Source organism: Flavobacterium labens, assembly GCF_048286755.1.
Taxonomy (GTDB): Bacteria; Bacteroidota; Bacteroidia; order Flavobacteriales; family Flavobacteriaceae; genus Flavobacterium.
This window is the reverse complement of sequence record NZ_JBLVPL010000005.1, coordinates 1-115,343: the sequence shown is the minus strand read 5'-3', so window position 1 is coordinate 115,343 and position 115,343 is coordinate 1. Positions and strand designations below refer to the sequence as shown.

Genomic DNA, 115,343 nt, shown 5'->3' with positions numbered 1-115,343 from the left:
AATCCCGGACAATTTTATTTTTTCGACAAAAGCAGGTATATTTTCTATGTAATTTTTTGATTTTTTTACTATGAAATATGTTATAAATCCTGCAATTATAAAGAGTGCAGAAAATAATGGAATCACGGGATAAGATTCCATAATATTTCCAAGAACTTCATTGGTGTAAACCAAATAATCTACTGCAATAAAATTATATTTCACGCCAAATTCATTCCAGAAAAAGTATTCACTGATTCCGTTTTGTAAAATTAAAACTACGTAGAGAAAAATCACAAAAGAGAACAACCAAAACCTGATTTGGCTTCGGTACTTAGGAAGGAAAAGCAATGTTCCAAATAAGATTGTTTTTATGGCAATGAAAGCTATACCAATTGTTGGCAAAGCACCACCATATTCATTTAAGATAGTTTTTCCTGATAAAACATAAAGCAACATGATTACCAGCATTCCAAAAATGATATAACCGTAGGGTTTAAAATATTTAGAATTAGATATAAAAATAAGATAAAGCCATAAAAAGCCACTAAGTAAAACAAAAATAAAAAAGTCCGATATGAATCCAAAAACAAACAAAGACAGTGTATCAGTCCAAGTAAATGATGTTTGCGTTATAGGATGAAAAAAAAGAATTACCCTTAAAACGAAACTCACTACGATGTAGAAAAGCAATAAATAATAAAAAGGGGATGATTTTTTAAGAAAATTCATGATGTTATTTTTATAGACAAAAGTATATATAATTTTAACCTTGATTTTTTAAGAATTGCTTAATATTTTATCAATATGCAGTATCGATTTAATTAATTTTATCAATTTTGAATGAATACTATTAAATTTTAAAACAATCATAGAAATATTTCGCACCTTTATGGAGGTTCTTTTTCTTTTTTGATAAAAACTATAACTATTTTTTTTGCGTATGTAATTATATTAACTAACCTAAATATAAAATAATCATGACTAGAAAAGAATTTTTTGCGAGAGTAGGATTTGGAGCAGCAACAGTTTTAGTACCTGCTTGCTTAGCCGGTTTGGCTACGAGTTGTAGCTCAGACGATTCCAGTACTGGTGGTTCTTCAACCCCAACACCAACAGCTACAAGTAATTTTACAGTTGATATCAGTACAGGACCTTTGGCGACAAATGGAGGTTTCATAGTCACCAAAGGAATTATTATTGCACGAACCACAACAGGAACTTTTCTGGCAGTATCCTCTTCATGTACTCACGAAGGTGTAACGCTTGGTTATGATAAATCAGGGAATCAATTTGTTTGTCCAAGACATAATTCTCAGTTTACAAGTACTGGTACTGTAATTTCTGGACCAGCACCATCCAATTTGAAACAATATCAGACTACATTGTCTGGAACAACTTTAACTGTTATTGTCTAGTTCAAGAAATAAAAGAATTGTGGATACCTATCAAAAAGTCGTTAAATTAATTCTGTCTTAATTTTCACTTTAAGAAAACTATACTTCACTAGAAATAAATACTTTTACAGTATTAAAACAGATTTAAAAGATGAAAAAACAGGTCTTATTCTTGTTTCTTTTTATAGGAACGATAGGGTATTCTCAAAACTGGAAAACCAATTTTGAAGAAGCAAAAGCGCAGTCAATTTCTGATAACAAAAATATCCTTCTTGTCTTTTCAGGGTCAGACTGGTGTGCTCCTTGCATTAAATTAGAGAATACGATTTGGAAATCCGAAGAATTTAAAAAGGAAGCTGATCAAAAATGGGTCATTTATAAAGCTGATTTTCCAAAGAAAAAAGCAAATCAACTAGCGCCAGAGTTAATGGAGAGCAATAAAAAATTGGCTGAAAAATACAATAAATCAGGAAATTTTCCATTAGTGTTACTTTTGGACAAAACGGGGAATGTATTAGGAATCACAGGTTTCAAAAACCTTTCTCCAGCTGATTATATCAAACTAATTCATTCATTTGAAAAATAATGAGGAGTATAATTTTAATATTTTTATTATTTACAACCTTCATTTCTGTTGGTCAAATCGCCCATAAGAGAAAGTTGTCGATGTTAGGAAGTCCGTTTGAGGTTACTGCTGTTGCAAATGACACTCTGAAAGGCAATGAATATATTGATTTGGCTGTAGCCGAAGTAAAACGAATTGAAAATTTAATTTCAGATTGGATTCCCACCACACAAATTTCAGAAATCAACCGAAATGCAGGAATTAAACCTATAAAAGTGGATTCTGAAGTTTTGGAATTGGTCGAAAGAGCAATTAAAATTTCCGAAATTACAGATGGTGCCTTTGATATTTCCTATGCTTCTATGGACAAGATATGGAAATTTGATGGCTCAATGAAAGTGATGCCGACAGAAGAAGCTATAAAAAAATCAGTTGCAAAAATTGGCTATAAAAATATTATTATAAACAAGAAAGAACAAACCATTTTTCTAAAATTAGAAGGAATGAAATTAGGTTTGGGCGGCATTGGTCAAGGCTATATTGCTGATAAAGTGAAAGATTTATTGGTTTCAAAAGGTTGCACATCAGGAATAGTAAATGTTTCCGGAGATATTAATGCTTGGGGAAAACAACCTGATGGAAAACCGTGGAATGTGGGAATTGTAAATCCTTTGAATAAAAATAAAGTTTTTGCCACATTTCCATTAGAAGATAGTGCTGTAGAAACTTCAGGAAGTTATGAGAAGTACGTCATTTTTAATGGAATACGGTATTCCCATATAATTGATCCCAGAACTGGTTATCCGGCAACTGGTGTGGTGAGTGTATCTGTATTTGCAAAGCAAACTGAAATTGCTGACGCTTTGGCTACAGGAATTTTTGTTCTTGGAGTAGAAGTGGGATTGGATTTAGTAAATCAACTTAAAGGAATTAAATGCATTATTGTTGATGATAAAGGCAAGATTCATTCATCAAAAGGAATTGACATCAAAAAATATAATTAATATAAAGACATTCAAAATGATAAAGACTATAACGGTTTTGTTTTTTGTAATGCTGATTTTACAATCCTGTAGTTCAGTAAAAGAGTACGAAAAAGAAAAAATAAATGATCCTGACATGAAACTATCTGCAAGAACTGCAGAACGTTACGAAACTTCTTTTCAAGTTTATCGTGAAGCTGCCGCTGGAGCAAATGGTGGTAAATCAGGCGGTGGTTGCGGTTGCAACTAATTTACAAAACAACAATTTAGATAGTAAATAGTAATTTCTATACAATGAAAATAAAATTTTTATTTCTTTTAGGATTAATCAGTAGCATTGCCTTTTCGCAGGATAAAACTACCGCACCAGCATTTAAAAAACGAGTATTAGAGAGTACTGAGGTCGATTTTTTAGCTAGTTATTACAATCAGGACGGCTCAAGATCAGCTGTTTCAGGAGGTATTGGTTCTGAAAAATTAACTGATGTTGCTTCAAATATTGTGGTAGCGATGCCTTTAAATGACGACGATGTTTTAACCATTGATTTAGGAATATCGGCCTATTCATCAGCATCTTCGAGTAATATAAATCCATTTAATTCTACTGGAGCTTCTGGCGGAGGCGGAGATGATGATAGAATTGCAGGCGGTCAAAAAGCTACGGCTACGGGTCCTACCGGAACTCCTTGGCAAGCTTCATCAGGTGCTTCTAAAAGTGATCAATTAGTGTCAATTGTTGCTAATTACAGCCATAGTAGTGATTCCAGAAATTTTATTTGGAATACTGATGTTTCTTTTTCAAATGAGTATGACTATACTTCGGTAGGTTTTGGAGGAGGAATTGCTACTCTTTTTAATGAAAAAAACACCGAATTAAGTTTGAAAGCTAATGTATATCTTGATCAATGGAGACCTATTTATCCAACAGAGCTTCACGAATATTCAAAATATGGTACTAATTTCTTAACCCAACGGTATTTTAATGGTGTATCGGTTTTGGATCAAAATGGACAAACTACAACAAATTATTTGCCTTCAACATTTCAAACAGTTACTGGCGTTAATAGAAACTCCTACTCAGCTTCTGTAGGTTTCTCTCAGGTTTTAACCAAAAAACTGCAATTTTCAATCTTCTTTGATGTTTTGCAACAACAAGGTTTATTGTCATCCCCTTATCACCGAATTTATTTTGCTGATAAAGCTAATTATTACATCGGTCAGGCACAATACATCAATACTTACGAAAGTCCAACTAACGCTGGAGTTTACAAATTGGCGGATGATATCGAAAGATTGCCTGATTCCAGATTTAAACTTCCCGTTGGAGCGCGTTTGAATTATTATATTAACGAACGATTTATATTGAGAACCTATTATCGCTTTTACTCTGATAATTGGGATATTCAATCGCACACCGCAACTATAGAACTTCCTATAAAATTATCCGATAGGTTTACCGTTTTTCCAATGTATCGTTATTACACACAAACGGCTTCAAAATACTATGCGCCTTATGAAACCCATTTATCAACAGAAAGATATTATACTTCTGATGCAGATTTAGCTACATTTGATGCGAATCAATATGGTTTTGGAATCAATTACACCGATATTTTTACTGGTGCAAAAATTTGTAAATTTGGTTTAAAAAACATTGATTTTAGATTCAATCATTATGAAAGAAGTGATAATCTAAATGCTAACATTGGTACAATTGCATTTAAATTTGTAATGCAATAAAGCCTAAATAATTCAATTATGCACATATTAATTGTGGAAGATGAAGCTGGTATTGTTCAATTTCTTCAGCAAGGATTAGAAGAAGAAGGATATACAATCACCAGTGCTTCGGATGGTTTAAAAGGATTTGAGCTGACTCAAAAAAATAATTTCGATTTGATTTTATTAGATTGGATGTTGCCAAAAATGACTGGATTAGAACTTTGTAAATCCATTCGATTAAAAAATACTTCAACTCCAATCATTTTTCTCACAGCAAAAGATACCGTTCAAGAAACAATTGAAGGATTGAAAGCGGGAGCCAATGACTACATCAAGAAACCCTTTAGTTTTGATGAATTAGTAGAACGCATCAAAATTCATTTCCGAAACCAAAATGAAGATGAAATTCTGACTCTTGGTACCATCAAAATTGATGTTCCACAACATCGTGTTTTAGTAAATGAAATTGAAGTGGCATTGACCCAACGTGAATTTGAACTGTTGACATATTTGGTAAAAAATAAAGGGAAAGTGTGTACCAGAACTCAAATTATTGAAGACGTTTGGGACATTCATTTTGAATATGACACCGGCGTTATTGATGTTTTTATGAATGCAATCCGTAAAAAATTAAATTTAAAAATTGAACAAGACTACATAAAAACAGTTCGTGGTGTAGGGTATATTGCTAACGATTAAATAAAAATGCAACAACTTTCCTTTAAAAATAGAATTGCTTCTAACTATATTGTTACCACAGCTTTATTGATTTTTGTGGTTTTCTGTATCATTTATTCTATTGTTAAATTCAGTGTTTACAGTCATGTTAACAACGATATTACCAGTGAAGTTGAAAAACATCTCAGTGAAATTGTAATTGTTGAAGATAGTTTTCGTCTGATTCATGAGGAAGAATGGAAGGAAAGGGAACACAACACACTAGACGTAAATCCGGTATTTATTCAGTTTGTAGATCAAAATAGAAATGTGATTGAAAAATCACCTAATCTTAAAAAATCTACTTTAATTTTTGATAAAAAAAATGCGGAGAACAAACTTTTTGACACCAAATTAGCGAATAACGCAATCCGTCAAATTCAGGTTCCTATTTATCAAAAAAACAAAAGAATTGGATATATCATGATTGCCATGTCACTGGAATATGCAACAATGGTACTCAACAATTTATCGGAAGTATTGATAATTGCCTATCCTGTAATTCTCATAGTATTGTTTTTTATTGCTCGATTTTTTGCCGGAAAGAGTATAAAACCGATTAGTTCCATCATCACAACTTCTAATATTATTACCAAAGACAATCTAACTTCCCGAATTCCGTTACCGCAAAACCGTGATGAATTGTTTGTTTTATCTCAAACGATAAACAATTTATTAGACCGAATAGAAACTGCCATTGAACGCGAAAAGCAATTTACTTCTGATGCATCGCATGAATTAAGAACGCCATTAACTGTAATCAAAGGAACCTTGGAAGTTTTGATTCGCAAACCTAGAGATCACGCTGAATATGAAGAAAAAATTAATTTTTGTGTCACAGAAGTTAATCGCTTGAATCATTTAGTAGATCAATTGCTCTTATTGGCTCGATTTGAAAACCAAAAGCAAACCTTAAAAACGGAGAAAGTTTATCTAAATGCTTTATTTTTAGATACTATCGCCCGAAACTCCACTGTTGTTCAATCTAAAAATATTACAGTTTCGACTGAATTTGCGCAGGATTATTATTTAGAAACGGATAGTTATTTATTTTCGATAGTGATTAATAATTTGATATCTAATGCATTAAAATATTCAAATCAAAATGGGAATTTGATTGTCACTATAAAATCTATCGATTCTAAAATTGAATGTCAGATTAGTGATTCCGGAATTGGAATACCGGCAGAGGATTTAGAAAAAATATTCAATCAGTTTTACCGTTCAAAATCCAGTAATCACCTAGAGATTAAAGGAACAGGATTAGGGTTATCTATCGTAAAAAGATTGTGTTCCTTGCTCAACATTGATATTGCAATTAGCAGCGAGGAAAATATTGGAACTACCGTAATTTTAAGTTTATTTGAAGCAGACCTTAAGTAGTTCTTAAGGAAATCCTTATCTTTAAACCCTACTTTTGAGGTGTAAAATAAGATAAAAATGCTCGAAAAAATAATTGCTTTTAGCTTAAAAAACAAACTGATTGTCTTACTCTTTACTTTGGGAGTTTTTGGATTTGGTTTGTTTTCTGTTTTCCAAATATCTATTGGAGCAGTTCCAGATGTTACGAACAACCAAGTTCAGGTAATTACCACTTCTCGTAATCTTTCTACACAAGACATCGAACAGTTTATCACCTATCCGGTTGAGATTGAAATGGCTAATTTGCCAGGTGTTAAAGAAATTCGATCTATTTCAAAATTTGGTTTATCTGTTGTCACGATTGTTTTTGATGAAAATTTAGGAACTTATCTTCCAAGACAACTTATAGCCGAAAAAATAAAAACTGCTTCGGAAAAAATTCCTCAAGGTTTTGGAACACCTGAAATGGGACCAATTACTACAGGACTTGGCGAAATTTATCAATATACTTTAGAAGTAAAACCAGAATTCAAAAACAATTATTCCGTTACTGATTTACGAACCATACAGGATTGGGTGGTAAAACGTCAATTATCAGGAATAAAAGGTGTTGTAGAAATCAATACATGGGGAGGTTTTTTGAAACAATACGAAATTGCCATTAATCCGTCAAGTTTGAAAGCCATGAACATCACTACTTCGGATGTTTTTACGGCACTAGAAAAAAATAATAGTATAGCTGGTGGCGCCTATATCGAAAAAGTTAATCAAAGTTATTTTATTCGAGGTGAAGGAAAGGTAAATTCACTGCAAGATATTGAAAACATAGTCGTTAAAAACACTAATGGATTGCCCGTTTATATCAAGAATGTGGCTCAAGTTAGGTTTGGTCATGCCAATCGTTTTGGTGCAATCACGGGTAATGGAGAAGGCGAAAAAGTCTTGGGCCAAGTGATGATGCTCAAAGGAGGAAATTCAAAACAAGTTATTAGCGATGTTAAAGACAGGGTAATTGAAATAGAAAAATCCTTGCCTGATGGCGTGTACATCAATGGTTTTCTGGAACGAAGTGAATTGGTTGGAAAAACCACTTTTACCGTTGCCGAAAACCTAATTTTAGGATGCTTAATTGTAATTTTTGTCGTGGTTTTATTGCTAGGAAACTGGCGCTCCGGATTGGTGGTAGCATCCGTAATTCCGTTATGCTTATTATTTGCCATTTCATTTATGAATATTTTTGGCATCGATGCCAATTTGATGAGTCTTGGAGCCATTGATTTTGGAATTATCATCGATGGTGCAGTAATTATTGTCGAGTTTATTGCTTTCCAAATTGCAAATAAATCGGCTCATTTAGTGAATCTTAACAAAGAAGAACGCCAGCTGGAAATTGACCAAATCACCTATAAAAGTGCTTCCAAAATGATGAATTCGGCTATTTTTGGCCAGTTGATTATTCTGATTGTTTTTATTCCAATCCTATCCTTATCTGGAATCGAAGGTAAAATGTTCAAACCGATGGCTATGACGTTTAGTTTTGCATTATTAGGCGCGATGATTTTCTGTTTTACCTATGTTCCAGTCGTTTCTTCTTTGTTTTTGAAACCAAAAGAAGAAAATCCAAATTCATTATCCAGTAAATTAATTCGCAAACTCAACTCCTGGTATTTACCCATAATTACTTGGGCAATAAGCAATACCAAAAAAGTATTGTATGGTGCATTAGGATTATTATTGCTGGCCGTAGGATTATTTGCAACGATGGGAGGAGAATTTATTCCTACGCTAGATGAAGGAGATTTTGTAATTCAGCCGGTTTTAAAAACAGGAACTTCTTTGACAAAAACAATTGCGATAACGACCAAAATAGAGAAAATAATCCTTAAGAATTTCCCGGAAGTCACACAAGTTGTTAGCAGAATTGGAGCTGCCGAAGTGCCTACAGACCCAATGTCTATGGAAGAAAGTGACGTAATTGTAAAATTAAAACCCAAATCTGAATGGACTTCGGCTGCTACCAAAGATGAATTGGCAGATAAAATAAAAGAAGCTTTAGAAAATCAAATTCCGAATATGGAAATCGAATTTACACAGCCTATCGAAATGCGTTTCAACGAATTAATTTCTGGAACCCGTTCTGATGTGGCGGTTAAAGTTTTTGGTGAAGACTTAAATATTTTGGCACAAAAAGCGCATGAAATCAAAAATGCTATTGCAAAAGTAGAAGGCGCTTCGGATATTATTATCGAAAAAACAGAAGGTTTACCACAAATGTCAGTCGTTTATGATCGTTCAAAAATTGCCCGTTACGGTTTGAATATTGCTGATTTAAACGAAATGATTGCACTTGGCTTTGCCGGAAAAACCGTTGGAAATGTTTTTGAAGGAGAGAAACGTTTTGATTTGGTAATCCGTTTGGATCAAGCAAACCGTCACGACATTGAAGATTTACGTAATTTATATGTTCCAACACCTAACGGGGAGCAAATTCCGTTGAGCGAATTGGCTTCCATCGAATATACTGAAGGTCCCGCAAAAATTTCTAGAGACAATACTAATAGAAGAATTGTAGTGGGAATCAACGTTCGGAATCGTGATTTACAAAGTGTAGTTACCGATATTCAGAAAATTGTAGATAATCAAATTAAATTACCAGCAGGTTATTACGTGAAATACGGCGGACAATTTGAAAATTTGCAAAGTGCCAAAGCCCGATTGATGATTGCAGTTCCTATCGCTTTATTTTTGATTTTTATCCTTTTATATTTTGCATTTGGCTCCGTAAAAGAAGCATTAATGGTATATTCAGCAATTCCTTTATCAGCAGTTGGTGGCGTTTTGTTTTTATGGATGCGTGATTTGCCGTTCAGTATTTCGGCAGGTGTTGGTTTCATTGCTCTTTTTGGAATTGCAGTATTAAACGGAATTGTCCTAATCGAACATTTTAAAGAACTCAAACACCAAGGCATGAAAGACATCGATGCATTAATTTTAAAAGGAACAACCGATAGATTACGTCCGGTTTTATTAACTGCTTCGGCTGCTGCATTAGGATTTTTACCAATGGCAATTTCATCTTCGGCTGGTGCCGAAGTGCAACGACCATTAGCAACGGTAGTCATTGGCGGATTGTTTACTGCAACTATCTTGACGATGATTGTATTGCCTATTTTATATAAGGTTTTTGATAGTCAAGCCTTCAAAAAAGCAAAGTTTAAGAAACATCAAAGTTCCACTTATTTCATTTTGTTATTGTTGAGTTCTTCATTGGCTTTTTCACAAAATACTAATCCAGAATTGGATAGCTTATTGTCAAAAGCAATTCAAAATAATAAAGGAATTAAAGCGGCTCAATTGCAAGTGGATAAAACAAAAGCCAACATCAAAACGGCAAATACTTTTGATAAAACCAATATTTATTACAGTTACGATCAAAATAATTTGGCACTAAATAACGAGCCTTTACGAGTATTTGGCGTACAGCAACGTTTTTCTTTTCCAACGGTTTACGGAGCGCAGAAAAAAGTATTTTCTTCTGAATATGAAAGGGAAAAAGCCAATTTTGATATTCAAAAAAACAAACTTTCTTTAGCTGTTTCTAAATCGTATCAGCATATCGTTTATTTGCAACATCAAGAAAAACTATATCAATATTTGGATAGTTTGTACCAAAATTTCTCTAAAGCAAGCGACAGACGTTTTGAATTAGGAGAAACTAATTATCTGGAAAAAATTACGGCTCAAGCTAAATTCAGACAAATTAGAACTAAGCTTTCACAAATTGAGAATGACAAAAAAGCACAATACGAACTGTTGCAATCCTTGCTTCAAAACGATGAAATAATATCAATAAGTAGTAATTCAATTATGCCTCTAAATACTTTTATTGATGCAACAAGTAATTCATTTTATAATGCTTACTTAGAAAGTGTTACTGAAAATTATAAAAACCAGATAGAACTGCAAAAACAACATTGGCTACCGGATATTAACTTGGATTATTTTCAAGGAAGAAATAATGGTTTATCACAATCGTTGTATGGTTTTCAAGTTGGTTTAGCAGTACCGATTTTATTCTCGGGACAAGTTGCTAAAAGTAAAGTCGCACAACTTGAATTACAAAGTTGGGAACAACAAAAGCTAAACGAGGAAGTAAAAATAGAAAAGTTCATCAATCAAAAAAAGAACGAATTAGCCAAACATCAAGAAGCCATAAATTATTACAATACGTATGGCAAAAAATTATCGGATGAGATCATTAAGGTAGGGAATAACAGTTATAAACATGGTGAAATTGATTTTTTCCAATACATCCAAAGTTTAGAAAATGCCACAACCATTCAAGTGGATTATTTAGATACTATTTTACAATTCAACCAAACCCAATTAGATTTACAATACCTAAATTTTTAAATAATAACTAATGAAAAAATCTCTATATATAATCGCTTTATCTCTTGTTTTATTTTCTTGCAAAGAATCAAAAACAGAAGAAGTGGAACAAAAAGACAACGGTTTGACAACTGTAACTTCTGCTCAATTCAAATCTTCAAGAATGGAGATTGCGAGTCCAACAGAACAGGATTTTGATGTTACGGTAAAAGCATCTGGAAAAATTGACGTACCACCACAAAACAGAGCTAAAGTAAACACTTTTATGGGCGGTTATGTGAAATCAACAACGCTTTTGGTTGGAAATAAAGTAACAAAAGGACAAGCTTTATTAACGCTACAAAATACCGAATTTCTGGATATTCAAAAAGAGTATATGGAAGTGGCTGAGCAACTTAATTTCTTGAAATCAGAATACGACCGTCAAAAAACCTTGTACGATGAAAAAATCACTTCGCAAAAAAACTACTTAAAAGCCGAAAGCGAGTATAAAAGAGCTAAAGCCATGCATCAAAGTTTACGTGCCAAATTAGTGCTTTTGAACATTAATGCTAGAAATGTAGAGAAAGGAATTTTGACTTCAACAATCACTATTTTTTCTCCAATAACGGGTGATATCGTAATCATGAATGCCAATGTGGGAATGTATGTAGCACCTTCGGATGTGATTTTAGAAATTGTCGATACAGATCACTTACATTTAGAATTAGCTGTTTTTGAAAAAGATATTTTGAATGTGAAAATTGGGCAAAAAATACATTTTAAAGTTCCTGAAGCTTCAAAAGATGTTTTTAATGCCGAAGTACATTTGGTTGGAAAATCAATAGAAGGGAATGACAGAACGATTAATATTCACGGACATTTAGACGATGCGATAAAACAAAAACTGTTGACGGGAATGTTTGTAGAAGCTGGAATAATTATCGATTCAAAAAAAGCTTTAGCGATTCCTTCTGAAGCATTAGTTACTGAAAACAACAAAAATTTCGTACTTTTATTGGACAATGAAAAAAACGGGTATTCATTCAAGAAAGTAAGTGTTACAATAGGTGAGAAGTCTGAAAATTTTGTCGAAATACTTCCAAATACTTTAATCAATTCTTCTTCAAGAATTTTAACAAAGGGGGTTTTCGATTTGGTTAATTAATAAAAAGCAAATAAAATGGATTTGAATAAACTAAAAGATCAATTACAAACAGAAGTCGATACTGCTTTTTTATATGACAGTATTGCCGCTATTCAATCGGATGATAATCTTTCAAGAGTATTATTGAGTTTGGGTGAAATTGAAAAAGGACACGCGAAACACATGTTTGATAAAGTGTTGACTTTGGAACCAAATTACAAAATGCCTTTGCCATCAGGAAGAGCTAAATTTCAATTGAAGTTGGGTAAAATCTTTGGTTACAGTTCTATAATTAGCAGCCTTTCCAATATTGAAAAACAATTTGCAGTAAATTCAATTAAAAATAAACTTAAAAGCGGAGAGAAACCAACAGGTTTTGAGCACAATCATCTTAATATTATTGAAGCAGTAAATAATAATGCTGCCTTGAATGTTTCCGGTGGCTTATTGTCTAAATTTGAAAGCAGGCATAAATCAGTAGGCGGAAATGCATTGCGTGCCGCCGTTTTAGGATCTAATGATGGATTGGTTTCTAATATGAGTTTGGTCATGGGAGTTGCTGGTGCGGCTGTTTCTAATGATACGATATTATTAACTGGTATTGCGGGACTTTTGGCAGGAGCAATTTCAATGGCTTTGGGTGAATGGCTTTTGGTACAAAGTTCGAGAGAATTAAACCAGCGCCAAATTGATTTGGAAACCGAAGAATTGGAAGCATCTCCCGAAGAAGAGAAAAAAGAACTAGTTTTATTGTATCAGGCCAAAGGAATGAATGTTGTTGAAGCACAAAAACTGGCTGACAAAGCTTTTGAAAATCCTCAAACGGCGATTGATGCCATTATCACGGAGGAATTAGGAATTGACAAAGAAGAATTAGGAGGATCAGCCTGGGAAGCAGCAACAGCTTCGTTTGTGCTTTTTGCCATTGGAGCCATTATTCCATTATATCCTTTTATGTTTTTAGATGGAAAAAATGCTATTTTATTAAGTGTAGGAAGCAGTGTTGTTGGACTTTTTGGAATAGGTGCCGCAATTACTCTGTTGACAGGAAAAAGCATTTTATTTTCTGGATTTAGGCAAGTTTCTTTTGGACTGGTAGCAGCAGCGGTAACTTATGGAATTGGTTCCTTGATTGGAGTTTCATTAGCAGGATAACAAATTTGCTTTTTATAAATCAATAGAATATAAACTTTAAATTAAAAAATTATGAATGATGCTCATTTACATATGGTTGTTAACCATTTTCCAATTATTGGAACTTTTTTAGGAATAGGAATTTTAATCGCTGGAATGATTTTAAAGAATGATTCGGTAAAAAATACGGCTTACGTTTTATTTATTGTTGCAGCCATTTTTGGTGCATTTAGTATGGGAACTGGTGAAGGAGCAGAGGAGATGGTTGAAGATTTTCCAAATATTGGTAAAGCAATTATCCATGAACACGAAGAGCTCGCGGAGAAATTTGCTTTAGTACTTTATGTAACCGGAGTTTTCGCATTGATTTCATTGGGCGCAGCTATAAAAAAGTTTCGATTAGCTAAAATATTTTCATTTATTACGCTTATTTTAGCTTTAATAAGTGGAATTATATCAATAAATGTTGGCACATCCGGAGGAGAAATTCGTCACACTGAGATTAGGGAAGACAGCGCCGTTTCTGCACCGTTGAATGAGAATCCATCTGCTACAAAAGAATATAAAGAAGATGACAAATAATTTTAATTTAACAAAAATCACTAGTTAAGTTAAAATTAAAATTGCTTTTAAAAAAAATAATATCTTATATTTGCAAAAGAATTAAAACAAGCACACTAAAATGTTTACAAATCAATTACATCATCATCATTTTCATTATTGCTCTCAAGCGATGTGTTAATGGTATGTGTGTAAATCATCATATTCTAAAAACCCGTTTGAGTACATCAAACGGGTTTTTTATTACCCAATATTTGTACTCAATCAAAATATTTTAAACAAAAACAAAAAAGACAAAATGAGTACATTAAAAATTGCAATTCAAAAATCAGGACGTTTAAACGAAGACAGCATTCAAATTCTAAAAGATGCAGGTATTTCAATTGATAACGGTATTGACCAATTAAAAGCCGAAGCATCAAATTTTCCTCTTGAAGTTCTCTATTTAAGAAATTCCGATATTCCTCAATATTTGATTGATGGAGTTGTAGATATTGCTATTGTTGGCGATAATCTTTTAGTCGAAAAAGGAGGGGATATAGAAGTAATTCAAAAATTAGGTTTTTCAAAATGTAAAGTATCTGTTGCTGTGCCAAAAGCATTTGATTACAAATCTGTTAAGGATTTAGAAGGTATGCGCATTGCGACTTCATACCCTAAAACAGTACTTGATTTTTTTAATTCTAAAGGCGTAACAGTCGATATTCACCAGATATCAGGTTCGGTTGAAATAGCTCCAAACATTGGTCTAGCCGATGCTATTGTTGATATTGTTTCGAGCGGTAGTACTTTATTCAAGAACAATCTGAAAGAGGTTGAAGTTATTTTTAAAAGTGAAGCAGTTTTAGCTGTTTCTCCAAAAGTAAGTCCTGAATCTCAAAAAATAATCGACACTTTAAAATTCAGAATCGAATCCGTTTTGAGAGCTAGAAAATCGAAGTATATTTTGATGAATATTCCAAATGACAAAATTGATGCTGTTGGAAAAATTCTTCCTGTACTAAGAAGTTTAACCGTTTTGCCACTGGCACAAGAAGGGTGGAGCAGCGTACACTCTGTAATCGATAAAGATACTTTCTGGGATGTGATTGATCAGTTGAAAGAAGTTGGAGCCGAAGGGATTTTGGTTTGTCCAATTGAAAAAATGGTACTTTAAGAATTATGAGTTTAAAAACGGAATAATTCTATTATTTAATCTTTGAATAAAATTAAAAATGAATAAAATATACAATCCAAAAGCAGAATCTTGGCGCTCAATTTTAGAGCGTCCTACTAAAACTATTGATGATATTGAAGCCACTGTAAAAGAAATTTTCAATGAAGTTCAAAAGAAAGGTGATACTGCTGTTGCAAAATACACGTCGCTTTTTGATGGCGCAAAAATCGATACCATTGAAGTTTCAAAAGCTGAAATTGATTTGGCAATTGCTTCCGTTTCTCCAGAGTTAAAAGAAGCTATTGAATTAGCCAAATCTAATATTTCAAAATTTCACATTGCTCAAAAAACAGAAAGAGTTGCTGTAGAAACAATCGAAGGAGTTAACTGCTGGCAGGAAAAAAGACCTATTCAAAAGATAGGATTGTATATTCCTGGAGGAACTGCTCCATTATTTTCTACTGTTTTAATGCTTGCTGTTCCTGCAGAAATTGCAGGTTGCAATGAAATTGTTTTATGTTCTCCTCCAGATAAAAACGGTGCTATAAATCCCGCTATTTTGTATGCCGCAAATTTATGTGGTGTGACTAAAATATTAAAAGTAGGCGGAATTCAGGCTATTGCAGGAATGACTTTTGGAACGGAAACAATTCCTAAAGTGTATAAAATCTTTGGTCCTGGAAATCAATTTGTGACTGTGGCTAAACAACTCGCAACTCAGTTTGGAGTAGCAATCGATATGCCAGCCGGTCCATCAGAATTATTAATTGTTGCTGATGATAGTGCAGTCCCAGCTTTTGTAGCTTCGGATTTATTGTCTCAAGCAGAACACGGAGCGGACAGTCAGGTAATTTTAGTTTCAACCTCTAAAAAATTAATTGATGCCGTAGAGACTGAAATCCAAATACAGATAGAAGCTTTACCAAGAAAAGCCATCGCTGAAAAAGCAATTGCGAATTCAAAGTTAATTTTTGTTGAAAATGATAAAATTGCCCTAGAATTAATCAATGAATACGGACCGGAACACTTTATTATTTGTTCTGAATTTGATGATTTTTACAGCAATGGTGTTCAAAACGCAGGTTCGGTATTCATCGGGAATTATACACCTGAAAGTGCTGGAGATTATGCGTCAGGAACCAATCATACGTTGCCAACTAATGGTTATGCCAAGAATTATAGCGGTGTAAATTTAGATAGTTTTACTAAAACAATGACTTTTCAAAAAATATCTCAAAAAGGTATACAAAACATCGGTAAAGCAATCGAAATCATGGCAGAAGCCGAAGGTTTACAAGCACACAAAAATGCAGTTACATTACGATTAAAAGCGATGGAAGATGGAAAATAATTTCGATATAAATACTATAGTCAGAGAAAACGTAAAGCAATTGAAACCGTATTCTTCCGCACGTGATGAATTTGAGGATTTTGATACTGCAGATATGATTTTCTTGGATGCCAATGAAAATCCGTTTGAAAATGGCGTAAACAGGTATCCAGACCCACAACAAATGAATGTAAAGGAGATTTTGGCAAAACAAAGAAATGTCAAAACGAATCAAATTTTGCTTGGAAACGGAAGTGATGAAGTATTGGATTTGTTATTCAGGGCTTTTTGTGAACCAAAAACGGACAATGTAATTACTTTGCCACCAACCTACGGAATGTATGGCGTTTTGGCTAATATTAATGCAGTAGAAAACAAGGAAGTACTACTTTCAGAAGACTTTCAACCTCAAATTGAGAAAATCATGGAAGCTATTGACTCTAATACTAAAATCATCTTTTTGTGTTCTCCAAATAACCCAACAGGGAATTCCTTTTCGGATGAAAGTGTTGCGTATCTTTTGCAAAATTTCAAAGGATTAGTGGTGATTGATGAAGCGTATATCGATTTTTCGAAGAAAGAAAGTTGGATTAATGAATTAGATGAGTATCCAAATTTAGTTATTACCCAAACATTATCAAAGGCTTATGGTTTAGCAGGAATTAGATTGGGAATTTGTTATGCATCTGCAGAAGTAATTTCGGTTTTAAATAAAATAAAACCACCGTATAATGTAAATGAACTGACTCAAAAAAGAGCGTTAGAAAGACTGGATGATGCAGCTAAAATAAAATCTGAAATTGATTCTATTATAAAACAAAGAAAGGAATTACTTAAAGTATTACTTAATGTGAATTTTGTCGAAAAAATCTATCCAACAGAAGCAAATTTTATTTTGGTAAAGGTAGATGACGCCAATAAGAGATATGCTGAATTGATTGCAAAAGGAATCGTAATTCGAAACAGAACAACCCAACCGTTATGCGATAATTGTCTGCGCTTAACCGTTGGAACAGAAAAAGAAAACATGAAACTAATTGAGGTGTTAAAACAACTTTAAACCTTAAACTTTAAACTTTTTTTAATGAAAAAAATACTTTTTATAGATCGTGACGGAACAATGGTTTTAGAACCAAATGATTATCAATTAGACAGTTTTGAAAAATTAGAATTTTATCCAAACGCTTTTCAATATCTTGGAAAAATAGCAAAGGAATTGGATTTTGAATTGGTGATGGTGACGAATCAAGACGGTTTGGGAACAGATTCTCATCCAGAAGCCAATTTTTGGCCGGTACATAATTTAATCATGAAAGCTTTTGAAAATGAAGGAGTGGTTTTCAAAGAAGTGTTTATCGATAAGACTTTTCCTTACCAAAATGCACCAACTCGCAAACCTGCGACTGGAATGTTGACACAGTATATTGACAATCGAGAATATGATTTAATAAATTCATTCGTAATAGGTGATAGAATAACTGATGTGGAATTAGCAAAAAACTTAGGTTCAAAAGCTATTTTTATTAACAGAGATGAAGCTTTGGGAGGAGATGAAATATCTTCTAAAAGACACGAATTGGATTCGGTTATTGCTTTACAAACTACTGATTGGAAAGCTATTTATGAGTTTTTGAAATTAGAAGAACGTTCGGCTTCAATAGAGAGAAAAACTAATGAAACGGATATTTTTATCAACTTAAACCTGGATGGAACAGGAAAAAGCAAAATCGAAACTGGAATTGCCTTTTTTGACCACATGCTGGACCAAATAGCTCGCCACGGACAAATGGACTTGGAAATACTTGTAAAAGGCGATTTAGAAGTTGATGAACATCATACGATTGAAGATACTGCGATTGCACTTGGAGAAGTTTTTGCGAAAGCATTAGGAAATAAATTAGGAATTGAACGTTACGGTTTTTGTTTACCAATGGACGATTGTTTAGCACAAGTGGCTATTGATTTTGGAGGTCGAAACTGGCTGGTTTGGGAAACTGAATTCAAACGCGAAATGGTTGGAAAAATGCCAACAGAGATGTTCTTTCATTTCTTTAAATCATTCTCAGATGGTGCGAAAGCAAACATCAATATCAAAGCAGAAGGAACGAACGAGCATCACAAGATTGAAGCCATTTTTAAAGCATTTGCAAAAGCAATAAAAGTAGCAGTAAAACGAGATACTGAAAAGATGATTTTGCCAAGTACAAAAGGAATGTTGTAAAATTGTTTAAAGTTTCAGGTTGACTCGAGCAACTTTAAACTTTAAACTTGAAACAAAAATAAAATGAAAATTGTCATTATAAATTACGGCGCAGGAAATATTCAAAGCATAATGTTTGCAATCGAAAGATTGGGATTCAAAGCGGTTTTGAGTAATAATCCAGACGAAATAAAGGCTGCCGATAAAGTTATTTTTCCGGGTGTTGGTGAGGCTAGTTCAGCAATGAAAATGCTTTTAGAAAGCGGTTTAGAAACTTTGATTCCAACTTTGAAACAACCCGTTTTAGGAATTTGTCTGGGTATGCAATTGATGTGCAACAAATCGGAGGAAGGGAATACTAAAGGTTTAGGAATTTTTGATGTAGATGTTGTGAAATTTACTTCAAAAGTCAAAGTGCCACAAATGGGCTGGAATACTATTTATAATCTAAAATCGGATTTATTCAAAGAAATTTCAGAAAACGAATACATGTATTTGGTACATAGTTTTTATGCTCCTCTTTGTGTCGAAACCATTGCCACAACCAATTACGAGCTTGAATATTCCTCTGCATTGGAAAATAATAATTTCTACGGAACACAATTTCACCCGGAAAAAAGTGGTGATGTTGGAGAACAAATCCTTGGAAACTTTTTGAAGTTATAAATTTCAATGGCAATAGCAAAATTCAATGGCAATAGCAAAATTCAATAGCAATAACAATGAGGATAGTAAGTGAGATTGCTTCGTTCCTCGCAATGACAAATCTGAAATCAAAAATCGTTAATCTTCAATCTAAAATCCAATGAGAATAATACCCGCAATAGATATCATAGAAGGAAAATGTGTTCGCTTATCAAAAGGAGATTACAATACCAAAATCATATACAATGAAAATCCGCTTGAGGTGGCAAAATCATTTGAAGCACACGGAATTGAATATTTACATTTGGTTGATTTAGATGGTGCAAAGTCAAGCCAGATTGTGAATTATAAAATACTGGAGCAAATAGCTACTCAAACAAAATTGAAAATTGATTTTGGTGGTGGATTAAAATCGGATTCCGATTTAAAGATTGCGTTTGAAAGTGGTGCGAATCAAATAACCGGTGGAAGTATTGCCGTGAAGAATAGAGAACTATTCGAAAAATGGATTGCAGAATATGGTTCTGATAAAATCATTTTGGGAGCAGATGCTAATAATGAAAAAGTAGCTGTTTCAGGTTGGTTGGAAGATTCTAACGAAGATTTAATTCCATTTATACAAGATTATCAAAGTAAAGGTATTCAATATGTAATTTGTACGGATATTGCCAAAGACGGTATGCTTGAAGGGCCATCGTTTGATTTATATGCAAAAATTTTAGCGGAAGCCAAAGGAATAAAACTAATTGCTTCTGGAGGAATTTCTACTTTTGACGAGTTACCCAAACTAGCCGAATTAGGTTGTGAAGGAACTATAATCGGAAAGGCAATTTATGAAGGACGTATTTCATTGAAACAATTGGAAAACTATATATTAGAAAAATGTTAACAAAAAGAATTATTCCCTGTCTCGATATAAAAAACGGAAGAACCGTAAAAGGTGTTAATTTTGTAGACTTGCGTGATGCAGGAGATCCGGTGGAATTAGCCAAAATATATTCGGATGAAGGTGCTGATGAATTGGTTTTCTTGGATATTTCGGCAACGGAAGAAAGAAGAAAAACCTTAGTTGATTTGGTTCGAAAAGTAGCTTCTACAATAAATATTCCATTTACCGTTGGTGGTGGAATTTCGTCTGTTGAAGATGTAGAAGTTTTATTGCAAAACGGAGCAGATAAGGTTTCCATCAATTCATCGGCAGTGAAAAATCCGCAGCTGATTAATGATTTGGCACAGAAATTTGGAAGCCAATGTGTCGTTGTTGCGATTGACGCCAAACAAATTGATGGCCAATGGATTGTTCATTTGGTGGGTGGAAAAGTGCCTACAGAAAAGAATTTATTTGATTGGGCAAAAGAAGTTGAACAACGTGGAGCAGGTGAAATTCTATTCACATCAATGGATAATGACGGAACTAAAAACGGTTTTGCCAATGAAGCTTTGGCAACACTTTCGGAATTAGTTAATATTCCCATTATTGCTTCTGGCGGTGCGGGAAACATACAACATTTTGTAGATATTTTTTTACATGGAAAAGCTGACGCAGCATTGGCGGCAAGCGTATTTCATTTTAAAGAAATTGAAATCAAGACATTAAAAACAGCCCTTAAGAACAACAATATTGAAGTTAGAATATAAAAATAGATAATAGAATAAAGAGAAAAGATAATCTGATTAGATGATTTTCAATCTTTAAATTTTAAATCTTTAAATAAAAAACATGAACATAGATTTCTCAAAAAATACAGACGGATTAATTCCAGCCATAATTCAAGACAGCGAAACTAAAACAGTTTTGATGTTGGGTTTCATGAATGCCGAAGCATATCAAAAAACGGTTGATACTAAAAAAGTAACCTTTTATAGTCGCACAAAACAAAGACTTTGGACAAAAGGCGAGGAAAGTGGTAATTTTTTAAATCTGATTGACATCAAAAATGACTGTGATAACGATACCTTGTTGATTCAGGTAAAACCAGAAGGACCAACATGTCACAAAGGAACTGATACGTGTTGGGCGGATGAAAACAAAGCTGATTATGGCTTTATTTCGGATTTAGAAGATACAATCCAACTTCGAAGAGAAAATGCTGATTCTGAGAAAAGTTATGTTGCTTCTTTATTTAAATTAGGGATGAACAAAATCGCGCAGAAAGTAGGCGAAGAAGCGATAGAAGTGGTTATTGAAGCAAAAGATGACAACGATGATTTGTTTTTGAGTGAAAGTGCCGATTTGCTTTTTCACTATCTTATTTTACTGCAAGCCAAAGGATTTAAGCTAAATAATGTTGTTGAAGTCTTAAAAAGTCGTCAGAAATAGAAATTTTTTTTAAAGATTTTCCATTAATAAAACCCAATAGTAAATGAATATACTATTGGGTTTTCTTTTATTTCAAATGGTAATCCACTATATTTACTATTATTTTAAAATAAGAGTACCACAATGCAAGTGATGAATTTAGATATTACCACATTGATACAAGAATTAAACGATCCAATATTAAATACGGGGCTTTATATAATACTTACGACTGACGAAGACGATGCAAGGCCTGTTTATATTTCAGGAAATTTCAATAATTGGCGTACTCAGGACAAGGAGTTTATGATGGAGAAAATTGGGAATAACCTATACCATTATAAATTTTTGCATGATTTTGATTATCCTGCCGAGCTTTTGTATAAATTTACTAAAGGCGATTGGAGTGAAGTAGAAATCGACAGTCATGGTAATCGAACCGAAAATCGTTCAACTTTAGCGCATACTGGTATTCAAAAAGAACATGTTGCGAGATGGAGAAAAAATTGGTTGCCATTTAAACAATCTTTTTTGCCACAAGTTCAGTTGATATCGGATGAATTTGAAATCCCACAACTCAACAAAACAAGAAAAATTTGGGCTTTATTACCTCATGATTATGATAATTCAAGTGAAAGTTATCCAGTCATGTATTTGCAGGATGCCCAAAATTTATTTAATGAAAAGGCTGAATTTGGCAATTGGGAAATTGACAAAAAACTGGCGGTTATGTCTGAGTATAAAATTGGGAAAATTATAATTATAGCCATTGAGCACGCTGAAGAAGATCGAATAAAAGAATATAATGTTGGGAAAACAGTATTGGGAAAGGGACAAGGAAAAAAATACATCCGATTTGTGACCGACACATTAAAACCATTTGTTGACAGCAATTTTAGAACTAAAAAAGAACGAGAGTTTACCGGAATAGGAGGGAGCTCGATGGGTGGATTGGTTAGTATTTTTAGTGGATTAAGAAACCCGGAAGTGTATGGAAAATTAATGATTTTTTCACCATCGCTTTGGGTAGTTCCAGAACTGAAAATTAACCCAAAGAAAGCCAATACTGCCGATACTAAAATTTATTTGTATGCCGGTGGCGATGAAAGCAAAACAATGATTGAACACATAAAAAGTTTTAAAGATAATTTGATTTCAAGTGAATTTGTAAAAGACAAATCAAAAATAAACCTAAGTATTAACAGGCAAGGAAAACATAGTGAAACCTACTGGAGTGATGAATTTCCTAAAGCAATAGAATGGTTATTTTTTAATACAAAAGAGTCGTAAAAGTCCATTTATAAGGTCTTGAATTAAAAGGGACAAAAAATTAAAAGAACAAATGAAAACAAATACACTACAAAACGTAACTGATTTTTCAGGAACAATTTTGATTCCGGTTTTTGAAACATACTCAAAAAGTATTGTTCCTATAACTTTTAATGGATTAGAAGTAACATCAAAAGTTTTTTTCGGTAAAAAAGACACGCATTATTTAGCCGAAAAAAATAACAATACATATGTTTTTATCGGCCTGGGAAAAGAGATAGATTATAAATCATTGAAAACTACTTTTCGTCGTATTTCATCGAAGCAAAAAGAAAATTTCAGTTCGAATGTTGCTTTAGTTATTCCAGAACAATTCACTCAGGATCACGTTGAAGCTATGATTTCGGGTTTGCTTTTAGGAACGTATGATTTAGGTCATTTTAAATCGGATAAAAATGTGCATCCTTTTTTAGAACCAGATTTTAGCTTGAATTTAGTTTCAGAAAAAGATTATTTGGCTACAGCAAAAAAAGGAATTAAAATTGCCAAAGCGCAATTAGCAACTTATAATTTGGTCGATTTACCGCCAAATACTGTTAATCCAAAATATCTCGCAAATTGGGCTAAAGAAACTGGAAAAAAATATGGCTTTGATGTAGAAGTTCTTGGTTATGAAGCTTCAAAAATTGCAGGTCTTGGCGCATTTTTAGCAGTTGGAAAAGGAAGTGAAAATGAGCCTCAATTTATCATTATGAATTACACTCCTACAACCGAAGTGGAACACCTAAAACATGTTGGTTTAGTTGGGAAAGGAATCACCTTTGATACTGGAGGTTTAAATATAAAAACAGCCGGAATGCTTCATATGAAGTGTGATATGGCTGGTGGTGGTGCTGTTTTTGGGGCTATGCAATTGATTGCTGATCTGCAATTGCCCGTAAAAGTAACTGCAATTGTCCCTTGTGCTGAAAATTCTGTTGATGCTAAATCATTTTTACCAAGTGATGTGATTCATAGTTATAGCGGACATTCGATTGAAATCATCGATACAGATGCTGAAGGAAGACTCATTTTAGCAGATGGATTATCGTATTTAATTAAAAATTTTAAACCGGAATATATTGTGGATATCGCCACACTTACCGGAAGCAGCGTTGGTACTTTTGGTTATGAATGTGGTGCTTTGTTTACCAATAATACAGAAATGGCTAAAAAACTACAAGAAAATGGCGATGCAATAGGAGAGCGTTTGTGGCCTTTACCGCTTTGGGACGCTTATAAATCAGATATTGAAAGTGATATTGCTGATGTAAAAAATTATAGTGGAAAACCAGTTGCAGGAGCAATAAGTGCCGCTAAATTTTTAGAATATTTCACCCAAGAGCATAAAGCTTGGGCTCATCTTGATGTAGCAGGTGTAGCATTTGGCGATGATGAATTTGCTAAAAGTAAGCATGCTACAGGGTATGGAGTTCATTTATTAACTAAATTCATTGAAAATTTATAACGTATGGAAAACTCTAAAACCTTCCTTTGTATTTCAAATTATTTCAAGGGTGCCGATTTTTTAATTAATTTAAAAAAGTTAGGTAACAAAGTCTATTTAGTGACGAGCGAAAAACTGAGAGACAAACCATGGCCACATCAACATATTGATGAGATTTTTTATATGGAAGGCCACGATGTCGATTGGAATTTAGAACATTTGCTCTTAGGTGTGGGTAATTTTATGAAGTCAACTAAAATTGATTCCATTGTAGCACTAGATGATTATGATGTTGAAAAAGCTACGTATCTAAGGGAAAATCTTCGTATTGACGGAATGGGACAAACTACGGGACGTTATTTTAGAGATAAATTGGCAATGAGAATGAGAGCCAAAAGTTGTGGAATTCCTATTCCTGCTTTTTGTTCGTTATTTAACGATCATGACATCAATACTTTTGCAGATACGATTCAAGCTCCGTGGGTTTTGAAACCACGTTCAGAAGCTTCGGCTGCAGGAATTATAAAAATATATGATAAAGAGAGTTTGTGGATTCACATTAATGAAATGGGTAATAACAGATTCAAATATTTATTAGAACAATTCAAACCTGGCGATGTGTATCATTGTGATAGTTTGATTTCTGATAGCAAAGTAATCTTTAGTTTAACTTCGAAATATTTAGCCACACCAATGGAAATTTCACAAGGTGGTGGTGTTTTCCGTTCTTCAAATATTAAATACAATTCAGAAGATGATAAAGCCATAAAAAAATTAAATGAACAAGTAATGAAAGGCTTCGGACTGAAACATGGGGCTGCTCATACAGAATTTATAAAAAGTAATGAAGATGGTCAGATTTACTTTTTGGAAACTTCTTCAAGAGTAGGAGGAGCACATTTGGCAGAAATGGTAGCTGAAGCTTCTAACATCAATTTATGGAAAGAATGGGCAGCTATTGAAGATGCATTGGCTAAAGGAACCAAATATGTTTTACCAAAAGTCAAAAAAGAATATGCAGGGATTGTTCTAACGTTGTCAAAATTCCAGCATCCTAATTTATCTTCGTTTTCAGATCCTGAAGTTTGCTTTAAAGTTCCACTAGAATATCATGCAGGTCTTATTGTAAAATCAGATAAACAAGAAAGAGTTTTAGAATTATTGGAGGATTATGGCAATCGCTTAGCTATTGATTTTACTGCTGTAGTAGAACAAAGTAGAGTGACTAACCTGCATTAATCATTGGTTTAAAATCTATAAAAAAAGCGACTATCTCATGAAGAATAGTCGCTTTTTTATTAAACTGTACTTAAAGTTGAACTTAACTGATTTTTATATCTTCGTAGAAAATTTAAAAATTAAACAGATTTTTATACTACTAATACCATATGAAAAAAGCACTTTTTATTTTTAGTTTTTTTGCCTTTATTGGTTGTAAAACGCAGGATACAAAACCTACTATTATAACTGAAAAACCGATTCAAAATAAGTTCTTCACGGTTGCTTTTGGTTCTTGCGACGACCAGAAAATTAAGAATGAGCTTTGGCCAGTGATAGAGGAAAATCATCCGTCCGTATGGATTTGGGGAGGTGATAATGTGTATTCGGATACTGAGGATATGCAGTTTCTTAAAAAAAATTATGAAATTCAGAAACAAGATTCAGATTATCTCAAGTTCATTAAAGACAAAATTATATTAGGAACATGGGATGATCATGATTATGGAGCGAATGACGGCGGTGAAGAATATCCTTTTAAAAGAAAAAGCCAGCAGTTATTACTGGATTTTTTAGATACTTCAAAGAATACTCCTGAGCGAAAAAGAGATGGTGTTTATACAGCCAAAACTATTGCCGTAAATGGAAATAAAGTCAAAATAATTGTATTGGATTCCCGTTTTTTTAGAACTAAACTAACGAAAGCCACCGATTCTAAAAAACGTTTTCAACCCAATAAATACGGTGAAGGAACGGTGTTAGGAAATGCACAATGGAAATGGTTGGAAAAAGAACTTCAAAATTCTGATGCACAATTTAATGTAATCGTCAGCAGTATTCAATTTCTATCAGATATACATGGTTTTGAAGCTTGGGGAAATTTCCCTCATGAAATAGAAAAACTAGAGAAATTGATTGTTTCGACGAAAGCAAAAGGTACTTTTATAATCTCTGGAGACCGCCATATTGCAACTTTTTCTTCCAAAAATGTTTCTGGATTATCCTATCCTTTAGTCGATTTTACTTCAAGCGGATTAACGCATACTTACGCTTCCTTTTCAGGTGAAGAAAATCCTTATGTGAAAGGACAAGTTATCAAAGATATTAATTTTGGTTTATTAAAATTTGATTTTGAAAGCAACAAGGTAATCATGCAAATTAGAGGAAAAGATAATAAGCTGTTGCAAGAATATGTTCAAATCTATCCTGGAAAATAAATTTCAGGAAGTTTATTTCTAAATTTTAAAGTTTATTTTTGTCAAAAGCACATTCACTATGAAAAAACAATTCTGTCTTATTTTTATCTCTTTTGCTATTTTTAATGGAGCAAAAGCGCAAGGACTTTTGGAAGAAAAAGAGGAAATATTCACCAGACAAGATACTTTACGTGGCAGTATCACTAAAGAAAGAATGTGGTGGGATGTAAAAAACTACCATCTTGATATAAAAGTAAATCCTGCTGATAGCACTATTTCAGGCTCAAATACAATAAAATATCAAGTTGTTCAGGAATACAATAGGATGCAAATTGATTTGCAAAATCCAATGCAAATTTATAAAGTCATTCAAGATGGTAAGGTTTTAAAATACAGCAGAGAAGGAAATGCTTTTTTTGTTGAATTAATTGCTCCTCAAACCAAAGGTGCTGTAAAAGAACTGACAGTATTTTACGGAGGAAAGCCAAAAGTTGCTGTAAATCCGCCTTGGGACGGAGGAATTACTTGGAAGAAAGACAATAACGGTAACCCTTTTATTGCATCTTCCTGTCAAGGATTGGGAGCCAGTGTTTGGTGGCCGAACAAAGATCACATGTATGACGAAGTGGAAAATATGTTGATCAGTGTAAATGTTCCTAAAAATTTGACTAATGTTTCCAATGGACGTTTACTAAGTGAAAAGCAATTAAAGGATGGTACTAAAACCTACAATTGGTATGTTTCTAATCCAATCAATAATTATGGAGTAAACATAAACATAGGGGATTATGTTTCGTTTTCAGAAAAGTATAAAGGAGAAAAAGGAGATTTAGATTGTACCTATTACGTTTTGCGAGACAATTTGGCGAAAGCTAAAAAACAATTTCAAGATGTTCCAAGGATGCTAAAAGCTTTTGAACATTGGTTTGGACCGTATCCTTTTTATGAAGACAGCTATAAGTTAGTTGAAGCTCCGTATTTAGGAATGGAACATCAAAGTAGCGTAACGTATGGAAATGGTTTTCAAAACGGTTATAGAGGCAGGGATTTAAGCGGTACGGGTTGGGGATTAAAATTTGATTTTATCATTATCCATGAATCTGGACATGAGTGGTTCGCTAATAATATCACATACAAAGATATTGCTGATATGTGGATTCATGAGAGTTTTACAAACTATTCAGAAAGTCTTTTTGTAGAATATTACTATGGAAAAGAAGCTGGATTTGAATATGTTCTGGGAACCAGAAAAGGAATAAAAAATGACAAACCAATTATAGGAAATTATGATGTTAACAACGAAGGCTCTGGTGATATGTATCCAAAAGGAGGGAACATGTTACATACTTTACGCCAAATTGTAAATAATGATGAAAAATGGAGAGGCATATTAAGAGGCTTAAACAGTACTTTTTATCACCAAACAGTTACTACAAAACAAATTGAAGATTATTTAAGTCAGCAAGTTGGAATCGATTTGTCTACCGTCTTTAATCAGTATTTAAGAGACACCAGAATTCCTACATTAGAATATTTTTTCAAGGACAATCAGTTGGGCTATCGATGGACAAATTGCGTTGCTGGTTTCAACATGCCAGTTAAAGTAACGCTGAATGGAAAAGAAGAATTACTCCAACCAGAGACAGAATGGAAAAATGTTCCATCAAATAATGAAAATTCAAAACTGGAAATAGATAAAAACTTTTATGTAGCCAGTTTTAATATTACGGAGTAAGTTAAAGAATAAATTATAAAAAAAGGGATACTTATTGTATCCCTTTTTTTATTCAATTTTTCTAAAAATATTTAGATTAAATTTTTCTTAATGTAATTAAAACTTGTTGTAGCAGATTCTATTGGATTTGGTTTATAGTTGGACTCGTGTTCCAAAAAGAAACGTTTCATTCCAGATAGTTTAGCTTCTGCAAAAATCGATTTGAAATCAATAGTTCCCGTTCCTATTTCAGCATTCCAATCCGGATTTCCTTTATCCATATCTTTTACGTGCCACATTGTGAAACGTCCTGGATATTTTTTGAATAATTGTAATGGATCATTTCCTGAACGAACTACCCAATATAAATCCAATTCAAAATCAACTAAATTTTTATCAGTTTCATTTAATAGAATCTCATATCCATTGGTTGAACCAAATTTTGTAAATTCAAAATCATGATTGTGATATGCTAATTTTAAGCCGCCAGCTTTACAAAGTTCACCCACTTTATTAATTTGTACTGCTAATTTTTTGTAGGCATCACCGGTAGTTCCTCTCAATTCTGAAACTATATAAGGTACAGTTACGTACTCGCTACCTAATAAATTGGCAGTTTCTATGTAATTTTGAACTAAATCCGTCGAACCATCTTTGATCATCGAATTAAAATCAAAATGATTACTTGTGGCTTTTAAATCATTATCATCCAATATCATTTTAAAATCACGAACCGAGGTTCCAAAAAAACCTTTGTCGGCTGAGTAACCAAAAGTTTCAACTTCACAAAATCCAGCTTTACCAACTTGGGACAAAACTCCTTTGACATCTTTTGGTAATGTATCGCGTAGCGTCCATAACTGAATTCCGATAGCTCTCTTTTTTGATTCAAAAGCAAATGTAGGGGCAATGGCTAATGCGCCTAATGCTAAACCAGTATTTATTAAAAATTCTCTTCTTTTTATCATGGGTTATTTTTTAGATTAGTTAAATATCACAAATTGCAATGGCCTGTTTCAATGAAGCTAGTTTGTCTGGGTTTTTAGGAATAAATTCTTGTCCTACAAAACCTTTAAAACCAGTTTTTGCAATTGCTTTCATTATTGCTTCGTAATTTAATTCTTGTGTATTATCAATTTCATTTCGTCCCGGAACACCGGCAGTATGAAAATGTGCAATATATTGATTATTGTCTCTTATGTTTCTAATCACATCACCTTCATCAATTTGCATGTGATAAATATCATAAAGAAGTTTAAAGTTCTCGGAGTTTAAACGTTTTGCTAATTCTACTCCCCATGATGTCCTGTCACATTGGTAATCTTTATGGTCAATTTTACTGTTTAACAATTCCATCACTAATATCACATTATGCTTTTCAGCAAGTGGAAGTAGTTTCTGTAAACCAATAACGCAATTATCCCAACCTTCCTCATCTGTTTTTCCTCTTCGACTTCCGCTAAAACAAATCAGATTTTTATAACCGGCTTCTGCCACGAACGGAATCATTTCGGTATAATTTTTTATAAGTGTTTCATGAAATTTTATATCATTGAAACCATCTACTAAATTAATCTCAGCACCGTTACACATTGTAGAAACTAAATCATATTTTTTCAGTGTAGGCCAATCTTTTGGTCCAACTAAATCAATACCTGTAATCCCTATTTTTTTAGCCTCTATACAAAGCGTATCCAAATCAAGACTATCAAAACACCACCGAGAAACGGAGTGATTTATATTTCCTTTCAACGTACCTAATTGTGCTTCTGTATTATTCATTGGCATAGCCAAAGCAGAAAATCCAGAAGGAATTCCCATAGCCGCTGTTCCGGCTAAAATTCCTTTTATGGCAGATCTTCTATTTAAATTAGTGCTCATTTTTTATTTTTATACAGCAGAAGAAGTATCTTCAACTTTGTTTTTTTCATTGAATAAAAGTGCAAAAAGTAGGAACACAACTATAGCAATTCCAGCAGGAATTATCCACACCATTTGCCAATTTACAGCACCGTCAGCCATTTTGTAATTATCAGTTATCCAGCCTGCAACTGCAAAACCAATTAACATACCAACTCCGTAAGTAGCTAGTGTGATTAGACCTTGAGCAGCACTTTTATATTTTTCTCCTGCTTTTGAATTGGTATAGATTTGACCAGAAACAAAAAAGAAATCATAACAAATACCGTGTAAAGCAATACCTATAATAAGCATGAAGCTTAAATCATCTCCATTTCCATAAGCAAATAAAACATAACGAATTGCCCATGCTAACATTCCTACCAAGATGGTTTTCTTGAAACCAAAACGGGTAAAAAACACAGGAATCAATAATAAAAATAGTGCTTCAGATATTTGACCAATTGCCATTTTTCCTGTAGGATTTTCAACTCCTGCTTCCGTTAAAAAGAGATTCGCATTTTGATAATAAAAAGCAAGAGGTATACAAATTAGAATAGAAGAAACAAAAAAGATAGCGAAGTTTTTATCTTTCAATAATTTCAAAGCATCAAGACCTATAATATCTCCGATTTTTATTTTTTCATCACTTACTTTTGGAGGTGTTTTTGGTAATGAAAAACTAAACAGACCTAATATTAATGCAGCAATACCAGCTAGTAAAAAGGTGTTTTTAAGTAAACCTGAACTTATTCCTTCAGCAGAATCCCAATGAAATAAATAACTTATTGAAAGTCCCGCAATAATCCAACCGATTGTTCCCCAGACTCTGATATTAGCAAACTCTTTCTCAGGATCTTTCATTTGATTAAAAGAAACAGAATTTACTAAAGCCAATGTTGGCATGTATAAAATCATATAACTCAAAACGTAGGTATAGAACATTCCAACCTCTTCTGACTGATACATTTGATACATTAGAAAAGCTCCGATAAGATGAAGTATTCCTAAAATTTTCTCTGCATTAAAATAGCGGTCAGCTATTAATCCTATAATGAAAGGAGCAACAATTGCGCCCCATGATTGTGTTGAAAAAACGGCAGCAGTTTCTGAACCTGATGCTTTTAAATTATTTCCAAGAAATGTTCCAAGGGTTACAAACCATGCGCCCCAGATAAAAAATTCTAGGAACATCATTATTGATAATTTTATTCGGGTGGTGCTATTCATTATTTTTTATTTTGGTTTTAATTTTTTTGGTTTTGGTTATTTTTAATTTTAAGATATTAATTACATACCCGCTTCACATCCAGTTGTAATTTTCATAGAATTCCATTCTTTTATCTGAATGTTTCTGAACCATACATTATCTCCGTGATCTTGTAGTGCAATTTTCCCTTTTTTGAATGCTGCAAAACCTGACCAAGTAGCAAATTTACTTCCTGCTACCAAAGTTTTAAAATTAGCATCCCAAAGTGTAGTTTCAACTACTTTAACTCCATTCAATAACATTGTCAGTTTTCCGAATTTACATACAATATCAACAGAATTCCATTCTCCAACGGGTTTAACAGGCTCCGAAGTACTTTTGATTAAATCATATAAATCACCAGCTCTGTGTTTTTCAATTTTAGCATCGGGATGACCATTATTATCCAATACTTGCATTTCTAATCCTGTTTCATAGGTGTTTTTGAACTTTGTCAAATCCTCATTCACATAAAAAATAATACCGCTATTGGCATTTGCTGCGACTTTCCATTCTAATTTTAAATGAAAATTTTCGTATTCTACATCAGTTACCAAATCGCCTCCTTGTCCATTTTGTGCAGCAGTAGGATCAAAATGCAATACACCATCTTCAACTTTCCAACCGGAACCAGCAGTTTTTTTTCCGTAAGTATGCCATCCTGTTGTAGATTGTCCATCAAATATTGATTTAAATCCTTTTGCTATTGGAGCTTGTTGTGCATTTGCGGTTTGAATCATTATCATAACAATTAATGAAGTACAAATATTTTTAATCATTTTTAAATTTTTGAATTAATAATTAATCTTGTTTATAAAGTTAAAGCTTTCCAACCTTGACGATAATCACGTTTTACAAATTGATTAACTTCATCAAAATTGGTAATTTTCATAGCATCATTATCCCATAATAATTTTGCAGAACGTCCTGGATACACTTCTTCTCCAAGTTCTTCTCTCATCACATCGTAACCTCTGATTGCAAGATTTGCCATCAATAAAGCTTCAGTTAATGGTCCGGCAATTTCAAAAGGAGAACTTAATTCTTTTTTCCCGTAACCTGCAATTGCGGCTTCAACCCATTGTCTGTAATGACCTTCGGAGCCATCCTTTACTCTGCTATATTTTTGAGCAACATTGAGATTTTCATTTTTACTAAGAGGAAGTAAACGAGGATTTAAACCATAGGTATCACACATCATTTTTCCTTTAGTTCCAGTGAATAATGTTCCATTTCCACCATCGCCAAAAATTTCATTAGGCCCTAATTCAGAAGGTCTTTCAGGTTGAATTCCTCCATCCATCCAGTGTACTGCTATGTCACCATTTGTTTTCTCAGTTTTTGGAAAAGTTAAGGTTACGTGACTTGAAGGAGGACAACTTTCAGGGAAATAACCTCTTTGAAATTCATCTACATAAACAGAACCAACACTGCATTGAACATCTTTTGCATATTTTAAGTTCAATACACTAAAAGGAGCTTCCAATAAATGGCAACCCATATCTCCTAATGCACCAGTGCCGTAATCCCACCAACCTCGCCAGTTGAATGGTACTAATTTGTTTACGTATTCTTTGTAAGGAGCTGTTCCTAACCAAAGATCCCAATCTAATTCTTTTGGAATGTCCGCTTTATTGGCAGACCAAGGAATACCTTGAGGCCAAACTGGTCTGTCGGTCCAGGCATGAATTGTGTGAACATCTCCAATTAAACCCGCTTCATACCATTCTTTCATTATTCTGGTACCATCATTTGAGGCACCCTGATTTCCCATTTGGGTTACCACTTTATATTTTTTGGCAGCTTGAGTCAAAATACGCGCTTCGTACATATCATGTGCCATAGGTTTTTGAACATAAACATGTTTGCCTAATTGCATTGCGGCTAGTGCTTGTATAGCATGATTATGATCCGGAGTAGAAACTGAAACGGCATCGAAATTTTTATGTTCTTTGTCTAACATTTCACGCCAATCCTTGTAGAATTTAGCTTTGGGAAATGCATTTACACTTGCAGCGGCTCTTCGGGTATCAACATCACATAAAAATGAAATATCAGCTCTTCCGCTACTGGCAAACATAGCAATATCAGATTTTCCTTTTCCACCAACCCCAATACTTGCTATTGATAAACGGTCACTTGGTGCTACGAACCCTCTTCCTAAAACATGACGGGGAACAATCATAAAAGCTGCAGCAGCTATAGCCGTAGTTTTTATAAAATCACGACGGTTATTTATGATTTTATTCTCTTCTTCTTTTTGTTTCATTTATTTTTAATACGGTTATGTTAATAGTAAAAAAATAGTCTTATAAATGAAATACTTTTCAATATTCTAAAATTATTTTAGAATATTGAAAAGTACTATAGAATTATTTTTTCAGTGATAAAATATACTTTGCCATAGAAGTTGCATCAGTTTTTTTCAAAGATGAATGCGCTGACATAGGAATTGTTCCCCAAACACCAGATCCACCTTTTATGATTTTACCTGATAAATAAGCAACATTTTTATCATTAGATGGATATTTTTTTGCAATATCTAAATAGGAGGGACCTATTAGTTTTTTGTCTAATTTATGACATCCAATACAATCCGATTTAGCAATAAGTTTTTCACCTTCTGATGTTTGAAAAACAGTATTTGTTAATTTATTTGGAGTAGTATATTTTGTGTCTAAATCATCATTAGAAAATGAGGTTAAGCTAATTAAAGCAACCCCAAAAAGTAAATATTTTAATTTCATTTTTATTTCTATTTAAGTTTTATAATCCTAAGTTTTTTCTATTAAAAGCTTTATTTGTTTCCACAGCAGCAAAATCATCAAATGCTTTGTCGGTAACTTTTATAATATGATTTTTTATAAATTCGGCACCTTCGCGTGCTCCATCTTCTTGATTTTTTATGCAACATTCCCATTCCATAACTGCCCAACCTTTGAAATCATATTGTGCTAGCTTGCTGAAAATAGTTTTAAAATCAATTTGACCATCTCCAGGTGAACGATAACGTCCAGCACGGTTTACCCAACTTTGATATCCTCCAAAAGTTCCTTGCTTCCCAGTAGGGTTAAACTCGGCATCCTTTACATGAAAGGCTTTGATTCTTTCATGGTAAAAATCAATGTATTGAATATAATCTAACTGTTGCAATACAAAATGTGACGGATCATACAGCAAACAAGCTCTGGAATGGTTATTTACAGCCTTCAAAAACATTTCATAGGTTTCTCCATCAAATAAATCTTCTCCTGGATGAATTTCATAGCAAAGATCAATCCCATTTTGATCAAACTCATTTAAAATTGGCAACCAACGTTTTGCTAATTCAGCAAAACCGTCTTCAACTAAGCCCGGAGGCCTTTGTGGCCAAGGGTGAAAATATTGCCAAAGCAAAGATCCGCTAAAAGTTGCATGTGCATTTAAGCCTAAATTTTGGGATGCTTTTGCAGCATATTTCAATTGTTGAACAGCCCATTCTTGTCTGGCTTTAGAATTACCATGTACATTTACCGGAGCAAAAGCGTCAAAAAAGTCATCATAAGCCGGATGAACTGCAACTAACTGACCTTGTAAATGCGTTGATAATTCCGTGATTTCTAATCCGTAAGAAGCAATTGTACCTTTAAGTTCATCGGCATATGTTTTACTTTCTGCAGCCTTTTGCAAATCAATGAATCGAGTATCTAATGTTGGCATTTGAATACCTTTAAAACCCAAATCAGCGGCCCATTTACATATTCCATCTAAGGAATTAAAAGGAGCTTCGTTACTGATAAATTGGGCTAAAAATACTGCAGGACCTTGTATTGTTGTCATATTATATTTTGTCTAAAACTTTTATGAATTCCTTTTTATTACAAAACGTAAGGAGTCCATTTTTTATCAGATTGTGATGATGCTACTACGTTATCTATAAATGCCATTCCTCTTAATCCATCTTCAACAGAAGGGAAATCTAACATTTCAGGGGTAGGTTCCGTACCATCTAATTTACAACCCAATGTTAATGCAAAGTTGCGATAAATATTAGCAAATGCTTCTAAATAACCTTCTGGATGTCCGCCGGGAGTGCGACAATTATGGGTTGCAAATGAAGATAAATGAGATCCATAATTAGATCCCGCTCTTAAAATTTGTGCAGGCTCATCTAACCACCTAACCATTAAAGTATTTGGTTCGTGTTGAAACCATTCGATTCCACCTTTTTCACCATAAACTCTAATTTTCAAAGCATTTTCTTCTCCGGCAGCAACTTGCGATGCAATTAAAACTCCTTTTGCACCATTATCAAACTTCAATAATACTGCACCATCATCATCCATTACACGACCTTCGACTAATGTGTTCAATTCAGCACAGACATCTGTAATTTTAGCACCCGTAATATATTCCGCTAAATGTGATGCATGTGTTCCAATGTCACCCATTACAGAACTTTTTCCTGATTTTGTAGGATCTGTTCTCCAAGCAGCTTGTGCATTTCCTTCTCTTTCAGATAGTTTACTTAACCATCCTTGAGGATATTCTACTAAAACTTTTCTAATCTTACCTAGTTTTCCTTCTCTGATCATTGCTTTCGCTTGTTTGACCATTGGATAGCCTGAATAGGTATGTGTTAAACAAAGTAATAATCCTGTCTCTTCTACTTTTTGTTTCAATAGTTTTGCTTCTTCTAATGAAAAAGTCATTGGTTTTTCAATTACTACATTAAAACCATGCTCCAAAGCCATCATTGCAGGTGCAAAATGTGCAAAATTTGGAGTAACAATACTAACAAAATCTATTCTTTCGTCAGTAGGTAAAGCCGCTTCAGCTTTAATCATTTCATCATACGTTAAGTACGTTCTTGATTCTGGAAGAAACAAGGCTTTACCAGATGCAATTGCGGTTTCTGGCTTTATACTTAATGCACCACAACTTAATTCAATTAGTCCATCCATATTGGCGGCTAAGCGGTGAATTGCACCTATAAATGCATCTTGGCCACCACCGACCATGCCCATTCTTAATTTTCTCATAATGATGAACCTAAATATTTCCTTTTTTTAATTCTTTTACTGCATAATCACAGGCACGAGCCGTTAAAGCCATAAATGTTAATGATGGATTTTGACAAGCGATAGAAGGCATACAAGAACCATCTGTAACAAATACATTACTAACTTCATGCATTTGATTCCATTTATTTAAAACTGAATCTTTAGGGTCATTCCCCATTCTGGCAGTACCCATTTCGTGTATAGCCATTCCGGGATAATAATCGTTATCATATGTTTTTACATTTTTGATTCCTGAAGCTTCCAGCATTTCTGCAGCGTCATTCATCATATCTTCCCGCATTTTAGCTTCGTTATCCTTGGTTTCGCAGTCAATTGCTAAAACAGGTTGACCCCATTTATCTTTTTTGCTGTGATCAATGTAAACCCTATTTTCGTAATAAGGTAACATTTCCCCAAATCCGCCCAATCCCATACTCCAGGAATCAGCAGGTAAAGACATCGTATCTTTGAAATCACCACCAAAAGCCAATTCAGCAACTTCTTTATGCCATAATCCTCTGCTCGCACCACCTTGATAACCAAAACCTCTTAAATAATCACGTTTATCACCACCTACATTTTGATATCGTGGAATATAAATTCCGTTAGCTCTTCTTCCGTAAGTGTATTTATCTTCAAAACCTTCAGCACTTCCTTCAGCACCACAACGGAAATGATGATCCATTAAATTATGTCCTAATTGTCCACTCGCGTTACCCATTCCATTTGGATGTGCCTCTGAAGTAGAATTTAATAAAAGGAAGGTTGATCCTAATGTAGATGCGTTCACAAAAACAATTTTGGCATAAAACTCCATAGTTTCATTTGTTTCTGCATCAATAACCATTACACCTTTTGCTTTTTTGGTGTCTTTATCATAAATAATATGATTTACAATAGAGTAGGGTCTAACCGTTAATCTATTAGTAGCCATAGCAGCAGGTAATGTAGATGATTGTGTTGAGAAATAAGCTCCAAACGGGCAACCACGACTACATAAATTTCTATATTGACAACTACCACGTCCTTTATGAGGTACAGTTAAGTTAGCCGTACGTCCTATAGTAAGAATACGTGTTTTGTTATAATGTTTTTCAAGTCTTTCTTTAACTGATTTTTCTACACAATTTAAATCCATTGGAGGTAAAAATTTACCATCTGGTAATAAAGGCCAGTTTTCAGCTTGCCCACTGATTCCTACAAATTTCTCCACATAATCGTACCATTTAGTAAGGTCTTTATAGCGAATAGGCCAGTCATTTCCATGCCCATCTTTGGCATTATCTTCAAAATTATGATCACTAAAACGATAACTTTGACGACCCCACATTAAAGATTTTCCTCCAACATGAAATCCTCTGTACCAGTCAAAACGTTTGTCTTCTGTATACGGGCATTCCAAGTCATTAACCCACCATTTTTCGGTAGCTTCATTATATGGATAATCCCGAGTTTGTACTGGATGTGTTCTTTTTTGTTCTTCGGTCATTTTTCCGGCATGCTCAAATTCCCAAGGAGCTTTCATTGCAGATTCATAATCTGTAATGTGTTCAATATTCATTCCGCGTTCTAACATCAAAACTTTTAAACCTTTTTCGGTAAGTTCTTTTGCAGCCCAACCACCACTAATTCCTGATCCTACTACAATAGCATCGTATGTATTTTCCGCTTTTAAATTGGTATTTATATTCACGTCTAGTTTTTTTATTTAATTAAATAGTTTAAAACAAAAGATTCAATAACAATTAGTTGGTAGCCCAAGCTTTTTGTCCAGGTTTGTATTCAGCACTTCCATCGTATCTACCAGGAACAGGAAGATATTCACGTGCTTGTGTACATCCTATTTCTGAAGAGTAATAACCCAGAAGGGTCAAATCTCTTGCGATCAAAAAGAAAGAAGGTGCTTTTTGATTTGCAATTGTTTCGTCTCTTAAAGCTCCCATCAATTTCTGACGTTCTTCTATTGACATTGCCAAGAAATCTTTATTGAAATCTTTCAAACATTTTGCCTGCATATCTTTCATTCCAGAAGCAAAAATCTCTTGCATTTGTAATGGATAACAATCTTTAATCATCATAGGAATAAAAGCGCCAAGTCCTGCGGCTTTAGCTCCTGGTGAAGATGCTGTCGTCGGTATAATGATATCGGCAAATTCAGCTAAAACTTCCTCATCCGAAGCAGAAAAAAATACTCGATTCTTCTCTTTTTCAGGCAAAGTAAAACTTTCAAATAAAACGCCCATAGTAGTTGCTGAGATTGCGCTTCCCATCAAAAACGCAACGCTTTTAAGTGCTTCTCTTCTATTCATTTGTTAATTATTAAAATTGTTTATTATTTTTAAATTATTATAACCTTACAATAATAAAGAAAAAAAAAACACCTTAATTTTTTTTATGTTAATTTATTGAATAATTCCATTTTTTTCAAATTATTAAGGGAATCACATAAAAAAATTCATTAAACACTATCTCTAATCTATTAAAACAAGAAAAAAAATATATTTTTAAAAATTAAGTGTGCTTAAAAATCTGTTTTACTAGGGTTTTTAGTTTTATTTAGTCAGTTATAACTTATGAAATTTCAATCAATTTCCATTTTAAAGAATTTCAATGCGTTAAAATGACATTATCACCAAAAAATAAACTTAAAAGTGAATTTTAAATAGTGTCCATAAATAGACACTACAATTAAGAATTGAATTACTTATTTGAAACGGAATAAAAGTAAAAAATGGAATGAAAATAGTGTTGAGAGGTAACTACGTTTAAAACTTGATTTAATAAAAAGATCTATCTTTCAAATAATCCAAGCGTCCCGCCAACCCAATCTTTATCTTTATTGAATTTTACGCCTATCATTTCTCCACGACTCAATCGAACCAAATTGCAAAGTAGAGTAGGTGCAACGTAGTCTTTTTTCCAAACACAAAGCACACGCACTTCGGCTTTTACTTTTCCATCAGGAGATTGAACAATAGGAAGATAGTTTACTTTTTTTTGAAGAATATAAAGTTCTTTTTCGACAACTGATTCAATATCTTCTTTTGTAACATGAAAAACAACTCCTGTTCCTGAGAAGGAAAAGAGTGGTTTTAGAACATAATTTTCTAAATCTTTAGGAATTTCTTTGAGTTCACTTAATAATGTAGTTTCAATAAAATATTTTCCTTTTAAAAATGGTAAAATAAATTTACTGATTCGAAAAAACCAATTAGGATGTCCAGCCCATTCTACATCAAGTTCATCAGAGAAATGAAAATTTAATTTTAAATCAGTACGCAAATCCAATTCATCAAAAATAACCCTGTTATAGATTCTTTTTACTCGGATTTCATCACCTTTTTCGTTTTTATAGAACAGTTGTTTGCCTTTCTTTATGAGTTCAGTAACGCAAACTATGGGTATACCAATATCTCTTCGGCAATAATAAAAATCAATTTTGGTATTTTGTTTTTCAGGTTCAATTTCGAGTAGAATAACATTCTCTTTTGGATGCTTATTACAAATCGCATCCTCTAAAATATCAAGATATTCCTGAGGTTCAATGTTATTGATAAATGGGGTTAACTCACCAAGAAAAGGATAGTGGTTCTTGAATTTTTCATACAAATTAATCTGATAATTGTATAATGAAGGAAAACCTTGCACTTCAATAAGTTTAGGAATAACAACTCCGTCTTCTAAACAAATTCCAAAATCAATTGCTAGAAAAGTCGTATGTTTATCCTCATTTGGAACTTTATGATTTAGTTCTAATGATTTATCTGTAAGCGACTTAAAGTCTTCTTTCTGAATGAAAGCTATAACTTCATTACAGCCTTCAATCAATTGTGCTTTTAGCTCATTTGAAATAAAAAAAGGAGTTTCACCTAATCTAAAAGTAGGCATATAGTTAAAATCGGAAGCAATATCATCTTTAAATTCCTGATATTTTTTTTCTGTAAATTGAGCATTAAATAACTCCCGATATTTTGAAATCATCTCGAAATGAATTTATTAATTAGAAAGTATTTTCTTGGTTTTCATCAAGTCATTGATAGCAGTTCTTAGAAAATTTGGAATCAAGGTTTCATTAGTTCTGTATATTTTATCATCATCTAATAGATCTTCCAGCATGTTTCTAAACTTTCTTTTCCCTTTCATAGCCCTAATTTTTTCTTTTGCCTGTTTGTTTCTCAAATGAGAGACAAAGCTTATAGGATCTGCTTCGGGATGAAATTGTGTACCTACAAAATAGTCCGTAAAACGAACCGCCATAATAGCACGCTCGTATTGAACATGGTCTCTAATTTTTTCCAGTGAAATAATTTTAGCTCCTTTTTTGGCAAAAACACTAAGTTTTGGTTGTACTACTTGATAATCTCTGGAATCTATAGCGTAAAAAGGATCTGCTAGCCCTTCAAATAAAGGGTCTGTGAGCCCTTCTTTGGTTTTATGAATTGTCATTACACCAAAAGAAGTATCATTTCTTCGGGTCACAGTGGCCAATCCAAAATGCAAGCAAGCCATTTGAAAAGAATGGCAAATAAACAGTACGTGTTTTTTAACTGCATTTTCACTATTCCATTTATTCAACGAATCAATAAAAGCATAATATTTCACATCCCAATTTCCGTCACCAATCAATGGATTTCCCGGACCTCCGGTTGAAATATAAATATCAAATTCTTTAATATCCGGCAATTCACATTTTACCCTAACATCGAATATTTCAAAACTAACTACTGGACTAAACCTGTTTACAACATCAATTATACAACGCATCCCCTGGTTAGGTTCCCCTTTGTACATATCTAAAAGCGCTATTTTTATAATTTTATTCGACATAACTATTTTTAAAAAACAATGCGCAAAGATAATTTATATTTTATAATCCCCTTGTAAATTCGCCAGTTATAAAGTCTACCACTTTGGAAAGATCACCTGTTTCTTCAAAAACGGTTAATTGTTTGTCTGCTCCGGTTCCATTTTTCAAAATTTCATGAACATAATTAATATCTTCACGGCTTCCTAATTCATCAACAACATCATCAATAAAATCTAACAATTCTAAGATAAGCATTTTGGTTTCCACTTCTTTTTGCAATCCAAAATCAATCATATTATTATCAATTCCATAACGAGCTGCACGAAATTTATTTTCCTTTATCAAAGCCAATCGATAAATATTGAAACTCGTATTATTCATGTTTAATTTGTAGAGTTTAGCCACAATTGCTTGAATAATAGCTACAATACAAATGGTTTCATCAACCGTTAAACACATATCACAAATCCTAAATTCTATCGTATTATAAAACGGATGCAAGCGTAAATCCCACCAAATTTTCTTTGGATTATCGATGCAATTTGTTTTTACCAGAGTCTCTAAATAATTCTCATAGGAACTCACCGAGTCAAAATATTCCGGCAATCCAGTTCTTGGAAATTTGTCAAAAACTTTAGTTCTAAACGATTTATAGCCTGTTTTTCTGCCTTCCCAAAAAGGGGAATTTGTCGAAAGTGCAAATATATGAGGTAGGAAATACGTAGCCTGATTCATCAATTGCAAACCAATTTCACGGTTTTCAATTCCTACATGACAATGCATTCCAAAAATCAAATTAGAGCGTGCCGCATCCTGCAATTCATTAACAATATCGTGGTATCTTGGGTCGTCAGTTATGGGTTGATCCTGCCATTTTGAAAAAGGATGCGTTCCGGCACCACCAACAATAAGATCTTGTTTATCCGCTAATTCCACAATTTTAGAACGTAAAAACCGAATTTCATTTTTGGCATCATTAACACTATTACAAATATTAGTCCCTACTTCCACCACAGATTGGTGCATTTCAGCCTTAACTTGCTCATTCAAAATTATTTTGGCACCATCAACAATTTTTGATAAATGCGACCGCAAATCTCTTGTTTCAGGGTCAATAATTTGATATTCTTCTTCCACACCAAGTGTGAAAATGGGTAATTTTTTCATTAATTTATTTTTTTTAGGAGCTATTTACTCCGTCAGTTCGCTTCGCTCGTGTCCACTTTCCGTTTCAATCTTTTTTGTCCTGAAAAAGTTCAGGACAAAAAAGGATTTTCACTGCAATCAGGGCTAGGGCATTCGACAATCGATAGAATCTTATTTCCCTCCAGCAGCATCTTTTATAAAAGTTCCCCAAGTCAAATTTATCTTTCCTGGCTTTTGTTTTTTTGCGGCAGCGATAGCCATTTTTGCAGATTCTTCCACTACCCATTCAAAATTCTCAGCACCCACCGAAGTCAATTCAGCATCAGGCGCGGGATTTCCAAAATCAATAGCATATGGTATTCCGTCACGAACTGCGAATTCTACCGTATTAAAGTCATATCCTAAACCTTTGCAAAGGCGTAAAGTGTAGTCTTTTATAGTTGCTAATAATTTTTTATCTACTGGTGGACCATCAATTACATAACGCAAATGATGTGGATTTCTTGGTTCGTATTGCATAATTCGAACAGCTTTACAACCCAAACAATACACCCTGAAATACTCAGTAAAAACAATTTCTTCTTGTAACATCATCACTAGTTGCCCAGTTTCCTGATGTTTTTCCCAAAACTCTTCTTTGTTTTCTAATCTGTAAACATTTTTCCAACCGCCACCAGCATACGGCTTCATGTAAGCTGGAAATCCTATATAATCAAAGATTCCTTCCCAGTCCATTGGGTATTTTAAATTTCGGAATGATTTTCCGGTGGTATCAGTAGGATGTTCCGCCGAAGGAAGAATTACCGTATTAGGCAACGGAACTCCAAGGGTATCAGCCAAAGCATTGTTGAAAAATTTATCATCAGCACTCCACCAAAAAGGATTGTTAATTACATTAGTTCCAGTTAAAGCAGCATTTTTTAGATAAGCGCGATAAAAAGGAACGTCTTGCGAAATTCGATCAATAATTACAGCATATTCGCCGTCTTTATTTTGAACCACTTTATCAATAGCAACCGCTTCAGCAATGATTCCTTTTTCGTTTTTTGAATTGACACGATCAATAAATGCTTGCGGAAAGGTGTCTTCCATTCCAAATAAAATTCCGATTTTTTTCATCTTGATGTGTTTATAATTTTAAAAAAATTTAATTCTTGATAAATAATGTGGAAACATTTCTTTCCAAACAGGCCAGTCGTGCTTTCGTTCCTGGCGAATATCTAGCCAGTGATGTATGTTTCGGTCACTTAAAACTTTGCTTAATTTTAGATTAGCATCAAAACAAATGTCCCAATTAGAAGTTCCTAAAACGATATCCATATTCCACAATTCATAATCATCAAGGCCGTACAAATAGTCTTCAGGACTGTTATAAAAAACATCATCATTGTGAAAACCATCCATAAAACTTTTAATATTGAAAGCGCCGCTCATCGAGAACATATGACTCACATAACCTGGATGGCGAAAAGCAAAATTTGCCGCATGATAACCTCCAAAACTGCAACCCGCGACAACAACTTTTCCTGAGGAAGTATTATTCTTTACTTTTTCAACAATTTCATGACAAATCATTTTATCATACCTGACATGATTTTCTATGCGATGTATGGGATGAATATTTTTATTGTAAAAACTGTCTTTGTCGATACTGCCCGGACAAAATATTTGGATTAAACCCTGATCGATATACCATCTTGCGGAATCAATCAATCCCATATCTTTATTTTCATGGTAACTACCCATCGAAGTAGGAAATAAAATAATAGGATATCCTGCGTGTCCAAAAACTAACATTTCAATATCCCTGTTAAGATTGGGTGAATGCCATTTGAAATATTCTTCCTTCATAACTTTATTTTTAACAATTATAATGAAAAAATTCGTGCAAATGACATAAATATTTATGCTTAATTAAGATTTATTATATAAAACATTACGATTATCAAATCGTAATTAAATTGTAAAATTTGAATCAATTTCCTGCTGTTTTTTAAATTATAAACAACAAATCAATTCCTTTTAACATATTTCTAAAAACAAAAAAATCTAACGATTTCAAAAAAAACCGATGGGATTGTACTAAAATTACGGCTTTACATGCCTTTAACTAAATAATGCAAAAAAATAGGATTACTTTTTTTTAATTATTGTTTTGATTCAAACAATTGGACTTGACTTTTTAGTCTTTCAATTAGCATACTCATCATTCTTTTATTGATATTAGATGAGTTTTTTATGTAAATGGCATACTCATCTAAAGTAAATAATGCGATTATCATTCCTTTTAAAGCATTTCTAAACTTGATGTCTTTTTGGATTGCATTTTCTATCACCGATAATTTTTTTTCTACGGTGTAGTTATAAAAGTCAGCTTTGTTTTTTGCTACATAATTAATGAATGAAGCTATAAATAAATCATTTTGCAGCTTTAAAATAGGTCTAAGTACCTCATTTTGAAATGATTCTTCTGTTGAGGATTGATTGGTTACGGAACCTATTGTTTGTCCTCGGAATTCTTTTAAAAAAGTATCGCGTTCGCTCATGTTTTTTTCTTTAAAAATAGAGAAAATAGCCATAAGAAAAGTTTATTTTTGCATATATAAAGAAAAAATATGCGATTTCATACTAGGAAATGGGTAAAGCCAGAAGATTTAAACCCTAACGGAACTTTATTTGGGGGTAAATTATTAGCTTGGATTGATGAAGAATTGGCTTTATACACCATCATCCAATTAGAAAACACCAGAATAGTTACCAAGTACATGTCTGAAATTAATTTCAGAAGTTCAGCAAAACAGGGCGATATTGTAGAAATTGGTATTGATGTTTTAAAATTTGGAAATACTTCACTAACACTAAAATGTGAAGCTAGAAACATGATGACTCGCGAAACAATTATCACCATTGACCATACTACAATGGTAAATTTAGATGCTGACGGTAAACCAAAAGCGCATGGAAAAAAAATGATAGAATTTGTTAAAGATCGATTGTAATTTCCGTTGCCTTTAAGAAAAACATAAAATGATTTTATGTTTTTAAATCATTTTCAGTGGCGGTTTCAAAAATTTCTAAATCAAAATATCCAACTGAAGCAATAATATGATCAAATATATCCGACATGATGTATTCATAATTCTCAAATCGTTTGTCATGTGAAAATGCGTAAACCTCAAGTGGAACTCCATGTGAAGTAGATTGCAATTGACGACAAAGCATCAGCATCTCTTTATTTAATCCCGGATAATTGAATAAATATTCCGTGATATACTTTCTAAACAAGCCTAAATTGGTCAAATTTCGTCCGTTAATAGCAATTGATTTATCAATTTTATTGATAGTGTTATACTCGTCTATTTCTAATTTTCGAGTGTCAATATAATCTGATATAAGATGTATTTTCTTCAGGTCACTCAATTCTGCTTCTTCCAAAAATCGGATGCTGCTCGTTTTAATAAGAATGTGTCTTTTGATACGTCTTCCATCTGAATTCAGCATTCCGCGCCAGTTTTGAAACGAATCGGAACTTAAACTGTATGTTGGAATTGTGGTAGTAGTATTGTCAAAATTTCGAACTTTTACTGTTGCCAAATTGATTTCAATTACATCTCCATCGGCACCAAATCTATCCATCGTAATCCAATCGCCAATGCGAACCATATCATTTATGGATACTTGAACGCTGGAAACAAAACCTAAAATTGTATCCCTGAAAATCAAGATTATTACAGCAGAAACAGCTCCCAAAATGGTTAAAAGCTCTTTTTGGTCAATATCAAATAATTTAGAAATAATAACCGTAATCCCAACAGCCCATAAGACAATCATGATTACCTGAATAAAACTGTCAATAGGTTTATCGCTGTATCTTGGTTTTAGCTTTAAATAATCTCGTAATGCATTGAAAATGGTTCGGATAATCCATAAAACAAGTAATACAATATAAATGCCTACAAGTTTTCCAAAAACACCTTCCCAATATTCATATCGTTCCAGAATAATTGGAACCGATTTATAAATAAACAATAGCGGAATTAAATGTGCAATGTATTTAGCCGTTTTATTGGACACTAATAAATCATCAAATTTGGTTTTAGTTTTCTGGGCGATTACCGCCATAATCGTTACCAAAATAAGACGGAAAACAACATAAATTGCATATGCCAATACGCAAAGCATAACAATATTTATAAGCAGACTCAGATAAGAAGCAAAACTGCTCCCCAATCCCCATTTTCTGAATATAGGATATAGAAAATTAAATATTTTTTCTATTAATTTATACATTTTTCAAGTATTTTCTTTCTATGTAAAAAGTCCCAAAAGGAGGGATTGACGCAATACAAATGATAAAATACTTTTTGAAATCCCACTTTTCACTAAACTTTAAAATTGTTGCTAAAATAATGTAGGCAGTAAATAATACACCGTGAGCCATTCCAATGTGTTTGACATAAATAGGATCATTAAAAATGTATTTCATTGGCATAGCAAAGAAAAATAACAGTAAGGCAGATATACCTTCTACTATTGCTGTAACCTTAAAAATCTTAAGCATTTATTTTTTTTTAAGTGATAATTGACAAAATTAAGTATTATCATTGATTTTCGATGCATGGATTCCCAAAGTAAATTACTTTTGTATTCTTAAACTTTGATAATGAGCAAACGCGATTTAAAAAAATACTTGGCTGAACTTAATAAAGAGCAACTCGAAGAGCAAATTATTGAATTGTACGAGAAATTCAGTCCCGTAAAAGTCTATTATAATTTTGTTTTTAATCCAAAGGAAGAAACGCTTTTGCAGGAATGCAAACTCAAAATTTCCAATGAATATTATCCTTTGAAAAAAGCAGGAAGACGCAGTAAACCCAAAATGAGGCGTTCTGTTGCTCAAAAGTACATTAAGCATTTCATACTTTTAGGTGTAGATCCATTCATAATTGCTGATGTAATGCTTTATAATATTGAAATTGCACAAACATTCTCCTCAGAACATATTGTAAAACAAGACTTGTTTTTTAAGAGTATGTTCAATTCTTTTGAGCAAGCCGTTATTTTCTTGATTGCAAATGGAATCCTCAATGATTTCAAAACAAGAATAATAGGAATACATACCGAAACTATTGAACAAAAATGGTACAACGAACCCGAGTTCAATGCTATAATAGAACGATTTGAATATTGAACAGTTTCATAATTCAATTTTATTTAATCAATCCTATTTTTTTTAATTAAAATTGACAATTAAACTGTTTTTTAGGTGTATTTTTGCAAAAATCCAACAATAAGCAATGTCCCAAAACACTTTAGAAATAGAAATCGAAGACAAAAAAGAACTTTATGCGTACCAAAAAGGCGATATTGATGCCATATTTGAACGTATAGATAATGCACCGCCACAACACCATTTGCTATACCAATTGCCTACTGGTGGTGGAAAAACAGTAGTGTTTTCAGAAATAGTACGCCGTTATTTATCACAACACGATAAAAAAGTAGTTGTTTTAACACACCGAATTGAGTTGTGTAAGCAAACATCAAAAATGTTGAAAGGTTTTGATGTAAAAAACAAAATCATAAACAGTAAAGTAAAAGAACTTCCGGATCAAAACGATTATTCTTGTTTTGTAGCCATGGTCGAAACTTTGAAAAACCGTATCAACGATGAAAAACTACATTTAGATAATGTAGGATTAGTAATTATTGATGAGGCACATTACAATTCATTCCGAAAATTATTAAGCTCTTTCAAAAATGCATTTATATTAGGAGTTACCGCAACTCCTTTAAGTTCGAATATCAAGTTGCCAATGCATGAAAGCTACGATGAATTAATAGTAGGGGACACCATTAGTTCTTTGATAGCTAATGGCTTTTTAGCTAAAGCAGTCACCTATAGTTATGATGTAGGTTTGACTTCCCTAAAAGTAGGAATCAACGGGGATTATACGGTAAAATCATCGGATGATTTATACACGAATATGGCTATGCAGGAAAAATTATTGCATGCGTATACTGAGAAATCTTTGGGCAAGAAAACCTTAATTTTCAATAATGGTATTAATACCTCATTATATGTATATGAAACGTTTAGAGAAGCAGGTTATGCCATTCGTCACTTAGATAACACCAGCAATAACGAGGAAAGAAAAGATATTTTACATTGGTTTAAGCACACGCCGGATGCCATTTTAACTTCAGTTGGGATTCTTACCACAGGTTTTGATGAGCCTACTGTAGAAACTATAATTTTAAACAGAGCGACAAAATCATTGACATTATATTACCAAATGATTGGTCGTGGTTCCAGAAAATTACCTAATAAAGATACTTTTAGCGTTATCGATTTAGGAAATAATGCCGCACGATTTGGATTATGGAGCGAGCCTGTAAACTGGCAACACATCTTCAAATCACCCGAGTTTTATTTAGAAAATTTACGTGATGATACTGAAATTGAATTGTACTTCAAATACAGTATGCCTCCTGAAATCCGTGCAAAATTCAGTAAAACCGAAGTAGTAACTTTTGATGTTGATGAAGAACACAAACTTATCATTAAGCAAAATTTACGCTCCAAAGAAGTACTCGAAAAATCATTAGAGCAGCACGCGGCCATGTGCGTAGACAATTCGGATACATTACAAGAAGCAAAAGCATTAGGGAAATTGCTGGATGATGATATCGATTGCCGCATCAAGCGTTATTCAAAATGTTTGAGTCAGTGCAGTAAAAATTACCGCGAATGGCTTGTTGACGATTACAAATTAAAACTGGTATTGTTAACAGGGAAAAAATATCGTGAGAAAATCATGAACGAACCAGATGAAGATTAATTTCTTTTCAAGGAGCTAATCCCGCTGTACACTATATCTGTTGTGGTCTCGTAGAAAAACGAGACCACAACAGGATGCCGTTTCCATCGGGGCTAAAATTACGTTTACAAAACAACTATTTTTTATAAAATATAAAATCCAAAAAAATGCCAAAACAATTCTCTGATTTAGGAATTTCAGCACCAATATTAAAAGCGATTACCGAATTGAAAATTGTTGAACCAACAGAAATTCAGCAAAAAACAATTCCGTTACTTTTATCAAATACTACGGATTTGGTTGGACTTGCTAAAACAGGTACTGGAAAAACAGCAGCTTTTGGATTACCTATTTTACAATTAATTGATACTGATTTACCAGTGATTCAAGCTGTTATTTTAGTACCAACGCGAGAATTAGGACACCAGATTTTTAGAAACTTAGAAGATTTTGCTAAATATTTACCACAAGTTTCTATTGCGGCAACTTGCGGAGGAATCCCAATAAAACCACAAATAGAACGACTAGCAATACCCACACATATTGTTGTGGCAACTCCGGGAAGATTGATTGATTTAATTCAGCGCAAAGCCATCAACTTAAAAGAAACCAAATTCCTCGTGCTTGATGAAGCCGATGAAATGGTAACTATCCTAAAAGAAAGCTTAGATGAAATTGTTGCGGAGTTACCTGTAACTCATAATACTTTTTTATTCTCGGCAACCATGCCTGGAACTATCAAACAATTGATTCAGAACTATTTGAACAAAAATGTGGTGCAAGTTAGTGCCAACATGGAAACAATAGGAAATCAAGGAATTGACCATGAATATATTGTGGTGGATCCTATTGAAAAACTAGATGTTTTAATGCATTTCCTGAATTCTAAAGAAGGAGAACGCGGAATTATCTTTTGTAAAACAAAAGCAGCGGTCAATAAATTAGCTAAAAACTTAGCTATCAATAGGTTTTCTTCAGGTGCATTGCACGGCAGTTTATCGCAAGGAATTAGAGATAGAATCATGGAGCAATTCCGTGAAGGACATATCAACATATTAGTAGCAACAGATTTAGCTGCAAGAGGAATTGACGTAAAAGAAATCTCTTATGTGGTTAATTATCATTTACCTGATGTTTACGAAGCCTATGTACATCGTAGCGGAAGAACAGCCAGAGCAGGAGCAAAGGGACTTTCTTTGACAGTTTTACAACCAGAAGAAGTAGTTGAAATCGCTGATTTCGAAAAAGAATTAGGGATTAAATTTACTCAGTTCAAAAAACCAACCGTTGCCAGTATCGAAGAAAACAATACTTTGTTATGGGCGAAGCAAATTTTCAAGACAAAACCCAACCATGATGTTGCTGCAGAATTAAAAGAAAAAATAAAAACAGTATTTCATCATTTGACTAAAGATGAATTAATCGAAAAATTATTAGCTAACTATTTGTTGCAAAACAAAAATGAGCCAACTGAAAAACCAGTTAAAAGACAAAAAATGAAGTGAAATTTATAAGTTATTTAATACTTGTTAATTTAATTACATCCATAAATAGCTTATATTTATGGATGTTTTTTTTTGATTGAAAATTAAATAATACTTTATGGAAATTGTAATAATAGGTGGAGGATTTGCAGGAATTAATCTTGCTAAAGAACTGGTAAATGAAAAAGGAATTAATGTAACTTTAGTTGATAAAAACAATTATAATTTCTTTGCCCCACTTATATACCAGGTTGCAACGGCTTTTTTAGAACCGTCAAGTATCAGTTATCCCTTTCGAAAATTTTTCTCTGGAAAAAAGAATCTACAATTCCGTCTGGGAAATTTATTAAAAGTAAATCCTTCCGAAAATAAAATCATTCTCAACAATGGAGAATTAACATACGATTACCTAGTTTTTGCCACTGGCGCCGAAACTAGTTATTTTGGAATGGAAAACGTAAAGAAAAATGCTATTCCAATGAAAACGTTGAATGATGCAATCGTGATGCGTAATACATTACTAAAAAATTTGGAAAAAGCAGCCATTTGCAAAGACATTCGCGAACGCAGAAAATTGTTAACGATTGTAGTTGCCGGTGGCGGCCCGACAGGAGTTGAAGTGTCAGGAATGTTTGCTGAAATGCGTAAAAATATTATGCTAAAAGAATATCCGGAATTAAGCACTACAGCAAGTAATATTTATTTGGTTGATGGCGCCAATGCTGTGTTATCTCCAATGAGTAAAGCGTCGCAGGAAGATACGCTGGAAGCGCTGACAAAATTAGGTGTTGTGGTAAAATTAAACACTACTGTGGTGGATTATATTGATGACACCGTGTATTTTGGAAATGGTGAAACCATTCAAACCAAGAACTTAATTTGGGCTGCGGGAGTTTCTGCAAAAATATTCGAAGGAATTCCAGCTGAAAGTTATGGCCGCGGAAAACGAATGGCTACTGATGCCTTCAACAAAGTGAATGCTACTGAAAATATCTATGCTATAGGCGATACTTGTATTCAACTTACTGATACTTATTTTCCTAATGGTCATCCGCAAGTAGCACAAGTTGCGATTCAACAAGGTATTAATTTGGCAAATAACTTTAAACGAATGAGTCAAAAAAAGCCATTAAAACCCTTTAAATATAACGATAAAGGATCTATGGCTATAATTGGGAAAAATAAGGCTGTAGTTGATTTACCTAAACCAAAAATGCATTTCAAAGGATTTTTTGCCTGGATAATATGGTTATTTATTCACCTGATTTCATTAATAACGTATCGCAACAGAGTGAAAACATTCTTCAATTGGATGATTGCTTATTTCGCAAAAGATCAATCTTTGCGAATGATTATCAGACCTGATAAAAAAATAAAAACGGAGCCAAAACAACAATAAATCAAATCTATAATTAATGAACTATTGCAATTCCCTCATCGTGAGAAGTTGTGATAGTTTTTTTTATGTTTCGTTTTCCGAAAATTAAAATTATCAATGCTAGAATTGTTGTAACTGCCATAATGATAACCATTGGCAACATCGAATTTTTTACAAAAATACCCACTGTAAAAGATGCTAAAGCACCTAATCCTAACTGAATCGCACCCATTAATGCAGATGCACTTCCCGCATTTCTTGAAAAAGGAGCAAGGGTAAGTCCCGCTGTATTAGGATTTGAAATTCCTAAGCACGCTAAAAATAAAAACAACATAGCAATAGTTTCGTATAAGCCTAAAAGATCATTCATGGCCAAAATAAGAAATGAAATACTAATGAAAGATTGTGAAATTAAAGCACCATAAATCATTTGTTCACTCGTGAATTTTCTTAGCAAGAATGAATTAAGCTGGCTTGCACCAATGAAACTTAATGACATAAAAGCAAATATCCAACCGTATGTTTTTCCGTCAACCTTAAAAATATCCATAAATAAAATAGGAGAGGCCGCAACATAAGTAAACAAGCCAGAGAAAGCTATGGCGCCAGTAAAAGCATAAGTATAAAACTGAGGCTCTTTTACAATACTGATGAAATTTGTAATAATTGGTTTTGGTTTTAATGAAATTGAAGTATCTGGCTTAAAAGTATTTGGTAAGCCAATTTGAGCTGCTAGAAGAATTAAAATCCCCATACACATCAATATAAAAAAGACTGTATGCCAGCCATAATCTTCAGTAATATAACCTCCAACTGTAGGCGCTAACATTGGCGAAAGCCCGACAACTAACATTAGTAAAGAAAATACTTTTGGAATATCTTTTACTGGAAACAAATCCCGAACCATAGATACAGAAGCTACTGTAGCTGCACAACTACCAATAGCCTGAATAAATCGTAATCCAATAAAAGTATCAATATCAGTTACAAAAACACAACCTAATGACGCTAATATGTAAACTAATAGTCCTATAAATAAAGGTTTCTTTCTGCCAAAACGGTCTAATAATGGTCCGTAAAGCAATTGTCCTGCGGAAATTCCGATAAAATAACTGGACAAAGTCATCGAAACATTGGCAACCGATGTATTCAAATCCTTTGCAATTCCTGCAAAACCAGGTAAATACATGTCGATTGAAAAAGGACCTAAAGCTGTTAGTGAGCCTAAAATCAGGATCAATTTGATATATCTTGTTTTTGTCATTTCGGAATCGCTCATAAAAATTGGGATTTTTTAATTTTTTGCAAAGGTAAATAATTAACATCCTAATCGAAACACTTTCCTACTTTATATAATAAATTGAAATCAATCATTAAAAAGAAAACAACAATTTAAATATTGATTAAATAAGATTCCTTATACATTTTTTGATAAACATCTTTGCTAAACATAAAGAGCTGTGAAGGTCTTTTTGAAACCCCAACTTGCTTTTCATCTAGTGCAATAATGTACTTTTTCGTTAGCAGTTTTCTCCTGAAATTACGATTGTCAATTTCATTTCCTAGTATAGATTGATAAGTGTCCTGTAATTCATTGAAAGTGAATTTATCAGGCAAAAGTTCAAAAATAATAGGTTTGTAGAGTGCTTTTTCTTTTAAATCAGCATAGGCTTCATTGATAATATCTTTGTGATCAAATCCCAATTCCGGTAAATCATTCACAGGAAACCACTGTGCTTCATATCTGTTATTTTCTAAATTCACTTCTTGAGTTTTCAATAAAAAATAATATGCAATTGTTATAGTACGTTGGTTGAAATTTTCATTTTGGGCCCAAATAACATCTTTTTCATTCATCAAACGATTTGGGTCTCCAAAAACTTTAAATTGTTTTTTATAAACATTATCAAGTCCTGTTAACTCCTTCAAAACTCTGGTTGCAGTTTCATCTATGGTTTCCTGCTCAAACGTATGGTAGCCCGTAAGAACATAATCGTCAACAAGAGGCTCTAAATTTTCTTTAGATTCTAAATAGCGTTTTATCAATAATACGTTAAGAGATTTAGTAGTGCCGTCAAAACCAAAAACGACGCAGTCTACAGATATATTTGGAATTATTTTAGACATAATAAAGAGTGAGAATATAAATAATTTTTGAAAAAGGCAATGTTACGCAACATCTTTTCCTACTACAAAACTAATGATTTATTTATAATTAAATATTTTCTAAAATACAGATTACTTTTGTAATTAAACGTCACTATTACGTTATATTAATCTTATAACAAATTGATTTATATTTATTAAAAAAATGCATTATTATACTAATTTTTAGCATATATAGATATTTTGCAAGCTTTTTTTATTGCTAATTAAAAAAAAACAATATATTTGAAAAATAATAATCAAAATGACGCTTAATATTGAAAAGCTTTTATAATATTTGTAAAACTAAATTTTAGACCTGAAATCGATTCGCATACTTGATATATTATGAGCATTAAAAACAAAATTTAAGTATATAATAGTTACCGTTCATAAAATTTCAAACCACCAAAAACTTATTTGAGCCATTTTTTAAAATAAAACTTCTATGCAAAAAACACTTTTTATATTCCTATTTTCAATACTGTTCATGCCAATTTATTCACAGGTGGTTAAAACTAATTCGAATTTTTCATTAGGCACAACAGGTCGAATCGGTGTTGGGCTTTCGCCAAATGGGGAAGGGAATATGTGGAAACCTTTGAATCTTTCCGGTCAAGGTTCCTTAGGCGGGCGTTTAGAACAAACGGATTACATCGATATATTACCTGCAATACACTTTTCTCCAAAAATTGACGGTAAAGACAGCACAAACGTAACGTTCCAAATGCGTTTGGGAATGTATTCTGCCAATGGTCAGTTTGTGGGAAATGTAAGTTCCCGTTCTAATAATGGGTTGACATTTATTCTTCCCGAAGCCTATATTGAAGCCAGAAATATCATGGGAAGCAAATGGTCTGCCTGGGCAGGATCCCGTTTTCGTCGCTATGATGACATTCATATCAGTGATTACTTTTATTTTGATGATCATTCTGCGCAAGGTTTTGGCGTTAGCCACAAAAACACAGAACTAACCATGTTGATGCCAGCTTCTGCTGATTCAACAAATGTGTATCCTTATAATTATGAAGTTACCGTTGCCGGGGCAACAAATCCTGCTATTCGCCAACGCATGGTTTGGATTGGCGAACACAGTATTCACTTAAAAAATGATAATGTAATTAAACTTTTGGGGGAGTTTCATTATGTTTCTGCCAATTCGAAAAATGCTTCTAAAAATTATCCCTCGGATAACGGTTGGGTAGCTGGAATTAAATACAATAATCTATTCAAAACCGCTTTACCGGGTTCGTTCAATCAGCTTTCAGTACGATATGGTTCCGGTATTGCAAATGGAGGTGATAACGGAAACACTTTTACTTGGGCAACTTACGGAGCTCCCGATTCTGAAGGCAAATATACAAATGCCTATTCCTTTACCATGGTGGAACATTTTCTGTTAAACCTCTCGCAGAAATTCAGCATCAACGGATATGGCGTTTTCACAAAAAGCAAAGGCGGTTCTGCTAATACGAATACGGACGAGTATTTCAATGGTAATCAATTATATAATCAAAAAACGGATTTCGTTGTTGGTTTCAGAAGCTTCTATTATGTAACGAAGTGGTTGCATTTGATTGAAGAAGTGCATTATGCCTTACGAAAAGATGGTGATAATCCAGAAGCCAATATGTGGAAATTTTCTTTTGTTCCTACCATAGTTCCGTTAGGAAAAAAAGACCCTTGGAGTCGCCCACATATTCGTCTTGTTTACACGTTAGCGCACTACAACGATTACGCCAGCAATCATAACTATTCTCCTTTTTTACAAGTGAACCAAAAACGTTGGGGCTCTTTTATTGGAGTAAAAACGGAATGGTGGTTATTTTAAGAAATAAATTCAAAATTATATAGATATGCCAATTTTTGGAACAACAATTTTATCATTTATCCCCGGATGGAGTGTCGATGGAGGACGTTTTGCAATAGAAAAGACCGCAGAATATGGTTTTGATATGCTTGAAATAATCTTGCCAAGTTCATTAGATTTCGATGCTAAAACAACAAAAAAACTACTTAACGATAATCGTATTTCAGGTCGTTGTACATTGAATTTACCCGCAAACTGTCACATTCCTTTTTATCCGGAGCAAGCGACATTGCTTATTAAATCAGCTCTTGAGAAAGTAGCCGAAATGGACGGTGATTTTTTAGGAGGAGTTTTGCATTCCGCCATTGGAACGTTTACCGAAAATCCTTGTACCAAAGAGGAAAAAATAATCATTCAACAAGTATTTACGGAAGTTGCTGATTATGCCAACAAAAGAAATATCACTATTGCTCCCGAACCCATTAATCGGTATGAAAGTTACGTTTTTACTGCTGCAGATGAAGTGCTTGATATGATTGAATCTATTGGAAAACCTAACATAGGATTGCATCTGGATACTTTTCATATGAATATTGAAGAACGTAATTTTTATGATTCCATTATTCGTGCAGGAAACAGATTGAAACATGTACATATAACGGAAAGTGATCGGGGTATGACTGGCGAGGGAAACGTGCATTGGGATGATTTTTTCAAAGCTTTGGCAGCTATTAACTATCAAGGACCACTTGTTCTGGAGAATTTTTCTTCAGAAATTACAGCATTAGTTGGACCAACTTCCTTGTGGAGACCTTCTAAATACAACTCAGAAGATCTCGCCAAAGGTAGTCTTGCTTTTATGAAGAAAATGGTAGACAAATGGTATACAAATCAACTATAAATAAACCTAAAAAAAGTAATTGTTCATTACTTTTTTTATAATAAAAATCAAAAAAAAATGAAAAAGAAATTAAACGGTGTTTGTTTTGGAGAAATCCTTTTTGATGTTTTTCTCGAGCATAAAAAAATTGGTGGAGCTCCGCTAAATGTAGCTTCAAGACTAAATTCGCTAGGAGGGGAGGTTTCCGTTATCAGTGGAGTAGGAAACGATTTAAACGGAAAAGAATTAATAGAATATTTGAATGTTTCAGGAATTAACACCGATGCTGTTCAAGTAAAGAATAATTATCCAACAGGCTTAGTCAACGTTATTTTGAATGAAAAAGGAAATGCTTCGTATGACATCAATTATCCATCGGCCTGGGACAAAATTGAAACTTCAAAAGATAATATTTCAATTGTTGAAAAAGCAGACTTTTTTGTCTATGGGAGTTTATCTTCAAGAGATTCTGTTTCCAGAAAAACATTGGAACAACTTTTAGCAGTAGCAAAATATAAAATATTTGATGTGAATTTAAGAGTCCCGCATTACACTAAGAAAAATGTTTTGGATTTATTGCATGCAGCTGATTTCATTAAGTTTAACGATGATGAGTTAAATGAAATTTGCGAAGATTTAAATTCGAATAAAAGGTCATTGGAGCAAAATATTAAATTCATTGCAAAAGAAACTAATACCGATACGGTTTGTGTCACTTTAGGATCTCATGGCGCTGTATTGTATTGCAATAATACTTTTTATCACAATTGTGGTTTCAAAGTAAATGTAGTTGATACCGTGGGTTCCGGAGATTCTTTTTTAGCTTCATTAATCATAATGTTGCTCAATGGAAAAGATCCTCAATACGCCATTAATTTTGCCAGTGCTATTGGCGCAATTGTCGCTCAAAACGAAGGTGCAAACCCTGTGATTTCTCCATCTGAAATAGAAGATTTTTTATCTGGTTTTGAAGAAACAGATTATAAAGTCAAAGAATCCGAACCTATTTTAAATTAATAAATTAAACAAACCAAACAATGAATCTATCCAAAAAAATCCCTGTAGTCAGTAAGGAATTCGCTTTTCAATTTATTATAATAACCATATTATTTGCGCTGTGGGGAATAGCTAATGATTTAACAACTCCGATGGTTTCTACTTTCAAAAAAGTGATGCCAGAGCTTTCTAATACCCAAGCCTCATTAGTACAATTTGCTTTTTATTTTGGTTATTTCTTCATGGCATTGCCGGCTGCATTATTCATTAGAAAATACAGTTATAAATCAGGAATAATTTTAGGCCTAATTTTATATGCAACTGGTGCTTTTTTATTTTATCCGGCAGCACATTACCAAAGTTATACATTTTTCCTTGTTTCATTATGGGTGATTACTTGTGGATTAGCGTTTCTTGAAACCACTTCAAATCCTTTGATTTTATTCCTTGGAAATAAAGAAACCGCAACGCAACGCTTGAATTTAGCGCAGGCATTTAACCCAATTGGAGCGATAACTGGATTAGTGATGGCGCAGTTTTTAGTTATTAAAGAAATAAAATCAGATGACTATACACAAGAAGCGTATAAAGCTTTAACTTCAAGTGAGTTGGCCAGTATTCGTGAAAATGATTTAGATATTATAAGTATCCCATACATTGGATTAGGAATTTTTGTCTTAGTAATTTTAATTATTATTATTTTAACAAAAATGCCTAAAACGGCACAAGAAGATAAAATGTCGGTATCTGAATCATTTAAAAAGTTATTTGCCAATAAAAATTACAAACACGGCGTAATTGCGCAAGCTTTTTATGTTGGTGCGCAAATTATGTGTTGGACCTTTATTTTTCAATATGTAGACAACATCAATAAAACATTTGGATTAGAATTAACAGCCACATATTACAACATAGCGGCCATGATTTTATTTTTAATGGGCCGATGGATTGGAACTGGTTTAATGAAAACGATAAATCCTTCAAAAATATTAATGTTATTTGGTGTTGGAGGAGTTATTTGCGCAGCCGGAGCGATTGTATTACAAGGAATGCCAGGGCTAATTTCGCTAGTTTGTATTTCTATTTTCATGTCCGTTATGTTTCCAACTATTTATGGAATAGCATTAAAAGATATGGGAGACGAAGCAAAAATTGGGTCTGCAGGTTTAGTCATGGCTATCGTTGGTGGCGCACTGATGCCGGTTTTACAAGGAAGTATTTTAGATTTAGGCGGTTCAGGTTTTGCAGATATTAAATTATTTGGTTTTATCCCAGAAGTCAATTTTTCTTTTATTTTACCATTGATATGTTTGGCTGTAGTTGCTTATTATGGCTATAGTACATTTAAATCATCTAAGTAAATTATAGTTACATTTTAAGTTTAAAAAAGACACGAATAATGTATTCTCATTGTTCGTGTCTTTTTGTTTTAAATAGATACTTCATAAATATGAGTTTGATGATTAAACGTATAGTGTAAAGTAATATTATATGCATGTATTTAAATGAACTATAATTTATAGTATGTAAAGAATTTTTGTGTATATTTGCCATAGATTTATATCAATGAGAGCCGAGTTATTAGCGTAACGTTTGAGGCTCTTTTTTTGTTTATATTACCAACCTTGTTTTATTCTACCCCTTATTTGGAAATCAGGATTTGAGTGTAAAAAATCTCCATTTTTATAATAACAAAGTATCTTTCTTGTTCTCCTAACATAAACCAATAAATAATCCCATGTAATTGACTGTTTTTTAAGCCAGTGAGAATAACTGTATATTGAATGTACATACTCGGTAAATAGTCTTCTTTCTTTGCCGTGGTAGACCGTTACTGAATAATCATTTTTATCTTTTAATCCCTCGTAAATGCTCATTTAGATAAGAGATAAAAAAAATTAAACAAAGGGGATATTTGGATAAGAGATAAAAAAAATAGAACACCCCCAAGATCTGGAAATGTTCTATTATATAAATAGTTCGATTTTTGCATGTTATTTGATTTATATCATTGAGAGAACTGTTAGCGCAGTTATTACCCCTCTTTGAAGTTACGACAAATATACATATTTTTTTGAATTTACAAATTAACGGTCTTGATTTAAATAAGCGACCTTAATTACTTGGTTAGAATCTAAATTTATAAATGCGATATACGCATAAAGTTTATTCGTGACTTCTAGTGTGACATCTTTTTGGTCCATATCAACAAAGGTTAATTCTGTTGTTGTTACTGTTTCCTCAGCTTGAAACTGATAACGAATCCCAACCCTAAAACTAGGTTTAACTCTAAAAACATAACCGTAACCGACTAAATTTCCCTCTAATCGAAAAGCTAAATCGATTGTGTTTAATGGACAAACTTGTGTATTTTGTTTTCTGAAATCTGAATCTTTTACAAATGACAAATCAAATGCATCTAACCCCATAATTAAACGCTCTATGTTCGAAAACTCTAAAACGGAGTCATACGGTTCTTTTATTATTTTTGTGCCATCCATGTAAGCTACAAAAATTAAGTCCTCCGGTAAACTTATACATTCGCCCTCTACAGGCAAAGGCATGAATTCTAAAGACATATTTCTTGTTAAGTAAGCTAATGTAACCATAGTTAAATTTTTAGGTATTTACGTAAGTATTTTAGTTCGTCAGCGTCAAGATATTTCAAAATGTCTTTTCTAAGGCTTCTACTGTTGGTATCCACTTCGTAGTATAATTTCTCTAGTTTGTCGAAGTAATTGCGATATAAAACAAGTGTTTTTCTTATTTCTGTATCATTTTCGGAGAGCCCTCGAGGGTTCATAAAGTCATACCAGTTTCCAGAATCGGAGTAAATCACACCAAAATCAGAAGCTAATTGTGCGGATGCTGAATGTAAATCTTTGGAAGCTGTAATTCTTAATCTTCTTTCCTTTTGCGTAAGCGGATTGAGATTTGTTAGGAATTTGGTTTCCTTAATTATCACGGCATCTGCTTTTTGTCCATCCAGTTTAACTTGGCTTGACGCTTGCCTTGACTTTTCGGCTTGTTCCTCCATGTATCTTTTTAAGTAGGGTATACCTATTAAAAGTGCCGTAATGAATAGCCAATATTTTTTTAAAAACTCGATTGCTTGAGTTGCTATATCGGTTTTATTTTTGTTATTCTTTATCATCTTTAAATAGTTTTGAAACGATATACAATAGGATTAGAAAAGCCAATAGCGAAAGAATTTTCATCTCTCGCCATAGTGCTAATAGTGGTAATAAAAAAGGCATCTTAGCGCTTTTGCGGTACGAAAACCTTATACCCGAGGATTAAAACGCTTAGCGTTAAAACAAGTAAAATTTCTGTTTGATTCTTGATTGAGAATGCTTTTAATTTTTCCATAATTTGGATTTTTTAGATTTAGATTTTAGATTATTGTATAAATTGAGCAAAAAAAAACCCCTAAGAAAACCAGTACAGGAAGTAAGGGTTTCAATTTGCTTTTTGAAATGGTTACAGTTAATTGTGGGGTTGAAACCTCACCAAGCAACTGTAAAGCTTCTTCGATGTCTGCATCGGTTACCGAGGTATGGGATGCGCCTAGTTCGACTTTCATTATCGCACGAGCTAAAACAATAAGGAATTTACTATTTATCGTGGTTAGCTTTTGTGTTGGTTGCACTCCTAGAGTTTTACTAACAGCTTGAATATACGCCTTTGTATCATTCTCGAACGTTGGGGCATATTCATTGATTAAAGCGTTTACCGTGTTTTTTCCTTTATTTATATCGTGTATCAAGTCTTTCAACATTGCACGAATGCCGTGTTTAATATCTTTGAACTGCTCGAAGGTTTTATCTTTACTCTGAACGAAAGGAATCTTACCTTGCCAAGCGTCTTTAGTCCTTTTAAGGTTGCCGGGATTGTTGTTTCTTAACCCTCTGATTGCGTGATTATTCAAGAAAGATTTACTCATTTTCTATCTTTTTTACACCTTCTTTTTGCTCGATTGCTTCAAAAGTATCTATAGCAAATTTTACTATTGCGATTATTGCCGTAATGTAGACACCGTACTTTAAAAGAAATTTTAAACCGTTTATAATTCCGTTTACTTTATTCATAATTGAGATTTTTTATTATGCCCCTAAGGGCATAGGTTTACATACTAGAGCTCTGAGTCTGTTTTTTGACTTGAGTAACTTTTATCCACACTTCAACACCATCTTTTGTAGCTTTTGAAGGTTCCAATTTGTAAAGTTTACCGCCTAATTCTACGTATCCTTTTGAAAATCCTGAACCTTTTTTGTCTTTACATCCTATCACTTGGAAAGGCTGATTAAATCTATCGGTTGAAATTCTTGCTTTAAATGTTGACATTTTTTATTTTTTTAGGGTTGTTGATTTTGGTTACTAATAACCTCTTTTGGTTTTTTGAACATTTTAAATAAAGTAGCAAGTCCAAGAATAACCTGTATTACTATCTTTATTATTTCGGTTGTTCCATTTATTGGGGGGATGTTTTGCACCCCCTCAATTAAACCGATGCCTAAGGTGCCGATTAATGGTTTTACCATCCTTTTTTCTTTGGTTTTGACTTTTTGAACCAAACTACTGTTAAGCCTATTAAAGCGACTCCTCCGACAATTAAAGCCGTCATATGCTTTTTGAACCAAGATTTAATACTTTGGTCTGCTAATTCAGCCCCAATGTTCCCCGCTACTTCTTTTGTACCTGCTGACACTTGAGCAATAGCTTCGTTTGTTGCTCCTTTAGCAAATGCTTTATAAACGCTTCCCGCTTGCTGACCTACAACCGCTCCCGATTGTTGCGCTAATGCTTGGGCTTGTGCTTCATAAGCTTGTGCTAATTCGAGTTTTCCCTCTTGTTCCGCTTGTTTTGCTTGTTTTTTTGCTTCATGCGCTGCACTTGCACCGCCTACAACATCTTGAGCCAAACCGCCTACTATTGGTATCATTGAAAGAAAAGGCGTACCTACTTTTACAATGTTTTTAAGGGAGATTTGTTTTACTCCCTTTTTTACCGCTGTTCCTAGTTTCTTAAAGAATCCCATGTTTTAATTGGCTTCAAGCCTTACAATAAGATTAATAATAGCACCTTGAGTTTTTCTTACCTCAATAGCTTTTACACCGAACAATGGCAATTGCAACTTTGCAGAAAAAGCACCTTTAAGCGTTCCGTCTTGCTTCACATACGCCACAGGGTCAACAGAACGAGACAAAACACGCAATTCATGTAAAGTGTACTTTACAACTACATCATTAAAGAAAGTATAAGAAACTTCCTCAATTGTGTTTGAATTGTCAATTACTGCCAAATCACAATCGGCAACATCAAAAGATTTGTTTTTTTCGTCAGAAGCCATTGACTTGTTTTCGAAAGAAAGCGTTTTGTGTGATGTTTGTGGCATTTCAATACCATTGATAACATACGTTTCAGCAGTTTTCAAACCTTGCATTTGCACTTTAATTACATCTTTTTCGCCCAACTGGATTGCTCCATCTTCGCAAATTTCACATTCAGCAGTAGTCTTGTATACTTCGTCAGAAGTTACAGCATCACCATTGAAAGTAGTCATGTAAATAAAATCAGACAACAACATGAAACCCTTTGTGATTTCTTCGTTTCCTGTAGCTTTTTCAACTTCAACTTTTATCTGCTCTGTTGTCAATGCTTCAACATCTAATGTTGAAGAAATGATAAGCGCACCAATTGACTTTGTGACAAGTAAAACGGGGGATTTGGTTACGCTTAAACCTTGTGAATTAAATAATTCCATTTTATTTCATTTTGATTAATATTATTATTGGCACAAATTTTGAAATAATAAAAGCCGAGAATATCGGCTTTTAGGGTTCTAGGTATTATTTAGGGAAAGAGGGGGAATTTCGCAGATTTTAAAGTACTTTTTGAAGTGTTGAAATAGTACTATTTTTAATTCGTATTCTTTCTTTATGTCCGTTAGATACTGCTGAGCAGTTTTACTGCTAATTGATATTAATAGAATTTCAATATCTTTACTTGTAATTTTTTGATAATCGGTGTATTCTTTTTGCGAAGTCATAACATTGGTTTATTAGTAGGGGAGTGGTGAGACACTCCCCTTTTTTATAGGTTTGAGTTTGGGGTTAGTATTCTGATGCTTATTATGATTATTACAACTATGATGTAAAACACAATTGCGTTGCGTGTTGTTGTTGTCATTTAAAATAAAGTTAGTTGTGTTATTGGAGGTAATTTTACGACATCTACCAAAGGGATAAATATCTCTTTTTCGCTTTTATTTTCATTTGAAAAGTACTGTTTGCATGTTTCCCATTTAAAGGTTATTTCAGTCCATTTTGTACAAATTCCGACATGATTAGTACGTGAGTCTTTTTGATGTTTTGAGCTATCGAAATAACTGCAATTTTCGCATTTTTGAGCCATAGTTTTTAAAATTTACGATTAACAAATATGTTAAATGAATCCCGACTATCATTAGTCGGGATTTTGCCTGTTTTGGTAGGTTAGTTTTTTAGTGATTTTAAGCTTCTTTTTTGCCCAGTTAAAAAAATACTTTTCACTAGAGGAAATTTCTTTTTTAGTGGGTTAAATGGTAGAATTATTAATCCAATTATTGGACAATAATAAAAGCGATTTTGTATCATATTCCGAGGTTTTTTAAAAAGTTACTTGAACGGTCATTTTGCAGAATTTCTGCTTTAATATTTTTATCTCTGTTTTTTAAATCATCAATTAATTTTTTTGCTTTTGATTTTGTTCTTGATTTTGCTACAGGGCAATCAATAGAATAAGTGAATCCTAAAAGCTTTTCTTCGTCAAATCCGAGTTTGATTAAATTTTCTTGATAAAACTGTACCATTATATCCATAGGACTTAGTTCTTTATCTACGTTAGACTTTTGTTTTGGTTCTATATAGTGTTTTAAGCCACTTTGCGCAATTGCTTTTAAATCTTTGGGGTTGGAACTTAACAAATCAAAAAGGGTTTTAAAATCAGCTTTAAAGCCTTTATTTATTAAATATTCTTTGTGTTTATGCGCTTTAATGGTAAATTCATAACGAACCAAATTGTCTACAATAGACGCTTTCATAGGTTCTAAGTATGCTTTATAGAATACTATTGATTTAGACAGCAATTCAAATCCTTTGTGGTAGATTTTACAGTATGGAGCGGTATTGCTTGCTTTTTCACGTTTGTTAAAATCCATTCCTAAGTTGAATGTGTTTTTTTGCGTGTTAGATTGTGAAATGTGATGAATAAGGGGAAGCTTTCCAGAATTTGGATTTTGAAGTATAAAACTGAATGCAGTTTTTAAGCTTTTTAAGTCAATTAATTGATTAATACAGATGTCAATATCTGAAACTAAACCCTGTAAAAAATCTTTTTTGGAAATTTTCAGTACACCAAAGTCATTTATATCGTCAACAATAGAAGCGTAATTTTTATATGTGATGCCCTCGAAATAATTTTGCTTGAGCATTTTGGCAGAAATTTGGAAAACTACATATTCATGAGCCATCTTTTTTGCATCTATAAATGCTTTTATATAAATACGGTAAGTTATACCGTTTACGATTTTTACAAAAGGTTCGGCTTTTCTGAATGAATCGCCTAAATATTCGTTTACTATTCCTTCATTGTCTAATTCCTGTATGCTTGGATAATAAGCGATATAATCAGTTATTAATCGTTGGTCTAGTATCTGAACTTTGTCAAGCTTGACCCGTATTTTTAGCGAATCTATTAAGCCAGTGTTAAACATATAATAATTATTAATGTTAAACAATTGACTGCCAGTGTTATAAAATATAGTAATGCACTATAATTTATATTATGTAAAATAGACTTTGTAAAAACCAATACATTTACCATAAAAAAACAGCATCTGTAGATGCTGTTTAAAAAATTATAAAAATCTATTTACTTACTTTACTGAAAATGGTATCGTCCAATTATCCCAATTCAACGAAACCGTATTTTTTTCGATAACGTAAACTAACTTTTCAGCTTTTGCTTTAGCAACTTTTTGCTTAACCGTAACTCTTAATTGATCTTCTTTTTCTTTGTATTTATAAGCGCCCCATTGTTTAGCTTCTTTATTGAAAATGATTACACATTCTTTTTCATTTGGAATAACAAAAAAAGAATATTTACCAGCTGGTAATTTTGAACCTTCAATAGTTACTTCTTTATCAGTTTCAAAAGTAGTTGCGTCATTCGCTCCGGCACGCCAAACTTGATTAAATGGCACTAATTTTCCCCAAATCTCTCTGCCTTTTACCGAAGGACTTCCATAATTAATGGTGATTGTAGCTCCATTAATTTTCCCGGTTACAACTTCCTTTGTTGATATGGGTTTGTCCTGCGCATTAATAAAATTTACAATCAATAATGCGATAAAAGAAAAATGTATTTTTCTAAGTAATTTCATAATTTAAATGTATTAGTTAAGCTATAAAAGTAAAAAAAGTTGCTATAATTCATCATATTGCCCTTTTAATTTATGAAAAAATTAAGTAATGTATAATTTAACTGTTTTGCCTCTTTATTGGTAGTGTTATAATTTTTAAATTTGTTATTTTTACAGAAATATAGATTATTTATTTGCCAAACTATGAATACAATTGCTGAGCACATTGCTGATTTTTTAAAGGAATATCCACCATTTAATCACTTGACATTTGAAGAGCTATCTGAAATTGCAATCAGCATTCGCGTTGTAAATTTGGAAAAACATAAAACATTATTCCAAATTAATGATGTATTGCACGACAGTTTTTATGTAGTTGCTTCAGGTACTATTAATTTATCTGTGATTTCAGATGCCGAAGAAACTTTATTGAATAAGTGTCATGAAGGTGATATTTTTGGGCTACGTCCCTTTTTTGCTAAGAATAATTACATGATGACCGCCAAAGCTAGAGAAGAAAGTATTGTTTATGCTATACCAATCGCTACTTTCCGTCCTTTTGTAGTCAATAATTCAGAAGTTCTAAACTTTTTGCTGGAGAGTTTTGCAACAAATACACGAAATCCAAATGACAAAGAAAATCTAAAAGGCAAACTCATATCTGACAATGTTTTCTATTCTGACCAACAATCAGAAATGCAATATTTTCAATCTTTATCCTATAATATTTCACCATTAAAAGCATCAATTACTGCAATTGTACAAGAAGTTGCTCAGTTAATGACAGAAACATTAAAAAACAACATTATCATTTGTGACAATAATTTCCCTATCGGAATTGTGACAGACAGTGATATGCGTTCCAAAATTGCAACTGGCCGATTTCCTGTAACCGTTTCTGTAGATAAAATCATGTCATCCCCAGTAATTACTGTTGTCGAGAATGTTTCCTTGGCCGAAGCTCAATTACTGATGTTGAAACACAATGTAACTCATTTATGTGTAACGCTAGACGGGACTGATAAATCTGATGTGAAAGGAATCATTTCCGAACATGATTTAATAGCTGCCCAAGCGAATAATCCTGGTGTTTTAATTAAAGAGATTAAGCGATCACAAAACCCTAAAGAATTAAAACAAATACGAGAGCGTTTAACAGATTTGGTTCAAACTTCTATTTCTAAAAACATACCGCTTTCTCACGTTTTTAATATTGCCAGCGAAATTAATTTAGCAATAATTAAACGTTCTGTAGAATTATCTATTTTAGATTTAGGCTCACCTCCTGCCCGTTTTGCATGGTTAAGTATTGGAAGTCAAGGAAGAAAAGAACAGTTACTGTTGACGGATCAGGACAGCATTTTAATTTTTGAAGATGTTGCTGCTGAAAAATATCGTGAAGTAAAAGATTATTTCCTTAAACTTGGAAAAAAGACAACTGCAACACTAGAAAAAATAGGTTATGAATTGTGTCCAAATGGGCATATGGGAAGCAACATGCTTTGGTGTAAATCACTGACTGATTGGACTAAACAATATGATAGCTGGATGAATACTCCAGGTGAAAATAGTAATGATTTAAGCAGTATTTTCTTTGATTACGAAATCACTTTTGGAGAACAAAGAATTGAAGATGCCATTGGAAATGTTGTTTTTAAAAATGCGAAAAACAATACTCTGTTTTTTGACTTCTTAGGGAATGATGCATTAAGAAAAAATTCACCACTGACTTTTTTCAAAAATTTTAATGTTGAAGAAGAAGGTCCAAACAAAGATAAATTTGATATAAAAACACGTGCACTAATGCCATTGATTGATGGTGCCCGTTTATTTACCTTAAATTTTGACATACGAGGAATCAATAACACCTTTCAGCGATTCAAGCAGTTAGCAATTGCTGATCCTAAACATGCTGAAATTTATCTTAATTGCGCTGAAGCCTTTTTGGTCTTATCAAAATTAAGAACATTGGAGGGTTTGAAAAATGATAGTTCAGGCCAATTTATAAATTTGAATGAATTATCAAAAATTGATAAAGAAAAATTAAAAAATGCTTTAGCTCCTATGAGAGAATTGGAAGAATTAATAAAAAATAAATTTCAACTTACTCAATTTTCATAATTATGTTAGACTGGTTAAAAAATATTAATAAAGAATATCCAGAATTTTGGAAAACTTATCTTTCTAAATTTGATAAGAAATCAACACGTTTTGTTGTTTTATCAACAGAAACTTCGGGCTTAAATCCAGACAAAGATGTTATTTTATCAATTGGTTCTTTTTCAGTAATCGACAATAGCATTGTTATTGGTGATAGTTTTGAAGCAGTTTTGTTACAATACAAATTTTTTCATGACAATGGTCTTTCAAATGAATTTTTGGTAGAGAGTAAAATGAAAAAACTAGGAGAATCAGAAGCTATAAAATTGTTGATTGAATTTATCCAAAATTCGGTTTTAGTAGGCCATCATATTGATTTTGATGTAGAAATGATTAATGCAGCATTAGAAAGACTAGACTGTGGAAGATTGAAAAACGAAGCTTTGGATGTTGATATTATGCACAGAAAACTGCATGATATTAATGATAAACAATTCTCTCTTGATGAACTTTGTACCGTATATAATATTCCTAAAAGTGACCGGAATTCATCTGCTGAAGATGCTTACAAAACAGCTTTGTTGTTTTTGAAATTAAAATCTAGACTGGGGATAAAGTAATCTTTGTTTTAGTCTATCAGACTAATTCCTTCCCAAAATCGTCCGTGATGACTTATAGAAACTGGTTGAATCAACTTAGTTTGCTCATCAATTATAAAAGGAATTCCATTTTTTTTTAAAATTTCAACAGCCGGATTAATGCTTTTAATCTTTTTAAAATATTCTTTTTCGACAACAGCAATCGTGTAAATTGAATCGTTTTCGATTTTGCTTTGGGTGAAATAGATTTTCCTTTTTATCGAAACTGAACCTGAATTTTCATTTTCATAAAAACATTCTAATTGTAAAGGGAAAAAACCGCGAATTCCTGTTTCCCGATTGTAGATTTTATAAGCCGCCTCTTTTCTGGACCATAAATTCCAAACCATGATTTCTGGGTTCGCATCATTCAAAATAATTTGTTGCTCGTTTTTAGTAAATATTTTATCTAAAAATCGGTTTCGTTGCCAGTTGCTTTCTTTTTTGGCTAAAGCCAAATCTACTATGTCGTTTCCAATCATTTTTTTACTGCTAATTCACGAATTTTTTTCTGATAATTTATTCTCAATAATTTCCATTGCTGCTTTTACATTAACCATGCGTTCCATAGCCTCATTATCAATTACAATGTCATATTTCTCTTCGATATCTAAAATAACATCTACTAAATTAGCAGAATTGATTTTCAAATCATTTATAAAATCAGTGTTTTCTGTAAGCCCATCAAAAGCTTCTTGATTTTGAATATACGGCTTTACTATGTTCTTTAATTCTTCAATTGTTTGTTCTTTATTCATAATTTTTTACTTTTTGTTACTGTTTTCAGTTCGAGATTAGCTGTAAATTTGTGATTAAATGTATTTCTTAAAAATTACGCATCCATTGACATCTCCAAAACCAAAACTGGCCTTTGCAATTATATTTAATTCCTTTTCAATCAGTTGTTGTGGTATTCTTGATTCATCAATTATTGCTGTAATTTCAGAATGTAAATCGGTACAATTGATGTTCGGAAAAACAAATCCTTGATGCAATTGCACTACCGAAGCCACACTTTCTATACTTCCCGCTCCAGACAAACAATGACCTACCATTGATTTCAAAGAGTTTATGTATGGAAAATCTTTTCCTTTCCTGCCCAAAGCTTCACTCCAATTCTGAATTTCTAAACTGTCTTTGGAAGTGGCTGTCAAATGTCCGTTGATTGCATTAATTTCATTGGCTGAAATTCCAGCATTTGCCAAAGCATTTTGAATGCATTTCTGTACAGCAATAGGATTTGGAGCAGTCATAGTTCCTAAACCTCGTTGCCCGCCAGAATTTAAATTCCCTCCCAAAACTTCAGCATAAATTGTAGCACCTCTATTCAATGCGCTTTCTAAATCTTCTAAAACTAAAGCTCCTGCTCCACTTCCGGGAACAAATCCTGAAGCACTGGCAGACATTGGCCTTGAGCCTTGCTCTGGATTTTCATTATGTTTAAAAGTACAGACTTTCATCGCATCAAATCCACCCCAAATATATGGTCCGGAATCGCTTGTACTTCCTGCTAAAATGCGTTTAGCCTGACCTGATTTTATACGCTCATACGCCATCAAAATACTTTCGGTTCCAGTTGTACAAGCCGACGAATTAGTGGAGACTTGATTTCCTAGTCCTAATTTCCCTCCCAGATAAGCACTCACGCCACTATTCATGGTTTGAGCTACGGCGGTACTGCCTAGTCTACGCGTTTGAAAATCATCAATTTTGTAAATACTTTCGCGAAATTTATCAATTCCTGATGTTCCTGTGCCAAAAATAGTTCCGCAGTCCCAATCCGGTTCTTCTTTTATTTCCAAAGATAATCCTGCATCTTTCCAAGCGTCTATTCCGGCAATTACTCCATATAAAATCCCCGTAGAATTGAAGTTACGCAACTCTAGTTCCGAGAAATAGTGCAATGCCAGTTCAGTAGAAATGGCTGGTTTTCCAGCTATTTGACATGAAAACTGCAATCGTTCCAACTCAGCGTCGTGCTTAATTCCTGAAATTCCGTTTTTGATGGCATGTGTAAACGCATCAAGTCCTACTCCATTTGGAGCAACAACACCAAGACCCGTTATAACTACTCTTTTTTCCATACAAAAGATTAATTTTAAACCATTAAGGCATTAAGAATATTAAGTTATTTCACTCCTTGAAACTATCATTCCTGCAATTGTTCCTGTACAAACCTCTTCTCTTTTTTCGTTTTTCATGATTACTTTACATTTTAATTTCCCGAATCTAAAGTATACTTTTTTTGAAATTACGGTTACTTTTTCATTAGGAAAAACAGGTTTTAAAAACTCTATTTCTGTTGATGTTAAAGCGATTGAAGTGTTTTTATTAAATGAATCATCCAATAAAAAAATTCCTAAACAAACCAAACCAATTTGCGCCATAACTTCCGTTAAAATAACTCCTGGAGTTAAGGGATTATCTTTAAAATGTCCTTTATAAAAATCAAGATTTTCATCAAAAGTATAGGTTCCTTCTACTCCATTTTCATTAATTGCAATTAATTCGTCTACAAATAGAAAGGGTTTAGAATATGGTAAGTTTGCTATAATTTCTTGACCTGTCATTGTTGATAAATTGATTTAAAACTGCAATAAAACGCGTTGCGCTGAAAAACCTGGGCCAAAACTCAACATTAAACCCTTTTCTCCTTTTTTAGGCTGATTTTCCATTATTCGCTCTAAAACATATAAAACTGTTGCGCTTGACATATTTCCATACAAACGCAAAACTTCTTTAGTATCGTCTATATTTTTACCTAAACTAGAAAACAAACTTTCAACAGTTTGGACAATTTTCTTTCCTCCTGGATGAAAAATCAAATGATCAATATCTTCTATTTTTAAATTGTTTTTTTCTAAAAATGGATGAATAATATCTGGAAAATGAGAAGCAATCGTTTCTGGAACTTCAATGTCCAATACCATTTGCAAACCAGAATTGGTGAGTTTAAAACCCATCATGTGGATATTATCATAGAAATGATACATCTCCTCTGATACAATTTCCGGTCCCTCATCATCTTCATGGGAAGAAAGTAAAACACAAGCTGCTCCATCGCCAAAAATTGCAGCACTTACTATATTTGCCATAGAGAAATCATTTAATTGAAAGGTTGCCGTTGGGCTTTCAACTGCAATTACAGCAGCACGTTTTCCGGGATTAGCCTGCAAAAAGTTTTTAGCATAAATTATCCCCGAAATTCCGGCGGCACAACCCATTTCAGTAACGGGAAGCCGAACGATATCCTGACGCAATTTTAACTTATTAATAAGATAAGCATCCAATGACGGAATCATAATTCCAGTACAACTTACTGTGATGATGTAATCTAAATCTTCAGGTTTCCAACTGGCTTTTTCTAACGCTTTTTCCAATACTTTTTCGCCTAAATCAATCACTTCACGAACATAAATATCGTTTCTTTCCTCAAATGAAGTTTTGGTAAACACTTCAATTGGATCCATAATGGAATACCGTTTATCAACTGCTGCACCTTCAAAAATTTTCTTTACTTTTCTAATGAAACGCTTGTCTTGTCCAACGAGCCAAGCATCCAAAAAAGGAATAATTTCATCTGTATTTCTTGAATATTTAGGTAACTGTTTGGTTACGGTTTTGATTTTTACACTCATATTTTTGAAATTATCCATTGGTAACGAAAAGCCCATTTCCAATGAATTTTATAGTTTTTAAAATTTAATTTTTTAGAAAATTCGATTAACCCTTCTTTTTTAAAACCTCTTAAAATTGAAGTCAATCCATCTTCTCGAGACATATCATTCAATTGAAACACAAAACATAAAGCTTGAAATAAACGATAAGCAACCGCACTTCGATGCAAATCATTTATTACAATTCCTATTGCTGCATTATTATAAAAAACTTTCAATAATTGTACAATCTCATCGTCTTTGAAATGATGTAATGTCAAAGTACATAAAACAATATCATACTTTAAATCATTAAATGATTCATTAAAAATATCTTCACAGCGATAACTAATATTAGCGTATTTATCGGATAATTTTCGTGCATGCGAAATTGTAAAATTGTTTGCATCGATGCCTATTAACTGGAATTTTAGATCGTTTTTAAGTCCAAAATCAGCTAAAGTCCGCAACATATCGCCATTGCCACAGCCGACGTCCACAATTACAATTTCTTTTGATTTGGAATCCTGAATCAATTCTTGTACTCCTTTTAAAGTTAACTGATTTCCTCCTAAAAGCTGATTGATTTTAGCTATTTTATCCAATGCATCACGTAAAATCTCACCTTCCATGGCAAAATCGTCCATGATTTCCGGTTTATCAGTTCTATATTTGGTGTTTAGTGTCATTTAGGAGTTTAGAATGATTGGTTTTCCGTGAGTTTTCTGAATGATAATTGGCAATAAAAAAGGAAATATAATTAATAAACGCATCAATACAGCTGAAAGTTTTTGCTTTTGCAAAATACTGGATAAAAAGCGGCCGGTTTTAAGTCTTTTTTTGAAATTTAGATTCCATTCGTGAATGAATTTTTCTTCCAGTTCATTTCTGGATTTGATTTCTTTGGTATAATATTTTTGCACTAATTCTGAAACAATTTTTGCACTATGAATTGCCATTGCCATTCCGTTACCGCACAAAGGATGAATTAATCCTGCGGTATCGCCAATCATTAGAATATGATTTTCAACTGCTTGTTTTTTTTCGAAAGATATTTGGCTTATTGTTAAGGGTTTTTCAAAAAGCAATTTACTTTCTTCGAAAATTACTCTTAAATGAGGGTTTACAGAAACTACACTTTTTTGATATTCCTCTATATTTTTATACTGCTTAAAAGTTTTGTAATCAGCTAAATAACAGACGTTAATCATATTATTTTCTACTTTAGAAACACCACAATATCCGCCTTTGAAATTATGCAGTCCAACTACATCAATTGGGAAATCGCCAGAATAATGTGCTTTTACAGCTAACCAATATGATTTTTTAGTTATAAAATCCCTATTCAATTTTTGGTCTACATTAGAACGTTTGCCAAAAGCGCCAATAACTATTTCAGACTTTAAAATATTTTTATTAGCGGTCGTAACTGTAAATTGATTGTTGTCAAAGGCTATGTTTTCAACATTGTCTTGCAAAATTTTGCAGCCGTTTTCAAGTGCTTTTTTATATAAATATTCGTCTAAAGTAAAACGACTAATACCAAAACCACCAAGAGGCAGAACACTTTTAATTGTTTTTCCGTTTGCTGTCGAAAACTCAAGATTTGTGATATTTGTAGGTTTTAAATCGGCTATGTTTAAATCTAACCAATTGAGGTATGGTAAAACTTCATTAGATATATATTCGCCGCAAACTTTATGTTTAGGATAACTATTTTTTTCGATTACCTTAACCTGAAGTCCAATTTTAGATAAATGTATAGCCGAAGTCAATCCCGCTAAACCACCACCGATAATTATAACTTCTTTATCTTTCATAGGTAGTAAATTTATGGATTTGTTTGATAAAGAAACTATACTATTACAAATAAAACTTACATAATTATTTGATTAGGTATAAACTCTGATTTTATATTTTCCATTCAAAAAAAAAACCGTTTTGTTACAAACGGCTTTTAATTAATTTATAGTTTTCCTTCTTTTATTTCCTCTACAATCTCAGGATTTAAAAGAGTTGATATATCTCCAAAGTTAGAATAATCCCCTTCCGCAATCTTTCGAAGAATTCGTCTCATAATTTTTCCAGAACGGGTTTTTGGTAAACCAGAAACAAACTGAATTTTATCTAACTTAGCAATTGGTCCAATATGGTCTGATATGTGTTGATTAATTTCATTCGCCAGATTTTCTTTATTTCTCGTTTCTCCAGTTTCTTTAAGTATAACAAATCCATACAAAGCATTTCCTTTGATGTCATGCGGGAAACCTACAATAGCAGATTCAGCAACAGCTGGATGTTCATTGATGGCATCTTCTATTGGTGCTGTTCCCAGATTATGACCTGAAACAATTACCACATCATCCACACGACCAGTAATTCTATAATACCCTACTTCATCACGCAAAGCTCCGTCTCCAGTGAAATATTTACCAGGAAAAGCAGAGAAATACGTGTCTTTATAGCGCTGGTGATCGCCCCAAATGGTTCTGGCAATTCCTGGCCAAGGAAATTTAATACATAAACTACCAACTACTTGATTTCCTTCTATTTCATTGCGTTTTTCATCCATTAATACCGGTTGGATTCCTGGTAACGGTAAAGTTGCATACGTAGGTTTTGTTGGTGTAACAAATGCCAAAGGCGAAATCATGATACCGCCAGTTTCTGTTTGCCACCACGTATCTACAACAGGGCATCTTTTATCACCTACGTGGTCATTGTACCAGTGCCAAGCTTCTTCATTGATTGGTTCACCTACAGATCCAATTACTTTAAGTGACTTCAATGGATATTTTTGTACAAATTCTATATTTTCTTTTGCCAAAGCACGAATAGCAGTTGGAGCAGTATAAAACTGTGTAACTTTATGTTTCTCAATAACTTCCCAAAAACGACTAAAGTCAGGATAAGAAGGAACTCCTTCAAAAATTACTGTTGTCGCTCCGTTCAATAAAGGCCCGTAAAGGATATACGAATGTCCTGTAATCCAACCAATATCAGCAGTACACCAAAAAACATCATTCTCTTCATAATTGAAAACGTTCTTAAACGTATACGCGGTATACACCATATAACCCGCTGTAGTATGCACCATTCCTTTTGGTTTTCCAGTTGATCCTGAAGTGTATAGTATAAATAATGGATCCTCGGCATCCATAATTTCGGCAACATTATTGTCTGATGCTTGATCTAACAGAGGCTGCAACCATTGGTCACGACCTTCTTTCATAGTAATATCGGAATGAATTCTTTTGGCTACTAAAACTTTTTCGACACAATTACATTTTTCCAATGCTTCATCAACGATTTCTTTTAAATCAATGGTTTTGTTACCACGAAAACCTCCATCAGATGTGATTACCATTTTACACTCACTGTCGTTAATACGAGTCGCTACTGCTGTAGATGAAAATCCTGCAAAAATAACGGAATGTATGGCTCCAATTCTGGCACAAGCCAATACTGAAACTGCTAATTCAGGAATCATTGGCAAATAAATACAAACTCTATCTCCTTTTTTTATTCCTTGCTCACGCAATACATTTGCCATTTTGCAAACACGTTGGTGCAATTCATTATAAGTAATATGTAGTGCAGTTTCTGTTGGATCATTTGGTTCAAAAATAATGGCTGTTTTTTCTCCTCTTTTAGCAAGGTGCCTGTCAATACAATTTTTGACAATATTGACTTTTGCTTCAGTAAACCATTTGATATCGGCATCAGCCATATTAAACTCAACAACTTTATCCCATTGTTGGTACCAAGTGAAATTTTCTTCTGCTATTTTACCCCAAAATTTTCTAGGTTCACGAACTGATTTATTGTAATGTTTAAAATATTGTTCTAGATTTTCAATTTTGTAGTAGCTCATGTTATAATTTTTTATAAAAGTATTAAATCTCTCGCTATTCTTAAAATTATTTAAATCATAAATACTTGCTAAAAAAAATAGATTCTCAAATAAAAAAGCACTTTTAATCCTAATTTGTTTAATTTTTGCTGTTTTTGCTAAAATAAGTAAAACACAAAAAGGCGAGATGGATTTAAATCCACCTCACCTTATGTATCAACAAAATTTAACAACAATTAATTTAGTACTAAAAACGATGATTTTTTGAACAATAATCAACCAAAACTATTTAGTTCCAATCAAGGAATTCTACTACTAATTTTTTAGCATGATTTATTAGAAAATAAACATGATATTTCTACTAATTCCCATTTTTTTTTTAATAGGGACTACTTCACTTAACTTTAAGCTCGTTTAAAGTTAAGTGAATGTATAAGCATCCATATCCATTTATTTTTTATTAATAAGTTTTAACTAATTCAAAATATTATGAAATCAAATGATATAGTGCTAATCCCAACACACCCTCTTGTGTGGTAATTCCTATTTTATTATCCTATTTTTTTCATGGCAGTCATCGATTCTCTCAACCATTCTCCTACTTCCTCAATTGGATGCTGACGAATGCTTTTGTTTACAGCAATAAGAACTGCATTATCTACTCCATTTGAAGTTGAAAAAGATTTTCCAATCACATTAGTATCTACCGTTTTCATAAAATCTGTTAATAACGGTTTACAAGCATGGTCAAATAAATAACAACCATATTCTGCTGTATCCGAAATGATTCTGTTCATTTCATATAATTTTTTTCTTGCAACAGTATTTGCAATCAAAGGCAATTCGTGTAAAGACTCATAATAAGCTGATTCTTCAATAATTCCTGTTTGAGTCATTGTTTCAAAAGCTAATTCTACACCTGCTTTTACCATTGCAATCATCAAAACACCATTATCAAAATATTCTTGCTCTGAAATATGTGCTGCTGTTGGAGCTGTTTTTTCGAAATTAGTTTCTGCAGTTGCAGCTCTCCAAGTCAATAAATTAATATCATCATTAGCCCAGTCAATCATCATATTTCTTGAAAATTCACCAGAAATAATATCATCCATATGTTTTTGAAACAACGGACGCATGATGTCTTTTAATTCATCTGCTAATTCATACGCTTCAATTTTTGCAGGATTTGATAAGCGATCCATCATGTTTGTAATTCCACCATGTTTCAAAGCTTCAGTTATAGTTTCCCAACCATACTGAATTAATTTTGAAGCATAAGCCGGCTCGATTCCTTTTTCAACCATTTTATCAAAACATAAAATAGAACCTGTTTGTAACATTCCACAAAGAATGGTTTGTTCTCCCATTAAATCCGATTTTACTTCGGCAACAAATGAAGAGTTCAATACTCCTGCTTTGTGACCACCAGTAGCAACAGCATACGCTTTTGCTTGTTCAAAACCTTCTCCGTTTGGATTATTTTCTGGGTGAACTGCAATTAAAGTTGGCACACCAAAACCTCTTTTATATTCTTCACGTACTTCAGATCCTGGACATTTTGGCGCACACATAATTACAGTGATGTCTTTACGAATTTGCATTCCTTCCTCGACAATATTAAAACCGTGAGAATAAGCCAAAGTTGATCCGTTTTTCATCAAAGGCATGATTGCGGTAACTACAGCAGTATGTTGCTTATCTGGCGTAAGGTTACAAACCAAATCAGCTGTTGGGATTAATTCTTCATACGTTCCCACTTTGAATCCATTATCAGAAGCATTTTTAAACGAAGCTCTTTGCTCTGAAATTGCATCTGCGCGCAATGCATAAGAAATATCCAATCCAGAATCTCTCATGTTCAAACCTTGGTTCAAACCTTGTGCTCCACATCCTACAATGACTACTTTTTTTCCTTCTAAAGCTTTTATTCCATTTACAAATTCAGATTGATCCATGAATTCGCAAACGCCTAACTGTTCTAATTGTAATCTAAGTGGTAATGAATTGAAATAATTTGCCATTTTTTATTATTTAATGATTGTGAAATTTAATAATTGATAGATTTACTAATTAAAACTTAAACAAATTACTGTTTAAGTTCTTCCAACAGTGTTGAAATTTCCATTTTTTCTTTGGAAACTGATATTCTTCCGGAACGTACAAATTGCATGATACCAAAAGGTTTTAATTTTTCATACAACGATTCTATTTCAGCACGTTGTCCTGATTTTGAAATCACAAAAAAGTCTCTTGAAACTGTAACTATTTCAGAGTGGCTTTCTTTAATTATATTCTGAATTTGTTTTTCATCAAAAAGCAAGCTCGACTCAATTTTGAATAATGCATTTTCCAAGAAAATAGTTTCTTCATCAATATGATAAAATGCTTTTATGACTTCGATTTGTTTTTCGATTTGTCCCACTATATTTTGTACCCATTTTTCGGTTGTATTAACTACAATGATGAATCTGGAAACATTTTCAATTTCAGATTCGGATACATTTAAACTCAAAATATTGATATGGCGTTTCAAGAATATTCCAGATATTCTGTTTAATAAGCCAACGTTGTTTTCTGAATAAACAGAAATGGTGAATGTTTTATTTTCCATTTTTTTATGTTTAAAGTTTTATCGTTTAAAGTTTAAAGTTGCGCAACATTATTTTCGGGTTCCAACAACTTTAAACCTTAAACTTTAAACTATTTTAGGACAAACGAATGTCCGAAACCGATGCTCCTGTAGGAATCATTGGGAATACGTTATTTTCTTTTTCTACCATAACTTCAAGAAAATAAGATTCTTTTGAAGCCATCATTTCGGCAACGGCAGCATCAAGATCTTCTCTTTTAGTTACTTTTTTCGCTTTGATATAATAGCCTTCAGCAATGGCTATAAAATTAGGATTGATCATTTCCGTAGAAGCGTATCTTTTGTCAAAAAACAATTGTTGCCACTGACGTACCATTCCTAAAAATTCATTGTTCAAGACCACAATTTTCACAGGAACTTTTGTCTGAAAAATAGTTCCTAATTCCTGAATAGTCATTTGAAAACCTCCATCACCAATTATGGCTACGACTTCACGATTTGGCATTCCCATTTTGGCTCCAATTGCAGCCGGTAAAGCAAATCCCATAGTTCCTAAACCACCTGATGTTACATTACTTTTTGTCGAATTGAATTTGGCATAACGACAAGCAAACATTTGGTGTTGTCCTACATCCGAAACCATAATGGCATCTCCTTTAGAATGTTTGTTAATCATTTCAATCGTTTCTCCCATAGAAATTCCTTCTCTCTTTGGTTTTAACTCGTCATTGATTACCGCTTCTAATTCTATTTCATATTTCTCTTTGAATTCATTGTGCCAAGCTTCATGAGAGTTACTTTCAATTAAAGGAAGTAAAGCTGTTAAAGACTCTTTTAAGTCGGCCAAAACGGCTACAGTAGTTTTTACATTCTTATCTACTTCTGCAGGATCAATTTCAAGATGAATTACTTTGGCTTGTTTGGCGTAAGTGTCTAAATTTCCTGTAACACGATCGTCAAAACGCATTCCAAGGGCAATTAAAACATCACATTCATTAGTCAAAACATTAGGTCCATAATTTCCGTGCATTCCCACCATTCCAACATTTAATGGATGATCTGTTGGCATTGCCGAAAGTCCTAAAATAGTCCAAGCTGCCGGAATTCCTGATTTTTCAACCAAAGCTTTTAACTCAGCTTCCGCTTCACTAAGAATTACTCCTTGACCAAATATGATAAATGGCTTTTTAGCAGTATTAATTATTTCAGCTGCTTCCTTAACCTTGTCAATATTTAAAACTGGTTTCGGATTGTAACTTCTAATACTGGTACATTTTTTATAGCTGAACTCTATTTCATCAAATTGAGCATTTTTTGTAATATCAATTAAAACAGGACCTGGACGACCTGATTTGGCAATATAAAATGCTTTTGCCATGATTTCAGGAATTTCTGAAGCTTCGGTAATTTGATAATTCCATTTGGTTACCGGAGTCGAAATTCCAATAATATCTGTTTCTTGAAAAGCATCAGACCCTAGTAAATGCTTTCCTACTTGTCCTGTAATACAAACCATAGGAGTCGAATCGATTTGCGCATCAGCGATTCCTGTGACTAAATTTGTGGCTCCCGGCCCCGAAGTTGCAATCGCCACTCCCACTTTTCCTGTTGCTCTTGCAAAACCTTGTGCAGCATGCGTTGCCCCTTGTTCATGACGCACTAAAACATGCTGTAATTGATCTTGAAATTTATATAATTCGTCGTAAACTGGCATTATAGCTCCACCTGGATAGCCATAAACCAAATCTACTCCTTCTTCTAATAAGCATCTAATAACGGCTTCGGCGCCGGATATTTTATTTGTTCCCATGGGTACGTTTATTATTTTTTAGAATTAGAAACATCTATTTAAAATATCTTATTTCTATCTCTTCTTTTTTGAAAATTATTTATCGGTTACACATCCTTCAGAGGCACTTGAGACCGAACGCATATATTTAAGTAATACTCCTTGCTTAATTGGTGATTCTGGTTTTTTCCAACTGGCTTTACGTTTTGCGAATTCTTCATCAGATATTTTCATATTGATAGTATTTTGTACAGCATCAATTGAAATCACATCTCCGTTTTCTATTAAAGCAATTCCTCCGCCTTCGTAGGCTTCTGGTGTAACGTGGCCTACTACGAAACCGTGCGAACCTCCAGAAAAACGTCCGTCAGTAATTAAAGCAACAGTACTTCCTAAGCCAGCTCCCATAATTGCGGATGTTGGTTTAAGCATTTCAGGCATTCCCGGACCTCCTTTTGGACCACAATATCTAATAACAACCACATTTCCTGGTTTTACTTCGCCTCCTCTAATTCCTTTAATAACATCATGCTCGTTTTCAAAAACTACTGCTGTACCTTCAAAAAACTCACCTTCTTTACCACTAATTTTAGCCACACAACCTTCTGAAGCTATGTTTCCGTATAAAATTTGAATATTTCCAGTAGCTTTTAATGCTTTTTGGATTTCATGAATCACTTGTTGTCCATCATTCAAATCAGGAACAGAAGCTAAGTTTTCAGCAATTGTTTTTCCGGTTACCGTTAAACAATCTCCATGTAAGAAACCTTCTTTCAATAAATATTTCATTACTCCCGGAACACCACCTACATTATGTAAGTCTTCCATTAAATATTTACCGCTTGGTTTCAAGTCAGCAAGTAATGGAGTTTTATCACTAATATCTTGGAAATCTTTTAAGGTAAGATCAACACCTACTGAATGTGCCATTGCAATTAAGTGCATAACCGCATTAGTAGAACCTCCTAAGACTGCCACAATTGTAATCGCATTTTCGAATGCTTTACGAGTCATAATGTCTCTAGGCTTAATATCTTTTTCTAATAATATTCTGATGGCTTTACCAGCATCAGCACATTCTTGTTTCTTTTCTGGACTCAAAGCAGGATTAGAAGAACTATAAGGCAAACTCATTCCTAAAGCTTCAATCGCAGATGACATGGTATTAGCAGTATACATTCCACCACAAGCACCTGCACCTGGACAAGCATTTTGAATCACACCTTTAAAATCTTCAGGTGTAATAGTGTTATTGAATTTTTTTCCTAATGCTTCAAAAGCAGAAACAATATTCAAATCTTCACCTTTCCATTTTCCTGGGTGAATTGAACCTCCATAAACCATAATAGAAGGGCGATTGACTCTACCCATAGCCATTAGCGCTCCTGGCATATTTTTATCACAACCTGGAACAGCAATCATTCCATCATACCACTGAGCTCCCATAACTGTTTCAATAGAATCTGCAATTACATCACGAGAAACCAAAGAAAAACGCATTCCATCATTACCATTTGAAATACCATCACTGACACCAATAGTATTGAAAATCAAACCAACTAAATCTACTGCCCAGACGCCAGTCTTAATATCTTTAGCCAAATCATTTAGGTGCATATTGCAAGGGTTTCCATCATAACCCATACTCACAATTCCTATTTGCGCTTTTTTAAGATCTTCTTCAGTTAATCCAATTCCGTACAACATGGCCTGAGAAGCTGGTTGTGTTTCATCTTGCGTGATTATTTTGCTGTATTTATTTAATTCCATTATTATGTTAGTTTGTAGGTAATATGTTTTTCTGAAAAATTATAGGTACCATCAATTATTTATTTTTTAAACTATGGTCGATTGGCCTATGTAGACATTGTCACTTTTAAAATATAAGTCGTCTTTACTTAGAATATAATTCGAAACAAAATCTCCCACTTCATTAGTGCCAAATTTTGAATATGGATTCAAGTCGGCAGTGACGACATTTAATTCGATTGCTTTATGAACCGCTTCGTATACTTTTTGCGATTCAATATGTAGACCAAAATGTTCCAAAAGCATTGCTGCTGATACTATTGAAGCAATAGGATTAGCAATATTTTTTCTTTTAGCTTCTGGATAAGATCCATGAATAGGTTCAAAAAGTGCATTTGAATTTCCTAAAGATGCGGATGGCAATAATCCAATTGAACCTGTAATTACACTTGCTTCATCCGATAAAATATCACCAAATAAGTTTTCGGTCAAAATGACATCAAATTGCTTTGGATTAATGATGATTTGCATTGCAGCATTATCCACCAAAAGAAATTCTAGAGTTACATCAGGATATCCCTCAGCAATTTCTGTTACTACTTTTCTCCACAATCTTGACGTTTCCAGAATACTGGCTTTGTCAACCAAAGTCAATTTCTTTTTTCTTTTCTGAGCCGTTCTGAAAGCCAAATGACTGATACGAATAATTTCTTCTTCTGAATATTCACATAAATCAGATGCTAAAGTTCCTTGTTCGTTGATCTTTTTTTCACTGAAATAAGATCCTCCAGAAATTTCTCTGAAAATTATAAAATCAGCGCCTTCAATTATTTTTCTTTTTAAAGGAGATAAATCTAATAGGTCATTATATGGTTTGATAGGTCTTATATTAGCATACAATCCTAGTGCTTGTCTCAATTTTAGTAACCCTTGTATAGGTAGTGATTTTGAATCTGATTGGGTATCATATTTTGAATCATCAACAGCTCCAAACAATATAGCATCTGTATTCAAACAAAGGTTCAATGTTTGTTCCGGCAAAGGATTTCCTGTTTTTTCAATAGCAACAGCACCAATAAGGGCATCTTCAAAAACAAACTCATGATCGAAAACTACACCAATTGCATACAATGCTTTTTTTGCTTGTAAGATTACCTCTGGACCTATTCCGTCTCCTGAAAGTACTGCTATTTTTAAGTTCATAATCGTAGGATTTAGATTTTATTAGAAATCAAAATATTTTAGTTAAGGAGTAATTCCTTATTCATTTTACAAGCTTCAATTATTTGATGAATATCATCATCAAGTACTTCTTTTTTAATGTCGGCAAACTTTAAAAATTCAACATAAACAACATCTAATTGCACTTTTGTAAGTTCATAACCTACTTTTTTTGCTCTGTAGGCCAATGCTGCTCTACCACTTCTGGCAGTTAAAACTATTGAAGATTCATTTACACCTACTTCTAAAGGGTCCATGATTTCATAAGTTGCTCTGTTTTTTATCACACCATCCTGATGAATTCCAGAGCTGTGTGCAAAAGCATTAGCACCAACAATCGCTTTATTTGGTTGAACCATCATTCCCATACTTTCAGAAACCAATCGGCTCATTTCATTCAGTTGACGAGTATTGATATTTGTATCTAAATTCAAATAAGGATGTTGTTTGAAAATCATCACTACTTCTTCAAGAGCAGTATTTCCGGCTCTTTCGCCTATTCCATTAATCGTACATTCTATTTGTCTAGCTCCATTTACTGCCCCTGCAATTGAATTAGCTGTAGCCATTCCTAAATCATTATGACAATGACAAGACAAGATTACGTTTTCAATCCCTTTGACGTTTTCTTTTAAATACTTAATTTTTGCACCATATTCTTCTGGTAAGCAATATCCTGTGGTATCTGGAATATTAAGTACGGTAGCACCTGATTTTATTACTTCTTCACAAACTCGAGCCAAAAATTCATTGTCTGTTCTACCAGCATCTTCAGCATAAAACTCTACATCTTCAACATAAGTTTTAGCATGTGAAACGGCAAATTTTGCTCTGGCAATAATATCTTCTCTGGTTGTGTTTAGTTTGTGTATTATGTGCGAATCAGAAGTTCCAATTCCAGTATGTATACGAGGTCTTTTTGCATATTTTAAAGCTTTCGCAGCAACATCAATATCATTTTTCACTGCTCTTGTTAATCCGCAGACAACTGCATTTTTAACAACTTTACTTATTTCTGAAACAGATAAAAAATCACCTGGACTAGAAACAGGAAAACCAGCTTCTATGATGTCAACACCCATTTCGTCCAGTCGATTTGCAATAACTAGTTTTTGATTGGTATCTAATTTACATCCTGGGACCTGTTCGCCATCTCTTAAAGTGGTATCAAAAATTTGAACTTTCTCTCTATTCATTTTCATTTATTTAATGTAATTTCACATCTTGATAACAAAAATATCTTTCATTACTTTATTATAAAACTCAATTTAATGAAATATACTGCTTATAAAGCAAATAATAAGTTTATAACTTATTGATTAACAGTAAATTACATTACTATATTTTACAATGGCTAACCATCAAAAAGATTTCTTATTTGTATTAATAAAATCACTTTCAAAATCTGAAAAAAGACAATTCAAGATTTTTGCAAGCCGATTAGAAACAAGTTCGAATACAAAATTCATCGAATTATTCAATATTTTAGACAAATCAGAAGTCTATGATGAGAAACTAATTCTGAAAAGTGGTATCATTAAAAAAGTACAATTATCGAATCTAAAATCATACCTGTACAAACAAATTTTAGTGAGCATCCGATTGAATATTCCCAGCCAGAACATTCGGTATCAACTAAGAGAACAAATTGATTTTGCTGCCATATTGTACAATAAAGGGTTATACAAGCAGAGTTTAAAAATTTTGGATAAAACAAAAATTTTAGCTTTAGAGAATGACGAAAAACTGATGGCTTATGAAATTGTAGAATTTGAAAAACTTATTGAATCACAATACATAACACGAAGTATTCAAGGACGCGCTGATGAATTAGTCGTTCAAGCTAAAGAATTAAATTATCGCAATACCATTTCCAGTAAATTATCTAACTTATCCCTGCAATTGTATGGTATAATGCTTAAAACTGGTTATGTGAAAAGTGACGAAGAATACAAATATATAGACGATTATTTCCATAAGCATATTTCAAAATTTGATGAGAAAAAATTCGGATTTAGGGAAAAATACTGGTTTTATAACGCCAATCTTTGGAGAAGTTTTCTGGTACAGGATTTTCTTTCCTGCTATAAATATTCTTTAAAATGGGTGGCCCTGTTTTATGATAATCCAAGTATGATTCATTTAAATCCTGTGTTTTTCCTAAAAGGAAACCATTATTTATTAGAATCTTTATACATGTTGAAGTACAAATCTAAATTTAAAAAGTATTTAGAACTGCTGGAAGATACTATCAAAGATTCCCATTTCCCGGTAAATGATAACATTGCGTCTTTATCATTTTTATATGTCTATAATAATAAATTAAATTACCATATTCTGGAAGGTACTTTTGCCGAAAGCGAATACTTAATTCCTGAAGTATTAAATAAATTAAAAATTCACACGGACCATCTTGATGAACATCACGAAATGTTGTTCTATTATAAATTTGCGTCAATTTATTTTGGGAACGAAAAATATGCGGAGTGTATCTTTTATTTAGAGAAAATCATAAACAACAAAAATCTTTCCATGCGAGAAGATTTGATGTGTTTTGCCCGAATACTCTGTTTGATTGCGCATTATGAATTAGGGAAAGATTATTATCTGGAAAATCAGTTGAAGAACACCTATAAATTCCTAATCAAAATGAATGATTTACATGAAGTGCAAAAAGAAATCATTAAGTTTTTGAAGAATCTAAACTCCATTTATCCAACAGATATCAAAAAGGAATTTGTAAAAATGAGAGCGCGCTTTATAGAATTGGAAAAAAACACCTATGAAAAAAGAGCTTTTCTTTATCTCGATATTATTTCTTGGCTCGAAAGCAAAATTGAAAACCGAAAAATCAGTACTATTATTAAGGAAAAAGCTAAATTGATTAATCGATAAGACTTTAATTTTTTAAAAAACACTTTTTAAACTAAACTAAAATACTGCGTTAATAAAATATTCATTACTTTTAAAGAATACTTAAACTCTTAAAGTTATGAATGGATTTTTCAAGACAATATTAGCAGGTTACGGCGCAAAAAAATTAGGAGGAGGCTGTTTTGGCACAATTCTAATTTTTATTATTATCTATTGGATATTAGGTTATTTTTAGAATTGAAACCCTAAAAATAACCCAATTATTAACTTATAAATTAATATGCCAAAAGTTCTTTCAGCTCATTTTCAAATCTACCTTTTGGCAAATATTGATCTTCCAATGCTTTTGTAAAAGGAATTGGACAATCTAAACTTGCTACTCGTTTTACAGGAGCATCAAGATATTTGAAACAGTTTTCCATTATCATTGCCGAAATATCGCTGGCAATTCCACCAAACATACTGTCTTCCTGATAAATAATTACTCTTCCTGTTTTCTTTACCGATGCGAAAATAGCTTCGGTATCCAAAGGTTGTAAGGTCCTTAAATCCAATAAATCAGCCGAAATTTCTGGATTTTTGGCTAAAGTTTCTAAAGCCCAATGTACCGCTGCTCCAAACGAAATAATTGTAACATCATTTCCTTCTTTCAACAAAGCCGCTTTTCCTAATGGAATCGTATAATATTCTTTTGGAACATCTTGGTAAACGCTTCTGTACAATTGCTTGTGTTCAAAAAACAATACAGGATTCGGGTCGTTTATGGAAGTATTCAACAAACCTTTCGCATCAAAAGGAAATGCTGGGTAAACCACTTTTAAACCTGGTGTTTTGGTAAACCAAGCTTCATTAGTTTGCGAATGAAAAGGTCCCGCTTGGGTTCCTCCACCACAAGGCATTCGGACTAAAACATCTGCTTTTTCTAACCATCGGTAATGTGATTTGGCTAATAAATTGACAATTGGATTAAATCCTGTTGAAACAAAATCAGCAAACTGCATTTCCACAATCGCTTTGTATCCATTAATCGACAATCCCATTCCTGCCGAAACCACTGCACTTTCACAAATTGGCGTATTGATGACACGTTCTTTACCAAACTGCGCTACAAATCCATCAGTAATTTTGAAAGCACCACCATATTCAGCAATATCCTGGCCCATGATTACGGAGTTTTCATGGCGTTCCATTGATTGTCTCAAACTGGTAGAAATCGCATCTATAAAACGAATATTTTCTTTTTCTTCTGAAGGTTTAACATTTTCAAATACATACGGTTTGTAAACGTCATTTAGCTCTTCACTTAAAGTAGCTTCAATTTCCGGTTCCGCATTGGCAATAGCCAGACTTTCATCAATATCCTTCTTTATTTCAGCATGTAAAGCCGCATCAAAATCGGAGGTCAGAACTCCGTTATCTATCAAATATTTTTTATAATTTTCTACTGGATCTTTAATCGCCCACATGTCCATTAATTCCTGCGGAACGTATTTAGTACCACTCGCCTCTTCATGCCCGCGCATTCTGAAAGTTTTAAATTCCAATAAAACAGGACGTGGCTTTTCTTTCATCGAAGCTTTCAATTCGGATAATAAATTAAATACTTCCAGAATATTATTCCCGTCTATAATATGACTCTCTATTCCGTAACCAATCCCTTTATCGGCAAGGTTTTCACAACGGTATTGCTCGTTTGTAGGAGTTGACAATCCATAACCATTATTTTCGATGACAAACATCACCGGTAATTCCCAAACCGAAGCAATATTTAATGCTTCATGAAAATCGCCTTCACTTGTTGCTCCTTCACCAGTAAAAACTGCCGTAACTTTTCCGTTTTTCTTGAGTTTATTGGCTAATGCGATTCCGTCAGCCACACCCAATTGCGGACCTAAATGCGAAATCATACCTATAATTTTGTATTGTTGTGTTCCAAAGTGAAAACTGCGATCACGACCTTTAGTAAAACCATTAGCTTTACCTTGCCATTGCGAAAAAAGGCGGTACAACGGAATGTCTCTTCCAGTGAAAACACCAAGATTTCTGTGCATTGGCAAAATGTACTCATCCGAATCTAAAACTGCTGTTACACCAACAGAAATAGCCTCTTGACCAATTCCAGAGAACCATTTAGAGACTTTACCTTGACGAATAAGGATTAACATTTTTTCCTCTATAAGTCGCGGTTTTAGTATTCGTTTATATAAATCTAATAATTGATTGTCAGTAAGATTTTTTCTGTCGAAGATCATTTTTTTGGTTTTATTGTATGGTTCAAAGATAAAAAAATATAACAGTTTAGTGTTATTTTGTTATATTTTTTTATATTGTTTATAAGTTTTAAAATTCAGATATAAAATTATTCTTTACATTTGTATCTGCAAGGTTTTTAACCTTCATGTTATTAAAAAATATTTAAAAGTATGCAAAACATTCCTAGTGTTGACTTGCGTGATTTCCTTTCGGACGACCCGAAACGTAAACAAAAATTTGTAAATGAAATCGGAAGTGCATTTGAAGATATTGGCTTCGTAGCACTCAAAGGGCATTTTTTAAACGACCAGTTAGTTGATGAATTGTATGGTGAAATCAGAAATTTTTTCGCTTTACCTTTAGAAACAAAACACAGTTATGAAATCCCTGGAATTGGCGGGCAAAGAGGCTATGTTTCTTTTGGAACAGAGCATGCCAAAGGCAGAAAAGAAGGTGATTTAAAGGAATTTTGGCACTTTGGACAATATGTGTCTGAAGATTCAAAATACGCTTCGGAGTACCCAGAAAATGTAGAAGTTAAAGAACTTCCCCGTTTTAATGTTGTAGGTAAAGAAGCGTACCAAATGTTGGAAAAAACAGGAGTTTATGTTTTGAGAGCTTTGGCTTTACACCTTGGTTTGGATGAGTTTTATTTTGACCAATATGCGAAAGACGGAAATTCAATTTTAAGACCTATTCATTACCCACCAATCACATCTGAACCAGCAAATGCAATTCGTGCTGCTGCTCACGGTGATATCAATTTGATTACTTTGTTGATGGGTGCGCAAGGAAAAGGGTTGCAAGTGCAAAATCACAACGGAGAGTGGATTGATGCCATTGCTGAACCGGATGAATTAGTTATTAATGTGGGTGATATGTTATCGCGTCATACTAATAACAAATTGAAATCTACGATTCACCAAGTGGTAAACCCACCAAGAGAACTATGGGGAACTTCACGTTATTCTATTCCGTTTTTTATGCATCCGGTGAGTGATATGAAATTGGATTGTTTGGAAAACTGTATTGATGCAGAACATCCAAAAAAATTCGAAGATATTACTGCGGGAGCTTATTTATACGAGCGTTTAGTAGATTTAGGGCTTATTAAAAAATAAACTTAAATTTAGTCAAATACTAAAAGACATTAAGTTTATGCTTAATGTCTTTTGTTTTTTACCAATTTAACTCAGCATTATCAGCCTTCAAAATATATAAAGTTATGGACTTACAAGACCAATTAAAAAACCTTTTTCCAAATCACGAACCATCGCCAGAAGAGCCGGTTGAAGAAGTAGCACACGAATTATACGTTCAAAAAGAACCAATGATTTGTAAATTCGAAAAGCGAAAAGGAAAAGCAACCACTATAATTGAGGGTTACGAAGGAAGCGACGAGGATTTTAAAATTCTTGCCAAGGAAATCAAAACCAAATTAAGTGTTGGTGGCACTTTTAAAGACGATTCTATCATTATTCAAGGTGATTACCGCGATAAAATAATGATTATTTTAAAAGAAAAAGGATTTAAAGCAAAACGAGTTGGAGGTTAGAAAAAGTGTTCAGAGTTTAGCTATTAGCATTCAGTTGAGCAACTTGAAACCTTAAACATTAAACAAAAAAATAATGATACAATCATCAGAATTAATATTAAATCCAGACGGTAGCGTATACCATTTAAATTTAAAACCCGAACATATTGCACACGATATCATCTTTGTAGGAGATCAAAATCGCGTGGAAAAAATCACACAGTTTTTTGACAGCATTGAATTTTCGACACAAAAAAGAGAATTCAAAACCCAAACCGGGATTTTCAAAGGAAAGCGAATTACAGTAATGTCCACAGGAATTGGTCCTGACAATATTGATATCGTCATCAACGAATTGGATGCTTTAGTAAACATTGATTTAGTAACCCGTCAAACAAAAGAAAAACTGACTTCATTGAACATCATCCGTATAGGAACTTCGGGCTCTTTACAAGCAGATATTCCTGTGGATAGTTTTGTGATGTCTAAATTTGGATTAGGATTGGACAACATGCTCCGCTCCTATTTGATTGACGAAGTTTCAAATCTGGAAATGGAAGATGCTTTTGTGAAACACACCAATTGGGATTTAAGAAAAGGAAAACCATACGTAATTGCTTGTTCCGAAAAACTGGAAAAAATAATTGAAAGCGACAAAATGCACAAAGGAATTACGGCAACTGCAGGTGGTTTTTACGGTCCGCAAGGTCGAGTGTTGCGTTTGAATATTCAAGATGAAGCGTTGAATGCTAAAATGGATAATTTTAAATTTGGTGACAACCAAATCACAAATTTAGAAATGGAAACAGCAGCAATTTATGGGCTTTCGGCGCTTTTAGGACATCAAGCATTGTCATTAAACGCTATTATTGCCAACCGTGCTTCGGGAACATTCAGTGATGATCCATACAAAGCAGTTGATGAATTGATTGCGTATACATTAGAAAAAATTGCTTTAGGATAGAGAAATTAATTTTCAAAACCGTACCCATTTGTAGTTTTAAAAAAGTTCTTTTAATTTTTTTAAAACTACATTTGTTTTTAGAACAAAACGATAATGAAAATAATACTTACAGGTGCAACAGGAGTTTTGGGATCTCATATTATGTATGAAATTCTGGAACTTTTTATTAACACTAAAATGGAGGGCAAACTTTTTATAATTGCCCGAAATCAAGGAAAAAAATCTGCTTTAGATCGCATAAACGAACTTTTATCCAGCAGTTATACTCCTAAAATCATAAAAGACAACGGAATCGTAAAACTGCACGAATACATTGAAATCATTGATACTGATTTGGCTGAAATTCAGGATACTTTTTCAAGTCAAATAAAAGATGCTTATTTTATTCATTCGGCGGGATTCGTGAATTTATCTACCGATGAAGAACAACGCGAAAAGATTTTTGACGAAAACACCAAAATTACAAAATCCCTTTTCAATATATTTCATCCTTTCATAAAAAAGTTTATTTACATAGGAACTGCTTTTTCATCTGGAAACCGAAATGGATTGATTGACAATAATTTTCATAGTTTAGGATTCAAACCAGAGCATCGCAATGCGTATGAAAATGCAAAATTCCACTCGGAAAATTTTATAGCACAAGAATGTAAAAAAATAGGCTTGCCCTTTCAAATTCTGCGTCCAAGTGTGATTGGAGGCAAAATGTTAGGAACAGAAAATCCGTATTTTATATCGAAATATATGGTTTTTTATCTTTTGGCAAAATTCTTTCACTTCACTTCCCAGCGAAAAGGAGATCAAGAAAATGTGCGTTTTATCGTCAATGAAGACACCGTTTTGAACATTATTCCTGTCGATTATGTCGCAAAAGTGATTGTAAATACTCTTGAAAGAGACGATATAGAACAGCTTAATATTGTTCATAATAAAAGTTTCAATATGGTAAATGGATTGCGATTGATTATGAAGGAAGTTGGTTATACCAATTTTACTTTAACACAAAATTCGTTAGACTTTAAATATAAAAACACAATCGAAAAATTGTATTATGAAAGTATTGGAAAACACTTAAGCCCTTATTTGACAACAGCTGCGAATGAATACGATACCACTTTGTTGAATTCCATACTTGAAATACCAAAACTGGATCAGGAGGCATTCACCAATATGATTCGGTATGCGAGATTAAATAATTTTAAAGATATTAATGTGTAATTTTAGGAGCTATTTCCTGCTATACGTTTTAATCTTTTCGTTTTTAAAGAAAAAAGAAAAAGGATTTTCACTGCTATCAGGGCTAAATCATTCAACATCAAATTTTCAATAAAAACATGAATCTTATTTTAGAAACCGACTGCTTGATTTTACGAGAAATGCTCGTTTCAGATGCCGAGGCTTTATTTGAAATGGACAGCAATCCTAAGGTACATCAATATCTTTGGAACAAACCATTAACGGATATCAGCGAAGTACATTCATATATCGAATCTGTCAGAACACAGTATGTTCAAAATAATATTGGACGATTTGTTGTTATTTTGAAAGAAACCGAAGAATTAATTGGTTGGGCCGGATTAAAATACAACACTGAAATGGTCAATAACAAAATTCATTTCTATGATATTGGTTATCGATTAAACGAAAAATTCTGGGGAAAAGGATACGCCAGTGAAGCTAGTTTTGCATGGCTAGATTATGGTTTTAATGTAATGAAAGTAGAAATTATGGAAGCCGCAGCACATACGGATAATATCGCTTCAAACAGAATATTACAAAAAATTGGACTAAAAATGACCGAAAAATATCTTGAAGACGGCGTTTCTTGGAATTGGTACGAATTAAAAAATCCTAACTTATAATGAAAACAATAAAAATAGCTGGAGTTCCGGAACATTTTAATCTTCCTTGGCATTTAGCCATAGAAAACGGAGATTTCGAAAAAGAAAATATCGATTTACAATGGACCGATGTTCCTGAAGGAACCGGAAAAATGTGCCAAATGCTTCGTGAGGGCGAAACGGATATTGCTGTAATCCTCACCGAAGGAATTGTAAAAGATATCGTTGCCGGAAACCCGAGCAAAATACTTCAAGTGTATGTGGAAAGCCCATTGATTTGGGGAATTCATGTAGCGGCAAACTCCAATTATAAGACATTGGCTGATTTAGAAAATAAAATAGTTGCCATTTCCAGATTGGGTTCTGGTTCTCAATTAATGGCGTATGTCAATGCTGACAATCAAGGATGGAAAACTGATAATCTTCAGTTCGAAATTGTAAATACTATCGATGGTGCTGTTGAAGCTTTAACAAACGGAACTGCTGATTATTTTATGTGGGAACGTTTCATGACCAAACCATTAGTCGATAAAGGAATTTTCCGACGAATTGGGGATTGCCCAACACCTTGGCCTTGTTTTGTAATTGCGGTTCGTGAAGAAGTTTTAGAAAATAATCTAGTGCTTATTTCAAAAATTCTTGCAATCATTAATCAAACTACAGAAGATTTTAAAGACATTCCAAGTATCGATAAAACCTTGGCTTTAAAGTACCATCAAAAAATAGAAGATATTCAAGAATGGTTATCGTTAACACAATGGTCACAAAAGCCATTATCAACTGAAATGTTAAACAAAGTTCAAAATCAACTTTTTCAACTTAAAATTATCGATAAAAAAGGTACTTTTGAGGATATTGTAAAAACAGTCTAGATTTCTGTTTTTATTTTTACTATGATAAAAATAAAAGAAATTAATTTTCAGGGTATTAAACAGCGATTCCAGGTCAAAAAACCTTGGGATGACGTTATTATTTTTATCCTAAACATATTAATTGCTATTCCATTATTTATCATTGTTCATCAAAATTTAATTAACCCGAACTGGTTTTTGAATATTGACAGAGTAGTGCTGTTTTTGGTGATGATTGTGATAATTCAAATCATACTTCGATTCTTACGAACGATTATCCTCTTTTGTATTATTCTATATTTATTGGTTTTAGTGTACGGCTCTACAATTGGAAACTATGGATTTAACAGTGTTTTTGAAGATTATAATTCAATCATGTACACGATGTCTGACAATCCATATCCACAGGATATTATTATTGCCAAGTTACTTCCGTTTCCCAATAAATCAAAAATTATCAATGCCATCGAATATCAAAATCCTAAAATCAGGAATTTTGCAGTTATGGCTACATCTAAGCATTTTAAAGATGTAAAAGGGTATTCTGATTACAGAACCATCATTCAATGCTTCGCCGTTTTCAAAGAAATAAATAGCCGATGGAATTATGTAAGCGACCCAAAAGCAAGAGATTATATTGCTACGGCTACGGAATCACTGCTTTATTTTTCTGGAGATTGTGATGATCATTCGATACTTATGGCTGCCAGTATCAAATCTATCGGTGGAACTCCCCGATTAATCCATACTACTGGACATATTTACCCAGAAATACTGATAGGCTCTCTGACTGATTTAGAAAAAGTCAATTTTCTAATTAAAAATGTATTATTTGTTAATGAAAGCAATAAAAATAAACTTCATTATCACGTTGATGAGCGCGGTCAAATCTGGATGAATCTGGATTATACGGCAAAATATCCGGGTGGCCCTTTCATGTCTGAAGAAATTCTCGGTGCATTGACATTGGATTAATTTTCATGCCATTTTCGGTTAAATTCAGTGGTTTTTACTCTCTTTTGAGCGCTCGCCGATAATACTAACCCAGTAATAGTTCGAATAAAATTGTCCTTTTGATGATATACATCTTTAGGTTTATATATTCCTAATTTAGGATAAGTAAAAACGCATTCAAATCTATTTAAAAAACCTTTAATTTTTAATGATGATTTTTTTCTGCTTTATACCTGCTAAATTCTAAGAAATAAAAACTCCATTATTCCTAATGAAGTTGTTACGAATCTATTTGCAAACTATTTTTTACATAATTAAAAAAAATTCAATAAAACAGCACTGTGAAATCCTTCTATTTCAATTTGAAAAAGTAGTTTTGTGTTGTAAATCTTTTGACTTAAAATTACGCAACTGCCACAAATGACAAAACGTTGAAAAATGTAAATTTCTGCCGTTAAATTATATAGAAGTTAATAATTGGGACCAGCATTAGTTAAATGAATAATGAAGTGAAAAAAGCGGGAAATAAAGAAATAAGCTGGACTATGTGCCCAGAATGTCAAGGAAGAGGCAAGAAAAGTCGAGGACTAACTAAGAAAGCGCGACTCCAATATCAGATAGCACTAGACCAGTTTGAAAAGACGAATGGCGAGGGAAGTATTCCTGCCCTTCCTAAAGGGCACCTTCACTCCTGCCCAAAATGTTCCGGATCAGGTTTGATTCCAGCAGTCAATTCTCCTATGGCAGATCAAGAAAACTATCCACACCTTGCCATTATTGGAGGAGGTATTGGAGGCGTAGCTCTTGCTGTCGCTTGTTTGCACCGCGGAATTCCTTTTACCCTTTATGAGCGCGATGATAATTTTGAAGCCAGGTCTCAGGGATATGGACTTACTTTGCAGCAAGCAAGTAAAGCAATTGAAGGACTGGGTGTTTTTTCATTAGAGGAAGGTGTGATTTCCACAAGACATGTGGTTCATACTACAGAAGGAAAAGTTATTGGTGAGTGGGGAATCAGAAAGTGGATCCAATCGGATGCTAAAACTTTTCAAAAACGTACCAATGTGCATATCGCAAGACAATCTTTGCGATTAGCGTTACTGCAACAACTTGGCGGACAGGATTCGGTACAGTGGGGACATCAGTTAATAGATTTTAAGGAATGTGAGGGCAAAGGTGTTGATCTAAGCTTTCACGTGGATGGGAAAATCAAGACTGCCAAGGCGGATCTCGTAGTTGGAGCCGATGGAATTCGAAGTTCGGTACGAAGATTACTCATTGGTGATAGTATTAGCCCTTTACGTTATCTGGGTTGTATTGTGATATTAGGCATCTGTCCTTTGAAAGCACTCAAAGGTCTTAATAGTCCATTACTGGATTCGGCAACAGTATTTCAAACTGCCAATGGTAATGAGCGAATCTATATGATGCCTTATGCTTCAGACTCCGTAATGTGGCAATTGAGTTTCCCAATGCCAGAAGAAGATGCTAAGGCGTTAAGTGCTCAAGGACCTCAAGCACTCAAGGAAGAAGCGTGTCGTAGAACTCAGTGGCACAATCCTATTCCTCAAATTTTAGAAGCGACACTAGAAGCACAGATTTCTGGCTATCCTGTGTATGACCGGGAATTACTCGAACCAGGATTATTGTCAAAAACACAGAAAGTAACTCTGATTGGAGATGCAGCTCACCCTATGAGTCCATTCAAAGGACAAGGTGCAAATCAAGCGCTTCTAGATGCACTATCATTGGCTCGCGTGATCTCAAGAGGATGCAGGCCTTTATCTCAATGGAGAAAAGTTGGAATAAGGGAAAGCGTATTAACGGAGTTTGAATCAGAAATGTTAGAACGCAGTGCTACAAAAGTTAATGACTCTGCAGCTGCCGCACAGTTTCTACATTCTGAAATTGCGCTTTATGAGGGTGATGAGCCAAGGGGACGAATTCTAAAGAAAAAAGACGCATAACATAATCCTGTTATCTGCCATTTATAGCTCAGAGGTTTTAAAAAAGTCAAGACATAAAAAAACTCCATTATTTCTAATGGAGTTTTTTGTGGGCTGTCAGGGATTGGAATCGAACACTTGATACCTGTTTTAAATTTTTTCGAAACCTTAAAATAATACAAATATAGAAACGAATACGTAATTGTTTTCCGATGCTATTGTCTTTCTCTATGTGATACTTATGGAACAATTTTCGAGCCATTTTAAAGAGAACTTAAGTATAAAAACCTGACTTTAAATGTTTCATGTTTGTATATCTCTACGAAATCATTTTTTTTAAAATATTCACTCATAACTATTATAGACTAATATAAGGTATCTGTTTCAGAATTAATTCTGGTTCATTTTTATAGTGTATTCATATTCTGAATACCAATCCATAGTGCCCATCGAAACGTATTTGGTCGCTTTTAGCGCTTTTTCGAATGACTTATTACAGGAAGATAAGTTTATCAACTCTAATATTTGTGGAAGACTGAAAAACCAACAATTGCGATAGGCCCAATGCTCAATATTTGGGTCTAAATCTTTAAATTTATTATATTGCTCAATCCAAACTTGTTGCTTTGACGCAAGGTCATCAAATTTCTTTATAATTTGTGGCTCATTTGACGTGGTTGTAATCGTATGGGTTAGCAAGGATTTTAAGAAATTTTCCATTGTAATCCTGTCCTGAAATCCACCATATTCTAATTGTGTCAAGGCAATCCTTTCTATTTCCCGACCGTTTAAATAAACAACTTTGATACTGCCATCGGTCTGTTTAAGCTCAATACTCCCAGATTCCATCAGGACAATAGCAGTTCTACCTGCTTGTCTTTGTGCTTCCAGAACGCTACTTGATAAATCGACTATTATATCGATATCATTGCCAGATTTTGACTTTCGGGTTAACGGTTTCTTTTTCGCTTCGATTAAGATAATAGATTTATCTGACTCGATAAGGAAGTCACATTCACCTGCTTGTCCTAGATAAGTGTAGTCGCCAGTTAAAGCCACTATTCCTTTTTGCTTAAATTTACGATGTAGAAAATCTTCTATTGGATGACCTAACTGTTGATCCAACCTTTTATTTGTTTCCCTGATTTTTGACGCAATTGCTTCGTAATAGGAAGGTGCGCACCAAGACTTATCCATGACCAAATATTTTAACTTTCCAGTTTTAATAAGCGGTTTGAAATTAAAATCTATTTTAAGATAATCTGATGGTTCGTGGTAATTGGTGTTTATGGATTGAGTATGAGAAAATATATCAAGTATTTGTTCAATTTTATTTTTTTTTAGGCGGTATAATCGCTTACTAAGTGTTTTAAAATCAATTTCAACAGGTCCATTGATATCCTTGATTTGCTCTACAATTTTATAACATACCAATTCTGTCTCTCTCTTTGTATGACCAAATTCGATTCTAAATTTTTCATCAGGGAACTGTTCAAAAATACCGAAAGCAATCTCTAACGCCAAAGCAGGTTTGCTTTGTGGAACTGAATAAATAGAGTCCCACAATGCAATTTCAGTTAATATATTAACTATTTTATCACCATCGGCAAGAATGTATTCCCATTGGCTGTAAGGCTGAGAATAGTAAACTGCAATTGCAATATCTGTAGCAAGATTAAAAATCTCGTCTGTTTGTCTTTGAAAATAAATCGTTTTCTGTTTATCGAAAGGAAAACTGGCGCATAAATTCAGCAAATATCCAAAAGGAATCTGAGGCTTCTGATGATATGCAATTGTCGAAGTATGCCTGGAAACTCTATATCTTTCAAATATTGTAGAGTAAAGATTTTCAGCTAAATATCTAAAAATAATCCGAGCAAGAGTTAAACCACCTACATTTTCGATTTTTTTTGACATGCCCTCAAAAACTAGATTCAGATTGCTGATTATTATCTCTGAATTTTCAACTTCAACAGAACAACCATACTGTTCCAATCGTTTTGCCGCCGTTGCACGATCAAATTCTTTCGGATACTCGTCCCTCAAGTCCTTATACAAGCTAAAGGTGTCGGGAGAAAACTTTAAATAATCTTGTGCGAATTGAATAGCTTCTGTCCAATTTGTGGAAGTTGTCGGGAAATACTTTAATTCTTTCGCGGATGCGTCTCGAATAACTTTAAAAACTTGCAAATACTTATCTGGGTTTTCTCCATAAAGTACTTTTCTAAAAACAAGTTCATCTTTAAGCGAAAGAATTTTTTTTGTTTTAATAATGTTCTCGGTTTCTTCTACCGACAAAGCATTACGAATTTTTTCATATAGATTGTTAGAAATGTCACGAGATAAGTAATCCCCAGTTTTAGGAATATTTAAATACACGTACGCTTCTTCAAGTTTGCTCGGTATGAGAGCAGACGAATTATTAATAAGTTCTTTAAATTGGTTTAGTTCCATTAAGTATGTTATTGAATATTAACTGGGTCTTTAAGATTATATCAATCTATGCTTTCAAATTCAATATCAGTTACTTCAAAACTCTTAACAGTTTCCACTTGCTAAAATATAAATTGAAATGCAGACTTAATTAAGCATGATTTTTACAATAGTACACAAAAAGAACATACTACAATCGAGAATTTTTAATAAATTGAGATTTAACTTTTAGACAATAAAAAAACATTCTAACAGATTTGTGAAGTATCTTAACAAAAAAACAATGCCATTGGAATCCAATGGCATTGTTTGTCTTTCAGTGGGGGCTATCAAGGAGCACAATCGAACATTTGATACCTATTTTAACATTTTTTGATGACTTAAAGTAGGTTATCTAACGCTTCGAATCACAGTTAGATTAACACTCTCAATCTTTGGGCTTATGTATATGAGGCTTTAAAATAGGATGTTTTGGCTGATTTGGTGGTGTCACTCTTCTTCTTTCATCTGGTGTTCCGTCTGGTGTTTTAGGTTTTGGCCCTGGTTTAATTGCTTGAATTTTTTCCATGATACGTGTTTAGATTAAAATTATTTTTTCAACGAGACTTCTTGAAAAGCCTATATTCTAGATACAAATAACATTAATAAAAGTATCATCTCATTACGGAAAACCATAATTCACGAAAACTTATTTAAATAAAAATCATCAATAAACTCATTAGATTTTTCAATTTTTCCGCTCAATATCTAAAAGACTTTCTATAAATTTAATAGAAATTAATATAAAAGGAAGTTTATGGAAACAAAGGAATTTACAAGGAAAGAATTATATGATTTGGTATGGTCAACATCACTTAGTAAGCTGACATTGCAATATGCTTTTTCAAATGAAGGTTTAAAAAAACTTTGCAAACAATTTGAAATCCCTATGCCTGATAATGGCTATTGGATGAAATTGAAATTCAATAAAGAAATTGAAAAGCCAAAATTTAATCCACTTTTTGATGGAGAAGATAAAATCATATTAACTATACGAGAAGTTGGGAATCTCGTTAACATTGATCAATCTCCACTTAGTATAAGAACGAAAGAAATTTTAAGTGATGCTAAATCCCCTTTAATTGTTCCTGAAACAATAAGTAATCCAGACATTTTAATTCAAAATACGATAAGATTTCACGATAAAAGTAAGAATGATCATTATTATAGGGATGAAAAAATTGATACTGTTTCCATTTTTGTAGTCCAAGATAATTATAGTAGAGCTATAAGAATAATGGATGCATTTATAAAATTACTAAAATACAGAGGTCATTCATTTAGAAGAGATATAAATAAAAGAGGACCGTGTATCGTAGTAAACGATGTTGAATTTCATTTTGAAATAAGAGAAAAGAATAAAAGGATCCCTTCCGAAAAACCTTATGGATCGTCTACTTACATTCCAACAGGTATTTTAATTATAAAAATCGGGGAAAGTTATAAGGCTAAAGAATGGAGTGATGGTGCTGTAAAATTAGAAAATCAGTTAGCTAAAATTGTTGCTAAGATTGAATTAGAAGCAAAGGAAGAATTAGTATGGAGAGAAGAATGCAGGTTACACCATATTAAAATGGAAGAGGAGGAAAAAATAAGAAAGGAATTCCAGAAGAAGAGAGAGGTTGAACTCCAAAGAACAAAAGAATTATTTAATAATGCAATATATCACAACAAAGCCAAAATAGTTAGAGAATACTTGAATGAGTTAGAAACTAAAGCGTCATTAAATAATCAACTCACAATTGAATTGCAAGATTGGTTAAAATGGGCAAAAGACAAAACAGATTGGTTTGATCCAATGATAAAAAAAGAGGACATGCTATTATATGAATCCGACAAAGAAGATCTCATTCAGATTAAAAAAAAGGACAACAATTTTTATAGATATTAAATGTTTAAGTGATAAAGTAAAATCACCGTTAAATATAAATTTATACCGATTTAAACTTCACTTAAAATCTTAAAATTCCAATAAGAGGATCGAATTCTGTTCATGAAGGGTGTTTAATAACAACTTCTGCTAGGTCGATTTTAGTTGAAATTTTAATTTTATCGACGTAATTCTTCTTTAAATAATCTGTCAAATTCGACCAATCCTTTGGTACAGATTTTTTCTAAATGAAGAAAATAATTTTCATATGAAGTACAAAAATTAATATTTAATTCTCTCATATAATGAGGGAGAAAATTATCAAACATTTCTATGTCAAATTCTTTGGTCTCTTCATTTTTGTAATCAATATTTGCTGAGGCAAAAACGGGGTTAAAATATTTTTCCGTCAAGTAGTGATATTTTTCAAGTTCATCTTGAGAAAGTTTTGATAGTTGTTCTTTAAAGAACACCATAAAACCGACACCAATATAATCATATAAAGGTTTTGTCGTCTTGGAAATGGCAATTAATTTTTTTCTGATCCATTCTGCCCTGAAGGTATTTTCAAATTCAGGCCAATTGACTAATTGAACATTGGTATTTTTAATTGCATTAAATGCCCCACTCTGAAAGCCCATCTTTGAAATTATAAGTCCATAATTGGCTCCATAGTCATTTATAACTGTACGAAAGGAGTGCACAACATGTTTTGGAACTTTTTTTTTCCAGAATTTACATTCACAAATAATTACGCTTCTAGACACTTGGTTGCTTATTTCTGCATACACATCTACATTAACTTTTTCTCTCACCGTAATTATGTCTTTTTCTGTTTCACACAGATAGCCACATACAGTTAAAATCTCCGCAACTTTGTTTTGTAAATCTTTCCATGTTTTTGGTTCATTTTCGTATATAGTCATTTATTTAATATAAGTTTCTCAAGATTTATAAAAGTCATTTTATGCATCATATCAATCTAGTTTTGAACAAGTGTATTCCAATAAACAATTTGTAATATTTAGATTTAATTGTACAAAAGATTAGAAACAATAATATGCTTTATTCTTCCCAAACTACACTTATTATAGTTTTAAGTTGCTTATAGGGAATACAATATTCGAAAAAATCGCTATCATCCTCATCATCTTTTAATTCGAACCATGTAGATTTATATATTGATTGCGCTTTATCTTTTCCTGAATATAAAAAATCATATTTAGCATCAATATATTCTTGAGCAACAGAATCTTCAGGAGGAGATAATTTAGTAATTTCTTTAATCTTTATCCAATAACCATCTGACTTACTCCAATATTTAACTTGACCATTATTAATAAAAACAACAAATAAAGGATAGATATTTAATGATAATAATCTATAAATAATTGAGGTTAAACTGGTTTTGAATCTTTCTGATAATTCTTTTACTAAATCTGGAGAGAATTTTTTTTTAAATGCAGCTTTCCGTATTATATCTTCCGGCATTAAAAGCTCTGATGCAAAATCGTTAGCTTCCCATTCCTGAATTCCTTTTTTTGCTTGCTGCTCTGCATTATTAAACCAGTTTAGTGTATTGGGTGTTTCATTGTGAATTTCTAAATCTAGTTTGTCATGTAGCAAAAAATGTCCGATTTCATGGGCCACAGTAAACCTTTTTCTCTCTTCAAACTGAATATTGGAGTTTACTTTTATTAATGTTTTGGAATTACCTCTGATAATTTTACCGTCCGAACTTGACAATTTTTCTTCTATTAATGTTGCTCCAAGTCCGGCAACAAAAATATCCAAAGGAATATCAGTAATTTCATCGAAGCCAATTTCTTCCAATAGCGCTTTTGCTTTATTTGAACCTCTACTATTTCTGATCATTTTCCAATTGTTCCAGTAGTTCTAATAAATTTTGATCTTTAATAATTTCTTTAATCTCATCAATTCCTAGATTATCTAAATTTCTATATTGTACCTGAAATTGATTATTTGCAATTAAAGATTTTAAATAACTAATTGGTTTGTCAATATTTTTCTCGATTGCACTTTGTAGTAATGCAGAAGCTTTTTCTAATAAATCCTTGTCTCTCTGCTTATTAATATAACCTTTTAAGAGAAATGAATGTTTACGGAAATTTTTAAGAGCATAATTTTCAATATCATTAATATCGAAACCTTCCTCTTTAAGAATTTCATCATAGGTACTAGAATCTCCGTCAATAATTTGGGAGATAATTACCTCGTCTATCTTTTTGATGAAGTTATTTTTCATAATTCAACACTTTCAATTTTTCTTTTATAAATGGTAACTTGCGATCTAATCGCTTTTTAATATTTGTCAGTTCATCGATCCCGATACCTAATAACTCTGACAAATCGTTTCGTTTCATACCATTAATTATGTATGGTTCAAACAATAATAATTCATCATCTGTCGCTCCCATAGCTGTTAATTCATCATGGCATATAGATAATAAGGCTTGGTAATCGGAATCGTCAAAAGACATTTCGACATCATTATCCATAATTTCAAATGTTTCATTTGCTTTATCAAGCTCAGCGTTTAATGTGTTTGAAATGACACTATCTAATGCACTTATTATCTGCTTTCGGAAATCAGGAAACTTATCAAGATACCAGTTCCGCCCCCCTTCTCTTAAAAAGGCTTCGATTGTATCATTAATCATGTCTTCAATCATAATACCTCTAAACCCCTTTTGATGATTGTATTTGATTCCAAAAACAGTCTTAAGCCTTATGATAGCGTGTTTGAAAAGAATAGCATAAAATTCCGAAGTATAAACCTCCTGAAGTGCTCTGCATTTCTCATCAAAAGTTGCAACTTTTCTATTATCTGACTTCATTTATATAGTAATGCTTAAATTTTAGAAAAAATTTCCATAGCAATGGCAATTTATGAAATTTATATAGCATTACAATGTATACGAGAGGTTTAACTTAAAAAATAAATTATGAGCAAGTCAGCAAACTATTTAATATCTGGTGTTTGGAAAGATTCGAGTGACAATATTACACATGTAATGTTGCATCCGGTAAATGATGGAGATTCCTTCAGCATGGGCGTTAAAACTTCAGAGGGAGATACCATAGCATTACTAAAAAAAGGTAATATTATTAAGACTGTAGTATGGGATTATCCTGGCTTTAGTATCAAATCTAAAGTAACATATGTGCAAAGCCATGGAAAGGAATATTTAAGGAGCGATGCAAATGCTACAACAAAGGATAATTTAGACAATTTAATATCAATGAAAGCAATTAAATAATTATAAATATGGATAAGAGTTTACATTTAGATTCGGTAATTAAAACGCATCAAATTACCAAAGAAGAGCAGCTTTTAAATAAGCACAAAGACAAAAACAAGGAAGTTAAAGAGGCTTTAGAGCAGGAATATATAAGTAATATTTACTCTCCTTTTAATTCTGGTTCCTATGCAAAAAATACTGCTATGAATACCAAATTTGATTTTGATATGGTATGCCCTTTTAAAAGAAATGCATTTGGTTCTAATGGCACATTAAAGCAGATGTATGAAGATGTTTTTGATTTTTTATATGAGAAATATAAAGATGACGCAAATGTCAGAAAGCAAAAAGTTTCTATTGGGATTGAGTTTTTTGCCGATGAAGACGGGGATATTGTCAAAATCGATGTGGTGCCAGGGCGGGAACTAAATCAAGACCAATACAAGGATGATGATAACCTTAATCTTTATGTTTACTATAAATATGGAAACTTTGACCAAGGCAGTGAGAGAATCAAAACCAATGTACAAGCCCAAATAAAGAATATTAAAGATAGAGCAACCAAAGAAAAAGATTCCATTAGAAAGGTCATTCGTCTGCTTAAAGTCTGGAAGAATACAAAGTATAATAACCCTGCGAAGTCCTTCTTTTTAGAATTGATTACAATTAAAGCTTTTGACAATAAAGATGTGTCGGGGAATTTATGGAGTAAGCTAGAAACCGTATTGCAATATATCCGTGACGAAGTTACCGGCGAAAGTTTTACATTGAAAGATCCAGGAAATGGTTCTAATGATTTAATCGATACTTTAACGACAACAGAGAGACAGACTCTGTCTGATGATATGAAGAATATGCTTGAAAGAATTGAGGATAACGATGAAAATATCAAAACTTATTTCCCTGACAATTCAAAATTTCTTGAGGAAGAAGAAAGTGATAACAAATATGAAAACAAAGGAAGCGGATTTTATTCTAATCCACCAAAAAACGAAAGATTCGGTTAAATGCTAGACAAAAGACTAAATACAATCCAGCAAATTTTTTCTGAACTAAATGGGATTTCAATTGAGACCTCATTTAATTCAGATTTAGAATTTAATATAGTTGGAAAAATTAAAGTTCCAGTTGAGTCAACAGACGATTGTTTGTTTTTTGATGTTAAGATTTACCCCGAGTATCCATTAAAAAGAATGGATACAGAATCTATTACTTTTTCCAACAGCGATTATTTAGAATATGGTCATGTGATGGGAGATGGATCTATATGCAGACACACTTCTCACCAGACTGATTTAAAGAAAAAAATTGAGATCGATATTAATTCACTAAAAAGATGGATCTGGAAATATTACTTAAATAAAGATAATGACAAGCATTATGAACATTTGATTTTACAGCCTAAAGAATTTAAGGGCAATCATTTTTCTTTTTTGTTTACTGAAGTCGACCATATTTTCAGCAATCAGCAATTTGGTTTTTTCGAGTATTCAAAAATAAATAACGGACTGTATCATGAAAAGGTTGTTTTTAATAATATTATTCAGGAATTTAGAGATTCTTCAAGTAAAAAGGTTACAGAGTGCAAATGGAGTACTGCCATAAAACAATTGCCAAACAAAGACCTTGGTATATATGTTTTATTAGATAGTCCTCCTGCTAGGATGGGTAAATTTATAATAAGCAATTGGGGAGATTTTGAAGATTTAGTTGATCAAAATCTGCATAGTTTCCTCTATAGTGTTCAGAAAACCAATTTAAAACTGAATGGAAAACCAATTCCTTTTTTAATAGGTTATAGGATATCAGATAAAGAAATACACTGGCAGGTTGCTATTTTAGAAATCGGAAAATTTCCAATTGAGTCTTATAAAGTAGACAGAGTATGGAAAGGTGGATTTATTAATGAAGATATTGTATGGGGTATCACTAAAAATTGTTCTTATGATTATTTCTTTGGAAGAGGTAGATTAACCGAAAATATTACTAAAAGCAAAATACTTATTATTGGGATAGGCGCAATAGGTAGTATGGTTGCCAAGACATTGACAAGATGTGGCTGTACAAGCATTGATGTAGTTGATTATGATATTAAAGAGCCTGAAAATGTATGTAGATCAGAATACTCATTTTTGTCGGGAATTTGTAATAAAGTAGATGATTTATCAAATGAATTATTCTTAATATCTCCTTTTGTTGAAGTCGGAATAATTAATACAATATTGTTTCATGTTGATTCAAAAATAGCACAAGGATTGAACAGTACTAATACTGAATTGCAAAAAAAACTGCTTCATTATGATATTATAGTAGATTGTTCTACCGATAATGATTTACTATATATTTTAAGTAAATTAGAACTTAATCGACTTATAACATTATCAGTAACTAATAATGCTAAAGACCTTGTTTGCTCAGTTGAACCAAACAGTTATAATTGGGTAATGAATCAATATGAAAATGTTTTGGAGAATGAGATGGAAGATTTACATAATCCAACTGGATGTTGGAGTCCAACATTCAAGGCTTCATATAATGATATCAGTACATTGGTTCAATTTGCCATTAAACATATTAACGTGAAATTGAGTGATGACAGTAAGAGTTTGAGAAACTTTGTTTTAAGTACGAATGAGAGCAATATATTTTCAATAAAATTAAATGAGTTTTGATGTATAAAATAATTGAATTAGGGTTAACAATGGAGATAGATGATAAATTATTATCTACTATTATTGAAGTAGGAATGCAACATTATCCAAATGAGTTTGGAGGTTTCTTAATTGGTAATTATTCACAAACACAAACCCATTTAAGAATAACAGATACAATTTTACCAAATAAGTTTAAGGGGACACCATATTTATTTGAGAGAGATACAATAGGTATAGATGATAAACTAAAAAAAATCTATACTGAAGATCCTAAAAAATATTATCTTGGAGAATGGCACACTCATCCAAACAATTTACCAATACCCAGCAGTACTGATATAGATGCCATTAATTCAATTGCAAATCACCCTGAAGTTTCAATTAAAAATCCTTTAATGCTGATTATTGGTTATGATAAGACCAAGGTTGAACTTGGTTTTTATGTTCAATTTAAAAATAAATTATATAGATATGAGTAATAAAATAAATATAAGTGACTTATTTGCTGGATTGCAAAATCAAATGGTTGCGCAATTAAATACTAACAGAGAATTTATTTTGCATCCTGGATCAAAAGGAGATTCTTTAGAAAATGTTTGGATAGAATGGCTGAGAAAATATTTACCTAATAGATATTGTGTTGACAAAGCAATTGTAATTGATAGTACAGGAAGTTTAAGCCATCAATTAGACTTAGTGATTTACGATCAGCAATATACACCTTTTGTTTTTACCCAAAACGGCATTCATTATATTCCTGCTGAAGGTGTATATGCTGTTTTTGAAGTTAAGCCTGATTTTCAGGGTAATGCGGCTGGTGATAATTTTTTTGAATATGCAGGAAAGAAAATTGAAAGTGTAAGGAAATTAAAGAGAACATCGGTTGGTATAATTAATGCTGGAATACCTCAAAATCCTAGAGCACTGACAAAAATAGTTGGAGGTATATTAGCCAGTACTAATACCTATGCAAAGAATAATAATACTATTGAATCACATTTAAAAAGTTTAATAGGATTACAAAGTATTGAAATGGGATGTGCAGTAGACTATGGGAGCTTTTATGTGAATTATGATGGTGAGGAAAATATATCAAACACAAATTTTGAGGAACGTATAACAAATTACTACCTTGAAAGGACTTTTAGTAGCACAACATTTAGTGAAAAAGAAAATTCCTTAGTCACTTTTTTTCTTCAACTCACAAGATATTTGCAACAGTCTATTGGAACAGTAGCAGCTATAGACTTGAACGCTTATGCAAAGGCTGTTGGATTTGAAATTGATGAAAAGATATAATAAGTATGAATAAAGAAAAAAAATATGCTCAAAATGGGGCTTTAGTATTTGGAGTAGGAAATGCAATTATTAATGCATTTAAACAACTCAATACTACTGACCCAAACAGCAAATTTGATTGGAGTCAACTTTTTGTTGCTGCAGTTAAGGGAGCCTTAGTTGGCGGAACAGGAGGATTAATTTTAGGAGCTATACGTGATAATAAGATGAATAAAGTCCTTTTGGAATTTAATAGTGTCCCAAATTATCTCCATAAAACATTAAATTATTACAAGGATGACAATACCTTACTTTTGAACAAAGCAGAACAATTAAAATCAAACTTTCAGTCAAAATTTAAATACGAGTTGGCGTTAAAGCCTAAAATTACTGGTTCAGTTGTTAAGGGCACATCTATTCATGGCTCTGATGTAGATATTCAACTTTGTTTTAAAAAAGATTTTGGCTCTATTGCTAGTGTATATGATACTATTTCTGATTTTATCTTTGACGAATTAAAAATCAAAGAAATTAAAGAAATAAGAGAACAAAAACATTCTATTGGAATTGGAATTCAACTCGAAAACGAGGTTAAAAGAATAGATATAATTCCAACTCGTTTAATTGAAAATGGAAAAAATGACGTTCAGTTATTTGTCAATAAAATTGGTTTGTTTGAAAAACCAACGTATAAAAAGACAAATCATGAAAAGCAAATGTTGTCTCTAAAGTTAAATTATAGAGAGCAAAGAATTGTAAGATTACTTAAAATTTGGAAGGTTGAAAATAATTTAAAAATTAAATCTATTTTTTTAGAATGGTTAGCTAAAAAATCTTTTGACTCAAAACCAATTACAAATAAAATTGAGAAGGATTTAACCAATGTAATTTATTTTATTGCGCGAAATATTGAATTCCTCAGAATTGTTGATACTGCAAATTCAAATAATATTATTTCTAATACACTTACACTGGAAGAAAAGAGTAGTATTAGTCGATTTTGCTTTAAAATGTTAGATGATCTAAGAGCTGACAAAAGAAATACTATAGATTATTTCCCTAGTTTAGAGTCGACTATATAATTTTTAAAGACAACTTTAAATACTATTCGTTAACAACATTTAGCTTCATGTGAATATTCTCATTTTTCACAAAGGCTTCAACCCTTTCAATAAGCATTAGATTGAGGCGGTCAGCACTTCCTCGCGCGTGACCTATATACTGCATAAATTCGCGTAAATCGATAACGTTAAGATATATTTTGTTTTCAGCTATTGCGTTAAATATCTTATATTCTATTGTCTTCCAATCACCAAAAGGGAATAATTCAGAAACCAAAACAATGCAATGAAGAAAAGGAGCTTTGTCAAAAATAATTTCCTCCAAATGCTTATCATATATTGTTGTGTTGGCTGTGATTTTTTTCGAAGCCCCGACAAGCTGGTCAATTCCTGTGGAGATTTGCTTTTGCAGACCCTTAACCTTCTTCTCCATTGCTTTATTAGAAGGACTGTCTATGACCCCGAGTGCCTTACTTTCTATTAAAAAAATACCATTATCAGAAATTGCAAGAACATCAGTTAATTCACGATAACCTTTAGTGCGTGCAATTTGTGGATTCAAGAATAGCTTTTGTTTAAAAAGATCATCAAGAATGATTGTTACTTCTTTTTCGAGAATGCTCCCTTCATCTTTATCATCAACCGTTACATGGTTTGTTTCGTTAAATCCGATGACTGTATTTTTCATAATAATCCAGTCCTGTAGTTTTCCCTCGATTGCAATGGTTTCTATTTCGTACACATTTTTGTGTTGACTTTCCATTTTAATACTGTGGTCAAAACAATCCAGCGAACGAGAAATTCTTTCATCAAATTTACCGCAGTACAGACTTTCGGGATTGCTTTGTAGATTTAGTACTCGCAACTGGTCGGCAATGCTGAATGAGAGCTTTGCAGTTGCAACGCAAATGCTAAGTTCATTATGAAAATGAATGTGCGTAAAGCTACGGTTCATGATTGCAGCAAGAGAGTTATGCTCGTCGGGGAAACGTGCTGTCCCTATAACTGCAGCATAATTTATGGGATCGTCATAAATTCGTAATCCCGAATGAAATATTGCGGGTTGATGTAAGCAGTCCTTGCCGAATAGAAATTCAATGACAAAACCTTTCATTATTGATTTTATAAGAGGCGAAGTTATCTTTACCATGACCTTCGCTCCAAAATCATCATTGATAAACCAAATTGATGCAGGTTCGTGTAATAGTTCTTTGTAAATCCTTTCCTCAATTGTCATAGTTATTGCCCCATTTTTTTATATGATCATGATTTATGTTTAAATATACTTCGATTTCTACAGCAAAAAATTAATGCGATATGGCATTACAATTTTGTTCGATATTACAGTCCAGATATGCCATTAACAAAAGTATCTACGAAATCTAAAATTTTATTCAATATTCGGTCACCTACCTCTTTAGATTTTAGAACGCTAGGCCTTCCATCTATGCGAAGGTCTAGAATTTCTTTTCTTAAGGGTTCACGTTCGGTAAAAAGATAATTTTCTATAAGTTTTTCAGTTTTTTCATCAGAAAGGTTTTCTGTTTTCACCAAATCTTGGAGTGCTTTTTCTTGTTCTTCATTCCAGAATTTTTCAAATTCTTCGGGAATAATATCTGTATCCTCAATGTGAGGTAGACTTTCTTGAATAAATTTTTCAATCAGATCTCTTTTACTTCTTAATGATACTTCGGTATTCAATAAGTTTGTGATCTCCTTTTCAATACTTTCTTTATCTTTTGAGCTGTGTTTTAATTTAAACTTAATCAATAATTGAATAATGTAGGTAACATTGATTGTATCGCGTCTGATCAACTCCAATTCGAAGTCAATGTCGTTTAAAATAGATGTTTTTTCTATAAAAGTACTGTTGCTAAGTTTATCTTTCAAATCCAGATACTTACTGGTGTAATCTGCAAATAGCTGTTCCTCTATTCGTAAATCATTCCAAGTAAATTCGGAATAATGACTCATTTTTTTGTGTAAGCGGATAAGTGCCCTGAATGTCAAAATAAACTGTAGCTTATCTTCTTCAGTATATAAATCATCTACTGCACTAATCTGAGGAACAATTTCTAATAATTTTTGAGTTACTTCATTGAATTTTTCTGTATAAACTTCATAAGGTTCAACAATAATTTCGTCAATTGCCTCCTTGTTACTAAATAAGGCAATTGCTTCATCTGTTTTATCTTTTAGATTTCGAAAGCATACAATATTTCCCTGTGTCTTGTTTTTGTCTAATGTGCGATTGGTACGGCTAAAAGCTTGAATTAGTCCATGGTATTGTAGGTTCTTGTCAACATACAATGTATTTAGATTTTTACTATCATAACCCGTTAAAAACATATTAGCAACTAATAAAATATCCGTTTCATGTTTAGGATGTTTTGATTTTCTGGCAACAGCATTATAATAATTATAAAAGCCTTCAGTATCCTTAATATTCTCTGCCATTCCAAATAGTTCGTTGAAATCTTGCACATAGGTTTCCAATAATTCCCTGCGGTGTGGTTTGAGGCCATATTCTTCTTGTGGCTCAGCGGCCATATTCAGTCGACTGGCCAATTGATCCTCTATCTCTTCCTCGTTTTGGGCATAACTAAAAATAGTTGCTACTTTTAAATTATGTTCACCATTTAGTTTCTTACGTTTAAAAATTTCATAGTACTCAATAACGGCATCAATATCTTGAACGCACATCATCGCACAGAATTTTTTGGACTGTGTTTTCTGATCGTGATGTTGAATGATATAATCAACAATCGCTTCTTTACGTTCAGGAGCTTCAAAAACTTCAGCTTCATTAATTTTTTCAACTTTCAAGTCAATTATATTATCTTTTTTCTTGAAGGTTTGAATATATTCAATTGAAAATCTCAAAACATTTTCATCTCTGATAGCATCTGTAATTACATATTTGTGAAGGCATTTCCCAAATAAACTGGCTGTGGTTTTTTCTCCGTTCGCATTCTCTGCCAAAATTGGTGTGCCTGTAAAGCCAAATAATTGAATGTTTTCAAAATAGCTAACAATGTTTTGGTGTGTATCTCCAAATTGAGAACGATGGCATTCATCAAAAATAAATACCATTCTTTCGTTTTTAAGAGCTTTCATTTTAGCTAAATTCCGACCCGAAATAGCATTATTAAGTTTTTGAATGGTTGTAACAATAATTTTTACATTCGGATTGTTGAATTTTCTGATAAGGTCATCTGTATTGGTTGCTGAGCTTACTGAGCCTTTGCTAAAGCTATCGTATTCTTTATTGGTTTGATAATCCAAATCCTTTCTATCTACTACAAAAACTACTTTTTTAATAGCTGTAATTTTTGATAAAATTTGGCTGGCTTTGAAACTTGTTAAGGTTTTTCCACTTCCTGTGGTATGCCAGATATATCCATTTTTCTCAATGTTGTAGCCATTTAATATTTCGTTTTCGGTTACTTTTTTTATAATACTTTCCACGGCATAATATTGATATGGACGAAGTATCATTAACCGTTTATCTGTTTCGTTAAGTACAATGTATTTACATATCATTTTACTTACATGACAAGGCTCTAAGAAAGTATCCGTAAAACCATTCAGAATGTTGTTAAGAGGATTGTTGTTCTCGTCTGTCCAATGGAAAGTTTGAAGATATTCCTGTTTATGTGTACCGAAGTTGCTAAAATACTTGGTATTTACACCATTGCTGATTATAAACAGTTGAACAAAATGGAATAGCCCTTTTCCTGCTCCAAAACTATGTTTTTGATAGCGGTTGATTTGATTGAAAGCTTCTTTCATTTCCAACCCTCTACGTTTCAGTTCTATCTGGACTAATGGCAGCCCATTAATTAGTAAAGTTACATCATACCGATTTTCGTATTTCCCTTCCTGCGTTATTTGATTAGTAACCTGGTATTCATTTTGGCACCAATGTTCTACGTTCAGAAATTCAAAATAGAGGTTATCACCATTATCTCTTAAGATATGATGTTTTGTTTCACGCAAAATTTTGGCTTTTTCAAATACTGACCCCTTGTTAACAATATTCAGTACTTTTTCGAATTCAGTCTCACTAAATTGAATGTTATTGTGCTTTTCAAGTTGCGTTTTCAAGTTTGCCAACAACTCTTTTTCATTCGCAATAGTCTTATATTTATATCCTAACTTTTGTAATTGGATTATAAGTTGTTCCTCTAAGATTTGTTCAGACTGTTTGCTCAAAATAATTATGAATTAGGAGTTGTTATGTTTAGCTTTAAAATATCAAATTTAACAAAATAAAGAGGTTTATGCCACTTCTCCTAATTCATAATCTAAAAGTTTACTTTAAAGCTTTAAACATTTGTTCGATTGCTTTCTTTTTCTGTTCCATATTGGGATGGACATAGAGATTTAAGGTTGTACTAATATTAGAATGTCCCAAAAGCACACTTACAGTTTTGTAATCGCAATTGCTTTCAATACACCTAGTTGCGAAACTGTGCCTTAGCCCATGAAACTTTAAATCTGGCATCTTCAAATGTTTCATTAAGTTTTTATAATAGCTGCGATAAGTTCTGGGCTCAGTTGGCTTGGCATCATTGGTTAAAACAAAAAACGAAGGGTTAACAATTTTTTTAAATGGTTTGAGTATTCTTAATAAATCTTTGCTTATTGGGATTTCACGTATAGAGTTTTTTGTCTTTGGTGTGTCTAAAATGAGTTCTGTTTTTCTGCTTCCATCTTCAATAACGTAAATGCGTTGGATGGTTCTGTTAACACTGATAACACCATTATCTGTATCAACATCTTCCCAAGTAAGGGCGCAGATTTCCCCTATACGCATGCCAGAGCTTAAGCAAATATAAACTCCTAGATTTCGAAATGTAAAATGTTCCTGAATATAATTCATAATTTTTTTCTGATCAGAACGGTTTAAAACTTCAATTGTATATTTTTCTCGTTCTGTTGGATATTGTATGTCAAATGAATTATAATCCACCCATTTGTGTTTAGCTCCATATTTTAGAATCATTTTCAGAACGATTAGAATATCCTTGATTGTTTTTTGGCTTAAACCTGATTCCAATTTCCGAAATACAAAAGCTTGTACTTCTGCTTCCTCAATCGAATATTTATTACCAAATATGGGTAGTATGTGATTTTCGATTAAAAGTGTGTACGCAGAAAAACTTGATTTCTTTACGTACTGTTTTTTGTTTGTTTTCCATAGGTCAATAACCTCTAAAATTTGTTTTTGATCATTCATTATTATTTGATTTTTATGAATTCCAAAGAAAAGAAATAAGGATTGAGGATTTAATATTACTAAGGTTCCTAATTTGAGATTTCCAGGGTTTACTGAGGAGTGGGAAGAGAAAATGTTAGGAGATGTAGCACCGTTACAAAGAGGATTTGATTTACCTGTTGATAATATAAAAAAGGGTCTG

General features: G+C 32.9%; 106 protein-coding genes (1 of these 106 running past the window's edge). 51 read left to right on the top strand and 55 right to left on the bottom strand.

Going from position 1 to position 115,343, the window contains the following annotated elements; genetic code table 11:
• Window positions 1-711, bottom strand: partial view of a sulfatase-like hydrolase/transferase gene (locus tag ACNQF8_RS12010; RefSeq protein WP_417953637.1) — the 5' portion only. It extends 1,389 nt beyond the left edge of the window; the window shows 711 of its 2,100 coding nt (coding positions 1-711); the start codon lies at window positions 709-711; its stop codon lies off the left edge, out of view.
• A gap of 248 nt (window positions 712-959) precedes the next feature.
• Between ACNQF8_RS12010 and ACNQF8_RS12005 the strand changes: the two genes are divergently transcribed.
• The 24 genes from ACNQF8_RS12005 to ACNQF8_RS11890 all read left to right on the top strand — a co-directional run bounded on the left by ACNQF8_RS12005 (window position 960) and on the right by ACNQF8_RS11890 (window position 28,472).
• On the top strand, window positions 960-1,397 hold the full coding sequence (locus ACNQF8_RS12005; RefSeq protein ID WP_417953636.1) for a QcrA and Rieske domain-containing protein: 438 nt from the start codon (window positions 960-962) through the stop codon (window positions 1,395-1,397).
• A 130-nt stretch (window positions 1,398-1,527) separates the two neighbouring features.
• Window positions 1,528-1,962 carry a thioredoxin family protein gene (locus ACNQF8_RS12000; protein ID WP_315209971.1) on the top strand — a complete coding sequence of 145 codons (435 nt, stop codon included), beginning with the start codon at window positions 1,528-1,530 and terminating at the stop codon, window positions 1,960-1,962.
• A complete protein-coding gene (locus ACNQF8_RS11995) occupies window positions 1,962-2,945 on the top strand; it encodes an FAD:protein FMN transferase (RefSeq protein ID WP_417953635.1) in 984 nt (327 codons plus the stop codon). The genes ACNQF8_RS12000 and ACNQF8_RS11995 overlap by 1 nt, the downstream gene beginning before the upstream one ends.
• A 16-nt stretch (window positions 2,946-2,961) precedes the next feature.
• Entirely contained in the window at window positions 2,962-3,174 is a 213-nt protein-coding gene (locus ACNQF8_RS11990) for a DUF4266 domain-containing protein (RefSeq protein WP_315209964.1), read from the top strand.
• 44 nt (window positions 3,175-3,218) lie between these two features.
• Window positions 3,219-4,664, top strand: coding sequence for a DUF3570 domain-containing protein (locus tag ACNQF8_RS11985; protein ID WP_417952490.1), 1,446 nt, complete (start codon window positions 3,219-3,221; stop codon window positions 4,662-4,664).
• 18 nt (window positions 4,665-4,682) lie between these two features.
• A complete protein-coding gene (locus ACNQF8_RS11980) occupies window positions 4,683-5,345 on the top strand; it encodes a response regulator transcription factor (RefSeq protein ID WP_417953634.1) in 663 nt (220 codons plus the stop codon).
• A gap of 6 nt (window positions 5,346-5,351) precedes the next feature.
• Entirely contained in the window at window positions 5,352-6,746 is a 1,395-nt protein-coding gene (locus ACNQF8_RS11975; RefSeq protein WP_417953633.1) for a sensor histidine kinase, read from the top strand.
• Between the two features lie 57 nt (window positions 6,747-6,803).
• Window positions 6,804-11,138 (top strand): CusA/CzcA family heavy metal efflux RND transporter, encoded by a 4,335-nt coding sequence (locus ACNQF8_RS11970; protein ID WP_417953632.1) that lies wholly within the window; start codon window positions 6,804-6,806, stop codon window positions 11,136-11,138.
• A 10-nt stretch (window positions 11,139-11,148) separates the two neighbouring features.
• Entirely contained in the window at window positions 11,149-12,264 is a 1,116-nt protein-coding gene (locus ACNQF8_RS11965; protein WP_417953631.1) for an efflux RND transporter periplasmic adaptor subunit, read from the top strand.
• A gap of 15 nt (window positions 12,265-12,279) precedes the next feature.
• Window positions 12,280-13,398, top strand: a complete 1,119-nt coding sequence (locus ACNQF8_RS11960; protein WP_417953630.1) for a VIT1/CCC1 transporter family protein — start codon at window positions 12,280-12,282, stop codon at window positions 13,396-13,398.
• A 51-nt stretch (window positions 13,399-13,449) separates the two neighbouring features.
• Window positions 13,450-13,959 carry a DUF2231 domain-containing protein gene (locus ACNQF8_RS11955; RefSeq protein ID WP_315209945.1) on the top strand — a complete coding sequence of 170 codons (510 nt, stop codon included), beginning with the start codon at window positions 13,450-13,452 and terminating at the stop codon, window positions 13,957-13,959.
• 277 nt (window positions 13,960-14,236) lie between these two features.
• Window positions 14,237-15,094, top strand: a complete 858-nt coding sequence (gene hisG, locus ACNQF8_RS11950; RefSeq protein WP_315209942.1) for an ATP phosphoribosyltransferase — start codon at window positions 14,237-14,239, stop codon at window positions 15,092-15,094.
• Between the two features lie 58 nt (window positions 15,095-15,152).
• Entirely contained in the window at window positions 15,153-16,445 is a 1,293-nt protein-coding gene (gene hisD, locus ACNQF8_RS11945; protein WP_417952481.1) for a histidinol dehydrogenase, read from the top strand.
• The gene (gene hisC / locus ACNQF8_RS11940; protein WP_417952480.1) at window positions 16,435-17,484 is read left to right on the top strand and encodes a histidinol-phosphate transaminase; all 1,050 of its coding nucleotides are present in this window, start codon (window positions 16,435-16,437) and stop codon (window positions 17,482-17,484) included. Before hisD ends, hisC begins: the two co-directional genes overlap by 11 nt.
• 24 nt (window positions 17,485-17,508) lie before the next feature.
• A complete protein-coding gene (hisB, locus tag ACNQF8_RS11935; protein WP_417952479.1) occupies window positions 17,509-18,645 on the top strand; it encodes a bifunctional histidinol-phosphatase/imidazoleglycerol-phosphate dehydratase HisB in 1,137 nt (378 codons plus the stop codon).
• 63 nt (window positions 18,646-18,708) lie between these two features.
• Window positions 18,709-19,290, top strand: coding sequence for an imidazole glycerol phosphate synthase subunit HisH (hisH, locus tag ACNQF8_RS11930; RefSeq protein ID WP_417953629.1), 582 nt, complete (start codon window positions 18,709-18,711; stop codon window positions 19,288-19,290).
• A gap of 139 nt (window positions 19,291-19,429) precedes the next feature.
• A complete protein-coding gene (gene hisA, locus ACNQF8_RS11925) occupies window positions 19,430-20,158 on the top strand; it encodes a 1-(5-phosphoribosyl)-5-[(5-phosphoribosylamino)methylideneamino]imidazole-4-carboxamide isomerase (RefSeq protein WP_099715510.1) in 729 nt (242 codons plus the stop codon).
• Window positions 20,152-20,907: an imidazole glycerol phosphate synthase subunit HisF gene (hisF, locus tag ACNQF8_RS11920; RefSeq protein WP_417953628.1), complete on the top strand. Its 756-nt coding sequence runs from the start codon at window positions 20,152-20,154 to the stop codon at window positions 20,905-20,907. Before hisA ends, hisF begins: the two co-directional genes overlap by 7 nt.
• Window positions 20,908-20,989: 82 nt before the next feature.
• Window positions 20,990-21,589: a bifunctional phosphoribosyl-AMP cyclohydrolase/phosphoribosyl-ATP diphosphatase HisIE gene (gene hisIE, locus ACNQF8_RS11915; RefSeq protein ID WP_417952475.1), complete on the top strand. Its 600-nt coding sequence runs from the start codon at window positions 20,990-20,992 to the stop codon at window positions 21,587-21,589.
• A gap of 132 nt (window positions 21,590-21,721) precedes the next feature.
• A complete protein-coding gene (locus tag ACNQF8_RS11910) occupies window positions 21,722-22,858 on the top strand; it encodes an alpha/beta hydrolase (protein WP_417952474.1) in 1,137 nt (378 codons plus the stop codon).
• A gap of 52 nt (window positions 22,859-22,910) precedes the next feature.
• Window positions 22,911-24,344 (top strand): leucyl aminopeptidase family protein, encoded by a 1,434-nt coding sequence (locus tag ACNQF8_RS11905; protein WP_417952473.1) that lies wholly within the window; start codon window positions 22,911-22,913, stop codon window positions 24,342-24,344.
• A 3-nt stretch (window positions 24,345-24,347) separates the two neighbouring features.
• Window positions 24,348-25,562, top strand: a complete 1,215-nt coding sequence (locus ACNQF8_RS11900; RefSeq protein ID WP_417952472.1) for an ATP-grasp domain-containing protein — start codon at window positions 24,348-24,350, stop codon at window positions 25,560-25,562.
• 149 nt (window positions 25,563-25,711) lie between these two features.
• Window positions 25,712-26,758, top strand: coding sequence for an alkaline phosphatase D family protein (locus tag ACNQF8_RS11895; RefSeq protein ID WP_417953627.1), 1,047 nt, complete (start codon window positions 25,712-25,714; stop codon window positions 26,756-26,758).
• 58 nt (window positions 26,759-26,816) lie between these two features.
• A complete protein-coding gene (locus ACNQF8_RS11890) occupies window positions 26,817-28,472 on the top strand; it encodes a M1 family metallopeptidase (protein ID WP_417952470.1) in 1,656 nt (551 codons plus the stop codon).
• 71 nt (window positions 28,473-28,543) lie between these two features.
• Here the strand turns inward: ACNQF8_RS11890 and ACNQF8_RS11885 are convergent, their stop codons facing one another.
• The 16 genes from ACNQF8_RS11885 to ACNQF8_RS11810 form a co-directional block, all read right to left on the bottom strand.
• On the bottom strand, window positions 28,544-29,419 hold the full coding sequence (locus tag ACNQF8_RS11885) for a sugar phosphate isomerase/epimerase family protein (RefSeq protein ID WP_315209904.1): 876 nt from the start codon (window positions 29,417-29,419) through the stop codon (window positions 28,544-28,546).
• 19 nt (window positions 29,420-29,438) lie between these two features.
• On the bottom strand, window positions 29,439-30,332 hold the full coding sequence (locus ACNQF8_RS11880; RefSeq protein WP_417953626.1) for a hydroxypyruvate isomerase family protein: 894 nt from the start codon (window positions 30,330-30,332) through the stop codon (window positions 29,439-29,441).
• A 9-nt stretch (window positions 30,333-30,341) separates the two neighbouring features.
• Complete coding sequence (locus tag ACNQF8_RS11875; RefSeq protein ID WP_417952468.1) at window positions 30,342-31,580, bottom strand: nucleoside permease; 1,239 nt, start codon at window positions 31,578-31,580, stop codon at window positions 30,342-30,344.
• 60 nt (window positions 31,581-31,640) lie between these two features.
• Window positions 31,641-32,378, bottom strand: a complete 738-nt coding sequence (locus tag ACNQF8_RS11870) for a 3-keto-disaccharide hydrolase (RefSeq protein ID WP_417952466.1) — start codon at window positions 32,376-32,378, stop codon at window positions 31,641-31,643.
• 32 nt (window positions 32,379-32,410) lie between these two features.
• Window positions 32,411-33,868 carry a Gfo/Idh/MocA family protein gene (locus tag ACNQF8_RS11865; protein WP_417953625.1) on the bottom strand — a complete coding sequence of 486 codons (1,458 nt, stop codon included), beginning with the start codon at window positions 33,866-33,868 and terminating at the stop codon, window positions 32,411-32,413.
• Window positions 33,869-33,971: 103 nt separating this feature from the next.
• Window positions 33,972-34,346: a c-type cytochrome gene (locus ACNQF8_RS11860; protein ID WP_315209891.1), complete on the bottom strand. Its 375-nt coding sequence runs from the start codon at window positions 34,344-34,346 to the stop codon at window positions 33,972-33,974.
• 19 nt (window positions 34,347-34,365) lie between these two features.
• A complete protein-coding gene (locus ACNQF8_RS11855; RefSeq protein ID WP_417952464.1) occupies window positions 34,366-35,418 on the bottom strand; it encodes a sugar phosphate isomerase/epimerase family protein in 1,053 nt (350 codons plus the stop codon).
• A 38-nt stretch (window positions 35,419-35,456) separates the two neighbouring features.
• Window positions 35,457-36,620 carry a Gfo/Idh/MocA family protein gene (locus ACNQF8_RS11850; RefSeq protein WP_417953624.1) on the bottom strand — a complete coding sequence of 388 codons (1,164 nt, stop codon included), beginning with the start codon at window positions 36,618-36,620 and terminating at the stop codon, window positions 35,457-35,459.
• A gap of 10 nt (window positions 36,621-36,630) precedes the next feature.
• On the bottom strand, window positions 36,631-38,334 hold the full coding sequence (locus ACNQF8_RS11845; protein WP_315209882.1) for a GMC oxidoreductase: 1,704 nt from the start codon (window positions 38,332-38,334) through the stop codon (window positions 36,631-36,633).
• Window positions 38,335-38,386: 52 nt separating this feature from the next.
• The gene (locus ACNQF8_RS11840) at window positions 38,387-38,950 is read right to left on the bottom strand and encodes a gluconate 2-dehydrogenase subunit 3 family protein (RefSeq protein WP_417952458.1); all 564 of its coding nucleotides are present in this window, start codon (window positions 38,948-38,950) and stop codon (window positions 38,387-38,389) included.
• 481 nt (window positions 38,951-39,431) lie between these two features.
• Entirely contained in the window at window positions 39,432-40,622 is a 1,191-nt protein-coding gene (locus ACNQF8_RS11835; protein WP_417953623.1) for a hypothetical protein, read from the bottom strand.
• A gap of 15 nt (window positions 40,623-40,637) precedes the next feature.
• Window positions 40,638-41,468, bottom strand: a complete 831-nt coding sequence (locus ACNQF8_RS11830) for a type 1 glutamine amidotransferase (protein ID WP_315209875.1) — start codon at window positions 41,466-41,468, stop codon at window positions 40,638-40,640.
• Between the two features lie 40 nt (window positions 41,469-41,508).
• Window positions 41,509-42,615: a carboxylate-amine ligase gene (locus tag ACNQF8_RS11825; RefSeq protein WP_417952454.1), complete on the bottom strand. Its 1,107-nt coding sequence runs from the start codon at window positions 42,613-42,615 to the stop codon at window positions 41,509-41,511.
• A 150-nt stretch (window positions 42,616-42,765) separates the two neighbouring features.
• Window positions 42,766-43,713 (bottom strand): ATP-grasp domain-containing protein, encoded by a 948-nt coding sequence (locus tag ACNQF8_RS11820; RefSeq protein WP_417953622.1) that lies wholly within the window; start codon window positions 43,711-43,713, stop codon window positions 42,766-42,768.
• An 18-nt stretch (window positions 43,714-43,731) separates the two neighbouring features.
• Window positions 43,732-44,445 (bottom strand): esterase family protein, encoded by a 714-nt coding sequence (locus tag ACNQF8_RS11815; protein WP_315209871.1) that lies wholly within the window; start codon window positions 44,443-44,445, stop codon window positions 43,732-43,734.
• A gap of 296 nt (window positions 44,446-44,741) precedes the next feature.
• Window positions 44,742-45,140, bottom strand: coding sequence for a glyoxalase (locus ACNQF8_RS11810; RefSeq protein WP_417952451.1), 399 nt, complete (start codon window positions 45,138-45,140; stop codon window positions 44,742-44,744).
• Window positions 45,141-45,209: 69 nt separating this feature from the next.
• Between ACNQF8_RS11810 and ACNQF8_RS11805 the strand changes: the two genes are divergently transcribed.
• The gene (locus ACNQF8_RS11805) at window positions 45,210-45,593 is read left to right on the top strand and encodes an acyl-CoA thioesterase (RefSeq protein ID WP_417952450.1); all 384 of its coding nucleotides are present in this window, start codon (window positions 45,210-45,212) and stop codon (window positions 45,591-45,593) included.
• Between the two features lie 34 nt (window positions 45,594-45,627).
• Here the strand turns inward: ACNQF8_RS11805 and ACNQF8_RS11800 are convergent, their stop codons facing one another.
• Window positions 45,628-46,884 carry a mechanosensitive ion channel family protein gene (locus ACNQF8_RS11800; protein ID WP_417952449.1) on the bottom strand — a complete coding sequence of 419 codons (1,257 nt, stop codon included), beginning with the start codon at window positions 46,882-46,884 and terminating at the stop codon, window positions 45,628-45,630.
• The gene (locus tag ACNQF8_RS11795; protein ID WP_417952448.1) at window positions 46,877-47,155 is read right to left on the bottom strand and encodes a DUF3817 domain-containing protein; all 279 of its coding nucleotides are present in this window, start codon (window positions 47,153-47,155) and stop codon (window positions 46,877-46,879) included. Before ACNQF8_RS11795 ends, ACNQF8_RS11800 begins: the two co-directional genes overlap by 8 nt.
• Before the next feature lie 102 nt (window positions 47,156-47,257).
• Here ACNQF8_RS11795 and ACNQF8_RS11790 point away from each other — a divergent pair, with 102 nt between their 5' ends.
• The 4 genes from ACNQF8_RS11790 to ACNQF8_RS11775 all read left to right on the top strand — a co-directional run bounded on the left by ACNQF8_RS11790 (window position 47,258) and on the right by ACNQF8_RS11775 (window position 52,298).
• Window positions 47,258-47,785, top strand: a complete 528-nt coding sequence (locus tag ACNQF8_RS11790; protein ID WP_417952447.1) for a DUF6155 family protein — start codon at window positions 47,258-47,260, stop codon at window positions 47,783-47,785.
• 106 nt (window positions 47,786-47,891) lie between these two features.
• Complete coding sequence (locus ACNQF8_RS11785) at window positions 47,892-49,436, top strand: DEAD/DEAH box helicase (RefSeq protein WP_315209858.1); 1,545 nt, start codon at window positions 47,892-47,894, stop codon at window positions 49,434-49,436.
• A 146-nt stretch (window positions 49,437-49,582) separates the two neighbouring features.
• Window positions 49,583-50,920: a DEAD/DEAH box helicase gene (locus ACNQF8_RS11780; protein ID WP_417953621.1), complete on the top strand. Its 1,338-nt coding sequence runs from the start codon at window positions 49,583-49,585 to the stop codon at window positions 50,918-50,920.
• A 97-nt stretch (window positions 50,921-51,017) separates the two neighbouring features.
• Window positions 51,018-52,298 carry an NAD(P)/FAD-dependent oxidoreductase gene (locus tag ACNQF8_RS11775; RefSeq protein ID WP_417952445.1) on the top strand — a complete coding sequence of 427 codons (1,281 nt, stop codon included), beginning with the start codon at window positions 51,018-51,020 and terminating at the stop codon, window positions 52,296-52,298.
• A gap of 13 nt (window positions 52,299-52,311) precedes the next feature.
• Here ACNQF8_RS11775 and ACNQF8_RS11770 read toward each other — a convergent pair whose 3' ends face one another.
• Together ACNQF8_RS11770 and ACNQF8_RS11765 are read right to left on the bottom strand one after the other, a co-directional pair.
• Window positions 52,312-53,541, bottom strand: coding sequence for a multidrug effflux MFS transporter (locus ACNQF8_RS11770; protein ID WP_417953666.1), 1,230 nt, complete (start codon window positions 53,539-53,541; stop codon window positions 52,312-52,314).
• Between the two features lie 128 nt (window positions 53,542-53,669).
• Complete coding sequence (locus ACNQF8_RS11765; RefSeq protein ID WP_417952444.1) at window positions 53,670-54,404, bottom strand: NUDIX hydrolase; 735 nt, start codon at window positions 54,402-54,404, stop codon at window positions 53,670-53,672.
• 466 nt (window positions 54,405-54,870) lie between these two features.
• Here ACNQF8_RS11765 and ACNQF8_RS11760 point away from each other — a divergent pair, with 466 nt between their 5' ends.
• From ACNQF8_RS11760 to fucP, 4 genes are read left to right on the top strand one after another with little or no spacing between them, the layout of a single operon-like run.
• A complete protein-coding gene (locus tag ACNQF8_RS11760) occupies window positions 54,871-56,253 on the top strand; it encodes a carbohydrate porin (protein WP_417953620.1) in 1,383 nt (460 codons plus the stop codon).
• A 25-nt stretch (window positions 56,254-56,278) separates the two neighbouring features.
• The gene (locus tag ACNQF8_RS11755) at window positions 56,279-57,133 is read left to right on the top strand and encodes a sugar phosphate isomerase/epimerase family protein (protein ID WP_417953619.1); all 855 of its coding nucleotides are present in this window, start codon (window positions 56,279-56,281) and stop codon (window positions 57,131-57,133) included.
• Between the two features lie 57 nt (window positions 57,134-57,190).
• A complete protein-coding gene (locus tag ACNQF8_RS11750) occupies window positions 57,191-58,129 on the top strand; it encodes a carbohydrate kinase family protein (RefSeq protein ID WP_417953618.1) in 939 nt (312 codons plus the stop codon).
• Window positions 58,130-58,149: 20 nt separating this feature from the next.
• Window positions 58,150-59,469 (top strand): L-fucose:H+ symporter permease, encoded by a 1,320-nt coding sequence (gene fucP, locus ACNQF8_RS11745; protein ID WP_417952440.1) that lies wholly within the window; start codon window positions 58,150-58,152, stop codon window positions 59,467-59,469.
• 726 nt (window positions 59,470-60,195) lie between these two features.
• On the opposite strand, the gene ACNQF8_RS11740 is transcribed toward fucP, so the two are convergent.
• The 10 genes from ACNQF8_RS11740 to ACNQF8_RS11695 all read right to left on the bottom strand — a co-directional run bounded on the left by ACNQF8_RS11740 (window position 60,196) and on the right by ACNQF8_RS11695 (window position 66,530).
• On the bottom strand, window positions 60,196-60,717 hold the full coding sequence (locus tag ACNQF8_RS11740; RefSeq protein ID WP_417953617.1) for a hypothetical protein: 522 nt from the start codon (window positions 60,715-60,717) through the stop codon (window positions 60,196-60,198).
• Window positions 60,718-60,719: 2 nt separating this feature from the next.
• Window positions 60,720-61,262, bottom strand: coding sequence for a hypothetical protein (locus ACNQF8_RS11735; protein ID WP_417953616.1), 543 nt, complete (start codon window positions 61,260-61,262; stop codon window positions 60,720-60,722).
• 240 nt (window positions 61,263-61,502) lie between these two features.
• Window positions 61,503-62,051: a hypothetical protein gene (locus ACNQF8_RS11730; RefSeq protein WP_417953615.1), complete on the bottom strand. Its 549-nt coding sequence runs from the start codon at window positions 62,049-62,051 to the stop codon at window positions 61,503-61,505.
• Window positions 62,044-62,196, bottom strand: coding sequence for a hypothetical protein (locus tag ACNQF8_RS11725; protein ID WP_417953614.1), 153 nt, complete (start codon window positions 62,194-62,196; stop codon window positions 62,044-62,046). The genes ACNQF8_RS11730 and ACNQF8_RS11725 overlap by 8 nt, the downstream gene beginning before the upstream one ends.
• Before the next feature lie 37 nt (window positions 62,197-62,233).
• Window positions 62,234-62,452, bottom strand: a complete 219-nt coding sequence (locus ACNQF8_RS11720; RefSeq protein WP_417953613.1) for a hypothetical protein — start codon at window positions 62,450-62,452, stop codon at window positions 62,234-62,236.
• 11 nt (window positions 62,453-62,463) lie between these two features.
• On the bottom strand, window positions 62,464-62,649 hold the full coding sequence (locus ACNQF8_RS11715) for a hypothetical protein (protein ID WP_417953611.1): 186 nt from the start codon (window positions 62,647-62,649) through the stop codon (window positions 62,464-62,466).
• On the bottom strand, window positions 62,643-63,146 hold the full coding sequence (locus ACNQF8_RS11710; RefSeq protein WP_417953609.1) for a hypothetical protein: 504 nt from the start codon (window positions 63,144-63,146) through the stop codon (window positions 62,643-62,645). Before ACNQF8_RS11710 ends, ACNQF8_RS11715 begins: the two co-directional genes overlap by 7 nt.
• Before the next feature lie 3 nt (window positions 63,147-63,149).
• Window positions 63,150-63,872 carry a hypothetical protein gene (locus tag ACNQF8_RS11705; RefSeq protein ID WP_417953608.1) on the bottom strand — a complete coding sequence of 241 codons (723 nt, stop codon included), beginning with the start codon at window positions 63,870-63,872 and terminating at the stop codon, window positions 63,150-63,152.
• 867 nt (window positions 63,873-64,739) lie between these two features.
• Complete coding sequence (locus ACNQF8_RS11700) at window positions 64,740-65,861, bottom strand: hypothetical protein (protein WP_417953607.1); 1,122 nt, start codon at window positions 65,859-65,861, stop codon at window positions 64,740-64,742.
• A 162-nt stretch (window positions 65,862-66,023) separates the two neighbouring features.
• The gene (locus ACNQF8_RS11695) at window positions 66,024-66,530 is read right to left on the bottom strand and encodes a DUF2911 domain-containing protein (RefSeq protein ID WP_417952438.1); all 507 of its coding nucleotides are present in this window, start codon (window positions 66,528-66,530) and stop codon (window positions 66,024-66,026) included.
• Window positions 66,531-66,713: 183 nt separating this feature from the next.
• On the opposite strand from ACNQF8_RS11695, the gene ACNQF8_RS11690 reads away from it, so the two are divergent.
• Window positions 66,714-68,630, top strand: coding sequence for a DUF294 nucleotidyltransferase-like domain-containing protein (locus tag ACNQF8_RS11690; RefSeq protein ID WP_417952437.1), 1,917 nt, complete (start codon window positions 66,714-66,716; stop codon window positions 68,628-68,630).
• Between the two features lie 2 nt (window positions 68,631-68,632).
• The gene (locus ACNQF8_RS11685) at window positions 68,633-69,229 is read left to right on the top strand and encodes a 3'-5' exonuclease (protein ID WP_315209833.1); all 597 of its coding nucleotides are present in this window, start codon (window positions 68,633-68,635) and stop codon (window positions 69,227-69,229) included.
• 8 nt (window positions 69,230-69,237) lie between these two features.
• On the opposite strand, the gene ACNQF8_RS11680 is transcribed toward ACNQF8_RS11685, so the two are convergent.
• From ACNQF8_RS11680 to ACNQF8_RS11615, 14 genes are all read right to left on the bottom strand, one after another.
• Window positions 69,238-69,729: a 4'-phosphopantetheinyl transferase family protein gene (locus tag ACNQF8_RS11680; protein ID WP_417953606.1), complete on the bottom strand. Its 492-nt coding sequence runs from the start codon at window positions 69,727-69,729 to the stop codon at window positions 69,238-69,240.
• A gap of 15 nt (window positions 69,730-69,744) precedes the next feature.
• Window positions 69,745-70,005 (bottom strand): acyl carrier protein, encoded by a 261-nt coding sequence (locus tag ACNQF8_RS11675; protein WP_417952435.1) that lies wholly within the window; start codon window positions 70,003-70,005, stop codon window positions 69,745-69,747.
• A gap of 54 nt (window positions 70,006-70,059) precedes the next feature.
• A complete protein-coding gene (locus ACNQF8_RS11670) occupies window positions 70,060-71,331 on the bottom strand; it encodes a beta-ketoacyl-[acyl-carrier-protein] synthase family protein (RefSeq protein ID WP_417952434.1) in 1,272 nt (423 codons plus the stop codon).
• A gap of 39 nt (window positions 71,332-71,370) precedes the next feature.
• Window positions 71,371-71,817 (bottom strand): 3-hydroxyacyl-ACP dehydratase FabZ family protein, encoded by a 447-nt coding sequence (locus tag ACNQF8_RS11665; RefSeq protein ID WP_417952433.1) that lies wholly within the window; start codon window positions 71,815-71,817, stop codon window positions 71,371-71,373.
• Between the two features lie 15 nt (window positions 71,818-71,832).
• Complete coding sequence (locus tag ACNQF8_RS11660; RefSeq protein ID WP_417952566.1) at window positions 71,833-72,885, bottom strand: type III polyketide synthase; 1,053 nt, start codon at window positions 72,883-72,885, stop codon at window positions 71,833-71,835.
• On the bottom strand, window positions 72,882-73,592 hold the full coding sequence (locus tag ACNQF8_RS11655; protein WP_417952432.1) for a methyltransferase domain-containing protein: 711 nt from the start codon (window positions 73,590-73,592) through the stop codon (window positions 72,882-72,884). The genes ACNQF8_RS11660 and ACNQF8_RS11655 overlap by 4 nt, the downstream gene beginning before the upstream one ends.
• Window positions 73,593-74,723, bottom strand: a complete 1,131-nt coding sequence (locus ACNQF8_RS11650; RefSeq protein ID WP_417952431.1) for an NAD(P)/FAD-dependent oxidoreductase — start codon at window positions 74,721-74,723, stop codon at window positions 73,593-73,595. It lies immediately after the preceding gene.
• 146 nt (window positions 74,724-74,869) lie between these two features.
• On the bottom strand, window positions 74,870-76,777 hold the full coding sequence (acs, locus tag ACNQF8_RS11645; protein WP_417953605.1) for an acetate--CoA ligase: 1,908 nt from the start codon (window positions 76,775-76,777) through the stop codon (window positions 74,870-74,872).
• 530 nt (window positions 76,778-77,307) lie between these two features.
• On the bottom strand, window positions 77,308-78,777 hold the full coding sequence (ilvC, locus tag ACNQF8_RS11640; RefSeq protein WP_417952429.1) for a ketol-acid reductoisomerase: 1,470 nt from the start codon (window positions 78,775-78,777) through the stop codon (window positions 77,308-77,310).
• A 65-nt stretch (window positions 78,778-78,842) separates the two neighbouring features.
• A complete protein-coding gene (gene ilvN / locus ACNQF8_RS11635; RefSeq protein WP_315209807.1) occupies window positions 78,843-79,367 on the bottom strand; it encodes an acetolactate synthase small subunit in 525 nt (174 codons plus the stop codon).
• A 94-nt stretch (window positions 79,368-79,461) separates the two neighbouring features.
• Entirely contained in the window at window positions 79,462-81,156 is a 1,695-nt protein-coding gene (gene ilvB, locus ACNQF8_RS11630; protein ID WP_417953604.1) for a biosynthetic-type acetolactate synthase large subunit, read from the bottom strand.
• Between the two features lie 75 nt (window positions 81,157-81,231).
• Window positions 81,232-82,905 carry a dihydroxy-acid dehydratase gene (ilvD, locus tag ACNQF8_RS11625; protein ID WP_417952427.1) on the bottom strand — a complete coding sequence of 558 codons (1,674 nt, stop codon included), beginning with the start codon at window positions 82,903-82,905 and terminating at the stop codon, window positions 81,232-81,234.
• A gap of 66 nt (window positions 82,906-82,971) precedes the next feature.
• Window positions 82,972-84,087, bottom strand: a complete 1,116-nt coding sequence (gene leuB / locus ACNQF8_RS11620; protein ID WP_282713015.1) for a 3-isopropylmalate dehydrogenase — start codon at window positions 84,085-84,087, stop codon at window positions 82,972-82,974.
• 38 nt (window positions 84,088-84,125) lie between these two features.
• On the bottom strand, window positions 84,126-85,301 hold the full coding sequence (locus tag ACNQF8_RS11615) for a 2-isopropylmalate synthase (RefSeq protein WP_417952426.1): 1,176 nt from the start codon (window positions 85,299-85,301) through the stop codon (window positions 84,126-84,128).
• 154 nt (window positions 85,302-85,455) lie between these two features.
• On the opposite strand from ACNQF8_RS11615, the gene ACNQF8_RS11610 reads away from it, so the two are divergent.
• Window positions 85,456-87,000, top strand: a complete 1,545-nt coding sequence (locus ACNQF8_RS11610) for a hypothetical protein (protein WP_315209790.1) — start codon at window positions 85,456-85,458, stop codon at window positions 86,998-87,000.
• 254 nt (window positions 87,001-87,254) lie between these two features.
• On the opposite strand, the gene ACNQF8_RS11605 is transcribed toward ACNQF8_RS11610, so the two are convergent.
• Window positions 87,255-89,231, bottom strand: a complete 1,977-nt coding sequence (locus ACNQF8_RS11605) for an alpha-ketoacid dehydrogenase subunit alpha/beta (protein ID WP_417953603.1) — start codon at window positions 89,229-89,231, stop codon at window positions 87,255-87,257.
• Between the two features lie 171 nt (window positions 89,232-89,402).
• Here ACNQF8_RS11605 and ACNQF8_RS11600 point away from each other — a divergent pair, with 171 nt between their 5' ends.
• The 8 genes from ACNQF8_RS11600 (at window position 89,403) to ACNQF8_RS11565 (ending at window position 97,343) form a co-directional block, all read left to right on the top strand.
• Window positions 89,403-90,353 carry an isopenicillin N synthase family dioxygenase gene (locus tag ACNQF8_RS11600; RefSeq protein ID WP_099715567.1) on the top strand — a complete coding sequence of 317 codons (951 nt, stop codon included), beginning with the start codon at window positions 89,403-89,405 and terminating at the stop codon, window positions 90,351-90,353.
• Window positions 90,354-90,457: 104 nt separating this feature from the next.
• Window positions 90,458-90,787 carry a translation initiation factor gene (locus tag ACNQF8_RS11595; protein WP_417952424.1) on the top strand — a complete coding sequence of 110 codons (330 nt, stop codon included), beginning with the start codon at window positions 90,458-90,460 and terminating at the stop codon, window positions 90,785-90,787.
• A 73-nt stretch (window positions 90,788-90,860) separates the two neighbouring features.
• The gene (locus ACNQF8_RS11590; protein WP_417952423.1) at window positions 90,861-91,730 is read left to right on the top strand and encodes a nucleoside phosphorylase; all 870 of its coding nucleotides are present in this window, start codon (window positions 90,861-90,863) and stop codon (window positions 91,728-91,730) included.
• Between the two features lie 93 nt (window positions 91,731-91,823).
• Window positions 91,824-92,948, top strand: coding sequence for an SDR family oxidoreductase (locus ACNQF8_RS11585; RefSeq protein ID WP_417952422.1), 1,125 nt, complete (start codon window positions 91,824-91,826; stop codon window positions 92,946-92,948).
• 116 nt (window positions 92,949-93,064) lie between these two features.
• Window positions 93,065-93,592, top strand: a complete 528-nt coding sequence (locus ACNQF8_RS11580) for a GNAT family N-acetyltransferase (protein ID WP_417952421.1) — start codon at window positions 93,065-93,067, stop codon at window positions 93,590-93,592.
• On the top strand, window positions 93,592-94,443 hold the full coding sequence (locus ACNQF8_RS11575) for a substrate-binding domain-containing protein (protein WP_417952419.1): 852 nt from the start codon (window positions 93,592-93,594) through the stop codon (window positions 94,441-94,443). Before ACNQF8_RS11580 ends, ACNQF8_RS11575 begins: the two co-directional genes overlap by 1 nt.
• Window positions 94,444-94,464: 21 nt before the next feature.
• Window positions 94,465-95,397 carry a transglutaminase gene (locus tag ACNQF8_RS11570; RefSeq protein ID WP_315209762.1) on the top strand — a complete coding sequence of 311 codons (933 nt, stop codon included), beginning with the start codon at window positions 94,465-94,467 and terminating at the stop codon, window positions 95,395-95,397.
• 524 nt (window positions 95,398-95,921) lie between these two features.
• Complete coding sequence (locus ACNQF8_RS11565; RefSeq protein WP_417952417.1) at window positions 95,922-97,343, top strand: FAD-dependent monooxygenase; 1,422 nt, start codon at window positions 95,922-95,924, stop codon at window positions 97,341-97,343.
• A 369-nt stretch (window positions 97,344-97,712) separates the two neighbouring features.
• Here the strand turns inward: ACNQF8_RS11565 and ACNQF8_RS11560 are convergent, their stop codons facing one another.
• Window positions 97,713-99,776 (bottom strand): hypothetical protein, encoded by a 2,064-nt coding sequence (locus tag ACNQF8_RS11560; RefSeq protein ID WP_417953601.1) that lies wholly within the window; start codon window positions 99,774-99,776, stop codon window positions 97,713-97,715.
• A 406-nt stretch (window positions 99,777-100,182) separates the two neighbouring features.
• Window positions 100,183-100,323, bottom strand: a complete 141-nt coding sequence (locus ACNQF8_RS11555; RefSeq protein WP_194640663.1) for a hypothetical protein — start codon at window positions 100,321-100,323, stop codon at window positions 100,183-100,185.
• Window positions 100,324-100,551: 228 nt separating this feature from the next.
• Here ACNQF8_RS11555 and ACNQF8_RS11550 point away from each other — a divergent pair, with 228 nt between their 5' ends.
• On the top strand, window positions 100,552-101,685 hold the full coding sequence (locus ACNQF8_RS11550; RefSeq protein WP_417953600.1) for a hypothetical protein: 1,134 nt from the start codon (window positions 100,552-100,554) through the stop codon (window positions 101,683-101,685).
• 158 nt (window positions 101,686-101,843) lie between these two features.
• Here ACNQF8_RS11550 and ACNQF8_RS11545 read toward each other — a convergent pair whose 3' ends face one another.
• The 4 genes from ACNQF8_RS11545 to ACNQF8_RS11530 form a co-directional block, all read right to left on the bottom strand.
• Window positions 101,844-102,590, bottom strand: coding sequence for a restriction endonuclease (locus ACNQF8_RS11545; RefSeq protein WP_417953598.1), 747 nt, complete (start codon window positions 102,588-102,590; stop codon window positions 101,844-101,846).
• A gap of 139 nt (window positions 102,591-102,729) precedes the next feature.
• Window positions 102,730-103,539, bottom strand: coding sequence for an ImmA/IrrE family metallo-endopeptidase (locus ACNQF8_RS11540; RefSeq protein ID WP_417953597.1), 810 nt, complete (start codon window positions 103,537-103,539; stop codon window positions 102,730-102,732).
• A complete protein-coding gene (locus ACNQF8_RS11535) occupies window positions 103,526-103,930 on the bottom strand; it encodes a hypothetical protein (protein ID WP_417953596.1) in 405 nt (134 codons plus the stop codon). Before ACNQF8_RS11535 ends, ACNQF8_RS11540 begins: the two co-directional genes overlap by 14 nt.
• Entirely contained in the window at window positions 103,920-104,522 is a 603-nt protein-coding gene (locus tag ACNQF8_RS11530) for a hypothetical protein (protein WP_417953595.1), read from the bottom strand. The genes ACNQF8_RS11535 and ACNQF8_RS11530 overlap by 11 nt, the downstream gene beginning before the upstream one ends.
• Window positions 104,523-104,630: 108 nt before the next feature.
• Between ACNQF8_RS11530 and ACNQF8_RS11525 the strand changes: the two genes are divergently transcribed.
• From ACNQF8_RS11525 to ACNQF8_RS11500, 6 genes are read left to right on the top strand one after another with little or no spacing between them, the layout of a single operon-like run.
• A complete protein-coding gene (locus ACNQF8_RS11525) occupies window positions 104,631-104,945 on the top strand; it encodes a DUF3892 domain-containing protein (protein WP_110305505.1) in 315 nt (104 codons plus the stop codon).
• A gap of 8 nt (window positions 104,946-104,953) precedes the next feature.
• On the top strand, window positions 104,954-105,934 hold the full coding sequence (locus tag ACNQF8_RS11520; RefSeq protein WP_417953594.1) for a nucleotidyltransferase family protein: 981 nt from the start codon (window positions 104,954-104,956) through the stop codon (window positions 105,932-105,934).
• The gene (locus ACNQF8_RS11515; protein WP_417953593.1) at window positions 105,935-107,599 is read left to right on the top strand and encodes a ThiF family adenylyltransferase; all 1,665 of its coding nucleotides are present in this window, start codon (window positions 105,935-105,937) and stop codon (window positions 107,597-107,599) included. It abuts the gene before it with no gap.
• Entirely contained in the window at window positions 107,599-108,060 is a 462-nt protein-coding gene (locus ACNQF8_RS11510) for a Mov34/MPN/PAD-1 family protein (RefSeq protein ID WP_417953592.1), read from the top strand. The genes ACNQF8_RS11515 and ACNQF8_RS11510 overlap by 1 nt, the downstream gene beginning before the upstream one ends.
• Window positions 108,053-108,880: a DUF6602 domain-containing protein gene (locus tag ACNQF8_RS11505; RefSeq protein ID WP_417953591.1), complete on the top strand. Its 828-nt coding sequence runs from the start codon at window positions 108,053-108,055 to the stop codon at window positions 108,878-108,880. Before ACNQF8_RS11510 ends, ACNQF8_RS11505 begins: the two co-directional genes overlap by 8 nt.
• A gap of 5 nt (window positions 108,881-108,885) precedes the next feature.
• Window positions 108,886-109,941, top strand: coding sequence for a hypothetical protein (locus ACNQF8_RS11500; protein WP_417953590.1), 1,056 nt, complete (start codon window positions 108,886-108,888; stop codon window positions 109,939-109,941).
• 22 nt (window positions 109,942-109,963) lie between these two features.
• On the opposite strand, the gene ACNQF8_RS11495 is transcribed toward ACNQF8_RS11500, so the two are convergent.
• The 3 genes from ACNQF8_RS11495 to ACNQF8_RS11485 all read right to left on the bottom strand — a co-directional run bounded on the left by ACNQF8_RS11495 (window position 109,964) and on the right by ACNQF8_RS11485 (window position 115,162).
• On the bottom strand, window positions 109,964-111,157 hold the full coding sequence (locus ACNQF8_RS11495) for a nuclease-related domain-containing protein (protein WP_417953589.1): 1,194 nt from the start codon (window positions 111,155-111,157) through the stop codon (window positions 109,964-109,966).
• Window positions 111,158-111,261: 104 nt separating this feature from the next.
• The gene (locus ACNQF8_RS11490) at window positions 111,262-114,135 is read right to left on the bottom strand and encodes a type I restriction endonuclease subunit R (RefSeq protein WP_417953588.1); all 2,874 of its coding nucleotides are present in this window, start codon (window positions 114,133-114,135) and stop codon (window positions 111,262-111,264) included.
• A gap of 100 nt (window positions 114,136-114,235) precedes the next feature.
• Window positions 114,236-115,162, bottom strand: a complete 927-nt coding sequence (locus tag ACNQF8_RS11485; RefSeq protein ID WP_417953587.1) for a tyrosine-type recombinase/integrase — start codon at window positions 115,160-115,162, stop codon at window positions 114,236-114,238.
• Window positions 115,163-115,343 lie beyond the last annotated feature (181 nt).

Coding starts and splice junctions, on each gene's coding strand:
- ACNQF8_RS11660 (WP_417952566.1), bottom strand. CDS start 72,885: ATGAGTGTAAAAATCAAAACCGTAACCAAACAGTTACCTAAATATTCA.
- ACNQF8_RS11650 (WP_417952431.1), bottom strand. CDS start 74,723: ATGAAAGATAAAGAAGTTATAATTATCGGTGGTGGTTTAGCGGGATTG.
- ACNQF8_RS11955 (WP_315209945.1), top strand. CDS start 13,450: ATGAATGATGCTCATTTACATATGGTTGTTAACCATTTTCCAATTATT.
- ACNQF8_RS11595 (WP_417952424.1), top strand. CDS start 90,458: ATGGACTTACAAGACCAATTAAAAAACCTTTTTCCAAATCACGAACCA.
- ACNQF8_RS11890 (WP_417952470.1), top strand. CDS start 26,817: ATGAAAAAACAATTCTGTCTTATTTTTATCTCTTTTGCTATTTTTAAT.
- ACNQF8_RS11510 (WP_417953592.1), top strand. CDS start 107,599: ATGTATAAAATAATTGAATTAGGGTTAACAATGGAGATAGATGATAAA.
- ACNQF8_RS11885 (WP_315209904.1), bottom strand. CDS start 29,419: ATGATAAAAAGAAGAGAATTTTTAATAAATACTGGTTTAGCATTAGGC.
- ACNQF8_RS11850 (WP_417953624.1), bottom strand. CDS start 36,620: ATGAGAAAATTAAGAATGGGCATGGTCGGTGGTGGCCAAGATGCATTT.
- ACNQF8_RS11725 (WP_417953614.1), bottom strand. CDS start 62,196: ATGAATAAAGTAAACGGAATTATAAACGGTTTAAAATTTCTTTTAAAG.
- ACNQF8_RS11695 (WP_417952438.1), bottom strand. CDS start 66,530: ATGAAATTACTTAGAAAAATACATTTTTCTTTTATCGCATTATTGATT.
- hisB (WP_417952479.1), top strand. CDS start 17,509: ATGAAAAAAATACTTTTTATAGATCGTGACGGAACAATGGTTTTAGAA.
- ACNQF8_RS11895 (WP_417953627.1), top strand. CDS start 25,712: ATGAAAAAAGCACTTTTTATTTTTAGTTTTTTTGCCTTTATTGGTTGT.
- ilvN (WP_315209807.1), bottom strand. CDS start 79,367: ATGGAAAATAAAACATTCACCATTTCTGTTTATTCAGAAAACAACGTT.
- ACNQF8_RS11550 (WP_417953600.1), top strand. CDS start 100,552: ATGGAAACAAAGGAATTTACAAGGAAAGAATTATATGATTTGGTATGG.
- ACNQF8_RS11555 (WP_194640663.1), bottom strand. CDS start 100,323: ATGGAAAAAATTCAAGCAATTAAACCAGGGCCAAAACCTAAAACACCA.
- ACNQF8_RS11525 (WP_110305505.1), top strand. CDS start 104,631: ATGAGCAAGTCAGCAAACTATTTAATATCTGGTGTTTGGAAAGATTCG.
- hisA (WP_099715510.1), top strand. CDS start 19,430: ATGAGAATAATACCCGCAATAGATATCATAGAAGGAAAATGTGTTCGC.
- hisF (WP_417953628.1), top strand. CDS start 20,152: ATGTTAACAAAAAGAATTATTCCCTGTCTCGATATAAAAAACGGAAGA.
- ACNQF8_RS11800 (WP_417952449.1), bottom strand. CDS start 46,884: ATGTATAAATTAATAGAAAAAATATTTAATTTTCTATATCCTATATTC.
- ACNQF8_RS11775 (WP_417952445.1), top strand. CDS start 51,018: ATGGAAATTGTAATAATAGGTGGAGGATTTGCAGGAATTAATCTTGCT.
- ACNQF8_RS11545 (WP_417953598.1), bottom strand. CDS start 102,590: ATGACTATATACGAAAATGAACCAAAAACATGGAAAGATTTACAAAAC.
- ACNQF8_RS11830 (WP_315209875.1), bottom strand. CDS start 41,468: ATGTCGAATAAAATTATAAAAATAGCGCTTTTAGATATGTACAAAGGG.
- ACNQF8_RS11515 (WP_417953593.1), top strand. CDS start 105,935: ATGCTAGACAAAAGACTAAATACAATCCAGCAAATTTTTTCTGAACTA.
- ACNQF8_RS11755 (WP_417953619.1), top strand. CDS start 56,279: ATGCCAATTTTTGGAACAACAATTTTATCATTTATCCCCGGATGGAGT.
- ACNQF8_RS11615 (WP_417952426.1), bottom strand. CDS start 85,301: ATGAATAGAGAGAAAGTTCAAATTTTTGATACCACTTTAAGAGATGGC.
- ACNQF8_RS11875 (WP_417952468.1), bottom strand. CDS start 31,580: ATGAATAGCACCACCCGAATAAAATTATCAATAATGATGTTCCTAGAA.
- ACNQF8_RS11985 (WP_417952490.1), top strand. CDS start 3,219: ATGAAAATAAAATTTTTATTTCTTTTAGGATTAATCAGTAGCATTGCC.
- ACNQF8_RS11720 (WP_417953613.1), bottom strand. CDS start 62,452: ATGTCAACATTTAAAGCAAGAATTTCAACCGATAGATTTAATCAGCCT.
- ACNQF8_RS11900 (WP_417952472.1), top strand. CDS start 24,348: ATGGAAAACTCTAAAACCTTCCTTTGTATTTCAAATTATTTCAAGGGT.
- ACNQF8_RS11750 (WP_417953618.1), top strand. CDS start 57,191: ATGAAAAAGAAATTAAACGGTGTTTGTTTTGGAGAAATCCTTTTTGAT.
- ACNQF8_RS11585 (WP_417952422.1), top strand. CDS start 91,824: ATGAAAATAATACTTACAGGTGCAACAGGAGTTTTGGGATCTCATATT.
- ACNQF8_RS11805 (WP_417952450.1), top strand. CDS start 45,210: ATGCGATTTCATACTAGGAAATGGGTAAAGCCAGAAGATTTAAACCCT.
- ACNQF8_RS11540 (WP_417953597.1), bottom strand. CDS start 103,539: ATGATCAGAAATAGTAGAGGTTCAAATAAAGCAAAAGCGCTATTGGAA.
- ACNQF8_RS11905 (WP_417952473.1), top strand. CDS start 22,911: ATGAAAACAAATACACTACAAAACGTAACTGATTTTTCAGGAACAATT.
- ACNQF8_RS11975 (WP_417953633.1), top strand. CDS start 5,352: ATGCAACAACTTTCCTTTAAAAATAGAATTGCTTCTAACTATATTGTT.
- ACNQF8_RS11690 (WP_417952437.1), top strand. CDS start 66,714: ATGAATACAATTGCTGAGCACATTGCTGATTTTTTAAAGGAATATCCA.
- leuB (WP_282713015.1), bottom strand. CDS start 84,087: ATGAACTTAAAAATAGCAGTACTTTCAGGAGACGGAATAGGTCCAGAG.
- ACNQF8_RS11600 (WP_099715567.1), top strand. CDS start 89,403: ATGCAAAACATTCCTAGTGTTGACTTGCGTGATTTCCTTTCGGACGAC.
- ACNQF8_RS11820 (WP_417953622.1), bottom strand. CDS start 43,713: ATGAAAAAAATCGGAATTTTATTTGGAATGGAAGACACCTTTCCGCAA.
- ACNQF8_RS11825 (WP_417952454.1), bottom strand. CDS start 42,615: ATGAAAAAATTACCCATTTTCACACTTGGTGTGGAAGAAGAATATCAA.
- ACNQF8_RS11575 (WP_417952419.1), top strand. CDS start 93,592: ATGAAAACAATAAAAATAGCTGGAGTTCCGGAACATTTTAATCTTCCT.
- ACNQF8_RS11715 (WP_417953611.1), bottom strand. CDS start 62,649: ATGGTAAAACCATTAATCGGCACCTTAGGCATCGGTTTAATTGAGGGG.
- ACNQF8_RS11605 (WP_417953603.1), bottom strand. CDS start 89,231: ATGATCTTCGACAGAAAAAATCTTACTGACAATCAATTATTAGATTTA.
- ACNQF8_RS11590 (WP_417952423.1), top strand. CDS start 90,861: ATGATACAATCATCAGAATTAATATTAAATCCAGACGGTAGCGTATAC.
- ACNQF8_RS11485 (WP_417953587.1), bottom strand. CDS start 115,162: ATGAATGATCAAAAACAAATTTTAGAGGTTATTGACCTATGGAAAACA.
- ACNQF8_RS11705 (WP_417953608.1), bottom strand. CDS start 63,872: ATGGAATTATTTAATTCACAAGGTTTAAGCGTAACCAAATCCCCCGTT.
- hisIE (WP_417952475.1), top strand. CDS start 20,990: ATGAACATAGATTTCTCAAAAAATACAGACGGATTAATTCCAGCCATA.
- hisG (WP_315209942.1), top strand. CDS start 14,237: ATGAGTACATTAAAAATTGCAATTCAAAAATCAGGACGTTTAAACGAA.
- hisC (WP_417952480.1), top strand. CDS start 16,435: ATGGAAAATAATTTCGATATAAATACTATAGTCAGAGAAAACGTAAAG.
- ACNQF8_RS11765 (WP_417952444.1), bottom strand. CDS start 54,404: ATGTCTAAAATAATTCCAAATATATCTGTAGACTGCGTCGTTTTTGGT.
- ACNQF8_RS11995 (WP_417953635.1), top strand. CDS start 1,962: ATGAGGAGTATAATTTTAATATTTTTATTATTTACAACCTTCATTTCT.
- fucP (WP_417952440.1), top strand. CDS start 58,150: ATGAATCTATCCAAAAAAATCCCTGTAGTCAGTAAGGAATTCGCTTTT.
- ilvB (WP_417953604.1), bottom strand. CDS start 81,156: ATGGGAACAAATAAAATATCCGGCGCCGAAGCCGTTATTAGATGCTTA.
- ACNQF8_RS11730 (WP_417953615.1), bottom strand. CDS start 62,051: ATGAGTAAATCTTTCTTGAATAATCACGCAATCAGAGGGTTAAGAAAC.
- ACNQF8_RS11910 (WP_417952474.1), top strand. CDS start 21,722: ATGAATTTAGATATTACCACATTGATACAAGAATTAAACGATCCAATA.
- ACNQF8_RS11580 (WP_417952421.1), top strand. CDS start 93,065: ATGAATCTTATTTTAGAAACCGACTGCTTGATTTTACGAGAAATGCTC.
- ilvC (WP_417952429.1), bottom strand. CDS start 78,777: ATGGCAAATTATTTCAATTCATTACCACTTAGATTACAATTAGAACAG.
- ACNQF8_RS11795 (WP_417952448.1), bottom strand. CDS start 47,155: ATGCTTAAGATTTTTAAGGTTACAGCAATAGTAGAAGGTATATCTGCC.
- ACNQF8_RS11655 (WP_417952432.1), bottom strand. CDS start 73,592: ATGACACTAAACACCAAATATAGAACTGATAAACCGGAAATCATGGAC.
- ACNQF8_RS11815 (WP_315209871.1), bottom strand. CDS start 44,445: ATGAAGGAAGAATATTTCAAATGGCATTCACCCAATCTTAACAGGGAT.
- ACNQF8_RS11770 (WP_417953666.1), bottom strand. CDS start 53,541: ATGACAAAAACAAGATATATCAAATTGATCCTGATTTTAGGCTCACTA.
- ACNQF8_RS11535 (WP_417953596.1), bottom strand. CDS start 103,930: ATGAAAAATAACTTCATCAAAAAGATAGACGAGGTAATTATCTCCCAA.
- ACNQF8_RS11980 (WP_417953634.1), top strand. CDS start 4,683: ATGCACATATTAATTGTGGAAGATGAAGCTGGTATTGTTCAATTTCTT.
- ACNQF8_RS11520 (WP_417953594.1), top strand. CDS start 104,954: ATGGATAAGAGTTTACATTTAGATTCGGTAATTAAAACGCATCAAATT.
- ACNQF8_RS11760 (WP_417953620.1), top strand. CDS start 54,871: ATGCAAAAAACACTTTTTATATTCCTATTTTCAATACTGTTCATGCCA.
- ACNQF8_RS11505 (WP_417953591.1), top strand. CDS start 108,053: ATGAGTAATAAAATAAATATAAGTGACTTATTTGCTGGATTGCAAAAT.
- ACNQF8_RS12005 (WP_417953636.1), top strand. CDS start 960: ATGACTAGAAAAGAATTTTTTGCGAGAGTAGGATTTGGAGCAGCAACA.
- ACNQF8_RS11570 (WP_315209762.1), top strand. CDS start 94,465: ATGATAAAAATAAAAGAAATTAATTTTCAGGGTATTAAACAGCGATTC.
- ACNQF8_RS11840 (WP_417952458.1), bottom strand. CDS start 38,950: ATGAATAGAAGAGAAGCACTTAAAAGCGTTGCGTTTTTGATGGGAAGC.
- acs (WP_417953605.1), bottom strand. CDS start 76,777: ATGAGCTACTACAAAATTGAAAATCTAGAACAATATTTTAAACATTAC.
- ACNQF8_RS11495 (WP_417953589.1), bottom strand. CDS start 111,157: ATGACAATTGAGGAAAGGATTTACAAAGAACTATTACACGAACCTGCA.
- ACNQF8_RS11560 (WP_417953601.1), bottom strand. CDS start 99,776: ATGGAACTAAACCAATTTAAAGAACTTATTAATAATTCGTCTGCTCTC.
- ACNQF8_RS11530 (WP_417953595.1), bottom strand. CDS start 104,522: ATGAAGTCAGATAATAGAAAAGTTGCAACTTTTGATGAGAAATGCAGA.
- ACNQF8_RS11610 (WP_315209790.1), top strand. CDS start 85,456: ATGGCTAACCATCAAAAAGATTTCTTATTTGTATTAATAAAATCACTT.
- ACNQF8_RS11960 (WP_417953630.1), top strand. CDS start 12,280: ATGGATTTGAATAAACTAAAAGATCAATTACAAACAGAAGTCGATACT.
- ACNQF8_RS12000 (WP_315209971.1), top strand. CDS start 1,528: ATGAAAAAACAGGTCTTATTCTTGTTTCTTTTTATAGGAACGATAGGG.
- hisD (WP_417952481.1), top strand. CDS start 15,153: ATGAATAAAATATACAATCCAAAAGCAGAATCTTGGCGCTCAATTTTA.
- ACNQF8_RS11990 (WP_315209964.1), top strand. CDS start 2,962: ATGATAAAGACTATAACGGTTTTGTTTTTTGTAATGCTGATTTTACAA.
- ACNQF8_RS11790 (WP_417952447.1), top strand. CDS start 47,258: ATGAGCAAACGCGATTTAAAAAAATACTTGGCTGAACTTAATAAAGAG.
- ACNQF8_RS11965 (WP_417953631.1), top strand. CDS start 11,149: ATGAAAAAATCTCTATATATAATCGCTTTATCTCTTGTTTTATTTTCT.
- ACNQF8_RS11685 (WP_315209833.1), top strand. CDS start 68,633: ATGTTAGACTGGTTAAAAAATATTAATAAAGAATATCCAGAATTTTGG.
- hisH (WP_417953629.1), top strand. CDS start 18,709: ATGAAAATTGTCATTATAAATTACGGCGCAGGAAATATTCAAAGCATA.
- ACNQF8_RS11835 (WP_417953623.1), bottom strand. CDS start 40,622: ATGATTTCAAAATATCGGGAGTTATTTAATGCTCAATTTACAGAAAAA.
- ACNQF8_RS11855 (WP_417952464.1), bottom strand. CDS start 35,418: ATGACAACAATACAAGGTCCTGCAGTATTTTTAGCCCAATTTATCAGT.
- ACNQF8_RS11670 (WP_417952434.1), bottom strand. CDS start 71,331: ATGGAAAAAAGAGTAGTTATAACGGGTCTTGGTGTTGTTGCTCCAAAT.
- ACNQF8_RS11735 (WP_417953616.1), bottom strand. CDS start 61,262: ATGATAAAGAATAACAAAAATAAAACCGATATAGCAACTCAAGCAATC.
- ilvD (WP_417952427.1), bottom strand. CDS start 82,905: ATGGAATTAAATAAATACAGCAAAATAATCACGCAAGATGAAACACAA.
- ACNQF8_RS11740 (WP_417953617.1), bottom strand. CDS start 60,717: ATGGTTACATTAGCTTACTTAACAAGAAATATGTCTTTAGAATTCATG.
- ACNQF8_RS11785 (WP_315209858.1), top strand. CDS start 47,892: ATGTCCCAAAACACTTTAGAAATAGAAATCGAAGACAAAAAAGAACTT.
- ACNQF8_RS11810 (WP_417952451.1), bottom strand. CDS start 45,140: ATGAGCGAACGCGATACTTTTTTAAAAGAATTCCGAGGACAAACAATA.
- ACNQF8_RS11700 (WP_417953607.1), bottom strand. CDS start 65,861: ATGTTTAACACTGGCTTAATAGATTCGCTAAAAATACGGGTCAAGCTT.
- ACNQF8_RS11880 (WP_417953626.1), bottom strand. CDS start 30,332: ATGAGCACTAATTTAAATAGAAGATCTGCCATAAAAGGAATTTTAGCC.
- ACNQF8_RS11680 (WP_417953606.1), bottom strand. CDS start 69,729: ATGATTGGAAACGACATAGTAGATTTGGCTTTAGCCAAAAAAGAAAGC.
- ACNQF8_RS11500 (WP_417953590.1), top strand. CDS start 108,886: ATGAATAAAGAAAAAAAATATGCTCAAAATGGGGCTTTAGTATTTGGA.
- ACNQF8_RS11865 (WP_417953625.1), bottom strand. CDS start 33,868: ATGAAACAAAAAGAAGAAGAGAATAAAATCATAAATAACCGTCGTGAT.
- ACNQF8_RS11860 (WP_315209891.1), bottom strand. CDS start 34,346: ATGAAATTAAAATATTTACTTTTTGGGGTTGCTTTAATTAGCTTAACC.
- ACNQF8_RS11675 (WP_417952435.1), bottom strand. CDS start 70,005: ATGAATAAAGAACAAACAATTGAAGAATTAAAGAACATAGTAAAGCCG.
- ACNQF8_RS11665 (WP_417952433.1), bottom strand. CDS start 71,817: ATGACAGGTCAAGAAATTATAGCAAACTTACCATATTCTAAACCCTTT.
- ACNQF8_RS11780 (WP_417953621.1), top strand. CDS start 49,583: ATGCCAAAACAATTCTCTGATTTAGGAATTTCAGCACCAATATTAAAA.
- ACNQF8_RS11970 (WP_417953632.1), top strand. CDS start 6,804: ATGCTCGAAAAAATAATTGCTTTTAGCTTAAAAAACAAACTGATTGTC.
- ACNQF8_RS11870 (WP_417952466.1), bottom strand. CDS start 32,378: ATGATTAAAAATATTTGTACTTCATTAATTGTTATGATAATGATTCAA.
- ACNQF8_RS11710 (WP_417953609.1), bottom strand. CDS start 63,146: ATGGGATTCTTTAAGAAACTAGGAACAGCGGTAAAAAAGGGAGTAAAA.
- ACNQF8_RS11565 (WP_417952417.1), top strand. CDS start 95,922: ATGTGCCCAGAATGTCAAGGAAGAGGCAAGAAAAGTCGAGGACTAACT.